The sequence below is a fragment of the Erythrobacter sp. NFXS35 genome, assembly GCF_040148725.1.
Lineage (GTDB): Bacteria > Pseudomonadota > Alphaproteobacteria > Sphingomonadales > Sphingomonadaceae > Erythrobacter.
In genome coordinates, this window is sequence record NZ_JAGDEB010000003.1 from 516,614 (window position 1) to 626,370 (window position 109,757).

At 64.5% G+C, this 109,757-nt stretch carries 121 protein-coding genes, 2 tRNA genes, 1 other RNA gene and 1 pseudogene (2 of these 125 running past the window's edge); 75 read left to right on the top strand and 50 right to left on the bottom strand.

Annotated elements, in window-relative coordinates:
* Together J3454_RS13980 and J3454_RS13985 are read left to right on the top strand one after the other, a co-directional pair.
* Positions 1-1,819, top strand: the 3' portion of a protein-coding gene (locus tag J3454_RS13980; RefSeq protein WP_349514374.1) for a PAS domain-containing protein. Its footprint begins 476 nt before the window's first position; the window shows 1,819 of its 2,295 coding nt (coding positions 477-2,295); the start codon falls outside the window, past its left edge; its stop codon occupies positions 1,817-1,819.
* Positions 1,816-2,190: a response regulator gene (locus J3454_RS13985; RefSeq protein WP_349514375.1), complete on the top strand. Its 375-nt coding sequence runs from the start codon at positions 1,816-1,818 to the stop codon at positions 2,188-2,190. Before J3454_RS13980 ends, J3454_RS13985 begins: the two co-directional genes overlap by 4 nt.
* Here J3454_RS13985 and J3454_RS13990 read toward each other — a convergent pair whose 3' ends face one another.
* The 3 genes from J3454_RS13990 to J3454_RS14000 are packed head-to-tail and all read right to left on the bottom strand — an operon-like array spanning position 2,191 to position 5,863.
* A complete protein-coding gene (locus tag J3454_RS13990; RefSeq protein WP_349514376.1) occupies positions 2,191-4,383 on the bottom strand; it encodes a xanthine dehydrogenase family protein molybdopterin-binding subunit in 2,193 nt (730 codons plus the stop codon).
* Positions 4,380-5,366 carry an FAD binding domain-containing protein gene (locus tag J3454_RS13995; protein ID WP_349514377.1) on the bottom strand — a complete coding sequence of 329 codons (987 nt, stop codon included), beginning with the start codon at positions 5,364-5,366 and terminating at the stop codon, positions 4,380-4,382. Before J3454_RS13995 ends, J3454_RS13990 begins: the two co-directional genes overlap by 4 nt.
* Positions 5,363-5,863, bottom strand: coding sequence for a 2Fe-2S iron-sulfur cluster-binding protein (locus tag J3454_RS14000; protein ID WP_349514378.1), 501 nt, complete (start codon positions 5,861-5,863; stop codon positions 5,363-5,365). Before J3454_RS14000 ends, J3454_RS13995 begins: the two co-directional genes overlap by 4 nt.
* 360 nt (positions 5,864-6,223) lie before the next feature.
* Between J3454_RS14000 and J3454_RS14005 the strand changes: the two genes are divergently transcribed.
* A complete protein-coding gene (locus J3454_RS14005; RefSeq protein WP_349514379.1) occupies positions 6,224-6,958 on the top strand; it encodes a 7-carboxy-7-deazaguanine synthase QueE in 735 nt (244 codons plus the stop codon).
* A gap of 248 nt (positions 6,959-7,206) precedes the next feature.
* On the opposite strand, the gene J3454_RS14010 is transcribed toward J3454_RS14005, so the two are convergent.
* From J3454_RS14010 to J3454_RS14035, 6 genes are all read right to left on the bottom strand, one after another.
* On the bottom strand, positions 7,207-8,901 hold the full coding sequence (locus J3454_RS14010) for an ATP-binding protein (RefSeq protein WP_349514380.1): 1,695 nt from the start codon (positions 8,899-8,901) through the stop codon (positions 7,207-7,209).
* A gap of 84 nt (positions 8,902-8,985) precedes the next feature.
* Entirely contained in the window at positions 8,986-9,753 is a 768-nt protein-coding gene (locus J3454_RS14015) for a TIGR02186 family protein (RefSeq protein ID WP_502878601.1), read from the bottom strand.
* Entirely contained in the window at positions 9,750-10,667 is a 918-nt protein-coding gene (locus tag J3454_RS14020) for a sulfite exporter TauE/SafE family protein (RefSeq protein WP_349514381.1), read from the bottom strand. Before J3454_RS14020 ends, J3454_RS14015 begins: the two co-directional genes overlap by 4 nt.
* A 95-nt stretch (positions 10,668-10,762) precedes the next feature.
* Positions 10,763-11,905, bottom strand: coding sequence for a hypothetical protein (locus tag J3454_RS14025; protein WP_349514382.1), 1,143 nt, complete (start codon positions 11,903-11,905; stop codon positions 10,763-10,765).
* Complete coding sequence (locus tag J3454_RS14030; protein ID WP_502878602.1) at positions 11,902-13,353, bottom strand: glycosyl transferase family protein; 1,452 nt, start codon at positions 13,351-13,353, stop codon at positions 11,902-11,904. The genes J3454_RS14025 and J3454_RS14030 overlap by 4 nt, the downstream gene beginning before the upstream one ends.
* A 105-nt stretch (positions 13,354-13,458) precedes the next feature.
* Positions 13,459-13,896, bottom strand: coding sequence for a VOC family protein (locus J3454_RS14035; RefSeq protein ID WP_349514384.1), 438 nt, complete (start codon positions 13,894-13,896; stop codon positions 13,459-13,461).
* 77 nt (positions 13,897-13,973) lie between these two features.
* Here J3454_RS14035 and J3454_RS14040 point away from each other — a divergent pair, with 77 nt between their 5' ends.
* Entirely contained in the window at positions 13,974-14,726 is a 753-nt protein-coding gene (locus tag J3454_RS14040) for an SIMPL domain-containing protein (protein ID WP_502878603.1), read from the top strand.
* A gap of 47 nt (positions 14,727-14,773) precedes the next feature.
* On the opposite strand, the gene J3454_RS14045 is transcribed toward J3454_RS14040, so the two are convergent.
* Positions 14,774-15,730 (bottom strand): TorF family putative porin, encoded by a 957-nt coding sequence (locus J3454_RS14045; RefSeq protein ID WP_349514385.1) that lies wholly within the window; start codon positions 15,728-15,730, stop codon positions 14,774-14,776.
* A gap of 369 nt (positions 15,731-16,099) precedes the next feature.
* Here J3454_RS14045 and J3454_RS14050 point away from each other — a divergent pair, with 369 nt between their 5' ends.
* Together J3454_RS14050 and J3454_RS14055 are read left to right on the top strand one after the other, a co-directional pair.
* Positions 16,100-16,906 (top strand): metallophosphoesterase family protein, encoded by an 807-nt coding sequence (locus tag J3454_RS14050; protein WP_349514386.1) that lies wholly within the window; start codon positions 16,100-16,102, stop codon positions 16,904-16,906.
* A gap of 56 nt (positions 16,907-16,962) precedes the next feature.
* Complete coding sequence (locus J3454_RS14055; protein WP_349514387.1) at positions 16,963-18,273, top strand: UDP-glucose dehydrogenase family protein; 1,311 nt, start codon at positions 16,963-16,965, stop codon at positions 18,271-18,273.
* 182 nt (positions 18,274-18,455) lie between these two features.
* Here the strand turns inward: J3454_RS14055 and rnpB are convergent.
* The 5 genes from rnpB to J3454_RS14080 all read right to left on the bottom strand — a co-directional run bounded on the left by rnpB (position 18,456) and on the right by J3454_RS14080 (position 21,649).
* Positions 18,456-18,904: RNase P RNA component class A (gene rnpB / locus J3454_RS14060), an RNA gene on the bottom strand.
* Between the two features lie 47 nt (positions 18,905-18,951).
* The gene (locus J3454_RS14065; protein WP_349514388.1) at positions 18,952-19,683 is read right to left on the bottom strand and encodes an N-acetylmuramoyl-L-alanine amidase; all 732 of its coding nucleotides are present in this window, start codon (positions 19,681-19,683) and stop codon (positions 18,952-18,954) included.
* Positions 19,684-19,693: 10 nt separating this feature from the next.
* Positions 19,694-20,347, bottom strand: coding sequence for a histidine phosphotransferase family protein (locus tag J3454_RS14070; RefSeq protein ID WP_349514389.1), 654 nt, complete (start codon positions 20,345-20,347; stop codon positions 19,694-19,696).
* A gap of 146 nt (positions 20,348-20,493) precedes the next feature.
* Positions 20,494-20,892 carry a M67 family metallopeptidase gene (locus J3454_RS14075; RefSeq protein ID WP_349514390.1) on the bottom strand — a complete coding sequence of 133 codons (399 nt, stop codon included), beginning with the start codon at positions 20,890-20,892 and terminating at the stop codon, positions 20,494-20,496.
* Positions 20,893-20,908: 16 nt separating this feature from the next.
* On the bottom strand, positions 20,909-21,649 hold the full coding sequence (locus J3454_RS14080; protein WP_349514391.1) for an imm11 family protein: 741 nt from the start codon (positions 21,647-21,649) through the stop codon (positions 20,909-20,911).
* Here J3454_RS14080 and J3454_RS14085 point away from each other — a divergent pair.
* Both J3454_RS14085 and rpoH read left to right on the top strand, forming a co-directional pair.
* Complete coding sequence (locus J3454_RS14085; protein WP_349514392.1) at positions 21,632-22,588, top strand: RluA family pseudouridine synthase; 957 nt, start codon at positions 21,632-21,634, stop codon at positions 22,586-22,588. The genes J3454_RS14080 and J3454_RS14085 overlap by 18 nt on opposite strands.
* 113 nt (positions 22,589-22,701) lie before the next feature.
* Positions 22,702-23,607 carry an RNA polymerase sigma factor RpoH gene (gene rpoH / locus J3454_RS14090; RefSeq protein ID WP_349514393.1) on the top strand — a complete coding sequence of 302 codons (906 nt, stop codon included), beginning with the start codon at positions 22,702-22,704 and terminating at the stop codon, positions 23,605-23,607.
* Between the two features lie 211 nt (positions 23,608-23,818).
* Here the strand turns inward: rpoH and J3454_RS14095 are convergent, their stop codons facing one another.
* Positions 23,819-25,156, bottom strand: a complete 1,338-nt coding sequence (locus J3454_RS14095) for an amidohydrolase (protein WP_349514394.1) — start codon at positions 25,154-25,156, stop codon at positions 23,819-23,821.
* 105 nt (positions 25,157-25,261) lie between these two features.
* Between J3454_RS14095 and mtgA the strand changes: the two genes are divergently transcribed.
* From mtgA to J3454_RS14125, 6 genes are all read left to right on the top strand, one after another.
* Positions 25,262-25,933: a monofunctional biosynthetic peptidoglycan transglycosylase gene (mtgA, locus tag J3454_RS14100; protein ID WP_349514395.1), complete on the top strand. Its 672-nt coding sequence runs from the start codon at positions 25,262-25,264 to the stop codon at positions 25,931-25,933.
* Between the two features lie 7 nt (positions 25,934-25,940).
* The gene (locus J3454_RS14105; RefSeq protein WP_349514396.1) at positions 25,941-26,903 is read left to right on the top strand and encodes a cation diffusion facilitator family transporter; all 963 of its coding nucleotides are present in this window, start codon (positions 25,941-25,943) and stop codon (positions 26,901-26,903) included.
* Complete coding sequence (locus J3454_RS14110) at positions 26,903-27,490, top strand: sigma-70 family RNA polymerase sigma factor (RefSeq protein WP_349514397.1); 588 nt, start codon at positions 26,903-26,905, stop codon at positions 27,488-27,490. The genes J3454_RS14105 and J3454_RS14110 overlap by 1 nt, the downstream gene beginning before the upstream one ends.
* The gene (locus J3454_RS14115; protein ID WP_349514398.1) at positions 27,487-28,287 is read left to right on the top strand and encodes an anti-sigma factor; all 801 of its coding nucleotides are present in this window, start codon (positions 27,487-27,489) and stop codon (positions 28,285-28,287) included. Before J3454_RS14110 ends, J3454_RS14115 begins: the two co-directional genes overlap by 4 nt.
* A 144-nt stretch (positions 28,288-28,431) precedes the next feature.
* Positions 28,432-28,986, top strand: coding sequence for a fasciclin domain-containing protein (locus J3454_RS14120; protein ID WP_502878604.1), 555 nt, complete (start codon positions 28,432-28,434; stop codon positions 28,984-28,986).
* Between the two features lie 156 nt (positions 28,987-29,142).
* Positions 29,143-29,499, top strand: a complete 357-nt coding sequence (locus J3454_RS14125; protein WP_349514399.1) for an endonuclease domain-containing protein — start codon at positions 29,143-29,145, stop codon at positions 29,497-29,499.
* Positions 29,500-29,578: 79 nt separating this feature from the next.
* Here the strand turns inward: J3454_RS14125 and clpX are convergent, their stop codons facing one another.
* Both clpX and J3454_RS14135 read right to left on the bottom strand, forming a co-directional pair.
* On the bottom strand, positions 29,579-30,844 hold the full coding sequence (gene clpX, locus J3454_RS14130) for an ATP-dependent Clp protease ATP-binding subunit ClpX (RefSeq protein WP_349514400.1): 1,266 nt from the start codon (positions 30,842-30,844) through the stop codon (positions 29,579-29,581).
* A gap of 198 nt (positions 30,845-31,042) precedes the next feature.
* A complete protein-coding gene (locus tag J3454_RS14135) occupies positions 31,043-31,747 on the bottom strand; it encodes an ATP-dependent Clp protease proteolytic subunit (RefSeq protein WP_349514401.1) in 705 nt (234 codons plus the stop codon).
* Between the two features lie 181 nt (positions 31,748-31,928).
* Between J3454_RS14135 and J3454_RS14140 the strand changes: the two genes are divergently transcribed.
* Complete coding sequence (locus tag J3454_RS14140) at positions 31,929-33,455, top strand: amidase (protein ID WP_502878614.1); 1,527 nt, start codon at positions 31,929-31,931, stop codon at positions 33,453-33,455.
* A 20-nt stretch (positions 33,456-33,475) separates the two neighbouring features.
* Here the strand turns inward: J3454_RS14140 and tig are convergent, their stop codons facing one another.
* Both tig and J3454_RS14150 read right to left on the bottom strand, forming a co-directional pair.
* Complete coding sequence (tig, locus tag J3454_RS14145; protein ID WP_349514403.1) at positions 33,476-35,083, bottom strand: trigger factor; 1,608 nt, start codon at positions 35,081-35,083, stop codon at positions 33,476-33,478.
* Between the two features lie 79 nt (positions 35,084-35,162).
* Positions 35,163-35,247 (bottom strand) — tRNA-Leu (locus J3454_RS14150).
* 141 nt (positions 35,248-35,388) lie between these two features.
* On the opposite strand from J3454_RS14150, the gene J3454_RS14155 reads away from it, so the two are divergent.
* The 3 genes from J3454_RS14155 to J3454_RS14165 all read left to right on the top strand — a co-directional run bounded on the left by J3454_RS14155 (position 35,389) and on the right by J3454_RS14165 (position 37,683).
* The gene (locus J3454_RS14155; protein ID WP_349514404.1) at positions 35,389-35,700 is read left to right on the top strand and encodes a DUF3297 family protein; all 312 of its coding nucleotides are present in this window, start codon (positions 35,389-35,391) and stop codon (positions 35,698-35,700) included.
* Between the two features lie 76 nt (positions 35,701-35,776).
* The gene (gene der, locus J3454_RS14160; RefSeq protein ID WP_349514405.1) at positions 35,777-37,189 is read left to right on the top strand and encodes a ribosome biogenesis GTPase Der; all 1,413 of its coding nucleotides are present in this window, start codon (positions 35,777-35,779) and stop codon (positions 37,187-37,189) included.
* A complete protein-coding gene (locus J3454_RS14165) occupies positions 37,189-37,683 on the top strand; it encodes a DUF2721 domain-containing protein (protein WP_349514406.1) in 495 nt (164 codons plus the stop codon). The genes der and J3454_RS14165 overlap by 1 nt, the downstream gene beginning before the upstream one ends.
* Positions 37,684-37,734: 51 nt before the next feature.
* On the opposite strand, the gene J3454_RS14170 is transcribed toward J3454_RS14165, so the two are convergent.
* The 5 genes from J3454_RS14170 to J3454_RS14190 form a co-directional block, all read right to left on the bottom strand.
* On the bottom strand, positions 37,735-38,199 hold the full coding sequence (locus J3454_RS14170; RefSeq protein ID WP_349514407.1) for a hypothetical protein: 465 nt from the start codon (positions 38,197-38,199) through the stop codon (positions 37,735-37,737).
* A 288-nt stretch (positions 38,200-38,487) separates the two neighbouring features.
* Positions 38,488-38,970 carry a bacterioferritin gene (gene bfr, locus J3454_RS14175; RefSeq protein ID WP_349514408.1) on the bottom strand — a complete coding sequence of 161 codons (483 nt, stop codon included), beginning with the start codon at positions 38,968-38,970 and terminating at the stop codon, positions 38,488-38,490.
* Positions 38,971-39,117: 147 nt separating this feature from the next.
* The gene (locus J3454_RS14180) at positions 39,118-39,309 is read right to left on the bottom strand and encodes a (2Fe-2S)-binding protein (RefSeq protein WP_349514409.1); all 192 of its coding nucleotides are present in this window, start codon (positions 39,307-39,309) and stop codon (positions 39,118-39,120) included.
* A gap of 216 nt (positions 39,310-39,525) precedes the next feature.
* Positions 39,526-40,821: a DUF418 domain-containing protein gene (locus tag J3454_RS14185; protein WP_349514410.1), complete on the bottom strand. Its 1,296-nt coding sequence runs from the start codon at positions 40,819-40,821 to the stop codon at positions 39,526-39,528.
* Positions 40,822-40,887: 66 nt separating this feature from the next.
* Complete coding sequence (locus J3454_RS14190) at positions 40,888-41,925, bottom strand: SPOR domain-containing protein (protein WP_349514411.1); 1,038 nt, start codon at positions 41,923-41,925, stop codon at positions 40,888-40,890.
* A gap of 253 nt (positions 41,926-42,178) precedes the next feature.
* Here J3454_RS14190 and J3454_RS14195 point away from each other — a divergent pair, with 253 nt between their 5' ends.
* The 3 genes from J3454_RS14195 to J3454_RS14205 are packed head-to-tail and all read left to right on the top strand — an operon-like array spanning position 42,179 to position 45,065.
* Positions 42,179-42,898 (top strand): AAA family ATPase, encoded by a 720-nt coding sequence (locus tag J3454_RS14195; RefSeq protein ID WP_072673181.1) that lies wholly within the window; start codon positions 42,179-42,181, stop codon positions 42,896-42,898.
* 24 nt (positions 42,899-42,922) lie between these two features.
* Positions 42,923-43,645, top strand: coding sequence for a type II toxin-antitoxin system HicB family antitoxin (locus tag J3454_RS14200; RefSeq protein WP_349514412.1), 723 nt, complete (start codon positions 42,923-42,925; stop codon positions 43,643-43,645).
* Positions 43,646-43,691: 46 nt separating this feature from the next.
* Positions 43,692-45,065 (top strand): tetratricopeptide repeat protein, encoded by a 1,374-nt coding sequence (locus J3454_RS14205; RefSeq protein WP_349514413.1) that lies wholly within the window; start codon positions 43,692-43,694, stop codon positions 45,063-45,065.
* Between the two features lie 83 nt (positions 45,066-45,148).
* On the opposite strand, the gene J3454_RS14210 is transcribed toward J3454_RS14205, so the two are convergent.
* Positions 45,149-46,384, bottom strand: a complete 1,236-nt coding sequence (locus tag J3454_RS14210; RefSeq protein WP_349514414.1) for a dihydroorotase — start codon at positions 46,382-46,384, stop codon at positions 45,149-45,151.
* On the bottom strand, positions 46,381-47,397 hold the full coding sequence (locus J3454_RS14215; RefSeq protein WP_349514415.1) for an aspartate carbamoyltransferase catalytic subunit: 1,017 nt from the start codon (positions 47,395-47,397) through the stop codon (positions 46,381-46,383). Before J3454_RS14215 ends, J3454_RS14210 begins: the two co-directional genes overlap by 4 nt.
* Before the next feature lie 118 nt (positions 47,398-47,515).
* On the opposite strand from J3454_RS14215, the gene sppA reads away from it, so the two are divergent.
* Both sppA and J3454_RS14225 read left to right on the top strand, forming a co-directional pair.
* On the top strand, positions 47,516-49,411 hold the full coding sequence (gene sppA, locus J3454_RS14220; RefSeq protein ID WP_349514416.1) for a signal peptide peptidase SppA: 1,896 nt from the start codon (positions 47,516-47,518) through the stop codon (positions 49,409-49,411).
* Positions 49,412-49,515: 104 nt separating this feature from the next.
* A tRNA-Val gene (locus J3454_RS14225) sits at positions 49,516-49,590 on the top strand.
* A 221-nt stretch (positions 49,591-49,811) separates the two neighbouring features.
* Here J3454_RS14225 and J3454_RS14230 read toward each other — a convergent pair.
* The 15 genes from J3454_RS14230 to J3454_RS14300 all read right to left on the bottom strand — a co-directional run bounded on the left by J3454_RS14230 (position 49,812) and on the right by J3454_RS14300 (position 58,147).
* Positions 49,812-50,105 carry a hypothetical protein gene (locus J3454_RS14230; protein WP_349514417.1) on the bottom strand — a complete coding sequence of 98 codons (294 nt, stop codon included), beginning with the start codon at positions 50,103-50,105 and terminating at the stop codon, positions 49,812-49,814.
* A 1-nt stretch (position 50,106) separates the two neighbouring features.
* The gene (locus J3454_RS14235; protein ID WP_349514418.1) at positions 50,107-50,391 is read right to left on the bottom strand and encodes a hypothetical protein; all 285 of its coding nucleotides are present in this window, start codon (positions 50,389-50,391) and stop codon (positions 50,107-50,109) included.
* A gap of 269 nt (positions 50,392-50,660) precedes the next feature.
* Positions 50,661-51,791 carry a tyrosine-type recombinase/integrase gene (locus tag J3454_RS14240; RefSeq protein ID WP_349514419.1) on the bottom strand — a complete coding sequence of 377 codons (1,131 nt, stop codon included), beginning with the start codon at positions 51,789-51,791 and terminating at the stop codon, positions 50,661-50,663.
* Between the two features lie 217 nt (positions 51,792-52,008).
* The gene (locus J3454_RS14245) at positions 52,009-52,371 is read right to left on the bottom strand and encodes a hypothetical protein (RefSeq protein WP_349514420.1); all 363 of its coding nucleotides are present in this window, start codon (positions 52,369-52,371) and stop codon (positions 52,009-52,011) included.
* Positions 52,371-52,712, bottom strand: a complete 342-nt coding sequence (locus tag J3454_RS14250) for a DUF4326 domain-containing protein (RefSeq protein WP_349514421.1) — start codon at positions 52,710-52,712, stop codon at positions 52,371-52,373. Before J3454_RS14250 ends, J3454_RS14245 begins: the two co-directional genes overlap by 1 nt.
* On the bottom strand, positions 52,709-53,734 hold the full coding sequence (locus J3454_RS14255) for a phage Gp37/Gp68 family protein (protein ID WP_349514422.1): 1,026 nt from the start codon (positions 53,732-53,734) through the stop codon (positions 52,709-52,711). The genes J3454_RS14250 and J3454_RS14255 overlap by 4 nt, the downstream gene beginning before the upstream one ends.
* Entirely contained in the window at positions 53,731-53,970 is a 240-nt protein-coding gene (locus J3454_RS14260; RefSeq protein WP_349514423.1) for a hypothetical protein, read from the bottom strand. Before J3454_RS14260 ends, J3454_RS14255 begins: the two co-directional genes overlap by 4 nt.
* On the bottom strand, positions 53,967-54,317 hold the full coding sequence (locus tag J3454_RS14265; RefSeq protein WP_349514424.1) for a hypothetical protein: 351 nt from the start codon (positions 54,315-54,317) through the stop codon (positions 53,967-53,969). Before J3454_RS14265 ends, J3454_RS14260 begins: the two co-directional genes overlap by 4 nt.
* Complete coding sequence (locus J3454_RS14270) at positions 54,317-54,460, bottom strand: hypothetical protein (protein WP_349514425.1); 144 nt, start codon at positions 54,458-54,460, stop codon at positions 54,317-54,319. Before J3454_RS14270 ends, J3454_RS14265 begins: the two co-directional genes overlap by 1 nt.
* Before the next feature lie 183 nt (positions 54,461-54,643).
* Positions 54,644-55,012: a hypothetical protein gene (locus J3454_RS14275; protein ID WP_349514426.1), complete on the bottom strand. Its 369-nt coding sequence runs from the start codon at positions 55,010-55,012 to the stop codon at positions 54,644-54,646.
* On the bottom strand, positions 55,009-55,302 hold the full coding sequence (locus tag J3454_RS14280) for an XkdD/Y8K6 family phage-associated protein (RefSeq protein WP_349514427.1): 294 nt from the start codon (positions 55,300-55,302) through the stop codon (positions 55,009-55,011). Before J3454_RS14280 ends, J3454_RS14275 begins: the two co-directional genes overlap by 4 nt.
* Entirely contained in the window at positions 55,299-55,715 is a 417-nt protein-coding gene (locus J3454_RS14285; protein WP_349514428.1) for a hypothetical protein, read from the bottom strand. Before J3454_RS14285 ends, J3454_RS14280 begins: the two co-directional genes overlap by 4 nt.
* Positions 55,712-56,788, bottom strand: coding sequence for a hypothetical protein (locus J3454_RS14290; RefSeq protein ID WP_349514429.1), 1,077 nt, complete (start codon positions 56,786-56,788; stop codon positions 55,712-55,714). The genes J3454_RS14285 and J3454_RS14290 overlap by 4 nt, the downstream gene beginning before the upstream one ends.
* Positions 56,781-57,323 (bottom strand): hypothetical protein, encoded by a 543-nt coding sequence (locus J3454_RS14295; RefSeq protein WP_349514430.1) that lies wholly within the window; start codon positions 57,321-57,323, stop codon positions 56,781-56,783. Before J3454_RS14295 ends, J3454_RS14290 begins: the two co-directional genes overlap by 8 nt.
* Positions 57,324-57,415: 92 nt before the next feature.
* Entirely contained in the window at positions 57,416-58,147 is a 732-nt protein-coding gene (locus J3454_RS14300) for a S24 family peptidase (RefSeq protein WP_349514431.1), read from the bottom strand.
* A gap of 89 nt (positions 58,148-58,236) precedes the next feature.
* Between J3454_RS14300 and J3454_RS14305 the strand changes: the two genes are divergently transcribed.
* The 29 genes and pseudogenes from J3454_RS14305 to J3454_RS14445 all read left to right on the top strand — a co-directional run bounded on the left by J3454_RS14305 (position 58,237) and on the right by J3454_RS14445 (position 77,755).
* Positions 58,237-58,533 (top strand): hypothetical protein, encoded by a 297-nt coding sequence (locus J3454_RS14305; protein ID WP_349514432.1) that lies wholly within the window; start codon positions 58,237-58,239, stop codon positions 58,531-58,533.
* The gene (locus J3454_RS14310) at positions 58,523-58,942 is read left to right on the top strand and encodes a hypothetical protein (protein WP_349514433.1); all 420 of its coding nucleotides are present in this window, start codon (positions 58,523-58,525) and stop codon (positions 58,940-58,942) included. Before J3454_RS14305 ends, J3454_RS14310 begins: the two co-directional genes overlap by 11 nt.
* 17 nt (positions 58,943-58,959) lie before the next feature.
* Entirely contained in the window at positions 58,960-59,196 is a 237-nt protein-coding gene (locus tag J3454_RS14315; protein WP_349514434.1) for a hypothetical protein, read from the top strand.
* Between the two features lie 23 nt (positions 59,197-59,219).
* A complete protein-coding gene (locus J3454_RS14320) occupies positions 59,220-59,702 on the top strand; it encodes a hypothetical protein (protein WP_349514435.1) in 483 nt (160 codons plus the stop codon).
* Positions 59,702-60,022 (top strand): hypothetical protein, encoded by a 321-nt coding sequence (locus J3454_RS14325; RefSeq protein ID WP_349514436.1) that lies wholly within the window; start codon positions 59,702-59,704, stop codon positions 60,020-60,022. Before J3454_RS14320 ends, J3454_RS14325 begins: the two co-directional genes overlap by 1 nt.
* A complete protein-coding gene (locus J3454_RS14330) occupies positions 60,012-60,449 on the top strand; it encodes a hypothetical protein (protein WP_349514437.1) in 438 nt (145 codons plus the stop codon). The genes J3454_RS14325 and J3454_RS14330 overlap by 11 nt, the downstream gene beginning before the upstream one ends.
* Positions 60,449-60,658, top strand: coding sequence for a hypothetical protein (locus J3454_RS14335; RefSeq protein ID WP_349514438.1), 210 nt, complete (start codon positions 60,449-60,451; stop codon positions 60,656-60,658). The genes J3454_RS14330 and J3454_RS14335 overlap by 1 nt, the downstream gene beginning before the upstream one ends.
* A 160-nt stretch (positions 60,659-60,818) precedes the next feature.
* The gene (locus tag J3454_RS14340; RefSeq protein ID WP_349514439.1) at positions 60,819-61,460 is read left to right on the top strand and encodes a helix-turn-helix domain-containing protein; all 642 of its coding nucleotides are present in this window, start codon (positions 60,819-60,821) and stop codon (positions 61,458-61,460) included.
* The gene (locus tag J3454_RS14345; RefSeq protein WP_349514440.1) at positions 61,457-62,275 is read left to right on the top strand and encodes a hypothetical protein; all 819 of its coding nucleotides are present in this window, start codon (positions 61,457-61,459) and stop codon (positions 62,273-62,275) included. Before J3454_RS14340 ends, J3454_RS14345 begins: the two co-directional genes overlap by 4 nt.
* Entirely contained in the window at positions 62,275-62,700 is a 426-nt protein-coding gene (locus J3454_RS14350) for a GIY-YIG nuclease family protein (protein WP_349514441.1), read from the top strand. Before J3454_RS14345 ends, J3454_RS14350 begins: the two co-directional genes overlap by 1 nt.
* A pseudogene (locus J3454_RS14355) lies at positions 62,697-62,915 on the top strand (DUF2312 domain-containing protein); the annotation flags it as partial. The gene J3454_RS14350 and the pseudogene J3454_RS14355, both read left to right, overlap by 4 nt.
* 459 nt (positions 62,916-63,374) lie before the next feature.
* A complete protein-coding gene (locus J3454_RS14360; protein WP_349514442.1) occupies positions 63,375-63,758 on the top strand; it encodes a GIY-YIG nuclease family protein in 384 nt (127 codons plus the stop codon).
* A complete protein-coding gene (locus J3454_RS14365; protein WP_349514443.1) occupies positions 63,758-65,344 on the top strand; it encodes a DNA primase family protein in 1,587 nt (528 codons plus the stop codon). The genes J3454_RS14360 and J3454_RS14365 overlap by 1 nt, the downstream gene beginning before the upstream one ends.
* Positions 65,337-65,720, top strand: a complete 384-nt coding sequence (locus J3454_RS14370) for a hypothetical protein (protein ID WP_349514444.1) — start codon at positions 65,337-65,339, stop codon at positions 65,718-65,720. Before J3454_RS14365 ends, J3454_RS14370 begins: the two co-directional genes overlap by 8 nt.
* A gap of 139 nt (positions 65,721-65,859) precedes the next feature.
* Positions 65,860-66,357, top strand: a complete 498-nt coding sequence (locus tag J3454_RS14375) for a hypothetical protein (RefSeq protein WP_349514445.1) — start codon at positions 65,860-65,862, stop codon at positions 66,355-66,357.
* A gap of 258 nt (positions 66,358-66,615) precedes the next feature.
* Positions 66,616-67,206, top strand: coding sequence for a hypothetical protein (locus J3454_RS14380; RefSeq protein WP_349514446.1), 591 nt, complete (start codon positions 66,616-66,618; stop codon positions 67,204-67,206).
* Complete coding sequence (locus tag J3454_RS14385; RefSeq protein WP_349514447.1) at positions 67,169-69,268, top strand: terminase gpA endonuclease subunit; 2,100 nt, start codon at positions 67,169-67,171, stop codon at positions 69,266-69,268. The genes J3454_RS14380 and J3454_RS14385 overlap by 38 nt, the downstream gene beginning before the upstream one ends.
* A gap of 2 nt (positions 69,269-69,270) precedes the next feature.
* Positions 69,271-69,480: a phage head-tail joining protein gene (locus J3454_RS14390; protein WP_349514448.1), complete on the top strand. Its 210-nt coding sequence runs from the start codon at positions 69,271-69,273 to the stop codon at positions 69,478-69,480.
* Positions 69,477-70,964, top strand: a complete 1,488-nt coding sequence (locus tag J3454_RS14395) for a phage portal protein (protein WP_349514449.1) — start codon at positions 69,477-69,479, stop codon at positions 70,962-70,964. The genes J3454_RS14390 and J3454_RS14395 overlap by 4 nt, the downstream gene beginning before the upstream one ends.
* A complete protein-coding gene (locus J3454_RS14400) occupies positions 70,951-72,969 on the top strand; it encodes a prohead protease/major capsid protein fusion protein (RefSeq protein ID WP_349514450.1) in 2,019 nt (672 codons plus the stop codon). The genes J3454_RS14395 and J3454_RS14400 overlap by 14 nt, the downstream gene beginning before the upstream one ends.
* 92 nt (positions 72,970-73,061) lie before the next feature.
* Entirely contained in the window at positions 73,062-73,391 is a 330-nt protein-coding gene (locus J3454_RS14405; RefSeq protein WP_349514451.1) for a DUF7302 family protein, read from the top strand.
* Positions 73,392-73,457: 66 nt separating this feature from the next.
* On the top strand, positions 73,458-73,793 hold the full coding sequence (locus J3454_RS14410; protein WP_349514452.1) for a DUF2190 family protein: 336 nt from the start codon (positions 73,458-73,460) through the stop codon (positions 73,791-73,793).
* Between the two features lie 121 nt (positions 73,794-73,914).
* The gene (locus J3454_RS14415) at positions 73,915-74,130 is read left to right on the top strand and encodes a hypothetical protein (protein ID WP_349514453.1); all 216 of its coding nucleotides are present in this window, start codon (positions 73,915-73,917) and stop codon (positions 74,128-74,130) included.
* 3 nt (positions 74,131-74,133) lie between these two features.
* A complete protein-coding gene (locus tag J3454_RS14420; protein WP_349514454.1) occupies positions 74,134-74,457 on the top strand; it encodes a hypothetical protein in 324 nt (107 codons plus the stop codon).
* A complete protein-coding gene (locus J3454_RS14425; RefSeq protein WP_349514455.1) occupies positions 74,454-74,888 on the top strand; it encodes a hypothetical protein in 435 nt (144 codons plus the stop codon). The genes J3454_RS14420 and J3454_RS14425 overlap by 4 nt, the downstream gene beginning before the upstream one ends.
* Before the next feature lie 37 nt (positions 74,889-74,925).
* The gene (locus tag J3454_RS14430) at positions 74,926-76,155 is read left to right on the top strand and encodes a hypothetical protein (RefSeq protein ID WP_349514456.1); all 1,230 of its coding nucleotides are present in this window, start codon (positions 74,926-74,928) and stop codon (positions 76,153-76,155) included.
* 10 nt (positions 76,156-76,165) lie between these two features.
* Positions 76,166-76,804 carry a hypothetical protein gene (locus tag J3454_RS14435; protein ID WP_349514457.1) on the top strand — a complete coding sequence of 213 codons (639 nt, stop codon included), beginning with the start codon at positions 76,166-76,168 and terminating at the stop codon, positions 76,802-76,804.
* A 41-nt stretch (positions 76,805-76,845) separates the two neighbouring features.
* Positions 76,846-77,112 (top strand): hypothetical protein, encoded by a 267-nt coding sequence (locus J3454_RS14440; RefSeq protein ID WP_349514458.1) that lies wholly within the window; start codon positions 76,846-76,848, stop codon positions 77,110-77,112.
* Positions 77,102-77,755 carry a hypothetical protein gene (locus tag J3454_RS14445; protein WP_349514459.1) on the top strand — a complete coding sequence of 218 codons (654 nt, stop codon included), beginning with the start codon at positions 77,102-77,104 and terminating at the stop codon, positions 77,753-77,755. Before J3454_RS14440 ends, J3454_RS14445 begins: the two co-directional genes overlap by 11 nt.
* On the opposite strand, the gene J3454_RS14450 is transcribed toward J3454_RS14445, so the two are convergent.
* Positions 77,745-77,957, bottom strand: coding sequence for a hypothetical protein (locus J3454_RS14450; RefSeq protein WP_349514460.1), 213 nt, complete (start codon positions 77,955-77,957; stop codon positions 77,745-77,747). The two genes, J3454_RS14445 and J3454_RS14450, sit on opposite strands and share 11 nt — an antisense overlap.
* 123 nt (positions 77,958-78,080) lie before the next feature.
* Here J3454_RS14450 and J3454_RS14455 point away from each other — a divergent pair, with 123 nt between their 5' ends.
* The 16 genes from J3454_RS14455 to J3454_RS14530 all read left to right on the top strand — a co-directional run bounded on the left by J3454_RS14455 (position 78,081) and on the right by J3454_RS14530 (position 94,982).
* Positions 78,081-81,407: a phage tail tape measure protein gene (locus J3454_RS14455; protein WP_349514461.1), complete on the top strand. Its 3,327-nt coding sequence runs from the start codon at positions 78,081-78,083 to the stop codon at positions 81,405-81,407.
* Positions 81,407-81,769 (top strand): hypothetical protein, encoded by a 363-nt coding sequence (locus J3454_RS14460; protein WP_349514462.1) that lies wholly within the window; start codon positions 81,407-81,409, stop codon positions 81,767-81,769. The genes J3454_RS14455 and J3454_RS14460 overlap by 1 nt, the downstream gene beginning before the upstream one ends.
* Positions 81,769-82,587 (top strand): hypothetical protein, encoded by an 819-nt coding sequence (locus J3454_RS14465; protein WP_349514463.1) that lies wholly within the window; start codon positions 81,769-81,771, stop codon positions 82,585-82,587. The genes J3454_RS14460 and J3454_RS14465 overlap by 1 nt, the downstream gene beginning before the upstream one ends.
* 1 nt (position 82,588) lies before the next feature.
* The gene (locus J3454_RS14470; protein ID WP_349514464.1) at positions 82,589-85,975 is read left to right on the top strand and encodes a hypothetical protein; all 3,387 of its coding nucleotides are present in this window, start codon (positions 82,589-82,591) and stop codon (positions 85,973-85,975) included.
* 12 nt (positions 85,976-85,987) lie between these two features.
* On the top strand, positions 85,988-86,110 hold the full coding sequence (locus J3454_RS14475; RefSeq protein ID WP_349514465.1) for a hypothetical protein: 123 nt from the start codon (positions 85,988-85,990) through the stop codon (positions 86,108-86,110).
* A 130-nt stretch (positions 86,111-86,240) separates the two neighbouring features.
* The gene (locus tag J3454_RS14480) at positions 86,241-86,561 is read left to right on the top strand and encodes a hypothetical protein (RefSeq protein WP_349514466.1); all 321 of its coding nucleotides are present in this window, start codon (positions 86,241-86,243) and stop codon (positions 86,559-86,561) included.
* Complete coding sequence (locus tag J3454_RS14485) at positions 86,558-87,202, top strand: TIGR02594 family protein (protein ID WP_349514467.1); 645 nt, start codon at positions 86,558-86,560, stop codon at positions 87,200-87,202. Before J3454_RS14480 ends, J3454_RS14485 begins: the two co-directional genes overlap by 4 nt.
* Positions 87,199-87,423, top strand: a complete 225-nt coding sequence (locus J3454_RS14490) for a hypothetical protein (RefSeq protein ID WP_349514468.1) — start codon at positions 87,199-87,201, stop codon at positions 87,421-87,423. Before J3454_RS14485 ends, J3454_RS14490 begins: the two co-directional genes overlap by 4 nt.
* The gene (locus tag J3454_RS14495; protein WP_349514469.1) at positions 87,420-87,815 is read left to right on the top strand and encodes a hypothetical protein; all 396 of its coding nucleotides are present in this window, start codon (positions 87,420-87,422) and stop codon (positions 87,813-87,815) included. Before J3454_RS14490 ends, J3454_RS14495 begins: the two co-directional genes overlap by 4 nt.
* Positions 87,775-88,017 (top strand): hypothetical protein, encoded by a 243-nt coding sequence (locus tag J3454_RS14500; protein ID WP_349514470.1) that lies wholly within the window; start codon positions 87,775-87,777, stop codon positions 88,015-88,017. Before J3454_RS14495 ends, J3454_RS14500 begins: the two co-directional genes overlap by 41 nt.
* Before the next feature lie 24 nt (positions 88,018-88,041).
* Entirely contained in the window at positions 88,042-88,299 is a 258-nt protein-coding gene (locus tag J3454_RS14505) for a hypothetical protein (protein ID WP_349514471.1), read from the top strand.
* A gap of 21 nt (positions 88,300-88,320) precedes the next feature.
* Positions 88,321-88,758 carry a hypothetical protein gene (locus J3454_RS14510; protein WP_349514472.1) on the top strand — a complete coding sequence of 146 codons (438 nt, stop codon included), beginning with the start codon at positions 88,321-88,323 and terminating at the stop codon, positions 88,756-88,758.
* A gap of 460 nt (positions 88,759-89,218) precedes the next feature.
* Positions 89,219-90,994: a hypothetical protein gene (locus J3454_RS14515; RefSeq protein WP_349514473.1), complete on the top strand. Its 1,776-nt coding sequence runs from the start codon at positions 89,219-89,221 to the stop codon at positions 90,992-90,994.
* On the top strand, positions 90,991-91,278 hold the full coding sequence (locus tag J3454_RS14520) for a phage fiber-tail adaptor protein (RefSeq protein WP_349514474.1): 288 nt from the start codon (positions 90,991-90,993) through the stop codon (positions 91,276-91,278). Before J3454_RS14515 ends, J3454_RS14520 begins: the two co-directional genes overlap by 4 nt.
* A gap of 278 nt (positions 91,279-91,556) precedes the next feature.
* The gene (locus tag J3454_RS14525) at positions 91,557-94,184 is read left to right on the top strand and encodes a M14 family metallopeptidase (RefSeq protein WP_349514475.1); all 2,628 of its coding nucleotides are present in this window, start codon (positions 91,557-91,559) and stop codon (positions 94,182-94,184) included.
* Positions 94,185-94,247: 63 nt separating this feature from the next.
* Positions 94,248-94,982, top strand: a complete 735-nt coding sequence (locus J3454_RS14530) for a SemiSWEET family transporter (protein WP_349514476.1) — start codon at positions 94,248-94,250, stop codon at positions 94,980-94,982.
* Here the strand turns inward: J3454_RS14530 and J3454_RS14535 are convergent.
* From J3454_RS14535 to J3454_RS14550, 4 genes are all read right to left on the bottom strand, one after another.
* Positions 94,956-95,633 carry a Fe2+-dependent dioxygenase gene (locus J3454_RS14535; protein ID WP_349514477.1) on the bottom strand — a complete coding sequence of 226 codons (678 nt, stop codon included), beginning with the start codon at positions 95,631-95,633 and terminating at the stop codon, positions 94,956-94,958. The two genes, J3454_RS14530 and J3454_RS14535, sit on opposite strands and share 27 nt — an antisense overlap.
* Before the next feature lie 97 nt (positions 95,634-95,730).
* Positions 95,731-96,750, bottom strand: a complete 1,020-nt coding sequence (locus J3454_RS14540) for a DUF6607 family protein (RefSeq protein WP_349514478.1) — start codon at positions 96,748-96,750, stop codon at positions 95,731-95,733.
* 20 nt (positions 96,751-96,770) lie between these two features.
* Positions 96,771-99,035: a TonB-dependent hemoglobin/transferrin/lactoferrin family receptor gene (locus J3454_RS14545; protein ID WP_349514479.1), complete on the bottom strand. Its 2,265-nt coding sequence runs from the start codon at positions 99,033-99,035 to the stop codon at positions 96,771-96,773.
* 187 nt (positions 99,036-99,222) lie between these two features.
* On the bottom strand, positions 99,223-99,864 hold the full coding sequence (locus tag J3454_RS14550) for a TetR/AcrR family transcriptional regulator (protein WP_502878605.1): 642 nt from the start codon (positions 99,862-99,864) through the stop codon (positions 99,223-99,225).
* A 121-nt stretch (positions 99,865-99,985) separates the two neighbouring features.
* On the opposite strand from J3454_RS14550, the gene J3454_RS14555 reads away from it, so the two are divergent.
* Positions 99,986-102,331 carry a TonB-dependent receptor gene (locus J3454_RS14555; protein WP_349514480.1) on the top strand — a complete coding sequence of 782 codons (2,346 nt, stop codon included), beginning with the start codon at positions 99,986-99,988 and terminating at the stop codon, positions 102,329-102,331.
* A gap of 62 nt (positions 102,332-102,393) precedes the next feature.
* Here the strand turns inward: J3454_RS14555 and J3454_RS14560 are convergent, their stop codons facing one another.
* Positions 102,394-102,711: a hypothetical protein gene (locus J3454_RS14560; RefSeq protein WP_349514481.1), complete on the bottom strand. Its 318-nt coding sequence runs from the start codon at positions 102,709-102,711 to the stop codon at positions 102,394-102,396.
* On the opposite strand from J3454_RS14560, the gene serS reads away from it, so the two are divergent.
* From serS to J3454_RS14580, 4 genes are all read left to right on the top strand, one after another.
* The gene (gene serS, locus J3454_RS14565; RefSeq protein WP_349514482.1) at positions 102,710-103,993 is read left to right on the top strand and encodes a serine--tRNA ligase; all 1,284 of its coding nucleotides are present in this window, start codon (positions 102,710-102,712) and stop codon (positions 103,991-103,993) included. The genes J3454_RS14560 and serS overlap by 2 nt on opposite strands.
* Positions 103,993-104,757, top strand: a complete 765-nt coding sequence (gene surE, locus J3454_RS14570; protein ID WP_349514483.1) for a 5'/3'-nucleotidase SurE — start codon at positions 103,993-103,995, stop codon at positions 104,755-104,757. Before serS ends, surE begins: the two co-directional genes overlap by 1 nt.
* Positions 104,757-105,827 (top strand): potassium channel family protein, encoded by a 1,071-nt coding sequence (locus tag J3454_RS14575; protein ID WP_349514484.1) that lies wholly within the window; start codon positions 104,757-104,759, stop codon positions 105,825-105,827. Before surE ends, J3454_RS14575 begins: the two co-directional genes overlap by 1 nt.
* A gap of 126 nt (positions 105,828-105,953) precedes the next feature.
* Entirely contained in the window at positions 105,954-106,295 is a 342-nt protein-coding gene (locus J3454_RS14580) for a hypothetical protein (RefSeq protein ID WP_349513027.1), read from the top strand.
* 161 nt (positions 106,296-106,456) lie between these two features.
* On the opposite strand, the gene J3454_RS14585 is transcribed toward J3454_RS14580, so the two are convergent.
* Complete coding sequence (locus J3454_RS14585) at positions 106,457-106,858, bottom strand: DUF1761 domain-containing protein (protein ID WP_349514485.1); 402 nt, start codon at positions 106,856-106,858, stop codon at positions 106,457-106,459.
* Between the two features lie 77 nt (positions 106,859-106,935).
* Here J3454_RS14585 and rimO point away from each other — a divergent pair, with 77 nt between their 5' ends.
* Complete coding sequence (gene rimO / locus J3454_RS14590) at positions 106,936-108,333, top strand: 30S ribosomal protein S12 methylthiotransferase RimO (RefSeq protein WP_349514486.1); 1,398 nt, start codon at positions 106,936-106,938, stop codon at positions 108,331-108,333.
* Between the two features lie 84 nt (positions 108,334-108,417).
* Positions 108,418-109,296 (top strand): L,D-transpeptidase family protein, encoded by an 879-nt coding sequence (locus J3454_RS14595; protein WP_349514487.1) that lies wholly within the window; start codon positions 108,418-108,420, stop codon positions 109,294-109,296.
* A gap of 10 nt (positions 109,297-109,306) precedes the next feature.
* Here J3454_RS14595 and tilS read toward each other — a convergent pair whose 3' ends face one another.
* A protein-coding gene (tilS, locus tag J3454_RS14600; RefSeq protein ID WP_349514488.1) for a tRNA lysidine(34) synthetase TilS crosses the window boundary here: on the bottom strand, positions 109,307-109,757 show its 3' end. 557 nt of this gene lie beyond the right edge of the window; 451 of the gene's 1,008 nt are visible here — the last part of the coding sequence; the start codon falls outside the window, past its right edge; its stop codon occupies positions 109,307-109,309.

Sequence of the window (109,757 nt, forward strand, 5' to 3'; positions counted from 1 at the left end):
GCTGCGGGTGGTGGCCGAACGTGACGATATCCGAAAGGAAGTGCTCCAGCGCGATGAACGGCTGCACCACATCATTGACGCGATGGGCGAGGGATTTGGCGTGCTCGCGCCGGACTTCACCATTCTCGAACATAACCGCGAGGCCGCCCGAATGGACGGTCGGCTGCGGGAGGAGATCGTTGGCCGCTCGCACTGGGAGGCCTATCCCGGCACCGAGGATGCAGAGGTGGGCCGCGTGCTGAAGCAAGCGATGGCCGAACAAACGCCGGCTACACTTGAACATTTTATTACTTTGCCGACCGGCTCTCTCTGGCTGGAGATGCGCGCCTATCCCGTGGACAACGGCTGCCTTGCAGTGTTCTGGCGCGACGTTACCCAACGCCGCGCTGCCATCGATGCACTGCGCGAAAGCGAGGCGCGGCTGATCGCCACCTTCGAAAGCGTGCCTGCCGCAATCGCCGCCATCGACCGCAGCGGCAAGGCGGTGCTCGCCAATCAGCGCTATCTCCGCCTGATCCCCAGCGGCATGCTACCTTCACGCGATCTCGAGGCGTTTGCCCGCTGGCGCGGCTGGGACGACGAAGGCCGCCCGCTCAAGCCGGAAGAATACCCCGGCGCCCGGGCGCTGCGGGGCGAAATCGTGCTGCCCGGGCAGGAATTGCTCCACACGGACGAAAATGGTGTCGAAACCTGGTTCCGTGTGGCCAACGTGCCCACCCGCGACGCACAGGGCGACGTGACCGGACTTGTCACCGTCATCACCGATATCAGCGAAAGTAAAGCGGTCGAGGCGGCGCTGCGAGCGAGCGAGGGGCGCTTGCAAACCCTGATCGAGGGCATCCCGCAACTGGTCTGGCGTGCCGCTCCCGATGGCAGCTGGACTTGGGCGAGCCCGCAATGGGAAAAGTTCACCGGCCTTCCGCGCGAGGCGAGCCGCGGCGACAGCTGGCTGGCAGCGCTGCATCCCGACGATCGCGGCGCAGCACGGCAGGCATGGGCGGAAGCGACCGCGACCCAGCGCCTCGCATTCGACTGCCGCGTGCATGATGTGGCTGCGGGCGAATACCGCTGGTTCCAGACCCGCGCCCTGCCTGTGCACCATGCGGGCGGGACGATCCGCGAATGGCTCGGCACCTGCACGGATGTGCATGACCTGCGCCAGTTGCAGGAACGCCAGCGTGTGTTGGTGGGAGAGCTTCAGCACCGCACCCGCAATCTGATCGGGGTGATCAATGCAATGTGCGATCGCACCGCCCGCAGCAGCCGCGACTTTGACGAGTTTCGCGCAAAGTATCGTGACCGGCTCGATGCGATGGCCCGGGTCCAGGGGCTGCTATCCCGCCTCAGTCCCGACGACAGGATCACCTTCGACGAGCTGATCGAGACCGAACTGGCTGCACTCGACGGGGACGAAACTGCGGGGAAGGTGACGATGACCGGCCCGCGCGGCGTGCGGCTGCGCTCGTCGACAGTGCAGACGCTCGCCATGGCGCTGCACGAACTCACCACCAACGCGCTCAAGCATGGTGCGCTCGGTCAGGACGGAGCGCGGCTGGAGGTGGACTGGGCGCTCGAACAGCAAGCGAAAGGGAAGCCCGGCGAGAAGGAGCCGTGGCTACGTATTGCGTGGCGTGAAACGGGGGTCCGGATGCAGGACGGCGAAAGCAAGGGATCGGGACAGGGGCGGGAACTGATCGAAAAGTCCCTGCCGTTCCAGCTCGGCGCGCGCACTGCCTATGAACTGGGGCCCGACGGGGTCGATTGCACGATCTGGATACCCGTTTCGAAACAACACGAAGCAACAGGAGTCGGGGGATGAGCAACCTGCCGCTGCAAGGCTGCCGCGTACTGGTGGTGGAGGACGAGTTCCTGCTCGCCGACGAATTGCGTGGCGAGCTTGAGCAAGCCGGAGCCGAGGTTGTCGGCCCCATCGGCCACCTGGCGGGCGCAATGGCGCTGGCCAGCGCGCAGAGCGGGATCGACGCCGCCGTGCTCGATCTCAATCTCGGCGGGGACGAGGTCTTTCCGCTCGCCGACCTGCTTACCGCGCGCGGGGTGCCGTTGATCTTTTCCACCGGCTACGACCCGGTGTCGTTGCCCGTGCGCTTTGCCGATGTTCAGGCTTGCGTGAAGCCGGTGTCGCTGTCGCAGGTTATCGCCGCGCTGCAAGGTGTCATGGACGCGCGCTGATCATATCTCCGGCATTGCGGCGATCACCCGGTCGGGGGTCATCGGATAGGCGAACACGCGCGCACCGCAGGCATCGTAGATGGCATTGGCGATGGCCGCTGCGCCGCCGCACAGGCCGAGTTCGCCAACGCCCTTAGCCTGGATCGGACTGGCTGAGGGATCGCGTTCCTCTATCAGAAGGACGTCGAGATCGGGCACGTCGCGGTTCACCGGCACGTGATATTCGGCAAGATCGCAATTGGCGAGGTGCCCGTCGACAGGATCGAACAGCAGGCTTTCAGTCAATGCATTGCCGATGCACCACGTCATTCCGCCGAGACATTGCGAACGGGCGGTGCGGGCGTTGAGCACCCGTCCGAAGCCGAATGCGCCGGTCATGCGCCGCACCCGCGTTTCGCCGGTCCAGCGGTTGACCGCGACTTCCGCGAAGAACGCGCCGAAGCTGGAGACCGCCTTATTCTCGGTCGAGGCGCCGGGTTCGAAATGGCCGGTGCATCCGATCGGTTCGTTGTTCAGCAGTTCGGTCAGCGCCTTCTGGCCGCCGTCCCAGCGCGCAAAGCCATCCTTCAGCGCGAGTTCGTCCGGCGCGATGCCGAGCCGCTTGGCGATCTCCTCGCGTAGCCCCTTGCAGGCAAGGAAAACCGCCGAACCGCAGGACGCCGCACCCACACTGCCACCCGAACCTGATCCCGGAGGCAGATCGGTGTCGCCGAGGCGCACTTCGATGTCATCGGGGACAAGGCCCAGCATCTCGCCCGCCACCTGCCCGAGGATTGCATAGCTGCCGGTGCCGATATCGGTCATGTCGGTTTCGACCAGCGCAGTGCCGCCGGGCCGCAGCGTCACCCGCGCTTTCGCCTCGACGACGGAGTGCACCCGCGCCGCGCTCGCCATACCAGTGCCGATCCACCATTCGCCTTCCCGCGTGTGGCGGGGGCTGCGCGGACGCGGCTCCCAACCGAACGCATCGGCCCCTTGGCGCAAGGCGTCGGCCAGTTTGCGCGAACTGAACGGCTTGCCGCTCGCCGGATGCTTATCGGGAATGTTGCGCAGGCGCAGTTCGACCGGGTCGATCCCGACCTTTTCGGCGAGCATGTCCATTGCCTGCTCCACCGTCTGCACGCCTACCGCCTCACCCGGCGCGCGCACCGATCCGGCGGTCATGCGGTGGATACGCGCGACTTCGAGCCGCAGCAGGCGGTTCTCGCCCGCGTAGAGAAAATGGCTCGATTGCAGCACCGGTTCGGCGAAGGTCTCGCCCGGCAGGTTGGAGACGCGCGCCTCGTGGCCAAAGCCGGTCAGCCTGCCATCGGCATCGGCGGCGAGGCGGATGCGCTGATGCGTTTCGGAGCGGCGCTCGACGATCTGGAACACCTGCTGGCGGCTCATCACCACGCGCACCGGACGGCCCAGATGCATTGCGGCGAGCGAGGCTGCCACCACTTCCTGACTGACCCCGAGTTTCGATCCGAACCCGCCGCCGACATAGGGGGACAGCAGCCGCACCTGCGCCTCATCGAGCCCGAGCGAGTCCGCCAGCTCGGCGCGGTTGAACTTCAGCATCTGCAACGAGGCATGAACTGTCAGCTGCCCATTCTCCCACTGCGCCAGCGCGGCGTGGGGCTCCATCGCGGCGGAGGCATGGCCTTCGGTGGAGAACGCCACGTCGACGCTGTGCGCGGCCGCGGCCATGGCGTGCGCAAGATCGCCTTGCCGGTTGCTTTCGCTTTCCTCCGTCTCTGCCGAAGCGGGATCGAGGGGCGCATCCTCGCCCCGCGATTCGATTGCGAGGTGCTTGGCGGCGTCGCGCGCCTGCTCGAAGGTTTCGGCCACCACCAGCGCGACTGGCTGACCCCAGTAGCATACCTCCTGCGCGGGCTGGAACGGCGCCTCGCCCGCCATCCCTTGCGCAGGCCGCCCGGTCATGCGCTCGTCGGAAAGCACTGCGATGACGCCGGGCATGGCAAGCGCCGAATCCTCATCGATCGAGAGCACTTCTCCGCGCACGACCGGCAACGTGACGAGCACGCCTTCACAGCATCCCTCCACCTCATATTCGGCGGCATAAGTGGCGGTGCCGGTGACCTTGAGCAGGCCTTCGGGACGCGGCAGCGGCTTGCCGATCACGCCCTGCCCGGTCGCATCGAGTACATTGCGCTCGTCCGGCGTGTCCTGCTTGCAATGCACGTTCATGGCTCCACTCCTGTCGCTCCGCACAGCACGGCAGCGAGCGTCCGGCGCGCAAGCGGGATCTTGAAATCGTTTTGGCCGTAACCCTGCGCATCCTCCAGCAGCAGGTCGGCAGCCTTGTCGAATAGCGCGAGCGAAGGTTCGCTGCCGATCAACAGGTCGGCGATGCGCGGATCGTGCCACGGTTTGTGCGCCAATCCTCCGAAGGCAAGATCCGCGCGAGTGAAGCGGTTTTCTGCCAGCTCGATTACCGCAGCGACCGAACACAGCGCGAAGGCATAGGACGATCGCTCGCGCACCTTGCGGTAGAGCTGGGTGCCGCCCACCGGCGCGGGCAAGGTGACGGCGGTAATGATCTCCCCGGGTTCGAGCACATTGTCGCGTTCCGGCGTGTCGCCCGGTAGACGGTGGAAGTCGCGCACCGGCACATTGCGGGTGCCCTTGCCGTCCGCAATCTCCACTGTCGCATCCAGAGCGGCCATCGCCACAGCCATGTCGCCCGGATAGGTGGCGATGCAGTGCGGGCTGGTGCCCAGCACGGCATGGATGCGCGCGATGCCCTTGATCGCCCCGCAGCCGGAACCAGGCGCGCGCTTGTTGCAGGGCTGATCGATATTGGTGAAGTAATAGCAGCGCGTGCGCTGGCACAGGTTGCCGCCGGTGGTCGCCTTGTTGCGCAGTTGCTGCGTCGCTCCGGCAAGGATCGCCCGCGCCAGCACCGGGTAATCGGCCCGTACGCGCGGATCGGCGGCGGTGGCGGTATTGGTCGCCAGCGCGCCGATCCGCAGGCCATCGCCCTCGCCCGCGCCGTCGATGGCGCTCATCGAAAGCCGCCCTATATCAACCAAGGTCTGCGGCGTTTCGACCTGCAGCTTCATCAGATCGACAAGATTGGTGCCGCCTGCCAGCGCCAGCGTATCGGGATCTGCGGTCAGTTGGGCTGCGTGCGTCAGCCGTTCGGCGCGCTGGTAATCGAACGGCCTCATACGCGCTCTTCCGCCACGTCGCGGATGGCGGCTATGATATTCGCATAGGCCCCGCAGCGGCACAGGTTGCCGCTCATCCGTTCGCGGATTTCGTCGTCCGTGAGATCGGGCGTGGTCTCCAGATCGGCCGTGGCATCGCTCGCCCAGCCGGCGGCCACTTCCTGCAGCATCGCGGTCGCGGAGCAGATCTGTCCCGGGGTGCAATAGCCGCACTGGAACCCGTCATGTGCGACGAACGCAGCCTGCATCGCACTGGGCGCGGCCAGCGTGCCGAGCCCTTCGATGGTCGTCACCTCGTCGCCATCATTCGTGACTGCGAGCGACAGGCAGGAATTGATCCGCAACCCGTCCACCAGAACGGTGCAGGCGCCGCACTGGCCATGATCGCAGCCTTTCTTCGTTCCGGGCAGCCCTGCCTCGCGGCGAATGAAGTCGAGCAGGCTGGTGCGCGGGTCCGTGGGCAGCGCGTAATCTTGCCCGTTGATTGAAATGGCCATGGCTTTGATCCTGATCTGACGTCCTGATCCGACAGGGGAAAGGTTTGGCGTCCAAGGTGGCCTGCCCTGCATCACCCGACACTAACCTTCGTCATGTTCAGCCCGGATGACCGGCTTTCGCGTAGGCCCCTGCACTTGGCCGGATCGAACACCGGCGCAGATAGGCCGAAGAATTTCCTGCTGCGACATTTCGTGGCATAGGCCGGTCATGATCGCAGCTTGTGACAACCTGTATGCTTTGGCGCCCTATGTCCGTCCGCCTGCGCGGATTGGCTCCAGGTCATTGTTCGCGGGTCATTTCATTGCAGCGTTCAAACCTGACAGGGTGTCTGGACTGTCCGCTTGCGGGGAGCGTGCGGCATGAACCTCACACTCGCCACCGACGATACCGGCGGGGCGGAGATTTTCGCCAGCCTGCAAGGCGAAGGACCGAGCATGGGGATGCCGGTCGCGTTTGTGCGGCTGTCGCGCTGCAACCTTGCCTGCGTGTGGTGCGACACGGCCTATACGTGGCATTTCGAGGGCGACAACCGGCCCCACCGGAACGGCACCACGTTCGAGCGCAAGGCCAATCAGGTCACGCTCTCGCCCGCCGAAACCGCAACACGTATCGCGGCTTTGGGCCAGAACCGCCTCGTCATCACCGGGGGCGAGCCGTTGTTGCAGGCGGGCGGGCTGGCGGAGATGCTCGAACACCTGCCGGATATCAGCGTTGAGATCGAGACCAACGGCACCGTCGCCCCTCCGCCGAGGCTCGATATCCGCGTCGATCAATACAACGTCAGCCCCAAGCTTTCGCATTCGGGCAACGCGCCGGATCTGGCGCTGATCCCCGAACGGCTGGACGCATGGGCAAGCGACCCGCGCGCGTTCCTGAAATTCGTGATCGCCGCACCGGAGGACGTGGCCGAGGTGCTGGAACTGCAGCGCCGCTACCGCTTCCGGTCCGGTCAGGTGTTCCTGATGGCCGAAGGCACAGACAGCGCCGCCCAGCGCGCACGGCAGGAATGGCTGGCGCCTTTATGCATGGAGCATGGCTTCCGGATGAGTGACCGGCTGCATATTCACCTGTATGGGGATACCCGCGGGACGTAGTTTGTTTTGCGCCCGCCCCTCCGGGCGAGCGTCCTTGGCGCGTTTCAAGCCTTGCAGGCTTGAGCGCCTGCGGGCGGGCGGTCGCCCTTGCGAACCCTTCGGGTTCGAGCCGGCTCTTGGGCACGAGATTGGCGCAACTCCGGTCGCGTCAGCGACCGCAAGCGCGACTGCGCGCTCGCAGCGATGCGGCCTTCAGGCCGCGTGAGCGAGGATTTCGCACCGCGGACGCGGTGCGGAACACAAGGGCATCAACCCTGACTCCTCCAGCGCATCACCACACGTTGGACCAGTTCTTCCTCGCCGCCGTCCTTGCTCCACAATTCGGAGAAGCTGGGATCTTCCGATGCCGGGCGCTTGTGTTCCTCGAGGTTATCGAAGGTCACGCGGATCGGGATCGCCACGCCCTCGCCGCAAATGATGCATTCACGGTTGCGTAGCGCCGGGATCGAATCGAGAAACCCGCGCGCGCCTTCGGGCATGGCGGCTTTCACGAAAGCCTGATCGCGGTCGTTGTTGAGGCGCATCGAGATGATCGTGCCGCACTGCGACAGCACGCCTTCGGCCAGATCGGAGGGACGCTGGGTGATAAGGCCGAGGCTGATGCCGTATTTGCGCCCTTCCTTGGCAATCCGGCTGAGAATCTTGCCGACCGAGGAACCATCGGCGTTTTTCTCGTTGGGCACGTAACGGTGCGCTTCCTCGCACACCAGCAGCACCGGACGGGTCTTTTCCTCGCGGCCCCAGATGGCGAAGTCGAACACCAGACGAGAAAGCACCGCGACCACGGTCGAGGTGATGTCCGATGGCACGCCCGACACGTCGATGATCGAGATCGGTTTGCCATTGCCGGGCATGCGGAACACCTTGCCGATGAAATCCGCCATCGTATCGCCGACCAGCATCCCTGAGAACATGAACTGGTAGCGCGGATCGGCCTTGATCTCGTCAAGCTTGCCCTTGATCCGCATGAACGGTGCGGAGGATGTGGCCTTGTCGAGCTTGCCCATCTCGTCCTGGATGATGTTGCCGAGGTCGGACAGCAGGTAGGGAATCGGCGAATCCACGGTGATCTTGCCCATCGTCTGCGCCAGCCGGTTTTTGGACCGGGCGGCCAGCAGGCACTTGGCAAGAATATCTGTGTCGGTCTGACGGTCATTGCCGCTGCCCGACAGCAGCACTTCGCAGTGTTCTTCGAAGTTCATCAGCCAATAGGGCATCTGCAGATTGGACACGTCGAGGATCTGGCCGGTCTGGCGGAACGCGGCGGCGTATTCGCCGTGCGGGTCGATCATCACGATGTGACCCTTGGGCGCGGCCTCGCAGATGCGGTGCAGGATCAGCGCAGCACTGGTCGATTTGCCGGTGCCGGTCGATCCAAGCAGGGCGAAATGCTTGCCCAGCATCGCATCGATGTACAGTCCGGCGCGGATATCGCGGGTGGGAAACACCTTGCCCACGGTGATGCTGGCGCGCCCGTCGCTGGCGTAGATCTGTTCGAGATCGCGGGTGGTGGCCGGATAGCACATTGCACCCGGCACCGGGTAACGCGTCACCCCGCGCTTGAACCCGTGGATGCGGCCCGTCAGCTTCTCCTCGCCGCCTTCGCCCAGAAAGTCGATATGGGCGATGATCCCGCCATCGGTGCGGCGATCCTTGCGCTGATCGCGGACATTGGCGAGGAGCCATGCATCGCCGACGCGGATCTTGATCTGGCTGCCGACCTGCCCGGCCAATGCCACGGACGGATCGGCATCCTGCATGCATTCGTTGATGCGCTGCAGGTCGAAAGCGATCTGCGAGCCGGAGCCCGAAATCTCCAGCACCACGCCGATCGGCAAGCGGGAATTGTCGACCAGCGCACCGCTCGCGGGTGGGGCGTCATCCTCCGCCGCCAGCGCCGGGCCGGTGGAGCGTTCGAAATTCTGCCCGCCAAGATCGGCCATGCCTACCCTTCCCTGCACCAACTGCAACAACTGACTGCGCAGATACGGGGACCGGGGTTAATATCGGGTCAACGCTGCTACCTGTCAGCCACGGGCGAACAGCCTTCCGGCGAGCCAGCCCATCACCAGCGAAAGGGCGATCGCGCCGAGCCCGTAAAGGAACGACCAGCGCTGAGCGGAAGCCACCACCTGACCTTCCAGCCCGACTTTCTCGACTTCGATCTGTGCGGTCGCACTCGCCAGCACGCGGCCACGGGCAATCGCGAAGGTTTCGGCGGTGTAGCGCCCGGTGACCACATTCGAGGGCAGTGCGATCCGCGCCTGATACAACACACCTTCGCTGATCCGCACGCCCTGCGGGTCTTCCTGATAAAGCCCCTGCTTCTGCCGCAGTTGCACCAGACCGCTGGCGAAGCGCGCCTGTTCTTGCGGATCGATCTGACCGGAGGGCGATAGCTGGATGAAATCCGTGCCCAGCTCGTAAATCGCCGCCGTGCGTTCATCCACGATCTCGTCGATGGGGCGCGAGGAGGCGACCGCGAAGAACGAAGGGGCGGACCGGAAATCGCTCGCGCCGGCGTTCATCCAGATGCCTGCGAGACGTTCCTTCTCGCGGATGCGGACCGGTTCGGCCGGCCCTTTGAGCACGACCACGATGTCGTACTCCTCCGCAGCGCCTGGCGGGGCGATAACCGCGCCATAGAGCAGCAGGTTGGCGCCGGTGAAGCCTTGCCGCACCTCGATCCGCGACTGGCTCACTTCGGGCACCAGAATCGGCTCGCGCTGGGCGGAGAGCGGCGGCGCAGCAAGCAACACAACCAGCAACAGCAGCGCGGTCAACAAACGCGTCACAGGGGGGCTACCGTGTAGATTTCGTCAGGCTGCACCCCCAGCCCGTAAAGCATCCGCAGCGCGATCACCAACACCAGCGTGGCAAGCGCGAGGCGCAGGTATTCGGGCCGGGCCTTCAATGCGATCTGCGTGCCGAATTGGGCGCCCAGCACCGAACCCAGCAGCAGCAACGCGGCCAGCACGATGTCGACCGCCTTGGTGGTCAGCGCATGGGTCATGGTGGTGACCATCGTCACGAACAGGATCTGATACAATGAGGTGCCGACCACGACATTGCCGCTCATGCCGAGGATATAGAGCATCGCCGGGACCAGCAGGAACCCGCCGCCCACCCCCATCAGCATGGTCAGAATGCCGACCAGCATCCCGAGGATCAGCGGCGCCAGCGGCGAAATATACAAACCCGAAGCATAGAACCGCCAGCGATAGGGCAGGCTCGCCACCAGCGGGTGATGGCGCCGCTTGCGCGCCGACGCGGCGCCCTTGCCCGGGCTGGACGGGCGGAGCGTGCCGATCGCCTCACGCAGCATCAGCGTGCCGATCGAGCCGAGCATCAGCACATAAAGAATGTTGATCACCACATCGATCTGGCCGAGCGCCTGGAGCAGCCGGAACAGGACAGCGCCCATCAGCGCGCCCACCACGCCGCCGCCGACCATCACGGTGCCCATCCGGTAATCGACCCCGTTGCGGCGCGAATGGGCGAGCACGCCCGAAACGCTCGCCCCGGTCACCTGCGTCGCAGCCGAAGCTGCGGCGACCGTGGGGGGGATGCCGTAGAAAATCAGCAACGGGGTGGTCAGAAATCCGCCGCCCACGCCGAACAGGCCGGAAAGAATGCCCGTCAGCCCGCCCAAAAGCACGATGAAGAGGCCGTTGACCGATAGATTCGCGATGGGCAGGTAAACGTCCATGCCCGTGCGATTAGCCGAGCCGGGCCGTGGATAAAAGCCGCGCTGGATGCGCATCCCCGTCGATTATCGGCGCCGCGTTGCCGAATTGTCGCCGATCAGAACCGGGTCGATAGCGTCACGGCCACGCCCGAGCCCGGCCCGGCATCGCCCCCCACCCGCTCGCGCCAGTCGACCGAGAGGCGCGCAGGCAATTCGCCCAAGGTCATGTCGAGCCGTATCGTTGGGCCGAGATCGACCCGGTGCGCACCTTCCTGCGCCCCGCCCCATGCGCCCGCGCCCACGCTCAGCCTCACCGCATTGTCGGCGGCATTGGCGATTGCGTCGATCTCGCGCGTCACGCTTGCCTGACCATCGGCGAAGAAGGTGTCGTCCACCCCGCCGACCCATCCTGCCTGGGCATAAGTTTCGAGCCGGGTGCCGAGCGGCAGCGTAAGCGGCGCGAACTCGGTTACGGCGAAGGCGGAAGGGCGCACCTGATTGCGGAACGCGCCATCTGTCACCCGCACCTCGCCGAACACCCGCACCGGCACGTGCGCCAGCGGCCGGGCCGATGTCCCCAGCGCCAGTTCGCTCTCCCCGCGCTGCACCAAAGCGCGATAGGCGCGCGCGTAAAGCGTCGGATCACGCGCGTTCGCCGGGGCAAGGCGGAATTGCAGCACCGCGCCCACTTGGCTCGCGCCGTAGATCGGCACCCGTCCCTGAGAGATCGGCGCCGCGTCCGAACCCTGCCGCCAAAAGCCCCAGGCATCCAGCGACCAGCGCCCGGCGCGCGGGGCGCCGGTCAGGGCCGGACCCGGCGGCAGAAACGGCGGATTGTTGCCACCCGCTTCGCCCGCAAACGCAGACAGGCGCGGTGTCGGCGCAAGGGAAGTACCCATTCCCTTGCGCCACAGCAGTTGGTGGCCTGCGGCAAAGCCCGGATCCATGCCGACCGAAAGGCCGCTGCCGAGCAGCATCAACGCGCTGTCCGAACGCGCGAGTCGAGCAGGAGCAGTCGAGACCGCAAGCTTCGCCGCAAAATCCGTGTCTTCGTCCTGAGCGACCGGCAGGGAGGCTTGCCGGATGGTCGGCGGTTCAGCCCCGGCAAATGGCATCAGCGCGGCAGGCAGCAATGCTGCACTTGCCGGAAACGGGCTTTCCCAAACCACCACCCGCGCGCCGATCCATGCAGCCAGCAGCAGCGCCATCATCGCCAATGGTGCGCCGCGTGCCTGAACAGCTCCGTTCGCAGGCTTCACTGCGCGGCCGCTCCGGTGGCCAGACGCAGCCGCAGCGGATGCACGTCGTGCTCGGTCTTGTCCCATGCCGCCGCCCGCCCGCCGATCGTGCGGGCATAGGCGAACACCGCGCGGCGTCCGGCAATGATCGCCACGACATTGGCCAGCGGCAGACGCAGCACTGCGCGAAAGGCCTCTGCCGGCCCGTATTCGCGTGCGGCAAAGGCGAACCGCATGACTGCACGCCAGCCGAATGCAGCGAGATTGGCAATGAGCAGGAACGCCAGAAAAGGGCTGATCGGCACTGGCTCGCCCACGCCGACAAGGATCGCCACGCCGCCGAGCATGGTCAGCACCACCAGCGCATAGCCGGTCAGCAGCACCAGCGCCGCCAGCGGCCCGCGCCGGTCGCGCGCGCGCATCCAGCCTTCGAGCAGGCCGCCGCTCCAGCCGACCCGGTCCCAGCCTTGCAAGGCGATTCCCAGCACCCATCGGCTTTTCTGTCGCACGACGTGATCAAACCGATCGGGGAACAGCGCCCGCGTCGCCACCAGCCGCCCATCATCCCCGCGCACCCGCATGAAACGGCAACGCCCGCCCTGCGCAGCGATGCCGAGCCCGAGTTCATAATCTTCTGTCAGGGATTCGCTGGCGAAGGGCTGCGCGTCGGGCCGCGCTCGTGCAAGCCGTTCGAGCGCGCCGCGCGCCGCAGCGCAGCCCACACCCGCCCCCGGCAATCCCGCGCCCAGCCAATCGCGCACCACCATCGCCTTGCCATGCGCCTCGGCGAATTCCTCGCAGTAATGGCTGCCCAGATTGTTCGCCAGCCATGTGCCATGGCGCTGCACCAGCGGCTCGACCGGAAGCTGCACGAAGTCGGCGCCGCCCGCCACGCCCTCGTCAAGCAAGGCCAGCGCCGCCGGATCGACCATGTCCTCGGCATCGTGAAACACCACCATGGCGAACCGGCGGCCGGAACGGGCCTCGTCCGTCACCAGCGCGGCATACAGGCGGTTGAGGCAATCGGCCTTGGTGCTCGGCCCGTCGCGATCGTGGATCACCAACCGCAGGCGAGCATCGCCCGCCGCCGCGCTGATGGCAGCGGCAAGCGTGGCGGGATCGTTGCGATAACAGCCGACATAGACGCGTAGCTCGCGTTGCGGCCAGCTTGCCAGAAGGTGCGCGATGGTATCGCCGATCACAGCGGCTTCCTGCCAAGCGGGGATCAGCACGGCTGCCGGTGCATGAAGCGGTCGATGGCGGAGCACTTCGCGCGGGCGCTGCCCGGTCACTGCCCTGCCACTGAACCGAAGCCACAGCCAGAGCCCGTCGACCACCAGATCGTCGGCCGCACCGATCAGGAAAAGATCCCGGCAAAAAGCAATAATTCGTGCTGCAGCAGCGCAAATAGCTGCCACGGCCCAAGATCTCCGATGGACAAGGCGACCCCCTCTCCCCGCGTAAGTCATCAGACTACCGCGCCCGTCCACAGCTGGCAACAAGCGTGCACTTTTGAAATGTATTTTGATAGTTTAGGGCGCGTTTACTTTGATCGAGCGCGTTATGCCGCTTGCTTACCAGCTGCCGACATTCTCCATGCTGGCCCAAGGTTCGGCCGGCTCAAGATGCCCTTCCTGCAGCAACTCCACCGAAACCCCGTCCGGTGATTTCACGAAGGCCATGTGTCCGTCGCGCGGGGGGCGGTGGATGGTGTGTCCGGCATCCTTCAATCGCTGGCAGGTCTCATAGATGTCATCGACCCGGTAGGCGAGGTGACCGAAATTGCGGCCGCCGGTGTATTCCTCTGGCGGGGCGCCGTCCTGCGCGGGCCAGTTGTAGGTCAGTTCGACTTCGGCGAGGCCTTCCTGCCCCGGCGCGGCGAGGAAGATCAGCGTGAACCGCCCCGCCTCGACATCGAAGCGCCGCACCTCCTCCAAACCGATGAGCCTGAAGAATGCAACCGCCGCGTCCGGGTCGGCGACGCGAATCATCGCGTGGAGAAACTTGACCATGAGTATTTCCATTCAAAAACGGTTCATCGACGCTAATGCACAACTCGTCGCATCAACTCCATGAGGGGAATCATGCGATGAGCAGCGATGAAGTGCAACCGGTGAATGGGCCGGGCCGTGCCATGGGCGAGCCCGCCACGCTGCGCTGGCTGGGCACGGCGGCCATCCTTGCGATCGGCATGACTGCGGGCGGATACCTGCTCGGTAACGGTCTATTGCGCGCGAAGGATGCCGAACGAGCGGTGACGGTGCGCGGCCTTGCTGAACGCGATGTTACCGCCGATCTTGCCACTTGGACAATTGCGTATTCCGCCAGTTCGACCAGCCTCGCCCAAGCGCAGGACAAGGTGCGCCGCGACACGCAGGCGATCGAGGGCTTCTTCAAGGATCTGGGCTTTCCCGCCGAAGCGCTGCAACCGACCGGCGCAAATGTCGCCAGCTACACCAATGAAGGCGTGACGACCTACACCGTGCGCCAGCGGCTCGCCTTGCGCAGCGAAGACATCGCCCGCGCGCAAAGGGCGGTGGCCCGCCAGTTCGATCTGGTCGGGCGCGGCGTGTTTCTGGAGGAGGGTTCGGGGATGAGCTACACCTTCACCGGCCTCAACGACATCAAGCCCGAAATGGTGGCCGAGGCGACCAGGGATGCACGCGCTTCGGCGCAGCAATTCGCCGAGGATTCAGGGTCGGGCGTCGGCAAGATCCGTGACGCAACGCAGGGGTATTTCACCATCGAAGCGCGCGACGGCGAGGCTGGGGGATGGGGAATGGCGGACAGCCCCTACAAGAAGGTTCGGGTGGTCACCACCGTCAGCTTCTCGCTCGATTGAGATAGGTGAGGAGGGGCGCAGCGTGCCTGCCGCGCCCCCACATCTGATCAGAACGAAGCGGTGACCGAGAACACGATCGTCGCATCGGCGATCTGACCGCCTGCCAGAGTCGCAAAGTTGGGCAGAAGGTAGGCCCCGTCAGCCGCCGAAATGTCGGTATCGATATAGGAGGCCGACAAGGTCAGCCCCTCGATCGGTGCGACATCGACGCCCAGCGACCAGTCAAAATAGGTGCCGGTGGGCGCGATGCTGGTGCCGTTCGGGCCAAGCCCTGCATTGCCGTCCGAATAGCCGAGGTGCGCCTTGAGGCTGACCGGCGAATCGCCGATGGCATAGACCGCGTCGCCCGACAGGTAGAGGTTGTCTTCCTTGTCACCCAGATCGTCGGGCAGGCCGGCAGCGGCGGCGGCGCCGGTCAGGAACACCTTGCCCAAGGCTTCCTGATTGGGCGCATAGGCAATGCCTGCCGTCAGCGAAATCGGCCCGACGTCGCCCGACAAGCGGGCATACAGCTCTGCGAAATCGGTGGTGTCGGCACCGCTTGGGTACATGAACCACACGACCCCCGTGTCGAGCGTGCCCTCACCCACCGGGAAGGCAAATCCGGCGATGAGATCGAGTTCCATGTTGGTGCCGCCGAAGGTGCCCCAGCCGGCCAGGTTCGAACCCCAGGTTCCGACATAGAACCCGCTTTCGTGGGAAATGGTGATCCCGCCTTGCACGGCCATGCCCTCATCCGTCTGGGACACGCCACGGAACCGGTAATCGGACGTCAGCGTCGCGCTGCCCGAAACGGTGATCGCGGATGAAGCGTCCTCATCTGCGGCGTGGCTGACGGTTGCCGGAATCGGAGCGATTGCCCGCGTCCCGGAAAGCGCCGGCAGCGGCACCAGAACCGCCGAAGCGGACGATCCAGACGATTCCAGAGCAAACGTATCGGACGATACGGCCTCAGTCTTTTCGGACTCCGGCGCGGCATCACCCGACTCTTGGGCGAACGCCATTGGCGCGGAACAAAGACAATATGCGAGAGTGGCGGCGGAGAGGCCGCGGAGTGCGATTTTGGACATGACAGCTTCCTGTTGTGTTGTTTTGCTGTCCCGCCTGCGAATCCGGCCGTCGTTTCTTTGTTACGAACAACCCCCACCGGATTGCAATCTTCATACATATGAAGGTTCAGTGACGCAAGATGGTTCCTGCATATTGCGCCACTGCTGCCTTTGACGCACAATTGCCACTCTCCGGCGCAATGGCCGGTCGTTTGGTTGCGGATCGGCGATTCCGGCGGTAGAGGCCGGCGTCTCGCGGCAGGCGGGCTGGCACGCACCGGATCCCATCCTGCCGCCTCCGCTCACAGGGTCACCAGCGAACCAATGTTCGAACGGCTACGCGAAATGTTCCGTCCCCGTCAGGCACCGCGCCTTCCCGCGGTGCCAGATGGCACGCGCTACTATGTCATCGGCGATATTCATGGGCGGATCGACCTTTACGGGGCGATGATCGATGCGATCGAGGACGACGACTGCAACGCCAGCCCGGCCGATACCCGGATCGTGCTGCTCGGCGATCTCGTTGATCGCGGCCCCGACAGTGCCGGAGTGATTGCCCGCACCCGCAAATGGCAGCAAGCCCGCAAGGTGCGTGTGCTGGCGGGCAATCACGAGGAAATGTTCCTCGCCGCTTTCGAAAAGCCCGAGGCCCTGCGCCATTTCCTCAAGCATGGTGGGCGTGAAACCGTGCTGAGCTATGGCCTGTCGAAGAAGCAATATGCCACGCTTTCGCTGGAGGAGCTGTTCGAGCGGCTGCCCGCGCTAGTCCCGGAATCCGAACGCGAATACATTGCGAATTTCGAAACGATGATCCGAGCGGGCGATTACGTTTTCGTCCATGCCGGGATCGACCCCGACCGACCGCTTAATGAACAGAAGCGCAGCGATCTGCTGTGGATCCGCGAGCGCTTTCTCAACCACGAAGGCCCGCTCGAAAAGGTGGTAGTGCATGGTCATACGATCTTCGACCGGGTGATGGACTGCGGTAATCGCATCGGAATTGATACTGGCGCTTTTCGTTCGGGTGTGCTTACAGCGCTCGTGCTCGAAGGCGACCAGCGGCGGGTTATTCAGACCTGTTCCAGCACTGTTGGACCTGTGGAAATCTTCCACGGTGATCGGGCAATCTAGCCGCGCCGCTCTGGTCGCGGGCGATATGGTGACGTTTCGCACAAGGACAGCTTTTCATGAAGATTGCGATGGTCGGTTCGGGCTATGTCGGGCTCGTTTCGGGAGCCTGCTTTGCCGATTTCGGACATGACGTCGTCTGCATCGACAAGGATCAGGCGAAGATCGATCGTCTGCATGCCGGGGTCATGCCGATCTATGAACCCGGGCTCGATGCGTTGGTCGAAAGCAACGTCAAATCCGGGCGGCTGGCCTTCACCACCAGCTTGGCCGAAGGGATCAAGGGCGCCGATGCGATCTTTATCGCGGTCGGCACACCCAGCCGCCGGGGGGACGGCCATGCCGACCTCACCTTCGTTCATGCGGTCGCGCGCGAAGTGGGAGAGAGCCTCGCGAACGATGCGGTGATCGTCACCAAGTCGACCGTACCCGTCGGCACCGGGGACGAGGTGGAGCGGATTATCGGCGACACCGGCACCGCGTATCGGTTCGCCGTGGTCTCCAACCCCGAATTCTTGCGCGAAGGCGCGGCGATCACCGATTTCAAGCGACCCGACCGGATCGTGATCGGGGCCGAGGACGATTTCGGGCGCGAAGTGATGCGCGAAGTCTATCGCCCGCTGTTCCTCAACGAATCTCCCATACTGTTCACCTCCAGGCGGACCAGCGAACTGATCAAATACGCCGCCAACGCCTTCCTTGCGACCAAGATCACCTTCATCAACGAAATGGCCGATCTGTGCGAGAAGGTCGGCGCGAACGTGCAGGACGTGTCGCGCGGGATTGGGATGGACAACCGCATCGGCTCCAAGTTCCTCCATGCCGGCCCCGGTTACGGCGGATCGTGCTTCCCCAAGGACACCCTCGCCCTGCTCAAGACCGCCGAGGATTACGACAGCCCCACGCGGATCGTCGAGGCGGTGGTCAAGGTCAACGACAGCCGCAAGCGGGCGATGGGCCGCAAGGTGGTCGATGCGCTCGGCGGGGTCGAGGCGGCGCGCGGCAAGAAGGCGGCGCTGCTCGGCCTGACGTTCAAGCCCAACACCGATGACATGCGCGATTCGCCTTCGATCGCGGTGGCGCAGACCCTGATGGACGCAGGCGTGGCGGTAGCTGCCTACGATCCTGAAGGCATGGAGCAGGCCCGTCCGTTGCTGCCTGACGTCATCATGTGCGACAATGCCTACGAGGCGATCGAAGGCGCGGACGTGGTGGTGATCGTGACCGAATGGGATGCCTTCCGCGCGCTCGACCTGAAGCGGGTCAAGGATCTGGCCAATGCTCCGGTGATGGTCGACCTGCGGAACGTCTACAAGCCTGATGACATGAAGGCAGCGGGCTTCACCTACGTGAGCGTAGGTAGGGTGTAATTACGCATACCGCCGGGAAGGCATTCGCAGATCGACCTGCCGGAGGCGGGCTGCAAGGCCGGAGTCGAAGCCGAAGGCGCAGACGTGCAAAGCACACCTGCAAGGCCGCCCGCAGCGGCGCGACCTTCAGGTCGCGTGAGCGAGGATTTCGCAGCCCGGAGGGCTGCGGAACACAAAACCCATATCAGGGGGCCGTCATAAGCCGGGTTCTGTATCCGCGCGCGATTTGCCCGCCAAATCACTTCGGGGGCATCAGCCGCGCGGTGGCAGCCATTCATCTGGGCGCAGGATTGCTCCTGCGCTCTAGCAGCCAACCCGGGCCTGCTCGGGGCGAAACACCCCTGCCCACCTTGCGGCGAGCACGCGGCCCCTATTCGGCCTTGCTCCGGGTGGGGTTTGCCATGCGGTTGCTGTTGCCAGCCCCCCGGTGCGCTTTTACCGCACCCTTTCACCCTTGCCTGTGCGCCTCTTGCGAGGAGCCATCGGCGGTTTGCTCTCTGTGGCACTTTCCCTTGCCTCCCCGAAGGGAGACCGGCGGGCGTTACCCGCCACCCTTGTTTCGTGGAGCCCGGACTTTCCTCGGCGTCCCCCTGCTTTCGCAAAACGGACACGCGGCTGCCTCAGGCCCCCTGACGAACGGGCATATAGGCGCTGTTCACCCCGTAGGAAAGCCCCGCCTTATCGCGTGCGCCCCTGATCGCGGTCGAGCAGCAATTGCCACAGGATCGCGGCAATCTCGCCGTCGACCACGCCGGTGATGCATTCGGGCCGCCAGCGCCGCTCGAACGCTTCCACCGCCTTGCGCTGATCGGTGATGTCGTACCCGAACCGTTCGAGCGCGAGGAAGAACGCGCTTTCGTTGTGGAACGGATCGCCCGCCGCCAGGCTTGTGGGGCGCGGCAGGCACAGCTTGTATTCAGCCAGCCGCTCCCACGGGAACAGTTCGCCCGGATCGATCTTGCGCATCGGCGCGACGCAGGAATGTCCGACGACATTGGCCCGCGGGATGTTGTAGCGCCGCACGATCCGCGACAGCAGCGGGATCAACGCCAGGATCTGCGGTTCGGCAAACGATCGGTAGCCGAGCGCGTGGCCTGGATGATCCAGCTCGATCCCGATGCTGGCCGAGTTCACATCCGGCAGGCCGCGCCAAAAGCTCTGGCCCGCGTGCCAGGCGCGGCGCTCTTCGGGCACCAGCCGGATCACCTCGCCTTCCTCGGTAATGCAGTAATGCGCGCTGACCGAAGCGGCGGGATCGCACATCCGTTCAAGCGCGGTCTCGACCGGCTTCATCTCGGTGTAGTGCAGCACCACCATACTGATGGGCAGGTTTCGTTCATTGTGATTGGGCGAGGGAACCTCACGGTGTACCAGTTCCTCGTCGCCTCCCGGTCCTTTGCCCCCCAGCATCGACCCGGCCTTAGCCTATCAAGCCATCGGGCTCGGGCAGCACGGCGCCAAGCACCAGCACCCCCTCCCCGAGCTTGTATTGCAATCCGCCGTCCAGTTCCTCGGCCACCAGCGCGATCATGTGCGCGGCGGCGGTGCGGCTGGTGATCTCGGCCTGCGCCAGATCGCCCTGCAACGCGCGGCCGATGGTTTCATCGAAGGCGATCCGGTCACCCCGGGCGCGCGCCACGATCTCGACCGCCCCGTCGCGCCGCTCGGCCCCGATATCCAGCGTGCCCCCGCGCACCAGCGCATCCAGTGCAATCTGCGCGAGGTTGAGCAGTACCTTGACCGCAGGCTTGGGCAGGCTGGGATCGGTGATCGCCCAGTTGATCTCGACCCGCTTGCCCCCGGCGGCGAGCGCATCGATCACCGCCTTGGCTTCGTCCATCGGGATCGCCTCGCCAAACCCGCCCGCTGCACCGAAGGCGAGGCGGAAGAACTTCAGCTTGTCGGTGCTGACCCGCGCCGATTGTTCGAGCAGTTCCATGCAGCGCGCGCGCATTTCGGGGTCCTGCTCCTCTGCGAGTAATTCCAGCCCGTTGGCCAGCGCCCCGACAGGCGAGAGCATGTCGTGGCACAGGCGCGAACACAGCAGCGCGGCAAGATCGGTCTGCGAAGTCATAGAAAGAGGATGGCCCAGCCTTGTAGGAGACACATGAGACACTGTCTAAGGCCAAAAAACCCGCCTTGCCAACCGCTCACCTGCACGGGGCCGACAGAATGGGCGGAAAAGACGGGAAAATGCATCGGCATCAGTGCAATCTACGGTCAGATCACCAGGTAGGAAAGCGCTGCAAAGCCTTCGCCTGCGTAACCACCCCCGTCACGCCAGAACCTCACCTCGTCCGCAGCGATGATCGCCCACACCCGCCCATCGCCTGCGGCCATAGCGCGATCCGTGCTGCTGGGAACGGGTTCGCCGGTGGGATGCGAATGGAAATAGCCGATCACCTGCGGCCCGCCTGCGCGCGCGGCCCGGTGCGCGTCGATCAGGGCCTGCGGATCGATTTCGAAATGGGTGTGCGGCGAGGGGTGGATGTTGCGGGTTTCGCGGGCCTCGGTTATGCGCCCGTCCTCGCCCAGCAGAATGCCGCAGGCCTCGCGCGGGTGCGCCGCGGCGGCGGCAGCGCGCACGGTTTCGATTGCTGACCGCAGCACCGCGATCACGGCAACCTCAACGCCATCAGCAAGGTCGCAGCGCCCCCGACGGGGCTTCGCTTGCGGGCTTGCCGAAAGGTACCGGCGAGAATTCGACGCCAAACAGGCCTGCCGCCACGAAGGCATCGCGCAATTCCGGTGAGACCCAGTCGGCCCCAAAACTGAGCCCGTTCACCCCGAACATGTGGTAGGGCACAGCGGCGTCGTCGCGGAAATGGAGGACCGAAGGCTGCGCCGGATCAGCATGCGGCGGCAGGGGTCGGCCGCGCCGCGCCATGTCGCGTGCCGGCAGCATCGAGCGAACATCCTCGAACCATACCATGTTGGAGGCGACCGGGTCGATCAGATCGATGCGCGGAACCGAGCGATTATCGACAAAGAAACGTACTTCGGTGCGCTTGCCCCGGCTGTAGGTATAAGTGACCGGTATCCAGCCAAGCACGCCAGGCTGGAATTGCTCGACAATGTCCCTCAACCTCGCGGAATAGGACGTGTAATACTGGTTTATCACATCAGGGATCTGGCGTCCGTTCGCATCACGCCAGATCATTCCCTGGGGCCACATTGGCGGAATTTTGTGATATTGCTTGACCCCGTTCTCCACCGGAACCTCAGCCTTGAACTCCTTTTTCAGAGCATTTTTCGTGTAGCGCGGATCATCGATATCGCAGCGGATGTCGCGTTCGTAAGCTCTTCGGATATTGATGCCGCAATACTCGTGCCTGTCCAAGCCGTATCTCCGCCAGAAGTGAGAAAAGCAATTCAAAACCTTGTCGGAATCATTACATCTTCCGCCCGCATCGACAAGGCGCTGGCCGAGGCGACGGGCTTTACCCGCTCAAGGGTGCAGGGCTTGATCGATCAGGGGCGGGTCGATGTCGCGGGCAAGACTGCCACGGCGGCTTCGATGAAGGTAGCAGCCGGCACGCCGTTTCGCATCATCGTCTCCGCCGCGATGCCGGCCGAGGCTGCGCCCGAAGACATTCCGCTGACCGTCGCTTATGAAGATCAGCACCTGATCGTGATCGACAAACCGGCGGGCATGGTAGTCCACCCGGCGGTGGGCAACGTCACCGGAACTCTGGTCAACGCCCTGCTGCACCACTGCCGGGGGCGATTGTCGGGGATCAACGGCGTCGCACGGCCCGGCATCGTCCATCGGATCGACAAGGACACGTCCGGCCTGCTGGTGGTCGCCAAATCCGATGCCGCTCACGAAGGCCTTGCCGTGCAGTTTGCCGCACACACAGTGCACCGCCGCTATCTCGCGGTATGCGCCGGACATCCTTCGCCCGCTGCAGGCACGATCGACGCGCGCGTCGGCCGGTCGGACCACGACCGAAAGAAAATGACGGTGCTCCCCAACAATTCCTCACGCGGGAAAACCGCGATCACGCACTACAAATTGATCGAACGGCTGGATGAGGCCGCGCTGATCGAATGCCGGCTGGAAACCGGGCGAACCCATCAGGTCCGCGTTCACTTTGCGTCAATCGGTCACGCGCTATTGGGAGACCCTGTCTATGGACGCACCCCCAAATCGCTCCGCCCGCTGCTCGAAAGCCTCGGCTTTGCACGTCAGGCGCTTCACGCTGCGGAATTGGGATTCGTTCACCCGAAAAGCGGCGAAACGCTCCGATTCGCGGCCGATCTGCCCCCTGACATGGCGGAACTCATCGACCAACTTGGACGTTCTTATCGATGAAATGCGCATACAGCGGCCCGGTTTTCGCGTATATGTAACCACGTGGCCCAGTTCGCCGGATGCCCATCAGGGGTCCGGCGCAAGCGGTCGACACCAGAAAGGTTAGGAAACAAGTGCCCAAAGCAAAAACCCCTTCGGTCCCGGCCCTCAGCGGTGAGCAGAGCCTCAATCGCTATCTGTCGGAGATCAGAAAGTTCCCGGTCCTTACCGCCGAGCAGGAATACATGCTCGCCAAGCGGTATCAGGAACATGAGGATTCCGAAGCTGCTGCTCAACTGGTGACCAGCCACCTGCGGCTCGTCGCGAAGATCGCGATGGGATACCGCGGCTATGGCCTGCCGGTCTCCGATCTCATTTCAGAAGGCAATGTCGGCCTGATGCAGGGCGTCAAGAAGTTCGAGCCCGATCGCGGCTTCCGCCTGGCGACCTACGCGATGTGGTGGATCAAGGCGTCGATCCAGGAGTTCATCCTGCGGTCGTGGAGCCTTGTGAAGATGGGCACCACCGCGGCGCAGAAGAAGCTGTTCTTCAACCTGCGCCGGATGAAAAAGCAGCTCGAAGCTTACGAGGACACCGATCTCAGCCCCGCCGACGTGACCAAGATCGCGACCGATCTCGGCGTGCCGGAGCAGGAAGTCGTCAACATGAACCGGCGGATGATGATGGGCGGCGACGGCTCGCTCAACACGCCGATGCGCGGCGGCGAGGAAGGCTCGGGCGAATGGCAGGACTGGCTGACCGATGATCGCCCGCTGCAGGACGAAACGGTCGCCGACGCCGAGGAATCGCAGATGCGCCACCAGATGCTGACCGAAGCGATGGACAGCCTGAACGAGCGTGAACGCCACATCCTCACCGAACGCCGCCTGACCGACAAGCCGCAGACATTGGAAGAACTGTCGCAGGTCTACGAAGTCAGCCGCGAACGCATCCGCCAGATCGAAGTGCGCGCATTCGAAAAGCTGCAGAAGGCAATGCAGCGGATCGCGGGCGAGCGGCTGCTGCCGGGGATGGCGTAATTTGTTTTGCCTCAGGCGCCGGCGGGGCCATCCGGCCCCTTAGGCTTACGCGCCATTAGGCGCGGCGGCCTTGCGGGTGTGCTTTGCACGTCTGCGCCTTTGGCTTCGACTCCGGCCTTACGGTCCGCCTTCGGCGATCCGGTGATTGGCTACCGATATGGAACTAAAAAGCCCTTCCCGATCCGGTCGGGAAGGGCTTTTTGCTGTCCGCCTACTTCGGCCCCGCCAGATCGAGCACCGCCGCCACCATCGCCCGCGTGCCAAGCGTGACGCTCTCCTTCGGCGAGATCTTGAATAGCGGGGAATGGTGGCTCGGCACCGCAGGGCCGCCGTTCTCCGCCGCGTCGAAGGCTGCCTGCGGGGTGCCGCCGACCGCGAAGTAATATCCCGGCACGCCGAGTTCATCCGCGACGAAATAGGCGAAATCTTCCGCGCCCATGCCCTGCTGTTCGAACGGAATGAAGGCGTATTCGCCCAGATTGCGCATCATCACGCCGTTGAGCCGCCGGGCGAGGCCGGGGTCGTTATAGGTCACGGGGGTGCCTTCCACCACCTTCACCTCGACCGGCAGATCGTCGGGCAGGCCATGCGCCTTGCCGGTATTGACCGCGATCCGCTCGATCGCCTGCAGCAGTTGCGCTCGCACGGCTTCGTCGTTCGATCGCACCGTCACTTGCAGGTCGGCGCGGTCGGAAATGATGTTGTGCTTCGACCCTGCATGAAACGATCCCACGGTAATGACGGCGGGCGACAGCGGCATGACCTCGCGGCTGACGATGCTCTGCAGGGCCGTCACGATCTGCGAGGCGATGTAGACCGGATCGCGGCCCATGTGCGGGCTGGCGCCATGCGCGCCGACGCCCGGTACGGTGATATCGACCGAATCGGAGCTGGAATACTGGATACCCTCGGCCGCGGAGACCTTGCCCGTGGGCAATTGCGAGGAGACATGGAAGGCCAGCGCATAATCGGGCTTGCCGAACCGATCGTACAGCCCGTCCGCTAGCATCGCCTTGGCCCCGCCGACACGTTCTTCGGCAGGCTGGACGACGAACATCAAGGTGCCGCGCCATTGGTCCTTCATCGCCATCAGCCGCCGCGCCGTGCCGATCATCGAGGTTATGTGCACATCGTGTCCGCAGGCGTGCATCACCGGATATTCCTTGCCGTCTTCGCCGATCTGCAATGCCTTGGACGCATATTCGAGCCCCGATTTCTCCTGCACCGGCAGCCCGTCCATGTCGGCGCGCAGCAGAATCAGCGGGCCATCGCCGTTCTTCATTAACCCGACCACGCCGGTGCCGCCGACGCCTGTGGTCACCTCCAACCCGGCGGCGCGCAGTTCGGTGGCCATGCGCGCCGCGGTGGCGTTTTCGAGGAAGGAGAGTTCCGGGTTCTGGTGGAAATGGGTGAACAGCGGCGCAAGATAGCTGTCGTAATCCGCCTCGACCGCACGCACCGTCCCTGCATCTTCGGCCCAGGCCGGGCTTGCGGACATGGCGGCGGCCAGCACGACCGCACTGGCGGCAGCGGCATGGAACAGGCGCATCAGATAGTCTCCCCTCGTTGCTTTGCAGTCAGGTAGCCCTGCCGCTGCCTGCCGTGCAAGCGGCGATGCTTCCCCGCCGCCGACGAGTTCGCTAAGGCTGCGCGCATGGCCCTTCGCATCGCCCGCATTGTCGGCAAGATCATCCTGTGGTTCGTCGGCATCACCGTGGTGCTGGTGGTCGCTTTCAAGTGGCTGCCCGTGCCCGTCACCGCGACCATGGTGATGGACGAAAACGGCATCACCAAGGACTGGGAGAGCCTCGACAATATCGACCGCAATATGGTGTCGGCGGTGATCGCGGCGGAGGATTCGCGGTTTTGCGAGCATTTCGGCTTCGACGCCGAAGCGATCGAGCAGGCACTGGAGGAACGGCTGGCAGGGACGCGCCAGCGCGGCGGATCGACCATCAGCCAGCAGACCGCCAAGAACGTGTTCCTGTGGCAGGGCGGCGGCTGGTTCCGCAAAGGGCTGGAGGCTTGGTTCACCTTCTGGATCGAAGCGCTGTGGAGCAAGCGGCGGATCATGGAGGTTTACCTCAATGTCGCCGAGACCGGCATCGGCACCTATGGCGCAGAAGCCGGAGCGCAGCGCTATTTCGATCATTCCGCAGCACGCATGACCCCGGATGAGGCCAGCCGCATGGCCGCCGCCCTGCCCAGCCCCAAGAAGCGCGCGGTGACAAACCCCGGCGGGTGGCTGGCGCGCCACGGCAACAGCATCGAACGCCGGATCGGCATCGTCAGGCGTGACGGCCTCGATTCCTGCGTCTACAACTAGACCCAGCATGGCCCACGCGCACGATCACGATAATGACCATTCTCGGGCGGGCGGCGGCCCCACGCACAGCCACGCCCACCATCACGCGCACAGCCATGCACATCACCACGTCCCGGCCGATTTCGGACGCGCCTTCGCGATCGGCATCACGCTCAATCTTGCATTTGTCGTGGTCGAAGCGGGCGCGGGCTTTGTCTACGGCTCGATGGCGCTGGTGGCCGATGCGGGGCACAACCTGTCCGACGTGCTGGCCCTGGCGCTCGCCTGGATCGCCGCCATTGCCGCGCGCCGGCCGCCTTCGGGCCGGTTCACTTACGGCTATAAAAGCTCCACCATCCTCGCCGCGCTTGCCAATGCGTTGCTGCTGGCCATCGCGATCGGGGCGATTTTGTTTGAGACTGTCCACCGCCTGATGGAGCCGCGCGAACCGGAGGGCATGGCGATGATCGTGGTCGCCGGGATCGGTATCGCGATCAACGCGTTGACGGCCATGCTGTTCGTGCGTGGTCAACAGGATCTCAATATCCGCGGAGCCTATCTCCACATGGTGGCCGATGCGCTGGTTTCGCTCGGCGTGGTGCTGGCGGGCGTGGCAATCCTGCTGACGGGCCTCGCATGGATCGATGCGGCGGTCAGCCTTGTGATCGTCGCGGTGATCGCATGGAGCACCTGGGGGCTGGCACGCGATAGCGTGGCCATGGGCATGCTCGCTGCCCCGGCAGGCATCGACCTCGGCGATGTACGCCGCCACCTTGCCGGGCTGGACGGCGTGGCCGCCGTGCACGATCTTCACGTCTGGCCGATGTCGACCACCGAAACCGCGCTCACCGCGCATCTGGTGATGCCCGAGCGCCCGGCCTCTGACGGCTTCCTGCAGGACGTCGCCGCGGCTTTGCGGGAACGGTTCGGGGTCGATCACGCCACGCTTCAGATCGAAAGCGGCGAGAGCCTGTGCGAGCAGGGTTGCTGATGGCCGCGCGCCCCCGCCCCGCCAGCGCCGAAGCGCGCGATGCCCTGCGCGATGCCATGGCGCGCCTCGCCGCGGGCGATCAGGCGGCGCTCGAAGAAATCTATCGCATGACGCGGGTGAAGCTGTTCGGCATCACCTTGCGTATATTGGGCGACAGGAAGGAAGCCGAGGACGCCTTGCAAGACGTCTACATCAATCTCTGGCAGCGGGCCGACCGCTATGATCCCGCGCGGGCGAGCCCGATTTCGTGGTTGGCGACCTTTGCCCGCAATCGCGCGATCGACCGGTTGCGCACTGGCAAGGTGCGCGGCGGATCGGTCGGCATCGAGGAAGCCGCCCCCCTGCCCGACGAATCCCCGCTGGCGGACGCACTGCTGGTCGATGCGGAGCAGGCGGCACAGATCCACAAATGCATCGCCGGACTGGACAAGCGTACGCAGACCCACATCCGGGCAGCGTTCTTCGACGGGCAGACCTATGCCCAACTGGCCGAACAGGCCGATGTGCCGCTGGGCACGATGAAAAGCTGGATCCGCCGCGGGCTGCAACGCCTGCGCGCCTGCCTTGAAGCGAGTGAGAAGGCATGAGCGGCGCCGACGAAACCATGCCCGAAAACGCGGGGCCGAACAACGTGAAGCGCGACGATCCGATGATCGCCGCCGAGTGGGCGTTGGGCCTGCTGGAGGGCGAGGAGCTGCTCGCCGCGCACGGCAAATATGCGACCGATCCCGATTTTGCATGGCGCAAGGAATGGTGGGACAACTGGTTCGCCCCCTGGACCGACGACATGGCCGGGGCGGCGGAACCGGGCGCGCATGTGTGGGATGGCATCGCCGCGCGGGTCGGCTCGCAGCAGGGAGCAGGCAGCGGGCCGGTGGCGGACCCATCGGCGCGCGGCGGCGAAGTGATCGAACTCAAGGCGCGGCTGCATCGCTGGCGCTGGATCGCCGGGCTCAGTTCAGCGGCTGCGGCGGTCGCGCTCGCGCTGCTCGCCTTCGCCCCCGGCAATGCTCCGGGTGAAGCACCTCCGCAGGTTGCTGCCGCCGATCCGATGATCGCGACCGTACCGATCGGCGACACCGGGCTGCGGCTCGACGTGACCTATATTCCCGAAAGCGAACGGATGCTGGTGGCCGCGATCGGGCTGACAGCCGACGGCGTGCACGACCACGAATTGTGGCTGGTGCCCGACGATGGCAGCGCGGCAAGGTCGCTCGGCGTGGTCGCGCCGGGCGAAGTGCGCAGCATGACCTTGCCGCAGGATATCGCCGTGCAGATGCATGACGGCGCGCGCGTGTTGCTGACCCGCGAACCGATTGGCGGCAAGCCCGAAGGCATCGATGCCGGGCCAGTGGTGGCCGAAGGCGCCTTTACCCGCGTCTGAGGCGGTCTCGCTTTGCCGCAGCAATGCGGCACTTCATCCGGACTGACGATTTATCGCGCATCCGCCGCGTCCGCAGCGCCGTAGCTGCGGGTGCAAGCGGGAGGGGCTTGCGGACGAGACATTCCCCATAAGGAGATCCCCACTGTGACCCCCAAGACCAAGTTTACCGCCATCTTCGCCGCTGCGCTCGCTGCCACCACCGGCATGATCGCCGCGCCGGCGCTGGCCGATCATCACAAGGAAATGAAGGCCGAAGCCAACATCGTCCAAACCGCTGTCGGCACCGGCATGCACAACACGCTGGTCGCTGCCGTGCAGGCCGCTGGTCTGGTCGACACGCTTTCGAGCCCCGGCCCGTTCACCGTCTTCGCGCCGACCGACGCCGCCTTCGCCAAGCTGCCCGCCGGCACCGTGGAAACGCTGGTGAAGCCGGAAAACAAGGGCACTCTGACCGCGATCCTCACCTATCACGCAGTGGCCGGCAAAGTGACCGCCGGTGACCTCATCAAGCTGATTAACGACAATGGCGGCAAGGCCACGATCCCGACTGTCGCAGGCGGCACGCTGAGCGCGGCGATCGAAGGCGGCAATGTGGTGATCACCGATGCCAAGGGCGGCAAGACGACCGTGGTCAAGGCCGACGTCATGACGTCGAATGGCGTGATCCACGTCACCGACGGCGTGTTCCTGCCCGCCTGATCGGAAAAATTGACCAACGTTTAGCGTCGCTCCGATTCCCCATCCCCTCCCCCCTGAGGGGCGGCGCTATTCCCGACCCCGTCCGGCCTTCCTCCATGGGCCGGGCGGGGTTTTGATTTGCGAGCGATCCGTTAAGTCCCTCCCCGTGCCAATAGCATGGGCCACAACTACGCCGCCGCCCGCGTTCTGCGCAAAGCGCCGACATTGCCTGAAGGGCTGCTGTGGCGCGAATTGCGCGCCAAACGCTCCGGGCTCAAGTTCCGCCGCCAGCACCCGGTAGGTCGCCATGTGATCGATCTCTACTGCGCAGCAGCAAAATGCGGGATCGAGATTGACGGGATCGCCCACGACATGGGCGTAAGGCCCGAGGCGGATCGGGAGCGGGATGCATTTCTGACCGCGCAGGGAAACACGATCACACGGATTCCAGCGCGCGAGGTGCTGGTAAAGCCGGCTGTGGTGGCGGAGCAAATTGTGGCGTTATGCAAGGGTATTATCGAGGGGCTGGTCTGACCCCTCCGTCAGCCCTGTCGGGCTGCCACCTCCCCATCCCTTCGGGACGGGGAGGCACCTTGAAGAAGCGTCTAGCGAATTACGCCGCTTCTTCCTTCTTCTCTTCGCCGCCGATCACGCGGATCGGTTCCTTCTTGCCCTCGACCACTTCCTTGTCGATCACGATCTCGGTCACGCCGTCCATGTCGGGCAGGTCGAACATCGTGTCGAGCAGCAGGCCTTCGACGATCGAGCGCAGGCCGCGCGCGCCGGTCTTGCGCTTGATCGCGCGCTCGGCAATCGCCTGGAGCGCATCGTCGGTGAAGGTCAGTTCGACATCTTCCAGCTCGAACAGCTTGCGGTACTGCTTGACCAGCGCGTTCTTCGGCTCGCTCAGGATCGTCACCAGCGCACTGATATCGAGATCGTGCAGTGTGGCGATCACCGGCAGGCGGCCGACGAATTCGGGAATCAGGCCGAACTTGAGCAGATCCTCAGGCTCGCTCTTTTCCAGCAGTTCGCCCACGCGGCGTTTGTCCGGATCGGCGACATGCGCGCCGAAGCCGATGCTGCGCTTCTGCAGACGGTCGCCGATGATCTTGTCCAGCCCGGCAAACGCGCCGCCGCAGATGAACAGGATGTTGGTTGTGTCGACCTGCAGGAATTCCTGCTGCGGATGCTTGCGCCCGCCTTGCGGCGGCACCGAGGCCGTGGTGCCCTCCATCAGCTTGAGCAGCGCCTGCTGCACGCCCTCGCCCGAAACATCGCGGGTGATCGAGGGGTTTTCGGCCTTCCGGGTGATCTTGTCGATCTCATCGATATAGACGATCCCGTGCTGGGCTTTCTCAACATTATAGTCGGACGCCTGCAGCAGCTTGAGGATGATGTTCTCCACATCCTCGCCCACATAACCCGCTTCGGTCAGCGTGGTCGCGTCGGCCATGGTGAAAGGCACATCGAAGGTGCGCGCCAGCGTCTGCGCCAGCAGCGTCTTGCCCGAGCCGGTCGGGCCGACCAGCAGGATGTTCGATTTGGCCAGCTCGACGTCGGTCGACTTGCTGGAATGCTTCAGCCGCTTGTAATGGTTGTGCACTGCGACCGAGAGCACGCGCTTGGCCCGATCCTGACCGATCACGTAATCGTTCAGGGTGGTGAAGATATCCATCGGCGTCGGGATCTCGCCTTCTTTCTTGCCGGCGATCCCTGCCTTGGTTTCCTCGCGGATGATGTCGTTGCACAGCTCGACGCATTCATCGCAGATGAACACGGTGGGGCCTGCGATAAGCTTGCGCACCTCGTGCTGCGACTTCCCGCAGAAGCTGCAATAGAGGGTGCTCTTGCTGTCGGATCCGCTCAATTTGGTCATTCCTGTGTCCTCAAATCCGCACGCGAGCGCATGGCGATGCCGCCTGCGGATTCGGTAAATGTATCTATGACACCAGATGAATCAACACATGGCGCAAGATTTAATGCCGCTGGCATGGTGCCAGCAGTGGTGAAATGCCGGAACAGCCGCGGCGTTTCGGTCGCTGTCCCGGCTCGGGGCAGGTCAAGGTTGCGCAGCTTACTCAGGCGCGCCGCCCGACCCGCTCTCGTCCCCGGTCTCATCATTTTCCGGGCGGGTTTCGAAGACCTTGTCGACGATTCCGAAGGCCTTGGCCTCCTCGGCTTCAAGGAAGGTGTCGCGGTCCATCGCCTTTTCGATTTCTTCGAGGCTGCGGCCGGTGAACTTCACATAGAGATCGTTCATGCGGCTGCGGATGCGCAGGATTTCGCGCGCCTGAATCTCGATATCCGACGCCATCCCGCGCGCGCCGCCCGAAGGCTGGTGCACCATGATTCGCGCATTGGGCAGCGCAATCCGCATCCCCGGCTCGCCCGCGGCCAGCAGGAAACTGCCCATGCTGGCGGCTTGCCCCATGCACACGGTCGACACGCGCGGCTTGATATACTGCATCGTATCGTAAATCTGGAGACCGGCGGTCACCACGCCGCCGGGCGAGTTGATGTACATGCTGATCGGCTTGGATGGATTTTCGCTCTCGAGGAACAGCAACTGCGCTGTCACGAGGCTGGCCATGCCGTCTTCGATCTGCCCGGTGACGAACACGATGCGTTCGCGCAGCAACCGGCTGAAAATGTCAAAGCTGCGTTCGCCACGGCTGGTCTGTTCGACCACCACCGGCACCAGCGCGCCCGTGTAGGGGTCGCGCGTGAACTGGCCCTGGGTGCCGTAGGTTTCGCCGGAATTGCCGAGCAGGTCGATCATGGGAGGTGGGTGTCCTTCGTCAGTGTCGAAATGGCTATGTCGGAGGCGGGTGTACAATTTCAAGAGCGTTTACCTTGTCGGCTGTGAATTGCCACCCGTCGCGAGCCCCGCGTCACAATCGGCAAAGCATGCATCGCACTTGCGTTACGGCGCAGATCGGGCAAACCTGCACGCCATGACCATGCTCATCTTCGCGCGCCGCGCGCTTCCGTTGCTGCTTGCCGGTTCCTCCGTCGCGGCGTTTGCTCAAAGTGACCAGACCCCGCCCGATCGTGAGGCGTCGGCGGAAATGCGCGCGGTCGACGAATATATTCTGCGCATTCAGGCGCTCGACGATAACGGCCCGCGGCTGAATGCAGTGATCGATTATGATCCCGCCGCTTCGGTCAAGGCGCGCCAGCAGGCTGGCGTCGGGCCACTGCGGGGGCGCACCGTACTGGTGAAGGACAATATTGAAACGGCTGAATTCCCCACCACCGCCGGCAGCCTTGCGCTGAAAGACAACATGACCGGTCGCGATGCGCCGCTGATCGCCAATCTGCGCGCAGGCGGCGGCGTGGTGCTGGGCAAGACCAACCTTTCCGAATGGGCCAATATCCGCTCCGATAATTCGAGCAGCGGGTGGAGCGCCGTCGGCGGGCTAACGAAAAACCCCTTTGCGATCGATCGTAACACCTGCGGATCATCCTCCGGCAGCGGCGCGGCGGTGGCGGCAGGCTTCGCGTGGGGGGCGATCGGTACCGAGACCAACGGCTCGATCACCTGCCCTGCCAGCATCAACGGTATTGTCGGATTCAAACCCAGCGTCGGGATTGTCAGCCGCACGCATGTGGTGCCGATTTCCAGCACGCAGGACACCGCCGGGCCGATGACACGGACGGTCTATGATGCCGCCCTGCTGCTGACTGCGATTGCGGGCGAAGACACGGCTGACGCTGTGACGCTGAAGGCGGAGCGGGTCGCCGATTACACCGCCGGTCTCGACACCGCATCGCTGCAAGGCGTCCGGATCGGGGTGATGCGCGGACAGGTGGGCAACCGCGAAGACCTGAAGGGCGTGTTCGAAACCGCGCTTGCCGACCTCGAACGTGCGGGCGCAGTGCTGGTCGACATCGACTTCAAGCCGAACGCGCAGATGTACGAAGACAGCTTCACCGTGCTGATGTTCGAACTGCGCGAGGAGATGGACAAATATCTCGCCGCCCTGCCCGCCTTCGCCGGAGAGCAGACCCCGCGAAGCCTTGCCGATCTGATCGCTTTCAACACGGCCAACGCCGATGCCGAAATGCGCTGGTTCGGGCAGGAATTGTTCGAACTGGCCGAGACCACCACCGACCGTGAAGCCTACGAAACCGCGCGCGCCAATGCGCTGCGGATTGCCGGGCCGGAAACCCTCGACACGCTGCTGGCAGACAACAACGTGCAGTTTCTGGTGGTCCCGACGCGCGGCCCGACATGGACCACCGATCTGGTCAATGGCGACAACTTCAACGGCTCGGTCGGCTTCGGCAGTCCCTCGGCGATCGCAGGCTATCCGCATCTGACGGTGCCGATGGGCGCGATCGAAGGGCTGCCGGTCGGCCTCAGCGTCATGGGCGCAAAGTGGGACGATCACGGCGTGCTGAAAGCGGGCGCCGCATACGAAAGGGCGCGGACAGCGAAACTGCCCGCGCCCACATTCCGTGCATGGCGACCGGCGGAGCGGTAAACGCTCCGCCTTTCGCGCGATTACTTCTTGGCAGCGGCCTTCTTTGCAGGCGCTTTCTTGGCTGCGGGCTTTTCCGCAGGCTCGGCAGCAGCTGCCTTCTTGGCCGGGGCCTTCTTGGCCGCAGGCTTGGCTTCCGCTGCGTCTTCCGACTTCTTGGCGGAAGCCTTCTTCGCCGGGGCCTTTTTGGCAGCAGGCTTTTCTTCAGCAGGCTTGTCTTCGGCAGCCGCTTGTTCGGCCTTCTTCGCCGGAGCCTTCTTCTTGGCAGCAGCCTTCTTGGGCGCAGGTGCGGGTTCGGCGGTTTCTTCCGCCTCGATCGCGGCCTGAAGCTCCTCGACGGTCACTTCGCGTTCCGTCACTTCCGCCTTGTCGAACAGGAAGTCGACGACCTTGTCTTCGTATAGCGGCGCGCGCAGCTGGGCGGCGGCCATCGGCTCGGACTGGATATATTCGACGAACCGCTGGCGATCTTCCGGGCGATACTGCTGGGCACCCTGCTGGATCAGCATGGACATTTCCTGCTGGCTCACCTCGACGCCATTGGCCTGACCGATTTCGGACAGCAACAGGCCCAGACGCACACGGCGCTCGGCGATTGCCTTGTATTCGTCCTTCTCGTCCTCGATCTGCTTCAGCGCAGCCGCAGGATCCTCGTCATTCGCGGCTTCCTGCTGAAGCTGCTGCCAGATCTGGGCGAATTCCGCCTCGACCATCGTGCCGGGCACTTCGAAGCTGTGGCCGGCTGCCAACTGATCGAGCAGCGCGCGCTTCATCTGCGTGCGGGTGAGGCCGGCGGTCTGCTGTTCCAGCTGCGCCTTCATGATGTCCTTGAGCTTTTCGAGGCTGTCGAGGCCGAGGCTCTTGGCGAAATCTTCGTCGATCTGGGTTTCGGTTTCGACCTTCACCGCCTTCACGGTGATATCGAAGGTGGCATCCTTGCCCGCCAGATGTTCGGCCTGATATTCGGCCGGGAAGGTGACGGTGATAGTCTTTTCCTGACCGGTCTTCACGCCCACCAGCTGCTCTTCGAAACCGGGAATGAAGGTGCCCGAACCCAGCACCAGAGCCGCATCTTCGGCCTTGCCGCCTTCGAACTCGACCCCGTCCAGCTTGCCGACGAAATCGATGATCAGCTGATCGCCGTCCGCCGCCTTCTTGGTCTTGGCCGCGTCCTTGTAGCTCTTGTTCTGTCCGGCGATCCCGGCCAGCGCCTCCTCGATCTGCGCGTCGGTCACCGGCACGGTCAGCTTTTCCAGCGTGATCCCGTCGATGCTCGGCGCTTCGATCACGGGCAGCACTTCCAGGCTGACGGTGATTTCGGCGTCCTTGCCCTGCTGGTAATCGTCGCCCAGCGCGATCTGCGGCTGCATCGCGGGGCGCAAAGCTTCGTCGCGCATCAGCTTGTCGACCGATTCGCTGATGGTGTCGTTCACCACCTGCGCGTGCAGGGCTTCGCCGTGCATCTTCTTGACGAGGTTGGCGGGCACCTTGCCCGGACGAAAGCCGGGCATCCGCACTTGCGGTGCCACCTTCTTGATCTCGGCGTCGATCTTCGCGGTGAGATCGGCGGCGGGAATCGTGATCAGATAGGCGCGCTTGAGCCCTTCATTGACGGTCTGCTTGGTTTGCATAGGGACTGGTCTGAAGCCTTCTTGCCAAAAAATTCGTGGGTACGGCCCCATCCATGACAAATGCATTCCGGGGCGAATTTGGTGCGGGCGAAGGGACTCGAACCCCCACATCTTGCGATACCAGAACCTAAATCTGGCGCGTCTACCAATTTCGCCACGCCCGCATGCCCGAACGAAGCCGCGCGGGAAGCGTTGGCCACCCGCGCGTATCAGTCGCCGCCCTTATCCCCCTCAAGCCAAAAGGGCAAGCGCAACACGCCTGAAGGCGCTTGAAGGCGGGGAGATTGGCGATTAAAGGCGCAGCGATGAGCGATCAACCTTCCCAAACCACACCCGCGGCGAACACCGGCCCGGATGTCCCGCCCGATCACCTCTCGGTCAACCCAAAGAGCCCGTTCTTCGACGCTGAGAAACTCCAGCGCGGTATCGGTATCCGGTTCAAGGACCGGGTGCGCACCGATGTCGAGGAGTATTCGATCTCCGAAGGCTGGGTGCGGGTGCAGGCGGGCAAGGCGGTCGATCGCAAGGGCCAGCCGCTGACGATCAAGCTCACCGGCCCGGTCGAGGCATGGTACGAGGATCTCGGCGACAACCCGCCGGTCGCCCGCAAGAATTAGGTCGCGAAGGTCAGGCGCTGGCCCACACGTCCGCGCCGCTTGCCAAATCGGGGATTTGCGCCCACTTGGCGGCGATATGTCCTCCCTGAAGAAGCCCGAAGTCGTCATCATCGGCCGACCAAATGTCGGCAAGTCCACGCTGTTCAACCGGCTGGTGGGCAAGAAGCTCGCCCTCGTCGACGATCAGCCCGGTGTCACGCGCGACCGGCGGATGGGCGATGCCGATATTGCCGGCCTGCAATTCACCGTGGTCGATACCGCAGGGTGGGAGGACGAGGACGCCCACACTCTGCCCGGCCGGATGCGGATGCAGACCGAGGCCAGCCTCGAAGGCGCCGACGCGGCGCTGTTCGTGATCGATGCGCGTGCCGGGCTGACCCCACTCGACGAGGAAATCGGGCGCTACCTGCGCGAACAATCCGTGCCTGTCGTTGTCGTCGCCAACAAGGCCGAAGGGTCTGCGGGCGAACACGGCGTGATCGAATCCTACGCGCTGGGCCTCGGCGATCCGGTGCCGCTGTCGGCGGAGCATGGCGAAGGCATTGCCGACCTGTTCGGCGGCCTCTTTCCTATCATCGGCAACCAGGCCGACCTGTATGAAGAAGCGCAGGTAATCGAAGCGGCCTATGCCGCGTCGATGGGCGAGGATGACCGCCCGTCCGGCCCGCTGAAGCTCGCCATCGTCGGCCGGCCCAATGCGGGCAAATCGACGCTCATCAACCGCCTGCTGGGCGAAGACCGGCTGCTGACCGGGCCGGAGGCGGGCATTACCCGCGATTCGATTGCGATCGACTGGAAGTGGACCGACCCGAAGACCGGCGAGGTTCGCGATATCCGCCTGATCGACACCGCCGGGATGCGCAAGAAGCGCAATGTCACCGAAAAGCTCGAAAAGCTCTCGGTCGCCGATGCCAAGCGCGCGGTGGATTTCGCCGAGGTCGTGGTGCTGCTGCTCGATGCGACGCAGGGTCTGGAACATCAGGATCTCAAGATCGCCAGCCACGTCCTCGAAGAAGGCCGCGCGCTGATGATCGCGATCAACAAGTGGGACGTGGCCGAAGGCGCGAGCGGCCTGTTCAACGGCATCCGCGGCGCGCTGGATGATGGCTTGGCGCAGGTTCGCGGACTCCCCCTGTTCGCTGTGTCGGCCAAGACCGGCAAGGGGCTGGACCAGATGCTCGGCGGCGCGTTCGAACTGCGGGACAGCTGGTCGAAGCGCGTCTCGACCGCCGCACTCAACCGCTGGTTCGATGATGCGCTCGAAGCCAATCCGCCGCCCGCACCCGGCGGCAAGCGGATCAAGCTGCGTTACATCACGCAGGCGGGCACGCGACCGCCGCGTTTCGTGATCTTCGGCAGCCGTCTTGATCAACTGCCCACCAGTTACGAACGCTATCTCGTCAACGGCATCCGCGCCAAGCTCGGTTTCGATGCAGTGCCGGTGCGGGTGACGCTCAAATCCGCCAAGAACCCTTACGCCAAAGACTGATGCTGCTCGATCTCCTAGCCGCCACCGCGCAATCGCCCTTCGCGTTCGAAATCCTTGAGCGGACCGCCTCCACCCCCCGCGTGCAGCAGGTGGTGCAGCTGAGCCTTGCGCCGGCATTCCTATTGTCCGGCATCGGCGCGATCATGAACGTCATCATGAGCCGCATGATCTGGATCGCCCAGAGGATCGAGAAGATCGAGGATGCCAGCGAAGGCCAGCCGACCGACCGGCTGACACGCGAACTGGGTTGGCTGACGCGCCGCCGCCGTCTGGCGCAGGCAGCCATCATGTTCTCGACCGCCTCTGCCGTGATCATCAGCGCAGTCATCGGCCTGTTGTTCGTCTCGGCCTACATCACCGCGCAGATTGGCACGCTCATCGCCTTTCTGTGGGTGCTGACAATGGCGCTGCTGGTATCCGGTCTTGCGTTTTTCCTGCTGGAAACCCGGCTTGCCGCTCTGGGACACCGCGACAGGGAAAGGGACCGCGCATGAAGCCGGGGCAGAGCACCGCTGCTCCGCCCCGGCCCGGTCAACGTGCGTTCGTCACTTGATCATCTTCACTTCGCGCAGAAGGTAAGTCCCCTGGATCGTACGGATCTGGTTGTAGAGATCGAGCACGGTCTTGTTTGACTGGTCGATCTTTGTCTTGCCGTATTCCTCCATGAACTTCATGTAGCGCGCCTTGCTCGGTCCCATCATTTCGGTGTTCGGGAAGGTGACCCGCAAGACCATGTTGAACTCGTTCTCGCCATAGGGAACGCCGTAGATGCCGTAGCTGCTGACGTAGCCCAGCTTCTTCTGCATCTCGTTGGCGGCGACCCATGTCGACTTCAACCCTTCGAGATAGGTGTCGAACTGCCCTTCATCGACCTTCACGAAGGTCAGTTCGATGACTTCCTCGGCCGGTTCGTAATCCTCGTAGACTTCCATCTGCGCCGCGGCGGGCACCGCCATCGCCAAAGCTGCCGCGACGATGCCGCCGCCGATCATGTTCTTGATAGCTTTCATTGGTATTCCCCTACTTGCGTGTCTGGTGGCAAGAGGAGGTGCCCCGTCAATCGGGAAGCGCCGCACACCTTCTTCGGGGCACGGCGCTGATCCAGGACTCAGGTCTGATCCAATCTCCACCCCCACGGCAATAGTGTGGGAGCGACAAAGCGTGGTCAAATGCAGGACCGGGTCAGAACCGTCAAAAAAGCGTCAATTCGTAACCGCTGCAAAGCCCCTGACAATAAACGGCCCGCAACCAGGTTGCGGGCCGTCTGGATCGAAAGGCCGCAGAGGCGGCAAACCGGTTCAGCTGTCGCCAGCGGGTGCGCTTTGCAGCTGGACGTAATTGTGCAGCCCCATGCGATCGATCATCTCGAACTGGGTCTCTAGGAAGTCGACGTGCTCTTCCTCGTTCTTGAGGATGTCCTCGAACAGCCCGGCCGAGGTGTGATCCTTGACGCTGCGGGCATATTCCGCCGCATCTTTGAGCAGCGGGATCGCTTCGTGTTCGAGTGCGAGGTCGGCGCGCAGCACTTCCTCGACATTCTCGCCCACCTTCAGCTTGTGGATCGCCTGAAAGTTGGGCAGCGCTTCGAGAAACAGGATGCGTTCGGCCAGCTTGTCGGCGTGCTCCATCTCCTCGATCGATTCATGCCGCTCATAGGCCGCCAGCTTCTTGAGGCCCCAATTGTCGAGCACGCGGTAATGCAGCCAGTACTGGTTGATCGCGGTCAGCTCGTTGGTGAGCGCCGCGTTGAGATATTCGATGACTTTGGGATCGCCCTTCATGGCGGTTCCTCCTTGCGACAGATCAAAGCGCCTTGTGGCGTTACGCCCTAGATAGGCGCTGCAGGGCTGTGTCCGCAAGGGGCGGCAAAGACTTTTTCTTTGTGAATCAGCGGGTTGCGAGAGGTTCGCAATCGCGGGTGGCGGAGCCTATAGTGCGAATTCCTTGCAGCAGGCGGCTGCGCGCTCCTCGTCGATAATTTCCTGTGCTTCGTCAAGACATTGGCCGCAATTGGGCCGCTTGCCGAGCGTGGCGTAAGTCGCTTCGGCGTCGCCTTCGCAACTGACGGCCGCCTGACGCAAGTCAGTTTCACGGATGGCATTGCAGATACAGATGTACATGGCCGCCGAATCACTCCTGCGAGGCGTTTGCAGAAGCAATGTATGCGAGTTATTCTCAATAACAACTGTTTTGTGCGCCGCATCGCATCCGCGATGCGAAATCCTCGCTCATGCGACCTGAAGGCCGCGTCGCTGCGGACGCGCGGTCGCGCTTGCAGTCGCCTTCGGCGACTGTTCCAGTACCTTTCGGGGGGGTCTTCCTCGGGCGCTTGACCCTCACTTCTTCAGCGGAAACATCTGCCGGTAGGTCAGGCAGCGCCACAGCCATTCGAGCGGGCCGTAGCGATAGCGGTCGAGCCATGGCTTCGACCAGGCCAGCATCAACACCCAGGTCAGCGCCACGACGATGTAGAGCTGCGGGCGGTTCAATTCGCCGAACAGCCCCAGCGCCCAGCCGTGGAACACGAACATCATCACAATCGACGTGCCGAGGTAATTGGTGAACGCGGCCCGTCCCGCAGCGCGCACCCGGTCGCCCAACCAGCCGGTTGCCGAGGGCGCATAAGCCACCAGCAGCGCCGCCAGCCCAAGCACCATCCAGAGGCGCGGCAGCGGGCTCCAGCCGACGAAAGCGGCCAGCGTGCCGTAGTAACTGAACCCATCTGCCTGCATCGCCAATCCGATCGCCAGATGCGCCAGCCCGCCGAGAAGCACCCCTACCCAGCCCCACAGCAGCAGCTTGCTGCGGGCGAATCCACCGCTGAAGAAGCCCATCCGGTACAGCGCCATTCCCAGCAGCATCAGCGGCAACGTTTCGAACCCGAACAACAGTGCATTGGTCAGCGGCTCACTCCATTGTTCGGTCAGCCGGTGCATCACCAACGTGCCGTAATCGCCCGCAGCGATCGCGGCGTTCGGCACTTCGCCGCGAGCGAGCGTTTCCTGCATGCCGCTCTCCAGCCCGGCGCGCGCATCCGCCATTTCGGAACTGTCCCCCAGCGCGCCCGACATGACCACCCATGGCATCGACATCGCGGCGGCATAGAACAAAACACCCCCCATGTAGCCCGCCAAGCCAAGACCGAGTTGGGCCTTGATGCTCCAGCGGATACAGGCGAGCGCGACGAAGCCGAACAGCGCATAATAGAACAGGATGTCGCCCGGCCAGATGAAGAAGAAATGCACCATCCCGAAAATCATCAGGATCAACAATCGCCACGCCTGCAGCTTGCGAGTGGCCCCGCGCGCCCAAGCTTTTTCCATGAACAGGTACAGGCCTGCACCGAACAGCAGGGTGAACAGCCCGCGCATCTTGCCGTCGATCAGAATGAACTGCGCGATCCACATCCACCCGCCTGGATCCCCCGGATCGGTCTGGAACGCGGAGGGATACATGTAGGCGTCGAACGGCTGGCCATAGCCGACGATGTTGGCGGCAAGGATGCCGAGCACGGCAAAGCCGCGAATGAAGTCGAGCGCGGCTATGCGCTCACCCAGCGGGACCGGGGCGACAGCCAACTGCGCTTTGCCGGGCATTTCCTGCTTTGCCTGCGCGCTTGCCGCATCGCTCATGGCTAATCGCACCGCCTTTCTTGGAACGGGGCAATCTAGCAAATCAGGATCTTAAGGAAAGCCCGCTCAGCCTTGCCCGGCGACCATGCAGCCTTGCCCCTGCCGCTTGAGGCTGGCGCAAGCCTGCTGGGCGGCGGCCTTGCTGGCGAAGCCGGTCGCGAGCAGCCGGGTAACCTTGCCGCTCGGGATCAGAGTTTTGGTCGTTCCGGCAAGTGCGGGCTTTGCGGACAGCCGGTTCCACAAGCGATCGGCATTGCCCGCCACCCCGAACGCGCCGAGTTGCACCCGCCAGTTGCCGGCCGGCCGGTTGGCCGGGGCCGAAGCGGAGGCAGCAACAGGGGCCGTCCGAACCGGAGCGGCGGCGGCCACAGTGACCGATGCCGGGACAGGAGAAGGTGCCGGCGCGGGAACCGCCGCCGCAGCCGGAGCCGAAGTGGTCAGCACCGCCGGGCGCGCCTGGGCTGCAACCGGCGCCGCCTGGCCAGACCCGAGTTCGGCCGCGGTCAAATCGGCACTGCGCCGGGCTTGCGCCGCGGCTTCGAGCTGGCGGGCGAGCGATTGGGCCTGCTGGCGCTGCACCAGCGGAACGAATTGGTCCATCTGGGCCACGGCATCCTGCGCCTGCGGCAAGCCCTGCCCTTGCGCCAAAGTCATCAGCGCATAGGCACGCACCCAGTCGCGCGGGGCGAAATCTGCGTTGAAGTGCGACAGCCCCAGCACATACTGCGCGCGCGGATCGCCGCGATCGGATGCGGCGCGAATCAGCGGCATCGCCTTTTCCTGCTCGCCTTCCTGAAACAGCATCAGCCCGTAATTGTCGGCGGCTTTCAGGTGACCGCGCCTCGCGGCTTCCTCGTAAAGACTGCGTGCGCGGGCATTATCGGCATCGACCCCGCGTCCGAGGCGATAGGCCTGCGCCAGATTGAACAGCGCATCGGCATCGCCCGCAGCTGCAGGCTCCTGCCATTCGACCACCGCACGGGTGAAATCGCCATCGCTCCAGGCATCAACCCCGGCCTTCACATCGGCATGCAACGGGGCGGCAGCCAGCGCCAGCAGCGCTGTTGCCATCATCGCTTTCGTTCCTGACGTCTTCATAGTCATCACGCTCCTCGCAACATCCTGTGCGTCCTTGCTGGCGCTTTATTAAGCACAATAGAGTTAGCAAATGCTTGCCGGGCGGCCAGACGCCCCCTGCGGCGCGTGGAAGTACGGCCTGCTCGCTGTCCCGATCACAGCAAAGCGCGCGGCCTTAACCCAAAATTAGGGGTATCCTGCGATCCCTTGGACATCCAGCCGCTAGTCGAGGTCGCAATAGGGTGATCCGGCGCGGAGTTTATCCAGGGGGACCCAGGCGTTGCGTGTACTCGCTTTGGCATCGCAGAAAGGCGGATCGGGGAAGACCACCCTGTCCGGACATCTCGCCGTCCAGGCACAGCGTGCGGGCGCAGGCCCGGTCGTGCTGATCGATATCGATCCGCAGGGCTCGCTGGCCGACTGGTGGAACGAGCGCGAGGCGGAATATCCCGCCTTCGCCCAGACCACCGTCTCGCGGCTTGCAAACGATCTTCAGGTGCTGCGTCAGCAGGGCTTCAAGCTGGCGGTGATCGATACCCCGCCGGCGATCACCATGGCGATCCAGTCAGTCATTCAGGTGGCCGAACTGATCGTGGTGCCGACCCGGCCTTCTCCACACGATCTGCGCGCCGTGGGTGCCACCGTCGACCTGTGCGAACGCGCGGGCAAGCCGCTGGTGTTCGTCGTCAATGCGGCGACGCCCAAGGCCAAGATCACGTCCGAAGCCGCTGTCGCGCTGTCGCAGCACGGCACGGTTGCGCCGATCACGCTGCATCACCGCACCGATTTCGCCGCCTCGATGATCGATGGTCGCACAGTGATGGAAGTCGATCCCGAAGGCCGCAGCGCCGCCGAGATCGCCGCATTGTGGCGTTATATTGCCGATCGGCTGGAAAAGAATTTCCGCCGCACCGTATTTGCGCCCGCCCCCAATGGCGCGGTGCAGATGGGCGGCGTCCCGCGTCCGGCCGGGGGCTTCGGTCGCCGGGTGGCGCAGTAAGCGCGGGATAGAGGAACAAGGACAATGTCCGAAGCCGGTTTTGCCTCTCTTGGTCCCATGCTGCTGGCCCGCAAGGGCGGCGCCAAGCCCGCGATGCGTCCGCAGGTCGCGCCGCTGGTTGCGGACGAAGCGGAAATCGCAGCGCTCGCCGATGAACAGCTCGAAGATCTCGGCTGGAACGACATGGGCGATGGCGGCGACGACAGCGATAACGAAAACGGCGCCGACGTGGTGCCGATCAATGCTGCGGTGGCCGCTTCCGAATCCGCCACTTCAGAAAGCCCGATCATCCGCCGTCAGCAACGTCGACTCGAAGAGCGCGTTCTGGCCGAAGCCGTGATGACCGGCCCCGAGGACGAATCGGAAGAAACATCCGATCTCTCTGCCACAGACGCCGACTACGATAACGCGGGGGAAGAGGGGTACGACGAGGCGGAAGAAGACGGCGAGGCTTTCGACGACGAATATAGTGAAGCCGCTTATGCGCCCATCGCACCCACTCCCGCTGCAACACCTGTCGTGCGGAAAGTGCCAGCCCAGCGCGTTCTGAATCGCACGGCGCAGAGCACCAACGAGCGCCGCGCCGCATTCACTTTGCGGCTCGACCCGGAACGCCATCTCAAGTTGCGCCTCGCCGCCACCATGCAGGGCGTCAGTGCGCAGGTGCTGCTGACCGAGGCGCTCGACGCGATGCTCGCTCAATATGACGACCTCGACGTGATCGCCGCCCACCTCAAACGCCACTGATACCGACCGCAACCGACCCAGCAGATTGAACAGGGGAAGCAAGACCATGGACCGCAGCATCAAGACCGGCCTCACCACGCCGCGCCTCGCGCTGGCCGTCACGACCGCATTGGCCGGGTTCGCGCTCGCGGGATGCAGCACTTCTACTGCACCGCGCGCCGACGTGTCGTTCTCGAATGCGCAAGTCGCACTTCAGAAGGGCCAGACCGACAAAGCGATAGCGCATGGCGAAGCCGCCGTGCTGGCCGAACCGCGCAACCCCGGTTTCCGGGCGCTGCTGGGTGCTGCCTACATGGAGGCCGGACGCTTCGATTCCGCCGCGACCAGCTTCGGCGATGCGCTCGACCTTGGCGACGAAGACCCGCGTACGGTGCTGAGTTTTGCGCTCGCCAAGGCCGCGCTTGGTGAAAGCCAGGCGTCGGTCCAGGTGCTGGACGAATATGCCCGCCTGATCGATCCGGCCGACCTCGGCCTTGCCTACGCCTTGGCCGGTCAGCCGCAACGCGGCGTGCACGTGCTGCTCAACGCGGTGCGCGGCAGCGAAAAGGCGACTCCCAAGCTGCGCCAGAACCTCGCCTACACCTATGCGCTGGCCGGTGACTGGCGCATGGCGCAGGTTATGGCGGCAGAAGACGTGCCCGCCGACCAGCTCGATGCCCGCTTGGCCGAATGGGCGACCATGGCCGCACCTGAACATTTCCAGCGGCGCGTCGCTGCGATGCTCGACGTCACGCCGCGCGCGGATGATGGCCAGCCTCAGCAACTCGCGCTCGCCAACTTCCCGGCGCAGGACGTGATGTTTGCCGAAGCCGCCGCGCAGGCCGATCTGCCGGTGGTGCCGGAAATCGCCTCTGCGCCAGCGCCAGCGTTGGCTTCGAACACCGGCAAGGCGGCACAGCAGCCAAGCTTTGCCGAAGCTTTCGCCCCCTCCCCTACCGCGGCTCCCGTTGCTGCTAAGGCACCGGTTGCCCGTGCATCGGGCGTTCGCTTTGTCTCCAATCCGGTGGTGCAGCAATTGCCCGCCGGCCGCGAACGCGCCGCACCGCGCGCCGCCGCATCCTCGCAGCGCCGCATGGCCGCGACTGCGGCGCCGGCTGCTCGCGTGGTGAACGACAAGGCTGCCGCAACGCACCTCGTCCAGCTCGGCTCCTACGACAACAAGGTCGAGGCAACCCGCGGCTGGACCGTGCTCAAGCGCAAGTTCCCGGAACTGAAGGACCACGATGTCGTCATCACCGAAGCGGTGGTGAACGGACGCACCTTCTGGCGCGTGGCCGCTGCCGGGTTCGGCGCGATGAGCGCGAAAAGCATGTGCGGTTCGGTCAAATCGGCCGGGCGCGGATGCTTTGCCTACGCGGCCACCAACCCGCCTGCAGGCGCGGTCGACAAGGGCGTGCGGATGGCCTCGCGCACGCGCTGATTTCCCCTGCGATCACGCAGTGAAACGCCCCCGGGGAGCAGCGGCTCACCGGGGGCGTTTTGCCATGCCATCTCTGCCGAAACTCAGGCGGCGACCTTCACCCCGCCCTTCCACAGGCCGAGCACGCGGCCTTGCGCGCCCTGCCGGTCGAACGGGGTGTTGTCGGCGGTGGCCTCCATCTTGCGGCGGTCGATGATCCACGGCGCATCAGCGTCGATCAGCGCCAGATCGGCTTCGTATCCTTCCGCAAGCACGCCGGCCGCAACGCCGAGCAGGCGGGCAGGATTGCGGGCGGTGAGATCGAATGCGCGGGCCGTGTCGATCACTTCGTCGCGCACCAGATTAAGTGTCATCGCCAGCAACGTCTCGGCCCCGGCCATGCCTGGCGCGGCATCGGCGAAAGGCAGGCGCTTGTCTTCTGGCCCGCGCGGATCGTGGCCGCTGGCGATCACGTCTACCGTGCCATCGGCGATTGCCGCCCGCGCCGCTTGCCGATCAGCCTCACTGCGCAAGGGCGGCGCAATGCGGGCGAAGGTGCGGTAATCGGCGGTCGCAAGGTCGGACAGCATGAAATGCGCGGGCGTGATCCCGCAAGTAACAGGCAGCCCCCGCGCCTTGGCAGCGCGCACCAGATGGAACCCTTGCGCAGTGGTCACCTGCCGGAAGTGGAGCCGTGCGCCCGCCAGTTCGGCAAGCCCAATGTCGCGGGCGATGGCCAGCGCCTCGGCCTCGGCAGGCGCGGCGGGCAGGCCGAGCCGGGTCGCGATCTCGCCCGCGGTCGCCACGGCGCTGCCCGCCAGCCCGGAATCCTCGGCATGGGCGACCACCACCAGATCAAGCATCGCGGCATATTGCAGCAGCCGCAGCATCACGCCCGAATCCGCGATCCAGCGCCTCCCGGTGGCGATCCCGCGCGCGCCAGCTTGCTGCATCAGCGCCAATTCGGCCAATTCTGCGCCCTCCAGCCCTCGCGTCGCGGCGGCCAGCGGATGCACCCACAGATCGGGCTTGCCGCTCTTGGCAATGAAGCCGACCCGGCTCGGCAGATCGAGCGGGGGCGATTGATCGGGCATCAGCGCCGCACGGGTAATCCCACCGAAATGGAACGCGGGCTTGTCGACCGCGAACACGCCCAGATCGACCAGCCCCGGCGCGATCAGCCTGCCGCGCGCGTCCAGCGCCGCGTCGCCATCCTGCGCGGTGACGTCCGGTCCAAGCGCCGCGATTACCCCGTCGGCGCAGCGGATCGCGCCGCGCACAATGCCCGCAGGCGTGACTAACTGCGCGTTGGTGATGGTCAGAGGCTGTGCCTGCTTCATGTCCAGCCCTCCACGCCGCGCGCCCCGCGCGTCAGGATATCGAGGCAGGCCATGCGAATCGCCACGCCCATCTCCACCTGCCGCGTGATCAGCGAGCGGGTGTCCATGTCGGCAACCTCGCTATCGATCTCCACACCTCGGTTCATCGGCCCGGGATGCATCACCAGCGCCTCGGCATCGGCGAGCGCCAGCCGCGCTTTCGTGAGGCCGTAAAGGTGGCGGTATTCGCGCGCCGAGGGGATGAACTGCCCGCTCATTCGTTCGGCTTGCAGGCGCAGCATCATCACCACGTCCGCGCCTTTGATTGCGGCATCGAAGTTGTGGAACACGCTGACCCCCATCGCTTCGATCCCGCCGGGCATCAGCGCAGGCGGCGCGCAGACCCGCACATCGGCCCCCAGCGCGGTCAGGCACAGGATATTCGACCGCGCCACCCGGCTGTGCAGGATATCGCCGCAGATCACGACCTTGAGCCCGGTGAAATCCTCGGACGCCTCGCCGCGTTCGTCGAGCGCATGGCGCAAGGTGAGCGCATCCAGCAGCGCCTGCGTCGGGTGTTCGTGGCTGCCGTCGCCTGCGTTCAGAACCGGACAATCGACCTTGTCGGCGATCAGCCCGGTCGCGCCGGACGAACCATGCCGGATCACAATCGCATCGGCGCGCATCGCGTTCAGCGTGATCGCGGTATCGATCAGGGTCTCGCCCTTCTTCACGCTGGAGGTGGCGGCGTGCATGTTGACCACGTCCGCGCCCAACCGCTTGCCCGCGATTTCGAACGATAACAGCGTGCGGGTCGAATTCTCGAAGAAGGCGTTGATGATGGTGAGGCCCGACAGCAGATCAGTGTGCTTGGCGCTCTGCCGGTTCAGTTCGACCCACTGTTCGGCCTGATCCAGCAGGTAGAGGATCTCGTGCCGTTCAAGCTGGCTGATGGCGGTGAGGTCGCGGTGCGGAAAGGCCATGCGCCCCGCCGGAAAGCGGCCCGAAGGCGCTGAAAGATCGTTCGCACTCATTAAAGCGATGCCTTTAGTCGAGCGTGGTGCGTCGCTCAACCCATGCTGCACCGGTTTCTCATGGAAGTTGCGACACAAACTCCCTAGATCGGGGCAGCGTACGCAAAAGGGACAGTGAATGAGTTTTGTCGGCAAGGTGTGGAAGCTGCTCGTCGGGGTGAAGGACGGGCTCGTCCTGCTGTTCATGCTGTTGTTCTTCGTGGCGCTGTTCGGCATCCTTTCGGCCCGCCCCAGCCCCGGACAGGTGCGCGAAGGCGCTTTGCTGATCGAGCTTTCGGGAACCGTGGTCGAGGAAAAATCGGCGATCGATCCGATCACCGCATTGCTGAGCGGATCGGCCCCGATCGCCGAATATCAGGCGCGCGACATTATCCGCGCGCTCGATGCCGCAGCCACCGACGACCGGATCAAGGCAGTCGTAATCGACCTCACCACCTTCGTTGGCGGAGGTCAGGTGCACCTCACCGCAATCGGCGAGGCGATGGGCCGGGTGCGCGCAGCGAAAAAGCCGGTGCTGACTTTCGCGCTGGGCTATGCCGACGATCACATGCTGCTGGCCGCCCACGCCAGCGAAGTCTGGCTCGACCCGCAGGGCGCGGCGCTGATCACCGGGCCGGGCGGCAGTTTCCTCTATTTTGCGGAGCTGCTGGAAAAGGTCGGGGTCAATGCCCGGGTCTATCGCGCAGGCGACTACAAGTCGGCGACCGAGCCATATTCCCGCAATTCGATGTCGCCCGAAGCGCGCGAGAATATCGGCTCAGTCTATGGCGCCTTGTGGGAAGAATGGCAGGCCAATGTGAAGAAGGCCCGGCCCGAAGCCGATCTGGCGCAGGTCACAGGCGACGTCACGGGCTGGATCGCGGCGGGCGGCGGCGACCTTGCCACCGCTGCGCTGAAGGCCGGGCTGATCGACAAGCTTGGCGACAGAGTGGCGTTCGGCGCGAGAGTCGCTGACATTGCGGGCGAGGATCGCTTCGACAAGAAGCCCGGAGCCTTTGCCGCGAGCGAATTCGACGCGTTTCTCGCCGCATCGCCTGAAAAACGTGGCGGCAGAAAAATCGGCGTTGTCACCATCGCGGGCGAGATCGTCGACGGAGAGGCTGGCCCCGGAACTGCCGGAGGCACACGGATTGCCGACCTGCTCGACGACGCGCTCGACGATGATCTCGCCGCGCTGGTGGTACGGGTGGATTCACCCGGTGGATCGGCCATCGCTTCGGAGGAAATCCGCCGCGCGGTTCAGCGCTTCCGCGACCGCAAGATCCCGGTCGCGGTATCCTTCGCCAATATCGCCGCGAGCGGCGGCTATTGGGTCGCGACCTCCAGCGACCGGATTTTCGCCCAGCCGGAAACGATCACCGGTTCGATCGGCGTGTTCGCGGTTATCCCGTCCTTCGAACAGGCGGCAGCGCGGATCGGGGTCAATGCCGACGGCTACCGTACGACGCCGCTTGCAGGGCAGCCTGACATCATCGCCGGCTTTTCGCCGGAAATCGATGCGGTTCTTCAGGCCGGCGTGGCATCGACCTATCGCGATTTCCTCGCGCGGGTCTCCAAGTCGCGCAACATGCCGGTCGAGCGGGTCGATATGCTCGGCGGCGGCCGGCTGTGGGATGGCGGCGCGGCGCGTCAGGTCGGATTGGTCGACCAGTTCGGCGGAATCGAGGACGCGCTGGCATGGGCTGCGGCCAAGGCGGGAGCCGAGGGCGATGATTGGCACCCGGTCTATCTCGGCGAAAGCGCCGACAATTTCGATCCCCTGATCCGTCGCCTGCTCACCAGCGAAGCCGAGAACGCAAACGCGACCCGAAGCGGCGGTCCTTTCGCGCTGGTGGCACGCCGCCAAAACGAGTTGGCAGCACGCCTGACCGGCGATGTCGAGCGGCTGATGAACGCGCAAGGCGTCCAGGCGATCTGCCTCGAATGCCCGGGTCGTACGCCGATGCAGGGGCGCCCGGCCGCTTCGTCCGGCGGTATCGCGACGCTGCTCCGGCTGCTGCTGGCTGCCGACTGAGTGCCGACGAAAAAGTCGTCCCACTCCGCATCGGCAATGCTTGCCAAGCACGCAGGACCACAGTAAAGGCGCCCCCCTGTCCGGGCCAAACGGCCGATCGGGACGGGCGCGTAGCTCAGCGGTAGAGCACACCCTTCACACGGGTGGGGTCACAGGTTCAATCCCTGTCGCGCCCACCATTTTTCCCTAGGTTTCAGAGGCTTTTATCTCTGCCGGGAAAGATGGCCTTTTCCTTCGATGCAGAACATTACGCGAAAATGCAGGCCGATGCGGGCCGAATCCGTACAAATCCCGTACAACTGTTCGCCGGTTGTTCTGCCAGACGCATGGCAAAGCTAGAGCCAAGGGCGTAGTCGGGGCCGACCTCGGCCGACCCCGACGCTTTGAGCTCGCCTTAGCCTTAGCCTGACGAGGTCTCTGCCGCGTGAATGTTGCGCGAGAGCCAAAGTGTCGCTGTCGGCTTCGCGCAGCTTGTCGCCCAATCGGACCCGGGTTTGAGCTCAATCACCGCCACCAGGTCGCCTTTCTGAAGCGCCTGTTTTACGAAGGTGCGAATGGTGGAGGCTGGCCCCTTAAGCTCGGCCAGCCACACCGATTCGGCAAGGCGGACTGCGCGCCAACTTTCCAACAGCTTATAAAGTGCCTGATAGTTTCTCGGCGGGCGATTGTCGTAGGTGATCAGATAATGCGCCATGTTAGCTCACCTTCCTGCTGGGCACCCAGCGAAAGGACATCTTCTCGATACGTCCAGGTGTGAAGACGACGCCTTTTGATCCTCGAAACGCCCTTGCCATGGCATCCGCTGCTGCTTGCTTCATCGCCTCCTGATGGAAGCCAGCGACTGCCTTCACGACCGAATCAAACCGGTCCTGCCGACCGCAGCCGGTGCAGGTCACTATGTCTTTGGACTGCGGATCGATCACCGATGATGCATCGGCTCCACACTTGCCGCACAAAATGCGGCTCTCATCGTATAGCATTGGTATTGCTCCAAAAATGGAGCGTGGGAGATGGTTGACCCGTCCAGTTCGAGCGTGTACTCATCCTCTTGCTAGCACCCGCAACTTGCTCCCACGCTTGTTGCATTCACACAGTAAGCCCTCAGATGCGCTAACATCTGAGGGCTTTACTGTTAGTGGCTGCGACGAATCGAGTCGAGGCCGGTGTTCCACAGATGTTCGACGCAAATGGGGATAAGCTGCGCAGTAAGCCCTGCGCGCTCTACCAAACCCTATTGAAGTCGGTTGGCTCAGCCCGCCTTCTTCTTCGGGGCTGCGGTGCTGAGCTTCCCGCCGGTGCCGTCCTGCAGCTGCAGCCCGGTGGCTTCCTCGGCGGCGCGCAGGCCTGCGTAGAATGCGCCGTGCACCTTGGCGGTGGTGCCTTCGGCGTGAGTGTACGTGCGGCGCATCAGGTTTGTGTCGGCCCAGCCTCCGAACGCGCCTGCTGCCTTTTCGTCGAGCCGCTGGCGGACGTTCATTTCCTGACCGAAGCCGTGACGCCCGGCGCTGTGGAACGGGATGAACTCGATCCCGGCGCGCTTGCAGGCGGTTTCCCAGCCCTTCCTCGGCCCGCTGCGGCTGCTCCATCCAAAGACGCGCAGGTTCTCCTTCTTCCGCTTCCATCCGCGCGGGTAGAGCAGCGGCAGGTTCGCCAGCTCGACCACCAGTTCGGTGGGAATGTCGAGCCAGCGATCGGGCGCACCTTTCGCGCCGGGGATGCAGACCTTGCCGTTCTGCAGATCAAGGTGATCGCCGGGGTGCATCTCGCACGCCTGGCTGATCCGCGCGCCGGTGCAGAACATCAGCAGCGCCAGCGCGCCGTGGCGGGCGCTGGCGTGCTGGCGGAACGCGAGCAGCCATTCCCAGCTGCCGGGCGGGTAACGCTTGCGCCCGGTGCGCCCTCGCGCCTTGTCCTGCGCGGTTGCCTCTGCCTTCGAATAGCCCTTGATCCGGATCGGCGGGCACTTGCCCAGATCGTGCGCGTTGTTGATCACCGCGCGGATCGGGCTGATCACTTGCCTTGTCCAGGTCGCAGTGCCGCTGTCGGGATAGAACGCCTCGCCCAGCTCGCGCACGAATCGCGGAGTGATCTGGGTGATCAGCATACCGCCGATCTTGTCGAGAATGGGGAGCAGGTATTCGGCGGTCTTCGGGTCGGCTTCGTAAAGCATCACTGCCTCGGCGAAGGTCAGCCCCGCTTCGTCCCCGAGAAGGTGACGACGGATCCGGCGGGCTTCCTCTTCGCGGATCCACGCGCGCGCGCCTGCTTCATCAGATGTTCCCGTGCTGCAGCGGTAGTATTCGCTGACGGGCGCGCCCTGGTGTTCGATGCGCCCGCGGACCCAGAAGGTCGCGCCGCGGCGGTAGTATTCGAGCGGCATGCCGTCTCTCCTTCATGGCGTCCTTGCTCTTGGCCGTGCAGAATGGTCTCCATCTGCGCGGGCGTGATCAGCATCGCGCGCCCGATCTTGATCCGCGCGCCGAGCCGGTTCGCACGCTCACGCAAGGTGCGCTCCGACAGCACGACGCCGCGCTGGCCGAGCAGCTCGCACCAATCGGCCGGAGAGCGGGCATCGTCAAGCGTGGGGCAGCCGGTGGTCATCGGGTCGGTACTCGATTGCGCCATGCCTCGTGGCAGCGGCGCTGCTCTTCAGCGATCCGATCGTACCTCTCGCGCGTGATGTTCATCCGCTTGGCGACGATCGGATGAGCCTCGATCAGCCATGGGAAGTCTTCCCAGTCGATTTCACTCAGAGGAATCCATTCCTCCGCACCATGAATTTCGTTCATGTCACACTCGGCAGCGCGGCATCCAATGTGATAGCTGTCCGCCCAGAAATCGCCGTCATAATGGCCGGCGCAATCAAGCGCTGGTTGCCCGACCTCGATGATCGTTCCGCATCCGCAGCACGACCGGGCTTTGCGGACAGCCTTCACCGGCCTTTCGCGATAGAAGCCCATCACCCTTCCCCTTCGCGGTTGGCCAGTTTTAGCAGAACGTCGGCGTGGCATGGCTGGCCCAGCTTGCACCAGCAGGCGAGGTTCTTGCCGCGCAGTTCGCAAGGGTCAGGTGGGGCGGTTTCATTTTGCCCGTGCGCCCAATGCTTCTCGCCCTTCATCCATGCCTCGAAAGCAGAGACGCAAGTTTGAAGAGCGTCCTCGCGCGAAGGTCGGAATCCCGCATCAAGATAGCCCTGCACTGTCCAGCGATTGCCCCACTTGGTTGGGCGCGCGACGCTCACGGTGTTCGGCGGCATCCGCCAGCCCTTGCGGCGCGAGAGTCGGATGCGCTGCGGTTTCATGCTGCCTCCGGGTTGTTTGCGTTTTGTGCAAAGAAGTCCGGCATCGCATCGTGCAGCGCGCCGTCGAGCAGGCGACCGGCGCGTTTTTTGCCGACTTGGCGCATGACGACAAAGCGATCGCCGTGGAAGCCGCGTCCGCCTTCGATATTCAGCCAGCGAGACTTTCCGTGGTCGACATAGTTGTTCGAATAATCGGCACGCCAATCAGGATCGTCGCGCTCGCGATCGAGAGAGACTTCCCACTCACCCCATTGCTTGAAGAAGAATGGGACGGCGGCGGTCGCGCATTGGTCGCGCAGGCTCCGCGCCCAGTCGGGGTGCATCGGGCGGGATCCCTTGCCGCTCTCGCCGCCTGCCGCTACCCAGTCGATCGTTTCGTCGAGGCCAACAATGTGGTCGCGTGCCCACATGGCATCGATGATGCTGACAGGCCCGAGCAGCGGTTCGGCGCTGATCCAGCGGACGGTGGCGGGGGTGGCGAGCAGATCGGGGATGCGTTCGTCGGCGCGCTGCTGGTCCTCGACGCTCACGCCGAGCCAGACGTTCGGGAGGGGCGCATCCCACTCCCAGCTAGTGTTAGGTCTCAGATCCTCGATTGCGTCGGCAATGTTGTCCGACCCAGCTTCACTGCAATAGCGGGAAAGGCAGTATTCCCGCATCCGAGCGGACCGCTTGGTCAGCACCTGAAAGGTGTGCTGCGGGCAGAGCGCCATCACCGCGAACACCCGGTCGATCCAGTCGTCCGGGCAATCTTCATGGAACAGATCGCCCATAGAGTTGACGAACACCAGGCGCGGCTTCTTCCAGCGCAGCGGTTCGAGCAGCGCCTTCTCGTCGAAGTGCAGCTTGCCCGTCCAGACCGGACCGGCCTTCGTTTCCTGCGTCAGCCCGTCATATTTCGGGACGTGTGCAAGCAGGGTGCCGGCGAACTTCATCGCGTAACAATTGGTGCAGCCCGGCGAAGCCAGCGAGCAGCCGACAATCGGGTTCCATGTCGCCTCGGTCCATTCGATCTTGGTCATCCTGCCTCCGAGCAATTTGCGTTTTGTGCAAAGAAGTCCGTCAATGCAGCCGCCAAGTCGGCGCTGCCTTTGCGGACGGCGGCTTCGTGCGTGATGTCGCGGCCTTCGAAGCTGTAGGTCGAGGTCAGGGCCGCGACGCCTGCTTGGCTTTTACCGGTCGCGATGGCGATTTCCTCGACGGTGCAGCCAGCGTCCCAAAGGTCCATGACCTCGGCTTCGCGCGGGGTGAGGCTCATGCATTCCCCCATTCGGCGCCATCGTCGAGCACGGCGTCGACCATGTTTTCGTTCACCACCGTTTGGATGAGTAATCGGACTAGGTAGCTGACAGAACGGCCCCGCTTGGCTGCGTGAGGCCCGAGCGCATCGTGTATCTCGACTGGCAGCAGAATTGCGCGACCCGGGTGTTCTGTTGAAACAGCCCGGCGCTGCGATCTTGCGGCGGATGCTTCAAGTGCTGTGACGGTGTTCGGGCTAATGCCAATCAGGTTGGCGATCTCTGCAGTCGACGCCCCAGCATGTCGGTAAGCGATGACCGCTGCGGTTCGACTGGGATAGCCAAGACATGATTTTCCGCTGCCCATTACCGCCCCACCTTCTTAAGCAGGCGGGTGAACAGGGCTTCGAAGATGTCTTCGCCCTGCATCGGCTGCACCGGGCCGAACTGGCGGCGGCGCTGGCAGGGGTCCATCGGGCGCTTGTTGCGGCTGTGTTCCATCGGCTTCATGCAAACCTCCAGATGATGGCGCCAAGCGCCGGGATGAAAACGAGACCGGCACCGAGGCCGGTGAGCGTCAGGGCGAGCAGCTTCATGGCAGCAGGCTCCGAAGGCCGATGATGGCGAGCGCCCACACCGTGACGCCGCACAGCAGCGCGGCCGACCAGACGAGGCGGCGGAAGGTGTCGTCCGTCATGCCGCACCGCCTTCCGCTTTGGCGATGGCTGCGCTGGCGGGTGGGAACGCAGCCAGATTGATGCGCTGCAATGCCCGCTCAATGTCCTCGGGCAGTGCGCCAAGGTTCTCGATCTCGCGCTTTGCCAAGTCGAGCGCGTGCATCAGGCACGCCACAACCGGCCCGCTCGATGCCTCGGCTGCGGTGCGGTGGGTTGCAAGGATGCGGCGCAAGCAAAGCCGCTGCCATGAGTGATTGGTCGCCTCGTCAGCGCAGCCTTTGCCAAGCGCAAGACCGATAAGGGCGCGGCGCTGCTCATCGGAAAGGTCGCGGAAGAACCAAAGCTCAATCGCGCGGGCAGGCGTCCCGGTCACGGGCGCGGTCATGCTGCACCGCCTTCCGCTCTCGCGATGGCAGCCCGAATTTTAGTCAGGCGATCGTCGACGTCTTCCTGCAGCTCGTCACCCTCGAAGCCAGCCATGAAGTTCTCGGCCAATTTGAGCGCGTCGAGTAGACACGGCGAAGCGGCGATCAGGCGGGCGTCAGCCTCGGATGTAACTTTTGCTACGCGGGCAATCGCGAACTTGTCGCCGCCGACGTAGTGGACGATGTTCCACCCGAAGTTTTCAAGCGTCCGAACCACCCAAGGCCCCGGCGTATGCACAGCCCCGCTCACGATGCCGCCTTCGCTTCACGTGGCGCGTGGTCGAAGCCGGGTGCGCCCAGCGCATCGGCGAGCGCGATCAGGTCGCGGGCGCGTTGGTCTGCGCGCAGATCCTTGGGGCGGGCTTCGGCCCGAGCGATGGCGACATCGCGGGCGCGGGCGAGTTCGCCCAGGTAAGCGTGCGGCTCGGCGATATGGTGGGCGCTGATGCTGCCGGTGCGGCCGATCGGGAAGATCAGCGGCACCTGCAGTTCGGGCAGCTTCGCCCCGGCAGCGGCAGCAATGGCGAGCCAGAGTCGTGCAGTTTCATTGGCCGGATCGCCGGGCCAGTCGCCGTTTTCATAGGCGCGCTTCAATGCAGCGGTGCGCTGCCTGAATTGCTCCTCCGCGATCTTCGCGATGATTTTCGGATCATAGCCGTTCATTGGAACACCTCCCCGGTTTCAGGGTCGAAGGCGGGCAGCAGGGATACACTGGTTTCCTTAGGGATACTGGCCGCCCGCCACGTCTGCCACAGCTCGCGCAGCAGGCGTTTTTCGACATAGCGTTTCGCCCGGTTGTGGGCGTGCATCGGGGTGATCGGCGCGTCTTCGGTGCTGCGCGCCAGTTCGTAAGCCTTGCGTTCGAGGTAAAGCGATCCCCAGCGGTTGATCGCGACCGCGCCGGTCGGCTTGCCCTCGGCATCCTTGGGATTGCGGATACCCTGCCGCACAGCAACCTGATCGCCGATGTTCCACATCAGCGCGCGGCGGCGGGCGACATAGCCGTGTTCGAGCGCAGCATCGCCGGTGACGCGGCGCTGCCGCTGCCCGCCGATCACGGCCATGCCCATGCGCTTCCACAGCGCGGAGACGCTGCGATATTCGCCGGGGCCGATGCCGCATTCGCCGATTATGGCGGCAAGGAAGCGCGGCGAGAGGCCGGGGACAGCGTCTGCCCAGCCCGCCACCGGCAGCGCCTTGCCCAGCTTGGTCAGCAGCTTTTCCTGCTGGCTGATCGCATCGCCGAGCGGTTGCATCGCCAGATCATACGGCACCAGCCAGATCGCCAGATCGGCGGGCGGTGCCTTGTAAAGCTTCATGCCCGCGACCTTGTCCCCGCCCGCATAGTTGCGGCAGGTGGCGATGGCTTGCAGTTCGATGCGCTGGCGCGCGCGGCGAAGGTCTTCGTAACGACGATAGACCGCGACAATTTCCCCGACAGCGGCGACGGCCAAGTGGTTATCGCGATATGACTGGCCACTGTCGGGAAGGGGTTGCCGGGCGCGCACCTTTTGGGTTGCGATGATCTTCCGGCCCGGCAATTGGGTTTGGTCGGCGAGTTGCTGGTGGTGCTCGGTGGGAGCTTGGCCGACCAAAGGGGTTGCGGCAGGCGCGGCGAACTTGGTGTTCGGAGTGCTAATGGCCTGCCGCTGTTTGGTTTCCGCAGGCGGAATATCGATGGCTGTCGAGGAAATGGTGGCCTGCGGAAATTCGTATGTTTCGTTGATGTCAAGCATCGGCCTGCTCCCACAGATTGCGGAGCGTCACCTCGTCGAGGAGGGTGCCGATCGGGGTTTCGGGCGTGGCCTTGCGCTTGGCGCTAACCTTGGCATCGGCAGCGTCGGCCACCAGTTCCTGCCAGCGCGACTTGCGGGCAGCGTCCGATGACAGCAGCGCATAGCGGCGCGCGCTTTCGCGCAGCTCGGCAGGGGTGGCATCGGCAAGCCGCTTGCCGCCCCAGATCGGCATGTCGGCAAATCGGGCGAGGTTATTGGCCGCCGCTTCGCGCAAGGCCGACTGGAAGGCTGTGCCGTTCACGCGTTCGACCGAGGCGGTGACTTCGCGCATCACGGTGGCGCGGCGGTTGGTGATCGCGGTGGAAATCTCGGCCTCGGCCCAGATGCCGACGATGTATTCGAGATGCCGCGCCTGCAGCGCAGCGTCGGCCAGCACGGTGGCAACCAGCGTGGCCCGCGCGGCGGCGCGATCCTGACAAGCCAGCTCGATGGCTTCCTGCGCAAGGGTGGCCAGTTCTGAAAGGGGTTTGGACATTGCTTCCTCCTTGATGTGGGAGGAAGTAGCGCATGGATTATTCCATGGTCAAGTTAAAAACATGGATTATTCCATGATGAGCCGATTTCGCCCTATCCGAAAAGCAGATCGGTCTGCTGTAGAATGCGATGAAACCGCACCACGCGAGCTCGCGGGACAGAAAATGTCGCCGCCGGATTGAACTGCTCGAGCACCAGCTCGCGGGTGTTCGCCCGGACCAGTCGCTTCACCAACACGCTGGTGACGTGATCGTCTTCGCCGCTGTTGATCTGCACCAAAACGTAGTCGCCTGGTCCGGGCGGGCGGGTCGGATCGACGATCCCCACTTCGCCCGGCTCGTACCGGGGCATCATGCTCTCACCGTGGAAATAGATCGCGTAGAGATCGCGCGCGCCTTCGAGCGCTGGCGGTCGGGCAATCATGCGTACGGTGTGATCGGAATCGAAGCTGCAGCGCTCGACCTCCAGCATGTGTCCACTTTCGTCTTTGAATTCAATCGTCGCGCAGTCGCCGGTGCCGACCAGTGGGATCGGCGGCAGATCCGATGGTGGGCCGCGCCAGTTCAGACGGCGATCGGCAAAGGACACTTCGCTGAGCACCGGGCGAGCAATTGAAGTCTCGCCAGTGAGGTAGTCGGTGGTGGTGTCGAGGGCGCGAGCCAGCGCGTTGAGTTTGTCGGCGCGCGGAAAGCCGCCCTTATCCGGATCGAGCAGGTCGCGGACATAGCCCAGTCCCGCCTTGATCTCTCGCGAGACAGCGTGCGCGCTCTTTCCGGTGGCGGAAAGCCGCTCCTGAATGCGCGCGCGAAGAATATCCTTTTCCATGCGTGGGTTGTTCCACACCGCAGGAGGCAAAAGAATTGTGGAAGTTTCCACTTGACCTAGCATGGATTAATCCATGATAAGGGCGCGTGATGGAAACCAAGATCAATTCTTCGCTGACCGAACAGCTTCACCGCTGCGCCGTCATCTGGACCGATACACACGGTGCTGCGCCCACGCGCATTGGCCGCGTGGTGGTGAATGATGGTGGCCTTGTGCAGCGCATCGCCCAGCCCGGCGCCAGCGTAACCACGGCCACGCTGGAGAAGTTCGCCGCGTTTCTGGGCGATCCGGGCAACTGGCCCGAGGGCTCGGTGCCGCAAGAGGCGCTCGATCTGGCTCATCGTGTCGGTGTTACCGCAAAGGAGGCGCAGGATCATGTCGTCTAACCTCCGCGCCCAGCAAAAGCTGGCAGAGCGGCTCGCCACGGTGATCCGCCGGTTCGAGCATGAAGGCGGGGCGATCGAGAGCCTTGCCGATGCCGTCGGCGAAACCCCGCGCGATCTGCGCCGGTGGGCCGAGGGCACCAAGCTGCCCGGCCATGTCTTCTCCGCCCTGCTGGGCGAGCTGCCGCGCCATCTGGCCGACGAACTGATCCGCCCGACCGGGCTGCGCCTGATCGCGCAGGATCATGACGATCGCCCCAACGCACTGATCGCCGCCGCTCGCGCGGCCGAGCTGGCGGGCGACATCGCCGAGCGGCACGCGGACGGCCAGTTCTGCCACCGCGACCGGGAACACGTGAAGAGCGAGGCGCGGCGATTGATCGCCGACCTCGAAGCGCTGGCCGCAGATTAGCAAAAGCAGGGGGCGACATGATCGAAGGATATGACAACCGGATGCTGACCGCCCCGCGCTTCGTGCGCGAAGGGAACCGTCTCATTCCCGAAAGCTCGCTGGTGCGGGTGAAGCGCGAGGATTCGGAGGCACTCGATGATGAGATTGAGCAGGTGGTCTGCGAAATTGGCGACCTGTTGGTCGAGCGATATCGCCTGATAGCTGAGCTTAGCTCGGAAGCGGATTCGCCGGCGACACCTGAGGCAGACCAGTAATGCTCTGCCGGGCGGGGGACATTATGCGCTTTGCCGAAAGCGCGCAGCCAGGTGCGCAGTTTGCGTATGGCCGGGGCGAGCGTCCGCCTGCCGAGTTGGTGCAGGCGATGCGCACGCTGGTCGACGCGGGCGTGCTGTGCCCGAAGAGCAAGCGCGAAGGCGCGGAGTTTCTGTTCCTGGTCGAACGCGGCAGCGCGCCGATGAGCGCGGCCGATCAACGGCGCGCGGCGCGCGGCTACACCCGGCGCCAGAGCGTGCGGCGATCCAGCCTTTCGATGGTTCTGCAATGCCTGACGCTGGCGGCGGTGACCGGCAAACCCTGCCCGAGCAACGAGGAGCTGGCCAAGCGGTGCCACCTGAGCGGCAAAGATGCTGCCCGCTACCGCGTCGGCCTGCTGGTGAAGCGCGGGCGGATCGCCGTGGAAGATCACGGCCCCAACACCCCGCGCGTGGTGACGATCCTGACCGGGCGGCATTCCGGAAAATCAACGAAGAGGATGGTGTGATGGGCAAGGACAGTTCCCACCCCTACGCGGGCAATCCGCGCAAGTTCGCGGCGGCGGCGATGCCGAATGGCGATGCGCGGTTCGGTGTCGAGGGGCCGCTGGTGTTCCTCTCCGAGCAGCGCGGCGGCTGTGTCGATCGTCCGAAGATCCTGACGAAGGCCGAGGCCGAGCAGCTTCGCGACCAGTTGGACAGCGCGCTGCGGGCGTTCGGCATGGCCGAGTCGATGGCCGAGGGATTCGCCGCGCGCCCCGCCAGCGGCCCCTACCCGTTCCGCGATCACCGCACTCTTGCAGACCTGGAGGCCGATAATGCCGTTTGAGACAATCGAGAATGTCAGCCGGATCGCATCGCAGATCGCGGTGTTTTCCGATGGTGTCCGCGTCGAGGGGCGCACCTTGAAGCGCAAGGGGGGCGCTCTCGTCCGGTACATCAAGGTCACGGTGGGTGCGCGCCTCGCTGCCAAGCTGGTGTGGCGCAATGAAGCGCAGCGGATCGATCTGGCCTTCGGTACGGGAAGGGATGGCGGCAAAATCCGCGCATCGACCAATGTTTCCTCCGGACAGTTCGTCGCCAAGCGCGATCAGCAGGGCCGCTACACCTTCACCATCAACGCCAGCACTGCCGACGGGCTGTTCGCGCTGGAATTCCCGACCTTCGATATCGAGGATGTCGAGCCGGTGTGCGAGCGCAATGTGCCGCCTGCGCTGGTGTTCAGTGCCAGCGAACCGATGCTGGCGGTGGACTGATGGCTGCGCGGGCTCAGGGATCGGCAGTGGACCGTGCGGCGGAGCTGTTCACCAGCATCGCCGCGCAGGGTCCGGCTACGCCTTTGCGGCAGATATTCCCGCTGGCTGACGAGCATGGCCTGACCCGCGAAGAGGCTGTCGATGCGCTCGCCTTTCTTGAGGCGGCCGGGATGATCGCGCTGACGACAGTGGTCGAGGTTTCGAGATGAGCCGGTTTCGCATCGATTGGGACGCGAAGGACGAAAAGCTACGCGCGCTTCATCGTCAGGGGATGGGGCCGAAGCTGATCGCGCCCCGACTCGGCGTGTCGCCCGGTGCCGTGGCGCGCCGGATCAGGCAGCTTGGTCTCTCATCGAGGGATGGCCAAAAATGATGGGCGCACCCGATGATATTGCCGAGATCGGCACGGTCGGTCATTCGGCTGCACAGACCATCCTGCTCGCCGTCGCGCGGGTGTTCGATGTCGATCATGCCGTGATGACCGGGCGTTCGCGCTTCCGCCATGTGTCGCGGGCGCGGCAGGCGGCCTATTACGTGTTGAAGCAGCGGCTGCCGCACCTTTCCTATCCGGTGATCGGGCGGCTGCTGGGCGGGGTCGATCATTCGAGCGTGATTTACGGATACCGGCAGATCGAGCATCGGATTGCGCACGATCCCGATCTGGCAGGCAAGGTGTTCGCGCTGCTGCACGATCGGGTCAATGCGGTCGCGCAGGACGCGCATATCCAGCAGTGGCGCGCTTACCGGGAGGCGCAGTCCAAGGTGCTTTCGCTGGCGTCGGCCGCCGGGCCCGATCTGGGCGAGGAACTGGCCGAATTCGTGGAGCCGGACCGGGTCTGGTGCGGCCAGTGCGATGCCAGCGTGTCGCTGGGCGCGGCAGTGTCCTGCAAGAGCCGGTTCTGCGGCGTGAAGGTGCGTCAGGCCTCAAGTAGCGCAGCGGCAGGCCGCGAGACCGCCTCAAGCAGCGCAGCGATAGGCGGAACACAGAATCCCGAAAGGCGGGCAGCATGATGGGTTTGGCGGATCATCTGGCTGCCCTGCGCGAGCAGTGGGCGGAAATCCACCGCGCGGCCCGCGCGCAGGAGTGGCATGATGCGACTGAGCGAGGCGATTGCACCGCGGCTGATGCGGTCGCCGGACAGCGCGCCGGGATTCGCGCGCCGCTGACATATGGCCAGCGCGCGGGTGAGGCCGATGACGAGATTACCTGCGCGATGTTCGCCGGGGGCGATCCCTGCCCTATCGCAGAGCGAATGTCGGCAGGGCGTCAGCTCGGCCTGCCCGATCTGCACCGGATCCGCGATGCTGGCGGCGATCTGGGGTTTGCTTTCGCGCTGCTGGGTGCGGGCGATCTGGTCAAGGGCCGGGTGACCCAGTCCTGGCGGCATCAGCCCGCGACATTTGAGTTTGGCGGCCCTGATGGCCGGATCGTGCTTGCGGTGCGCGATGAGAACTTCGCGCGCGAGGATGCGGTGGCTTTCCGCCTCGATGCGCCGGGCGACTTTGCATTGATGCTGGGCCAGTCGGCTTTCCTCGGCGAATGGTTGTTGCGCGATCGGCATGTCGAAGGAGGCGGGCGGCTGCGCCTGGTGGCTGATCCGCTGGCGTGGATCGCGGCGCGCGGCAAGGCGGTGTGCGTGCTCGATTGGCAGCGCGCGGTGCCGAAGCTGCGCGATCTGGGTGAGAGAGTGACGATCGAGGCGCCGCCTGCTTTGGCCACGGTGTTGCGCGCGCGGTTGGAGCGCGGCGGGTTGCCGCTGGTCGCCAGCGCGGTGGCCGAAGGTACGAAGCTGACGCTGGCCGAGCGGATTGGGAGGGCTGCGTGATGGCGGTTTACTTTGTCGCAGCGTCGGGAACTGAGTTTTGCAAGGTAGGATGGGCGGTTAATCCTGACGCTCGCCTAATATCTTTGCAGACGGCAAATCCGCACATGTTGGCGAAATTGGCCTACCTTCATGTTGCTGACCAGCAAATTGAGTTCGAATTGCATCGCGAGCTTTGCAAGGCAAATGTAAGAGGTGAATGGTTCCAACTTATCGATGTTGCAAAACTTCTATTGTCAAAGGGTTTCAACGAAAGGTTCGCAGAGACCGTCGAATTTTTCTGCAATCAGAGGCATCTTCGATATTTAAGGAATACTTTTAGGCCGAAAAACCCGCGTTTATGCATAACGTCATCTGAAGTTTTCGCTGTTGCCAACGCTGACCCATTTGAGGCGTGGCAGGCGACCAAGAGATTGGGTGCAGCATGAGCGACGATCGCCTGCGTCTTTATGTCGAGCGCATCGAGCGGATTTCCGAGGAAATCGCCGGGCTGCAGCAGGACAGGAAGGACATTTACGCCGAGGCCAAGGCGGTCGGCTATTGCGCGACCACATTGCGCAAGGTGGTCGCGCGGCGCGGGATGGCGCCGTGCGATCGGGCCGAGGCCGACGCTCTGCTGGAAACGTACGAGGCGGCGCTGGGCGGTCTTGCCCCCGATCCGGCGCGCGACCCCGATGAGGCTTCGCGCGACCTTGCCCTGGCGATCCTCGCCGAGCAGATCGAGGGGATCGGCGATCCGGTGCAGGCGGCCTTGCTGGCCGAGCATGTCACCGTGCTGCTGGATATCCGCGCCGAGATCAACGAGCTGCGCGCCATGGAGCGCGCCCGCAAGGCTGTGGCCGCCAGTGAGGGGTTCGACAAGGCCGCGCTGACCCGCGTGGTCCGCTGGATCGAGAAATGCGCCAAGTACGGCGCCGACGCGATGCGCGCGGGCGAGGCGGTGTTCATGCTTTATCGCGGGACGGTCGAGGGACGCGGCGGCGCTGCCTCCGCTCCGGTCAAGTTCGATCCCGCGACCGAGAAAACGAACCGCGCTGCTGCAGCGAAATCAAAGGCCGCTGCGCGCACTGCCGCTTGGCTGCAGTCTGGAATGGGGGATTGAATGCGACGTGAGACAGAGCCCAGCTGTTATGTTTACTTCTTCCAGGCAGCGAACGGTCCAATAAAAATCGGGATAGCGCGAAACGTGCCCAATCGCCTCGCTCAGGTTCAGTCGCATAATGCGTATCTGGTCGATGTCTTGGCCATCACTGAGGGTGGGCGCGCGCAGGAGATGGCATACCATCGTCGGTTTAAGCAATGGCGCTTGAAGGGCGAGTGGTTCGAGCCTGCCGCCGACATACTCGCGGAGATTGATCGTCTGGGCCAACATCGAGGGCTGACAGCTAGAACGATTGCCTTTGAGATGGAAAAACAGCGGCTCGACCATAAGGCCCGCGTCGCCGCTAGTGGCGGCGGTAAGCTTGTTGACGTGGCTCTTCTGTAATGGGCGAACTTCACATCATGACACCGCCGGACCCGCTTGAACTGGCATGGTATCCGACCAGCGACCTCGGCAATGCCAAGCGGCTTGTCGCGCGGGTGCAGGGATTGTTGCGCTGGGTCGATCTGGGCGATGACGAAGGTTACTGGATCGCCTATCAGGACGGGCGCTGGCGGCGCGATATCGGGATGCGCGAGGCGCGGCTTGCGACCGATGACGTGTCCGAGTGCCTGCGTGAGGAAGCCAAGGCGCTCGCCCAGCAGATCGCCGATCGCAAGCTGCCGAGCGGGATGTCCGAGGAATTGGCGCAGGAGCGTCTGACCGAATTGCGCAAATGGGCGCGCGATTCGGGCAATTCGAACAAGGCGCGCGGGATGCTGGACAAGGCGCGCGCGCTGCTTTCGATCGGGATCGAGGCGTTCGACAGCGATCCGCTCTGCGTGAACGTCCGCAACGGCACGCTCCGCTTCATCGAGGGGCCGGATGGCTGGTCCGTCCGGCGTGACGCCCATAACCCCGAGGACATGATCAGCCGAATGGCGGTGGTCGATTACGATCCGACCGCCCGCTGCCCGAAGTGGTTGAAGCGCCTCGAACGCCTCCAGCCTGAGGCCGATCAGCGCGAATTCATGCGCCGGGTGTTCGGTTACGCGCTGCAGGGGCTCAGATCAGAGCAGGTTTTCGTGGTCGCCCAGGGCAAGGGCGGCGATGGGAAATCGCTCACCCATGTCATCCTGTCCGCGATCCTCGGCGATTATTACAAGCACGCCGATGTCGCCAGCTTCCTGCAGGGCGGGCGCAAGTCCGGCTCCGATCACTCGGAGGATCTGGCGCGGCTTGCCGGGGACACCCGGCTCGTCACCTGCGATGAGCCCGAGCGGTTCTCGACCTGGAACAGCAAGGTCATCAAGCAGATGACCGGCGGCGGGAAGATGACCGTGCGCGGCCTGCGCGAGGCGAGCCGCGAGATCAGGCCGGGCTGGCTGCTGGTGGTCGAGTGCAACACCTTTCCCAAGGTGCCGACGTCCGACGATGGTTTCTGGCGGCGCTGCAAGGTGCTGGAATGGCCGGTGCAGCTCGATCGCAGTCAGCAGGGCGATTTCGAGGGTATCAAGGCCGAAATGCTGCAGGAGCGCAGCGGCATCCTCAACTGGATGATCGGCGGCGCGCTGGCGTGGTTGGCCGAGCGTGATCTGTGCGAAAGCACCAGAGCGACGGAGGTGCGCGAGAGTTACCGCAACAGCTCCGACCCTTTTGGCGAATGGTATCGCGCCCGCTGCGTGGTGGGCAACCCTGAGCAGCTGCGCGCCGGGATTTCCGAACTGCACGAGGATTTCATGCGGTATTGCCGCGACGAGATCGGCGTCGACGAGGACAAGATACCCAAGGTGCGCGCTTTCGGCACCCAGCTGGACGAACGCCAGCACCGGTCGCGCAAGTCGAACGGGGTGAAGGTGCGGCTCGGCATCCGGTTGAAGACCGAGGCAGAGCTGGACGCTGGCGATGCGGCCAAGGTGGCGCGCGATGATGCGGCGGATCGGCGCGGGCCTGCTCCGAGACCGCAGGACTGGGTGCCCGGCGATGATTGAGCTTAGCGACCAGCAGAAGCAAATTGCGCGGCAGGCAGCTGTCGATGCGCTGATGCCGCGCCTTCTGGCCTTGTCCGATTGGCAAACTTCTAAGCGGGACGGATTGAAGGGTAGGATTGCGCGCATTCGAGCTTGGCGAGCTGATGATCTGCCGGAAGTTCAGGCGGCAATGAATGCCATTCGAGCTGTCGAACAGGCTAGAAGGTCCGGGGAGGATTGCGGGGACGATTGCGTGATCCGGGGAGGATTGGCTTCCCTTCCTGCTGGCCTTCAATCGGGCGAGGCGATCAATAGGTGCGTGATGATCGATGCAGGCGATGGGGTTGAGGCAACATCCTCCCTTCCTCCCCGCATCCTCCCCGCGCCAAGTGATTGAGTTTGCAGGGGCTAGGGACGTTTGGGGAGGAAGGGAGGATTGTGTTGCGGTTGCCGGTCATATGTGCGTGCGCATGTGTGACTGTAACTACATCAATCCTCCCTTCCTCCCTGAAAGACTTTCAAATGGAGATGATACTTTGGCTCTGATGGATATCGATGCGGTCGATTGGTGGACGTTCGAGCTGGTGCGTGAGGCGCTGGTCGAGACCACGATGCTGTGGCGTCGCTCGCCGGGCTCGGGGCGCTGGCCGTTCGCATCGGATGGGCCTTGGCACCTTATGAGCCGCGATGTGCATTCGGGCGACTATGATGCGCGCGGGGGCTTCCATACGTCCAGCGATGTGGCGGTGCGTCCGCTGCCGCTCTCGCGCGATGATGTGGACCGGCGCGATGCTGTCAGCGAGTGGCTGATGCTGGTGCCTGCCGCTGCCGATCGGCGGCTGCTGGCGGTGTGCCTCGACTTCCATGCGCGGGGCTACACACAGCTGCCTTGGTCGAAGATCATGCCGTTCATGGGGGTGAGCCGGGGCAAGGATGGGCTCGCCAAGCGATACCGCACCGCGCTGCGTGCTATCGCCGAGGGCCTGAACGCCGCAGAAAACCGCAAGAGGAACGTGTCAAGGGGGGGAATGTGAGCGGCTCGCAAAAAGCTTTGTCGCTGGTTGGGGCCGAAAGGGGTATGCCTGACGGCACGCTGGGCGCTGGCGTTCGGGTGGCGGCAGGGCGAAATGCGACGAACCGAGTTCGATCGCCATTGACCTCCGCCCCGCCCTGCCCTGGCCGACCGTTTTGGGTCCTCCCTGGCACTTCGCCCTATACGGGGGCCGAAGGCGCGGCTTGTGCGAGAGTTCTGGTTTTTTTCCAGACTGTTGTTTGTTGTTTCGGTTTCGATCGTGGCTGAGGGGCTGATCGCCTCGCTGGCCGAGTTCGCCGCGATCCCCGGTGTGCCGTCCGAAGTGACGCTGCGCCGGTTGATCAAGGAGAACCCGGACTTCCCGGCCAAGCCCGGGACCAACGGGGTCGCTTACGAAATCGACGTGCAGCTGGGCGTTGCCTGGCTGAAAGACCGAGACGCCAAGCGGATCGCGGTCGAGCGGGAGCATGCCGAGCAAGTCCGCCAGCTGGGGCTGGAGCTGCTGGGCGAAGGCGCGGCGGCGGACGTTTCGCAGGCCGGGCTGTCCTCGGATGAGCGGCGCAAGCTGCTCGAGGAAGAATTATATTCGATCAAGGTCGCCGAAAAGCGCGGCGATCTGATCCGGAAGGCGGACATCGAGGCCGCGATTTCGGATGTCCTGGTGGCCGATGCGCGCCGCCGGGCGACATTCATGGCGCGGCTCGCCAAGCGGGTGACGCTGGGGCGCGAGCAGATCGCCGCTGGACAAGAGTTGATGGATCACGATCGCCGCCAGTTCGCGGCCGCACTGGAGAGGCTGACGGAGAACAAGGATGCTGATGCAGCGAGTGGCGGCGCCGCCGCCGTTTGAAACGGCTGCGCAGCTATTCGCCCGCCTCGCGCATCTCTATCTGCCGAAGGAAAGACTGACCGTTTCGCAATGGGCGGAGCGGTTCATTCCGCACTATGACCCGATGGCTCTGCCTTACCTGGCGGAGATCATGGACGCGCTCAGCGATCCGGAAACGGTCGAGGTCGGCGACATGGGTCCCGCGCAGGCGGGCAAGTCGATGATCGGCGAGGCTTGGATGGGCTGGACGATCGACCGATCGGCGGACCCGTTCCTGATGGTGCAGCCCGACAAGGCTGCGGCGGAAGCATTCGTGAAGCTGCGGATCAACGAGCTGATCCGCTCGGTGCCGGTGCTGCGCAATGCGCTGCTGCCGGACAGCAGCGCCGACAACATGCACCTGAAACTGTTCAAGGGCATGTACGTCGGCGCGGCGTGGCCGGTGAAATCGCAGCTGCGTCAGCGGCCCTACTGCAATGTCTGGGCCGATGATTACGATGCGATGCCCGAGGATATCGAGGGCGAAGGCGGATTGCTGGGCTTGCTCAGCGGTCGGCAGACCACGTTCGAAGGGCGCGAGACCAAGCTGGTTTCCTCCAGCCCGGCAATCGACGGCGGCGGAATTGAGGCCTTCGTCGAAGGCGGAACCGATGAGCGGTTGCACCCGCGCTGCCCCAGCTGCGGCGAGCGGTGGGCAATCGATATTCGGCGCGATCTGAAATTCGACAAGGGCACGCCCGACGAAGCTGCAGTGAGCGCCCATGTGGTGTGCGGCGCGAATGGCTGCATCCTCGAACCGGATGCGCGGTTCGAGCTGCTGCGCAGCTGCGCGGATCTGCCGCGTCACGGCTTCGTGGCGAAGAACCGCGAGAGCAGCAAATACCGCCGAACGTTCCGGCGCGACGGGCTGCTGGCGCTGACCAGCTGGACCAAGCTGGCCCGCGATCTGCGCGAGGCCGAGCTGGCGTGGGAAGACCGGCAGGACGAAAGCCTGCTGCGAAGCTTCTACAACGTGAAGGGCGGCCGGAATTATCGCAGCCGCCTGTCGGGCGAGAAGCCGATCAATGCCAAGGACCTCGCCAAGCGGCGCGAGTCGGGGTGGCGGATCGGCACGGTGCCGCGCGGTCCGAAGTTGCTTTTGGTGCAGGTTGATGTCCAGCACGACCGGTTCGAGGTCGCAATCCTAGGCTTTGCGGCCGGGCGGGAAACATGGATTGTCGATCGCTTCGCGATCACTGTGCTGGATGACGGCATCACCGGCGTGCAGCCGTTCGTGCACAAGGAGCACTGGAAGGCGTTGCTGCCGCTGTTCGACCGCAAGGTCCCGATGGTTGAAGGCGCACGCGTCAATATCGACCAGGGAGAAGTGATCGATCCGGGCACTGTCGTCGGCCATGCTCCCATTATGGGCGTGGCGGTGGATACCGGCGGTTCGGACAAGAGCGGCGACCAGGCGACCGAAGGTGCAAAGTTCTTCTTCGCCGCCGCGATGGCGCTGGGAGTGCATGAACGGCGGATCACTCTGCTGAAAGGTGGTTCCCGGCCGACCGCTCCGCTGATGCCGGCGGGCCAGTTTGCCGACCAGAAGATCAAGGGCGGTGCCAAGCGGCGTTCGGCCCGATTATGGATTCCGAACGTCCACCGGATCAAGAATATCATCGATGCCCGCCTACGGCGTACTTCACCGGGACCAGGCTACATTCACCTGCCCGGCGACCTTAGCCTCGATTACGTCGAGGAAATCGCCGCCGAGGAACTGGTCGCCGGCAAGTGGAAGAAGCGGCGCACCCGGAATGAGACCTTGGATCACCTTGTCTATGGCGAAGCGACCCTGCTGCGACCGGGCTATGCGCAAAGCCGCGTTGATATGCGCTGGGTGTGGCGCGGGTTTTCGGTGATCTGGCCGAGTACGGCGCGAGTGCCGGAGCCTGCACCGCCGCCGCCCGAAATTGAGAAGGCCAGCGCGACGCTGGTAGCACCGGCACCGTCGTCAGCACCGCCGCCATCTGCGCGGGCTGCTCGGAAGCCGCGATCAATCACCGGCAAGGGTTCGCCCTGGCTGAGCAAAAACAGGAATCGTTGACGATGTGGACGCAGGATGACCTTGACCGGGTGCAGGCCGCGCTCGCGAGCGGGCAAAAGAGCGTCACTTTTGAGGATGGGCGCAAGCTCGAATATCAGGATGGCGACGACCTGCTGAAGCTGCGGACCCAGATCAAGGCTGAATTGGCGGCCAATGATCCCGTCCGGCCTGTGCGCCGCGCGACGGTTGCCCGCATGGGACGTCGCCGGTGAGCATCTGGAGCGACATGCGCCGTGCGCTGTTCCCGCGCGCGGCCGTGCGGGCGGCCGCCGCCGAGGTTGCGGTCCGTGAAGTGCGGCGGTTGAACCGGCCGCGGCAGCGGTTCGGTGATTCGAGCCTGCATGATGCTGCTTGGGGGATCAACACCGCGCGGCCCGAAGATGCGATACCGCGTCGGAAGCTCAATCAGGCGCGGATCAAGCGGCTGCTGGCGACCAACCCCTACGCGTCGAAGGTCAAGGCGACGCTGCTGAACAACTTGGTCGGCTACGGGATCACCGGAACACCTGCAAAGGGGACGCCGCGCAAGGTTGCCGACGCTTGGCAGATGTGGATCCGAAAGGCGGACTGGTATCGCCGTCTCGACCTCTATGGCCTGCAGGACCTGATGGTCGGCACGATGCTGGCGGATGGCGACGCATTCATCGTACGGCGATTCGATCGCTCGGTTTCGGGCGTAGTGCCGCTGCGGATCGAGGTGCTCGACGGCGCGATGCTCGATCCGGGCATCGGCACGGGCGGGATCGAATATGACGAGGCTGGCCGTCCGGTACGGTACCACTTTTACACCCGGCGTCCGGGCGATCACTGGACGATCTACGGCAAGCCGGTAAGTTTCGAATCCAAAGACGTGATCCACCTGTTCCGGCAGGATTGGCCCGGCCAGACGCGCGGTGCATCCGTTTTCGAGCCAGTGATCAAGCGGTTCGAAGACATGGACGATTACATCGAGGCGGAGCTCGTCCGTAAGAAGATCGAAGCTTGCTTTGCAGCGTTCATCACTCCCGATGCCGAGGCGATTGGCGAGGACCTCAGTCTCGGCGCGGACAGCGGCGAGCAGACCTTCAACGATCTCGACATTGAATTGTTCGAACCAGGCATGATCCAGCGGCTGCGGCCGGGGGACAAGGTGGAGTTCGGGGAGCCGAAGCCGAGCGCCGCCTTGAATGAGTTTGCGCGGGTGACCCTGTTGGGTGCGACCACCGGTGCGGGCGTGCCTTACGAGCACGGCACCGGCGATCTGTCGAACGTGAATTATTCAAGCTATCGCGCTGGAAACTTAGAATTTCAGCGCTTTTGCGGTCGGTTGCAGTGGCTTTTGATTATTCCTCTAGCGCTCGAACGGATCTGGGAATGGTTCCTGGAAGACGGGTTCGAGACCGGGATGTTCAACCGCCGGACCTACGCGATCGGTTGGACGCCGCCGGCGTTCGAAAGCATCGACCGCGCCAAGGACGTCAAGGCCGATATCCTCGAAATGGCCGCCGGACTGAGCAGCCGCCGCAAGCTGGCGGGTGGCCGAGGCTGGTCGTTCGACGAGCTGATCAAGGAAATCGCCGATGACCTCGCCGAAAGCGAAGGGATGGGTTTGTTCTTCCAAGGCGATCCGCGTCCGGCGCGCAATGCGCTGAACGAGAATGCCGCCAGCGATGAGCAGGGCGACGAAGAAGGGAAAGTGAACAATGCCGATGACTGACCATCCGCCCGAGGGGCAGATCACCGTCGCCGCGCCGCAGCGCACCAGGGCCGCCCAGACGCGGCCCTCTTCTTATCAGGAAGAGGACAACAGCCTCGAAGTCGTCTGGTCCACCGGCGCGGAAGTCACCCGATTCGACTGGTGGGACTGGGAATATTACACCGAAGAGCTGGCAATGGAGCCGGGTGCGGTGCGCCTTGATCGCCTCAATGCCGGTGCTGCCGTGCTCGACACGCACAATTCGGGCCAGCTTTCGGCGGTGATCGGTTCGATCGTAATCGGCAGCGTCCGGATCGAGAACGGTCAGGGCATTGCCCGTGTAGCGCTTTCAGACACCGACGACGTCAAGGACACTGTCGCAAAGATCCGCGCCGGGCACATCCGTAACATCAGCGTCGGCTACATCGTCCACCAGTACACCCGGATCGAGCGCGAGGGCGAGCGCCCGATCATGCGCGCCGACGACTGGGAACCCACCGAAATCAGCTTCGTCCCTGTGCCCGCCGATGCCGGCGCGCAGGTGCGGTCTTCGAATGCCGAGCAGGGCGGCTTTCCCTGCATCATCCGCGGCATCCCCGCCGATTCCACTGAGGAGAATACCATGGCTACCCCCAATCAGGGCGTGCCGGCGGGCGACGCCGGCGTGCGCGATCAGCAGCAGCCCGCTCCGGCGCCTGTCATCACCCCGGGCACCACTCCGGAAACCGAAGAGCGAGCCGCGCCTCCGGCCAGCGTCAATGCCCGCCGCATCCGCGACGTGGTCAGCCGTTCCAACCTCGGTTCGGACTTCGCGCTCGATCTGCTCGCTCGCAACGAGGAAACCCCTCTGACCGAATCTCAGCTGACCGACGCGATTGCCGAGCGACTCGAGCAGAACCGCAACACCACCCCGATCAATCAGAACCGGGTGGGCGATCGCGGTATCGACAGCCCCGCTTATCGTTCGGCAATGGAGCACGCGATCGTGCTGCGCGCCGGGGGGACAATCGAGTTGACTGAGCCCGAGCGTGAAGCCGCGCGCGAGTTCCGGGGCATGCGCCTGACCGAGCTGGCCCGGTTCCATCTGGAACAGGAAGGCATTTCCACCCGCGGAATGAACCCCCTTGTGCTGGCCGGGACGGCTCTGGGGCTTGCCCGTTCGGGCATGCACACCACCAGCGACTTCGCGCAGATCCTGTCGAATGCTGCCAACAAGCAGCTGCGCCGTGGATACGAAGCCGCGCCGCAGACCTTCCGCCCCTTCATCACCACCGGGACGCTTCCGGACTTCAAGCCCGCTCCGCTGGTCGGGGTCGGCGACGCGCCACAGCTGCTGTTGGTGCAGGAGAACGGCGAGTTCAAGTACGGCACGATGTCGGACTTCGGCGATACCTACAAGCTCGCCACTTACGGTCGCATCATCGCGATCACGCGCCAGACCATCATCAATGACGATCTGAACGTGTTTGCGCGGGTTCCGGCGGGCTTCGGCGCGCAGGCTGCCCAGTTGGAAAGCGACCTGGTCTATGCCCAGCTGCTCGCCAACCCGAACATGTACGACGGTACGGCGCTGTTCCACGCGGACCACGGCAACCTCGCCGCGAGCGGCGGCGCGATTAACGAAACCACGTTGGCTGCGGGCGAGCAGGCGATGCTGACCCAGACGAGCCCAGAAGGCACGCAGCTTAACCTGATGCCGATGTACCTGATCGTCGGTCCGGCAAAGAAGGTCGAAGCGCAGAAGATGCTGACGGCAGTGACACCGAACGCGACCAGCGGTGTGAACCCGTTCCAGAATTCGATGACGCTGATCGTCGAAGCGCGGATTACCGGAAACGCCTGGTACCTCGCCGCCGATCCGATGATGATCGACACGATCCGTCTCGACAGCCTCGAAGGGCAAGAAGGCGTCTATTCGGAAACCCGGATCGGCTTCGATGTCGACGGGGTCGAGATGAAGGCGCGGGTCGATCGGGTCGCCAAGGCTGTCGATTGGCGCGGTCTGTACCGCAACCCGGGTAACTGATCGGGCACGTCCGGCACAATGCCGGGCCGGGCGGCAGCGATCTGAGCCCCGTCGCTGTCGCCCCCTGACCCCTCAATTTCAAGGAAAGCATCATGGAAAAAGTTACTGTCAGGCTGACCATGCCGTGGCCGACCGCTGCCGGCCTGCGTCGCCCGTTCGAAGGCCCGCTCGAGGTTTCATCCGAAGAAGCGGAACGGATCGTCGCTGCCGGCGGCGGCGAGATTGTCGAGGACGAAATCGAGAAGCCGAAAAAGCTGACCGCCGCTCAAAAGAAGGCTGCTGCCGAAAAGGAGGCAGCTGAGAAAGCCGCTGCTGAAAAGGAAGCAGCTGAGAAAGCCGCTGCTGAAAAGGAAGCAGCTGAGAAGGCCTCTGCCGAAAAGGAAGCTGCAGAAAAGGCAGTAGCCGATAGCGCCAAAGCCTGATTCGGCAGCGCGCACCCTTCCACCAAGACTGCCCGATCATCCGGGCGCGAACAGGAGTGACCTCAAATGAAGAACTTTGTGCAGATGGGGGCGATGCTCGCCCTTGCCGCGCCCTATGCTGTCACCAGCGGTCAGGGCGCGCTTGTTGGTAGCCTGTTCGGGGTTGCCAGTGTCGATCTCGCCGACGGCGCGACCGGTGAATTCGGCATCGAGGGCGTCTTCGATCTGACGAAGGTCGGGTCGCAGGCCTGGACGGTCGGTGCGAAGATCTATTGGGACAACACCAATCGCCGCTGCACCACGGTTTCGACCGACAACACGTTGATCGGCGTGGCTGTCGCGGTGGTCGCGAGCGGTGCGGGCGATACCATTGGCCGCGTACGGCTCGGCATCGTCGCTTAAGGTCAGCTTGCTGGGTTAGACGCTTCCGTTTCCGGGTTTGCGGCCTGCCATGTCTCTCAACTTTCCCATCCCCCCGGGAGCCAGTGGGCGGGCAGGCCGCAAACGCAAAGGAATTTCGCTTATGAAGACGATCCGCATCTACACGGCCACCACCGACAATGGCGGGAGCTATCTGCCTGCCGGGTCGGCGGTCAATGTCGGCGACGCGCCGGGCGAGATTGCCGAGGCGCGTGCGCAGGCGATGATCGACGAGGATCTGGCCGCAGGCCCGCCGCGCAGGCCGCAGCGCGCCCGAACTCCAGTCCAGCCCGATCATACCTCGGACGAAGCCGAGTAAACCATGACCGATCTTCCGGGCGGGGAGGCTGCTGCGCGGGCGATCCGCGCGGCGATGGGGAAGCGCGTGCGCTACACCGGCGCGGGCGTCACCTCAAAGTCGGTAATCGCCGTCCGGTCGAACGCCGCGGCGGGTCTGTTCATGGAGAACAACCAGAACGTCCGCCAGCTCAGCTTCGAGATCGGCAAGGAAGACCTGACCGGCGAGCCCGACAAGGGTGACATCGTGATCGAGAATGACGGCGCGGGCGCGATCTGGGCGGTGATCGAGCATGTCGACCGTGCCGATGTCGATGCCTGGGTGGTCCGGGTGAAGGCGGCGTCATGACGGCAATCCGCGAACAGATCTTCGCCGCAGTCGAAACCCGGCTTGCAGCCATCATCAGTCCGGCGGTGGCCGAGGTAGTGCGGATGCCGTCAGGCGATCCGTCGCGCTTCCCGGCGCTGTTCATCTTCGACCAGGGCGACCGCCCGGCCGAGGAAGAGGAAGAGACCGACACGATGGCCTTCGTGATGTCGCTCGGCATCGATGGCTTCGTGAACGGCGATGCGCCGCACAGCGCGGCCAATGCACTTTATTCGGCGGTGGTCGAGGCGCTGTTCCCGCAGCCGGTGCTGGGCGGCCTCGCCACCGAGATCCGCGTGTCGCGGCTCGACATGGCGGTGGCCGAGACGGCCCGCGATCACCGGCTCGGCTTCGCGCTGGAGCTGACCATTCTTTATCACACGCGGTTCGGCGAGCCCCAAGAACCCGCATAGCAACCTGCCTGACCCTTCTGCCTGAGGAGCACCTGTCATGACTATCAAGCTGCGCCATCGCAACGTCGCGATGCGGTTCAAGATCGAAACCACCGAGGGCACCGATGCTTCCCCCGATGCGACCAACGCCTTTCCCTTCGAAGTCGACGGCTACGAATATAACAGCCCGTTCCGCGCCGAAGGTTCGCAGGAAGCGAACGGATCGATGGCGGCCTCTGCGCCGCTGGTGATCGGGCAGGCTGCGGATATCAGTATTCGGGTGCGGATGAAGGGCGCGGGCGCAGGCTCGACCTATGCTGCCGAAGTCAAGCCGCCGCACCACGATCTGCTGGCTGCCTGCGGTTGGCGCGGGCTGTTCAACGCCGCCGTTGCCGCCACTGCGCTCGCCGCCGGTACCACCAGCGCGGCAACGCTCGCCACACCGTTTTCGAGCACCGCGCAGACCTATCGCGGATTGCCGCTGGTTCTGTCGGGCGGTTCCTCGGGCGGGCGGATCGCGCATGTCAGCGATTACACCGGCGCGCGCGTCGCATCGCTGACCGATCTGTTCGGCACGGCGCTCGACACCGAAGTCACCGCTGCCCTGCCCGCCAACTGGAGCTATGCGCCGACCAGCCCGGCCGATGCCACCGCGCGCGCTTCCGATCACCCGTCGGGCACGCTCTACATCTACGAAGACGGCGTGCTGCGGAAGTTCTTCGGCCTGCGCGGCATGGTCGATTTCGCGGGCGAGACTGCGCGCCCCGGCTTCATGACCTTCCGCTTCATGGGGATCTACGGCGGCAAGACCGATGTCGCGCGCGTCAGCGACAGCGTTCCCCAGCATGTCGCGCCGATCCTCGCGATGGGCACCGGGGGCGTCACGCCTTCGGTGGTGATCGATCGCAAAAGCCTTGCGGTGCGCAACTGGGCGCTCGGCACCAATCAGCAGATGGAAGTCAGCGACGATCCGAACACCTCCTACGGTTTCGGCGCAAGCGAGCTGGCGGGCCGTGCCCAGGTGCTGACCCTCGACCCGATCGAGACGCTGGTCGCCAACCGCGACGTGATCGCCGATATCGAGAACGGCACCCGCTACACCGGCGTGATCCGGTGCGGCACGGTGGCGGGCAATCGCTGGTCGATCGCCTTGCCGCTGCTGCAGCCCGCGCAAGCCTCGCCCGGCCGGCGCGGCATCTTCCGCACCGAAGAGCTTTCGCTCAACGCGCTGAACCCGGGGGCTGGCCCGTCGACGCGCGATTCCGAAGCCACCCTCTGTTTCTACTGAGGACGGCCCGATGCAGGATCACGTGTGGTACCGCCCCGGCGAAAAGAAGCCAGACCCCAAGAAGAAGGGCAAAGCCGCCTCAAGCAGCGAAGCGGTAGGCGAACAAAAAGGTCCCGGCTTTCGCATCCGGATGGCCAGCCTGATCGAGCGCGGCGAATTCGACGCCGAGCTCGACGGGCGCCATTCGGCGGCTTCGGTCCCTAACTTCGTAATGCTCGAAACGGCCATCGCCGGGGTGGGCGCATTGCTGGAAGGCGACGAAGCAGAGGAAATCACCCAGCTGCTGCGTAGCTTCCACAGCGAGGCAGGAGCCAAGGATGATGGCGGCGAGCGCGCCGGGGCAAGCGCGACCGAGCGGGCGCAGATCGCGCAGGTCGAAGATGTGCTTAAGAAAAGCTGGCCCGCTTACCGACAGCTGATCGAACAGAGCGCGCGCTATCGCAACCTGATGCCGCTGCTGGCATTCCAACGGTTCGTCGACGGTTTCGAGAATGTCACCGGCACCGATGGCAAGCTGGTGGAATTCGAGCGTGATGCGAACGGACAGATCCCGGACACAGTGTTGCGACGGATCCACCCCGCCCTGCTCTACGCGGTCGGCAACCGCGCCTATTCCTTCCAGTATTCGGTGGGTGAGGAAAAAAACTGAGGGCCGCCTTTGCGCTGTTTACCGTACCGGGAGACTTCCGGTTGCCGCGCAGCGTCGAAGGCGGATGGGAAATCGGGGGCTTTGCCTTCGCGGAAAACCCGCGCTTTACGTGCCCGCGCTGGGCGCTGGCGTTGGTCGAGACCTGGGCGCGGCTGCGCAGTGCGCGCGGCGGTGGGATGCACGGGATGGGGCCGCAGGTGCTGCCGCGCGGCGGCGGCTATCTGGACCAGCCCGCGCTGGCGATGGAAGCGTTCGAAATGTTCGACCGCTGGCTTGAAGAGGGGCGGCCCGGTGGGCGTGAAGCTTGACGTCGAGAACGCCGAGGCGGTCAGTTACGAAACGCGCGGGGAAATTTACCGCGCCGCCACGCGGGCGGTGCAGCGGGCGACCCGCAGCCTCGAACAGGATCTCGAAGTGCAGACCCGCGCCGCGGCGAAAGGCAATGCCTGGCGCGCGTGGAAAAGCGAGGTCTATCCCAAGGGCAACGTCCCCGCCAAAGACCCTACCGGTGAGGTCTTCGGGAATGGAGGGCGCCGCACGCAGGGCCTGATCGAATACTGGTCGCTGCCGGGCACCAACCGCGCAGTCGGCAACAAGTACCTGGCGGTGCCGTTGAAGGCGGCGCTCGGCACCAGTCTGGGCCGCAACATCAGCCCGCGGCAGTGGGAGGGCCGGTATCGTGCCAAGCTGCGCCCGCTGTTCCGGCCGGGGAAAACGCCGCTGCTGGTGGCGGACGGGGCGCTGGGGCCGGGAGGTTTCACCTTGCCGGAACGGGCGGCAGCTATGCGCCGCGGTGGCCAGCGGCTGACCAAGACGCAGACCATTGCGGTGTTCGCGCTGATCGAGGAACAGCCGCACGCCAACCGGGTGTCGATCGGGCGCGCGGTGGACCGTGCGACGCGGAAGTTGGCGGGGGAATTTGCGACGGGGCTGTCGCGCCTCAACCTTTAGGGTGGTCGCCGATGCCTACGATCCGGTGCAGCGTGCCGGCGAAGCAGTACGGCACCACCACCAGCGCGCCCGCCAGCGCGAAGTCACCGATTGCAGGCTCTCCGCCGAGCGACCGGACGACGCCGAAGAACAGGACGATGAACGCCAGCAGGCCGCCCATCAGGGTGACCGCGTTGGCGACGTGAAGAAGGAAGCGGTCCACTGGTCAGGTCTCCGGTCGGGGTGATCCCGTCCGCGAATACTCGGGCAATTCCGCAGATTTATCAAGGTTTCTAAGCAGGCTGTCGGGGAAACCGGCCGGCCTTTTCGCAATTTGGAGCATGGCATGGCGCGTCAGGATGTGATCATCAGAATGCGCCTTGCGGGCGAGGATTTCGACCGCGAGTTCAAGGCCAAGTTCTCCGATCTCGAAGATGCTGCCGATCGCCAGTCGTTGGCGGCGGGATCGCGCTCGGGCGGAAGCTTCATGAAGGGCTTCCTCGGATCGGCAGGGATTGCCGCGCTGGGCACCGCCATCGGTGTGGCGATCAACAGCGCCGCCGATCTCGGCTCGGAAATCGCCAGCACCTCGCGCCAGTTCAACATCGGCGCGGAAGAACTGCAGATCTGGCGGCAGGCTGCCAGCAATGCCGGGGTAACGGCCAGCCAGTTCGACGGATCGCTCTCCAGCCTCACCCAGAAAATCGGCGAAGCCAACGCAGGCAATCGCGCCGCGCAGCAGAGCTTTGTCGATCTCGGCATCGGTTTCGCCACCACCGCCGGGCAGGCGCGCGCCACCGATGCGGTGATGCTTGACCTGGTGCAACGCATCGCCGCGATCGAAGATCCTTCGGAGCGCGCCCGGCTCGGCACGCAGCTGCTCGGCGATGAATTCAAGACGCTGCATCCGCTGCTGCTCGAAGGCGCGGACGGCTTCAACGCCGCAGCGGCCGAGATTGACCGGTTCGGCGGCGCGCTGAGCGCCGAGGAAATCCGCAAGCTCGACGAGACCAACCGCAAGATCGAGGAAATGAAGAACCAGCTTTCGCGCAGCGTCGCGAAGGTGGTGGCCGATAACGCGGACTCGATCAACGCGCTGGCAGACAGCCTGTTCAACCTCGCCGATGCCTCGATCAAGGCGACCGGAGACTTCATAACGTTCCTCAACACGCAGGCGCGGTACGATCAGGCGGTCGCCGCCCTGCCGCGCGGGCTGACCGGCGAGGCGCGCGAAGGTGCGATGGCCGATCTGGACCGGCGCTTCGGTCGGCGGGAAACCGTCACCAGCACCGCGCTGGGCGGGTTGATCAAGTTCAAGGACGTTCGCTTCCAACCCGGTGTCGAAAGCGACTGGGCCGGTCCCGGCGGTTACCTTTCGCGGTTGGCGAACGATCAGGCCGATGCTGCTGCGCCGACTGTCACCGGCACCGGCAGCACGCGCCGGGGCGGCGGTTCGCGCCGCAACCCGACCCAATCCGCTGCTGAGAAGGAAGCAGAGCGCGCTGCCAAGGAAGCGATCCGCAACGAGGAACAGCTGCGCGATGCGCTCGCCCGCACGCTGCGCACGCAGGAGGACAGCGCGGCCGTCCAGCGCATCCGTTCGGAACAGGGCGAGGTCGCCGCTGCCGCTGCAGAGGCCGAGCTGGCGTTTCTGCGCCAGCACCCGCTGGCGGTGAACGACACAGTCGAGGCGCTGGCCGCCGCGCTCGGGATCACCAGGGAACTGACGCAGGCCGACAAGGACCGGCTGCAGCTGCTGATCGACCAGGGCGATGCTGCCGAAGCGGCTGCGGGCAGTGCAGCGGCCACCAAGGCGCAGGCCGAGTTCGATCGCGAGCTCGCGAGGCAGGAGCAGGAGGCGCAGCGCCTTGCCGAGCGGCAGGCCGAGTTCTTCCGGCAGGCGCACGAACGCGCGATCTTCGACGTCGCCAACATCTACGAAACCGCGATGCGCGGCGGGGTCGATGATCTGTGGGATCACTTCAAGGATGAAGGCTTCCGGATGATCGCCGAGGTCGCGGCGCAGTGGACGCTGGCGATGATCTCCGGGCAGGGCTTCGATTTCAACGCGGCGGCAGGGCAGGCCTTCGGTCGCTCTCCGCTGTCGAGCATCTTCTTCGGCGCAGGCGGCGGCGCGGCCAATGATAACGGCGCGACCATGTCCGGCTTCGGCGGCGGGATCTTCGGCATCGGCGGCGGGCTCCCCAGTTACATCACCGGCAGCCCGATCATGCAGGGTGGGGGCGGCATATCCGGCGCGGCAGTCCGCGCCACGCTCGGCCCGCAGGCTAAAGCGCAAGGGCTCCAAAATACTGGCTTCGATCTCGCGCTGGGCGGGATAGCAGGCTCGCTGGTGGGCGGCGGCGGAATGGCCGGGCAACTCGGCGGCATGATCGGCTCAGCCGGCGGGCAGGCGCTGGGCTCCAGCATCGGCGCGCTGGGCGCATTCGGCGGGCCGGTCGGCGCAATCGTCGGCGGCATCCTCGGCAGCGTGCTGCCGAGCTTGCTGTCGAGCACCAAGCGCGGCAGCGTCAACATCGGCAACGCTGGTGGCACACTCGGGATTACCGGATCGCGCGGCAATTCCAGCAGCCGCGAAGCCACCGCTGCAGGGGGTGCGAACAGCCTGATCGATTCCATCTTCCAGATCGCCGAGCAGCTGGGCGGCAGCGTCGACGCAAGCCGGGGCAGCGTCTCGCTGGGCGTGCGCGATAACAACTTCCGCGTCGACACCAGTGGCAGCGGGATCACCAAGACGCGCAATGGCGCGATCGATTTCGGGCAGGATCAGGAAGCCGCGATGCGGTTCGCCATTCAGGACCTGATCAAGGACGGGGTGATCACCGGCATCAGCCAGGCGAGCCAGAACCTGCTGCAGGGTGGCGGGGATCTCGAAGCGCAGATCGAAAAGGCGCTGATGATCGAGGCGGTCCCGCGGCTGCTGCGCGAACGGCTCGATCCGCTCGGCGCGCAGCTGGATGTGCTTTACGACAAGTTCAAGGCGCTGGCCGATGCCATGCGCGAAGGCGGGGCGAGCGCGGAGCAGGTGGCCGAGGCCCAGCGTCTTTGGGAGTTGGAAAAAGCCGATGCCATTTCCAGCATCGGCGCGGCCAGCCAGACCCTTGCCGATTTCCTCTCCAGTCTCAACGCCGGATCGAATTCGCCCCTTTCGCTGCGCGAACAGCGCGCCGAGGCGGAACAGCAGCTCGCACCTTTCCTTGCCCAGATCACCGATGCCGAGGCGGCGCGTGCCGAGGTCGAGCGTCTGCGTGCCGGCGGTGCCAGCGCCAGCGAGGTCGAGGCGGCCGAAGCTGCCGCGCGGGCTGCTGCTGCTGCCATCGACCAGAGCGGGTTCACGCAGGCCAGCCAGCTGCTGCTGTCGATCAGCAGGCAGGGCAATGCCAGTTCCGGTGCGTTCTTCTCGGACTTCGACCGGATCCGCGAGCTGACCGGATCCGCGATCGGCTTCGTCGACCAGGCGAGCGCACGCGACGCCGACAATCGCGATCCGTTCAGCCAGGCGATCGCGAAGAACACCGAAGACGCGGCCTACATTCTTTCCGATGTGCGCAGCATCATGCAGGCGGTGAACGATAATATCGCCGTGCTGGTGGGCGGCGGCTACGGCAGCGGCGGCGGCTACACGCGGCAGCCACGAGGGTTCACTGCATAATGCCCGCTCTGCCCGCCGATATTATCCGCGCCACCCGGCGCGCGCGCATCGTCACGCGCGAGGATGCCGCGATCAAGACACGCTTCCCCGCCGCGCGCGATCAGGCCACTGCGCCGGAGCCCGGCTTCTTCGAAAGCGCAGCCAATGCTGCCACCGTGCTGGCGCTGAAAGCGGTGCTGACCGGCAGCTTCCGGCGGCGGTTCACCGTCGCGATCGACGAAGTGCTGTGGATCGATCCGACCGTTGCCATCCCGGTCTATCATCTGACCGATACCGAACTGGGATTTGACGGGCCGGTGCTGGTGACCCGCTGGCGGGTGGACCTGAATGCAGAACGCACCGAACTTGAGGTAGTGGGCTGATGGCGAACGCGCTGCTTTTCCGCCCGCTGGACTGGGCCACGATTACCGCCAGCAACACGGCATCCGGCTTTGCGGCCAGCAATCTGGCGCCGCATCCCGTGCCGCGCATGGGGCGGATCTGGCGTTCGTCGACCGGCAGCGCAACGCGCAGCCTGACGATCGATCTGGGTTCCGATCAGCCGCTCGATACGATCGCGCTGTTCGGGATCGCTTCTGCCGGCGGCGCGCCGGGTGCTGGCTGGACCTGGTCGATCGATCTCGCCACGGCGGCGCAGGGCGCGTTCTCCGGTGCGTTCTGGGCCGGTTCCTCGGCCACGCTGCTGGCAGGCACGGTCCGCCCGGTGTCGGGCAAGGGCAAGGCCTTGTGGCTGGCACCGGACGGCGCACCGGCTGCTGCGCGCTATGTCCGGATCAACTTCGCCAATCTCGCCAGCGCGGCGATCGATGTCGCACTGGCGGCGATCGGGCAGCGGTTTCAGCCGGAGCGCAACTATGCCTACGGCGCGGCCTTCGGCGTGCGCGATCTGGGGACGCTCGATTATAGCCCGCGCGGGGTGGTGCTGCGCCGCCCTGGTGCGAAGCTGCGCGGCATGGGCCTGACCTTCCGCAGCGTCCACCGCGACGAGGTGGAAACCACCCTGCAGCGGCTGCTCGAACGCCTCGGCAATACCGATCCGGTGGTGCTGATCAGCGATCCCGACGCGCATCCGCAGCGCGAGAACCGGATGGGCATCGGCCACCTGACCGGAAACCTCGGCACGGTGCACCGCGTGCCCGGCTTCTTCCAGTCGGAAATCAACTTCGTGGCGGTGGACTGACATGCTGACCGTACTGGTGCAGATTGACGCGCAGGACGCGTCGGGCGGAGCTTTGCCTGTCCGCCTTGCCAGCCATGATCTGCCCGAGCTGTGCCATCTGGGCGGCGATCAGTGGGATCCCGCCATCGCGCAGCTGCCCGACTTCGCGCTTGATTTCTTCGGCGGGGCCTTCGCCGGGCAGGTGACCGCGCCGCGCACCGGCTTTTCGGTGATGACCACCGGGGTGACGGGATTCGCGGCGACCGCTTCTGCCCGCGCGCGCTTTGCTGATGCGCGGGTGCGGATCTGGGTTGGCGATATCACCAGCGCGGCATCTGCCGATCTCGGCCCGCTGACCTTGCGGTTCGACGGGCGGCTGATCGGTGAACCCGAAGTCGATGACGCCGCACGCCTCGCCCGCTTCGAAGCGGCGGTGCAGGACAGCTGGGCCGACGATCCGCTGCTGCCGCTGTTCGCCGGGACCGGCGCGATCGAGGGGCCTGCCGATCTGACCGGCCAGCCCAAGCCGCTGGCGCTGGGCAACGTCCGCTTCGCGCGCGGCGTGCTGATCGACGGGGTCGACAATGTCTGGATGGTGTCGAACGGCGCGGTGCAGGGCATCAGCGCGGCTTACGATCGCCTAGTCAGCCTTGGGCCGAGTTCGGGCAATCATGCCAGCCTGGCCGCGCTGCTGGCCGCCAGCATCCCTAACGGCAGCTGGGCAACCTGCCTTGCGCAAGGGCTGGTCCGCACCGGCGCGCCGCCCGATGGCCGGGTCAGCTTCGATGTCCAGGGCAGCAATGCCGGCACCGGCGGTTATGCCCGGTTGCCCGGCGCGATGATCCGGCGGATTGCCGATCTGGCAGGCGGCACGGTGGATGCGGCCAGCCTCACCGCGCTCGATAGCGCGCGGCCCTACAATCTGCAGCTCCAGCTGTCCGAGCAGACCACCGCGCGCGAAGTCATCGCGCGGATCGCGGACAGCGTGGCGGCGGTGGCCGGGGTGTCACTGACGGGCGAGCTGTTCGCGCAGCCGCTCGGGATCGGGTCCGCTGGCGAGACGCTCAACGCCGACGGGACCAGCGCGCTGCGCGTGCTGGGTGTCGAGGAACTGGCCAAGGCCGCGCCAAGCTGGAAGCTGGCAACCGAAGCGGAGTTGACGTTCGAGGTTCACTCTGCCGATGAAGCCGCGTTCTCATACCGCTGGCAGGGCGAATATTCGGCCACCCGCGTCTACCGGATCGATGACGTGGTCACCGGCCCGGATGGGGCAAGCTGGGCCTTCATCAATGCGACCCCGGCAGCGGGGCAGGCACTGCCGGTCTGGCCGACCACATCGAACGCGCACTGGCGGATCTTCTCGGTGCCGGGCGGTGCGGGCGTCACCGTTGACGAGGACGGCAATATTCAGGGCATCGGCGACGGTGCAGGCACGCCGGTAAGCAACATCGGCGTGGTGCTGACCGGCACGCTGGCAGCGCGCCCTGCATCGGGCGCATTTATCGGCCAGACCTATCTGGTCACGTCCGGTGCCAGCCTTGGCCTGCTGTCGCGGTGGAGCGGTTCGGCGTGGGTCGATGGTCCGACGCGCAACACGGGCGCGGCCAATGCGGACGGGCTGGAGGCGATCGACGCGGGCGGTCCCCTGTTCGTCGGCACGGTGCCTGTCGCCAAGGCTGACTCAGCTTTGCAGAATACGAATGTGGTGCTGACCGGCCTGTTCTCGGCTCGCCCTGCCACCGGCGCATTTATCGGGCAGACCTATCTGGTTACGTCCGGTGCCAACCTTGGCCTGCTGTCGCGGTGGAGCGGTTCGGCGTGGGTCGATGGCCCGACGCGCAATACCGGGGCACTGAACGTTGACGGGCTCAATGCGGTGGACGCTGGCGGGCCGCTGTTCGTCGGCACTGTTCCGGTCGCCAAGGCTGACTCAGCTTTGCAGAACACGAATGTGGTGCTGACCGGCCTGTTCTCGGCTCGCCCTGCCACCGGCGCATTTATCGGGCAGACCTATCTGGTTACGTCCGGTGCCAGCCTTGGCCTGCTGTCGCGGTGGAGCGGATCGGCGTGGGTCGATGGCCCGACGCGCAATACCGGGGCACTGAACGCTGACGGGCTCAATGCGGTGGACGCTGGCGGGCCGCTGTTCGTCGGGCAGCTTCCGGGCGTGCGGATCAATCAGGATACGGCGGGCAACACCATCGCTGATCCGATTGAGGGCGCGGGGTGGAGTTATGGCGGCGGCGCGGCTTACTCGCTTTCGACCGGCACCACCAATCTCTACAACCGCCACCGGATGACCTTTGCGGCCGGGGGCAGCGATGTCTGGTTCGGGTCTGGCGCGCTGCCCGAACTGCGCCGCTTTGCGGTCAAGCCGGGTGAGGTGTTCTTCTTCTCGTTCTGGGTCTTCCGCCAAGTAGGCGAGACGGGCACTGCTTTGGCGCGGCTTGATCTCTACGGCGCGGACGGCGTTTATCAATCCACGGTCGGGGTGCCTGATGCGGTGACGACCGGGGGGCCGACAGGCTCTTGGTATCAGATCACCGCGCCTTGGACTGCGCCCGAAGGCGTCGGATTTGCGCGCCCACGTCTGACAGGCAGCAGTGTTTCGGCGGCCTCCCGGATTTTCGCAGCGCTTCCCTATTTCGGCAGGCACCAACCCGGCGCAGACGTAACCGGCACCGCGCAGCGCAGCATCGAGCCGCAATTCCCGGTGATCGAAATCAAGCAAGGCGAGGCGGGCAATTCGGGCAACCGCACCGTCACGCATGTCGCCAAGCGCGGCACCGAAGTTTTGACCGGCGGAACGTGGTCAAAGCCATCGCAGAACCTCACCGGGGCGACGGTCACGATCAACTCCAGCACCGGCACAGCCACGATTTCGGGCGTGGGTATCTCCGGGTCCTACACGCCCCGCTATGTCCACACCGATGGGATAACGACCGAGCACACCGTCAACGTCACCTATGTCGCGGCAGTGCCTGCGATCACCAGCGCAAGCAGCATCGTGCGCAGCCCCGGCAGTTCCACCACCTTCGTTTCTGCCAGCAACGAAATGCTGATCCAGATACCGACCGGGCAAACCAGTGCATCGCTGCTCGGCAGCAACATCGAATTACTGGTTGCCGGTGGCCCTGCTGGCGCAACGAACGTCGAAGCGCGCTGGACGCAGGAAACCTCACCGGGGGTTTGGAGCATCGTCGGCACTGCGCAAGCGGCCTCCCCGCACCCAAGCGTCACTGACGAGGGGGGAGGGTTCTTCGCACCAAACCTCGGCAGCCTCACCATCAACCGCACCGCGACCGGCCTGACGGCGGGCCTGTCCTACAAGTTCCGGCTCGAAATGCGAGTTTCGGGCGGAAACATCAAGACCGTCAACACCAACGGCACCGTGACCGCCGGAGCATAAGGAACCACTGCCATGAAGACTTTGATCGCCACCATCGCCCTTTTCACCATCGCAGCCTGCACCCCGACTGAAACGGGCGGCGGCGAAGAAACCCATCCCGATTGCGCGCCCGGTGCCGAGTTCTGCGCGGATTGAGCGGGCTCGAAGACGCGGTCGCCAGCGTGCTGGCGGGTCACGAGGCGCGTGTCTGCGTGCCTGGCAAATGGGTGGTCTGGTGCGATGGCGACCAGGTGAAAGTGGAAATCAAGACAAGGGTCGCAAACCAGTGAATGAAAACAGACACCCGCAGCCGGAAGCCGACCCGATGGTTTACCTGATGCGGCACAATGGAAAGCGCATCGCGGTCTGCCTGTCGACCTTCGGCAAGTGGGCCGCGGGCGTTACCGCAACTCTCTTCACCGCCGGTTTCCTCGCCACGTTCGGCCTGATCTGGTCGAGCGCCGAAAACAGCCGCGAGGCGCTGAGCGAGATCCGGCAGGTGAACAGCACCCTGACTAAATACCAAAGCGACACCGACAAACGGCTCGACCGCTACGAAGCCCGGCTTCGGCGCGTCGAAGAACAGGACAAGGACGGTAGACAATGACTGATCCCCGCAAGCCGATCTTCGACGCCGTGCGCGCAGCGGCGCCCGGCAACCCGTTCAACGCCCCGGGCATGATCGACATTCTGCATCGGGCGCTGGATGTGCTGAATATCCCCCGCACCAGCGCGGCTGCAGCTCACCCCTCGCCGCATCCGACCAAGGAACCGCGCTGGCTGATCGAGGCGCGCGCCCGGATTGGCGAGAAGGAAATTCCCGGCCCGCGGCACAATCGCTGGATCGCCGAAGGATGGAAGCGGCTCGGCGCGGGATGGTTCGTTGATGACGAGACGCCCTGGTGCGGCCTGTTCGTCGCGCACTGCATCGAGCACGCGGGCCTGCCCTTCCCCAAGATGTTCCCGCGCGCGAAGGCCTGGGCGGATTGGGGAAAGCCCTGCCCGCCTGCTGTGGGCGCGGTGGTGGTGTTCGGCCGGCAGGGCGGCGGACATGTCGGTTTCCTCGTCGGTGAGGATGCGGGCCGGTATTACGTGCTGGGCGGCAATCAGTCGAACGCGGTCAACATCATGCCCATCGCCAAGAGCCGCATGGTGAAGAACGGTATTCGCTGGCCCTCCAGCCTCGCGCTGCCGACGCCGGGCCTGCCGAAGATGACCGGGGGCGTGGTTTCCACGAACGAAGCATGAAGCTGCCCCCGATGAACATGGCGACCGCTCGGGTGCTGGCCGGTGCCGGAGCTTTCGCGCTGGTGATCCTTGTGTTCACCACGATGCTGGTGCGGCCGGAGCTGGCCGAGAACGACCTTTTCAAGAGCCTTGCCCAGGCGATCGTCATTCAGGGGCTGATCGGCCTCGTCATGGCGTTCCTTTTCACTGGCAAGAACGACAGCAGAGGGGACGACGGATGATCATACCTGCATCGCTTGCCAAGCCGGTGTTCGGCCTGGCGCGCTGGATATGGGGGCTGATCGTCCTCGCCGTGCTGGTGCTGCTGGGCTGGTGGGTGGTGGCAACCCTCATCGGCGGGAGCACCGCCAAAACCGAAGCCAAGCTGGGCAGCAACCAGACCAAAGCCGCGCTGGAAAGCGGGGCCGATGCTGTCGGCACGATCGGCACGCAGGGCGCCGCCGAAGACACGATCGACGCAACCACAAGCGAGAATGCAAATGCCATACGCTCTGCCCCGGGCGCGGACACGCCAGTGCCTGCTGCCGTTGATGCTGTTGGCCGTGAGCGGCTGTGTAAGCGCGCCGCCTATCGTGTCCGCCCAGAGTGCCTGCAGCACGCTCCTGCCGACTGAATGGCGCGCGGGGGTTCCGGGCGCGGATCTGCCTCAGGGCGACAGTGTCGGCGAGTGGGTCGCCTTCGGCGATGCGCAGACCGGGCAGCTCGACAAGTCCAACGATCGCTACCGCGCCGCCGTCGGCATCGTCGAACGCTGCGAGACCCGCGACCGTGAGGCGGTGAAGCGCTCGCGGCCCAAGTTCCTCGGAATTTTCTAAACATCTGATCGGAGGCCTTAGATCATGATCACTATTAGGCAGGCCATTGACCAGATCGCGCACTTTGCGGCGGCTCTGGTCATCCTGCTTGTCTTTGCCGAGGGCGGTATCATCGGCGGGGCAGTGGCGGGCTTGGGTTGCGGCCTGATCCGTGAGGTTGCCGAGAGCGGCAATCCTGTCCGGTGGCCTGCCGTGAAGGCGCAACTGACCCAGACCGATGCGCCGCTCGACATTCTGTTCTGGTCGCTCGGCGGTTTCGTCGCGGCCATCATCACCAACTGATTTCAACCGAAGGAATAAACCATGGGAACTTTCGCTTCTGCCTCTCGCACCACTGGCGCAAACGCCGCACGTGATGCTGCTATCAACGCCGTTGCTGCCACGCTGAACAACGGGACGGTTCGGATTTACTCTGGCACGGCACCGACGAATGCGGACGCGGCGCTTTCGTCCAACACCTTGCTGGCGCAGGCCACGCTCGGCGCAACAGCGTTCGGCGCGGCATCGTCGGGCGTTGTCACAGCGAACAGCATCACCGCTGATAGCAGCGCGGACGCAACAGGCACGCCTACGTTTTTTCGCTTGCTGGCATCGAACGGCACAACGGTTGTCTATCAGGGCACCGCAGGCGCTTCGGGGCAGGAACTGAACCTGTCTGGCCTTTCGGGTGGCCAGATCGTGGCGGGCGGCTCGGTGTCGATCTCGTCGCTCACCATGACGCAGACGGCAAGTTACGCTTAAGCGGGCTTGATCGGTGGCAAACCCCAATCCCGTAGAGGGACTGACTCTAACACAGGCCTTCACTTCTGGCCCTAGCATCGGCATGAACACCAGCGGCGGTGTCGCAGGCCAAGTTGATAGAAACAACCCCTGTATCTTTTCGGTTGATATCACCATGCCGAGCGGGACGCCGCACGGCTTGATTGCGCACTTTGGGGGTGCCGGTGAGGGCGCGTCATTCGGGTGGAATAGCGGCACGTTCACCGTTCGCGGCGGGCAAGGAAACGCACTGCCAAGCAGCGGCGCTTTTGCTTATGCAGGAACCGGGTTCTGGTCTGCGGATGAGAGTTTCGTTCTTACTGTCGAATACGATGTCGCCAATAACTCGATCCGTGTTTGGAAGGACAATGACCTTCTATCACTGACGCAGACGAGCAGCGGCACCCGAACAAATTGGGCAGGCACTGCGGGTGGCGGCTTTATGTCCGCCGAGGTCAACCCTTGTGTTGGCGATCCGTCTGATATTTTCAACGGGTCTGCTGACAGCGACCTCCGCTATTACGAAAACCAGATTTCGACATGGGAGGAAGCCCCCGCTGGTGCCGATCCAGTAACCGGCACTGGCGCTGCATCTGCTCCTGCTCTGTCCCTTGGCGCAACGGTTGCGGCTGCGGGCGCGCTGGCGCTTGCGGCGATCACCGGGACGTGCGCTGCCACCGCGCCAGCCCTGTCGCTGGCCTCGCCAACAGCCACGGCGAGCGGTGAGTTCGCTGTCAATCCTGCCTCTGGCAGCGGCACGGCATCTGCCCCTGCGCTATCTCTCGGCGTTACGGCCACAGCAAGCGGTTCCTATGCAATCGAGAATGTCACGGCGAACGGCACAGCGATTGCACCGGCTATCACGCTGGGCAGTCCCGCTGCGTCGGCATCGGGCGAATGGAGCGTTGATCCGGTAACAGGAACGGGCGCAGCAACCGCCCCGGCAATATCGCTCGGCGCACCGCAGGCATCGGGCGCGGGGCAATTCACCGGCTTGTCGTTCACCGGCACAGCCACGGCCAGCGCACCGGCTCTTAGCCTTGGCGCTCCGGTTGCCAATGTGACGGCGGCCTATGTGATCGAGGTCGTCACCGGCGAGGCGGTTGCCGTTGCACCGGTGATCACTCTTGGCAATCCGGTTGCAAGCGGCTCCGGGTCATACGTTGCGCCGGGTGCGAGCGGTATCGGGCAGGCGATCGCCCCCCCGCTCACACTTGGCAGTCCGGTTGCTGCTGCGGACGCAGTGTTCGTGTCACTGGTTTACGCCGGTGAAGGTGCCGCAGTCGCGCCCGCCTTATCGCTCGGGCAACCCACCGCAGCCGCGTCGAGCGCTTACGTGGTCGAGGGGGCTACAGGCGAGGCACAGGCGGTTGCTCCGACGCTCACGCTGTCGGCAGTCACATCGGCCACCGGTGAGCAGCAATTTGGGGCGGTGTCGGGCTCCGCTTCGGCAACGGCACCCGCTCTGTCGCTTGGCCAGCCTGCGGGTGCGGGCGAAGGTGCCTTTGTCTCGCTGGTCTATGATGGCGAAGGCGTTGCCACCGCGCCCACGATCACGCTCGGCCAGCCTGCTGCAACTGCTGCGGGCGAATACGTCGCGCTGGGGGCAAGTGGAGCATCCGAAGTTGTCGTGCCTGTGCTGGTGCTTGGACAACCGAGCGCATCTGGCGTTGGTGAACTTGCCTTTGGGGTAGTGTTCGCATCCGGCAATGCTGCAGCCCCTGCCCTAAGCCTGTCTGCCGCGTCTGATGCTGCGGGGCTGCACATCAGGCCGGTGGCGGCATCGGCTGCTGCTGTCGCACCTGTCCTGTCGCTGGCCACGCCTGACGCTGCTGCGGTAGGCCAGCACGCGATCGGCACAGTCGCTGGCGCGGCAATCGCCGCTGCTCCCGGCCTGGTCCTGTCGCAGCCGCTTACCGCAAGCGCTGGCGATTTCGTGCCGCAACCGGCGCAGGCTGTCGGTGATTTGGGCGCGCCTGAGCTGGTGCTGTCGGCCACGGCCGGCGCGGCAGGCATCTACACCGATTTCGTGGTGGTTCCGCCGTCGCTCGTATTCGAGGTGACTGCGGAGCAGGCATTATTCCGAGTTGCGCCCGAGCAGACTGTTTTCTTGGTCGAGCCCGAGCAGACTGTTTTCTTGGTCGAGCCCGAGCAGACTGTTTTCTTGGTCGAGCCCGAGCAAACCATTTTCACCGTCACACGAAAGGCAGGCTCATGAATTACGAATTCCGCCCAGTGATCAAGGATCCGCAGGCTGTGCAGTTTCACGGCATGGACTGGAGCACGTGGTTGCAAGAGGGTGAAACGATTGCAGACCGTGAAGTAATTTCCAGCGTTGCCGACGAACTGGTGATTGATCAGGTTACTGATGCCAACGGTAAGGTGAGCTGGCGCGTGAGCGGCGGTACCGACGGCACGGACTATCTCGCCACCTGTCGGATCACAACCAGCATCGGGCGGATCGAAGATCGGAGCCTGCCGTACCATGTGCGCGAGAGATAGGCAGCGATCTCGTACAAATCTCGTACAGGGTGAGTTGCAAAGTCGGCGATTTCCTGCGATCAATCAACGCCGAAGGCCAGAAGGCATCCGACCTTCACACGGGTGGGGTCACAGGTTCAATCCCTGTCGCGCCCACCATTCCCGCCGATCATGGCGAGAATGGTGCTGCCTTTCCTACAGCCCGGATGGGCCAAATTCCCCACCATGCTTGACCGCGCGGGCGTGTTCGCGGCAAGGCTTGCTTTCGTCGAATTGGCACATGCAAGCGGGAACACACAATGGGCAACACAATCTGGGGGCGGGGCCTCATCGTGCTGGCCGCAATGTGGGCGATGATGCAACCGGCCGGGGCGCAATCCTTCATCGAAGGCCGGTTCGATCCTGCTATCCCGGCGCTTGTCGATACGGTCGGCCATGCGCCCGGCACGCGCATCACCTCGCCCGACCAAACCTATGCCTATCTCAATGCGCTGGTCGCCGCCGCGCCGGAGCGGACCCGGATGGTGCAATATGCGACCAGTTGGGAAGGCCGCCCGCTCTATTATCTGATCCTTTCCGCTCCCGAGAACATCGCGCAGCTGGATGCGATCCAGGCCGATCTCGCCAATATCGCCGCCGGGCGCGCCTCGAACGGCACGGCGCTGCCTGTGACCTGGCTGGCCTATGGTGTGCACGGTAACGAAATCTCGTCCACGGATGCCGCGCTGATGACCGCCTATCACCTGCTCGCCGCACAGGGCGACCCGCGCGCCGAACGGATCATGCGCGAGACACTGGTGGTGATCGACCCCATGCAGAACCCGGATGGTCGGGCGCGGTTCGTGAACAACTTCCTTGCCGCCAGCGGGATCGATCCTGCAGCCGACCGGCAGGCCGCCGAACATGACGAACCTTGGCCGAGCGGGCGCGTGAACCACTACATGTTCGATCTTAATCGCGATTGGTTCACTCTCTCCCAGCCAGAAACCCGCGGCAAGGTTGCCGCGATCCGGCAGTGGAACCCGGTGGTGGTGGTAGACCTGCACGAGATGGGCGGGGACGAAACCTATTTCTTCAGCCCGGCCGCCCAGCCGTTCAACCCCAACCTCACCCCGGCACAGGTGCGCGCCTACGAGCTGATCGGGCGGGCCAATGCAGCGGCGTTCGATGCGCGGGGAGAACCCTATTTCACCCGCGAGGTCTATGACCTGTTCTATCCCGGGTACGGCGACACCTGGAACGCGCATCAGGGCGCGATCGGCAGCACCTATGAACAGGGTTCGGCGCGCGGGCTGGTGTTTGAACGTCGCGACGGGACGCAGCTGACCTATGCCGACGGGGTACGCAATCACTTCACCGCCAGCCTGGCGACTGCGGGCGCGGTGGCTGACAATCCGGAGCAGTTCCTTTCGGACTTTGCGCAATATCGCGCTGCCAATGCCAGCGGGGCTGCCGGGCGCGGCACCTATCTGATCGATCTGGCTGAGCGGCGCTGGAATGCCGAAAGCCTTGGGCGGCGGCTCGCCGCACAGGGCATCACGGTGCTGCGCCGCGATGGTCCGGCCAGCGCCTGCGGTCGTAGCTTCCCGCAAGGCTATCTCGCAGTGCCGCAGGCCCAGCCCGCCGCGCGGCTGGTGCGCAGCCTGCTCGACCGCGACACGCCGCTGCCGCCCGACTTCCTCGAAGAACAGGAACGCCGCCGTTCGCAGGACCTGCCCCACGAGCTGTATGACGTCACCGCATGGTCGGTCGGGCTGATGGCGGGGACAGATGTGTTTCTGTGCAACAGCGCGGTTTCGGGCGCCCCGCTCGCGCCGGATGCCCCAATTGCGCCGATGATCGAAGGCTCGGGCGCTTTTGCCATTGCCGTGCCGTGGAACGACAGCGGGCAGGCGCGCTTCGTGACGCTGGCACTGCGTGAAGGGCTGGATGCGCGCGTCACCGACAAGGCGTTCGCCAAGGCGGGCCGCGAATTTCCGCGCGGCACGGTGGTGTTCCCGGCAGGCAGCAACACGCCGGAGCAAATGGCGCGTCTCACCGCCCTCGCCCGCGATGTCGGCGCGCATACGGTTGCGCTCGATTCGGGCTGGGTCGATAGCGGTCCGAACCTCGGCAGCGAAAGCTTCGTCCGGCTGACGCTGCCCAAGGTGGCGGTCGCTTGGGATGACGGGATCTCGCAATTGAGCGCAGGCGCAATGCGCTATGTGCTCGAACGCCGCATCGGCCTCCCGGTCACCCCGATCCGCACCCAGCGCCTCGCCCGCGCGGACCTTTCAGATTACGATGTGCTGCTGGTTCCGGAGGGCGATCCGTCGGCGGCTCTCGGCGATGCAGGCCAGCGCAACATCCGCGATTTCGTGCGCAAGGGCGGCGTACTGGTGGCGATTGGCGACAGCCTTGAAACCTTCAGCGGCGGCGACACCCCGATGCTCGCCGTCAAGCGTGAAGCCGCGCTGGGCCGCGAGCCCGGATCGGACGACGGCGACAAGGGCGCATCGCTCGCCGAAGCGGTCGAAATCGCCAGCGATGCCGATTACCGCGAGGCGATCAAGGATGAGCGCGCCCTACCCGATACCCTGCCCGGCGCGCTGCTGAACACGGTTGCCGAACGCGATCACTTCCTCTCAGCAGGCTATGATAGCGGCGCGGTGGTCCTGGCGAAGGGAACGCAGATCTTCACACCGCTGGACCGGGCCGACGGGGTCAACGTACTGCGCTTCGCCGCGCCGGATGGCCTGATTGCCAGCGGCTATGTATGGGACGAGAACCGGCGCCAGCTAGCCTACAAGCCTTACCTGATGGCCCAGCGGCAGGGGCGCGGTCTGGTGATCGGCTTTGCCCATGATCCGTCGGAGCGGGCCTATCTCGATGGGCTTGATCTGCTGATTGCCAATGCCGTGCTGGTCGCGCCGTCGCGGGTGCGATGATGCGCCAGAGGCATGGTAAAATCTGACCTAGGATAGTCATGCGGATTATGTCATGCCTTGGGCATGGCGCTGTTCGAAGCCCTTGTTGTTGCCCATGTGGTCACCGGAACGGTGGGGCTGGCAGCATTCTGGGGGCCGATCGTCACGCGCAAGGGCGCGGCCAATCATCGCAAGTGGGGCAAGACAGCGTGTTGCGGCTTTCTTGGCGCGGGGTCGCTGGCCATCGCAATGGCGCTGCTTTCGCTTTATGGGCCCGAGCAACGACACCCTGAAGTGACCGACCGCGCATTGTATGAGGGGTTGTTCGGCTGGATGATGCTGTACCTCGGCACGCTCACTATCGGCTTTGTCGATTATGGCCTCGCCGTGGTGCGCCATTCACGCGATCGGCGGGCGCTGCGCAGGCTTCGCTATCAGGCGGTGATCGCGGCAGTGGTGATTACCGGCGCGTGGTGCGGGATCTATGGGTTCACTGTCGGGCACCCGCTGATGATGCTGGTCGCCTTCATCGGCATCGTCGCCATGATAATCCAGCAAGTCTACATCTGGCGGGCCAGCGATCCCCCGCGCGGCACTTATATCGGCGAGCATTTCCGGGCGCTGATCGGCATGGGCATTTCGGCCTATACCGCTTTCATGTCGGTCGGCCTGATCCGCCTGGTGCCCGACCAGGTGTTCAACCCCGCGATCTGGGCCGGGCCGAGCGTAATCGGTGTCAGCCTGATCCTGTATTTCACGATTCGGGCCAAACGGGCCGGCACGCCCAAGGTCTCAGGCGTTCGCCCACATCCGCAATAGGTTGGCGATGGTCTTGTCGAGCGTGAGCAACTCGGCCGATTGCAGCGGCAGCTTCTGGCGTAGCGACGTGCGCAGGTTTTCCAGTTCGAACAGCATCTCGCGGCGGCCCCCATCGGCGATCAGGCTCTCGATCCACCCCACGCAGACGACGCGTTCGCCGCGGATGACGGGGCGCACTTCGTGGATACTGGTGGAAGGATAAAGCACCAGATGCCCGGCATTACCCTTGATCTCCTGGTTCATGCCAGCGGCATGGATCACCAGCTCCCCCCCATCATATTCGCTAGGCGGGGTCAGAAACAGCGTGAATGAAATGTCGGTGCGCAAGCGGGCGGCACCCTTCCCCATCAGGGGATTATCGACGTGCGCGCCATATTGTCCGTCCACCCCGGTCTTGCTGATGATGAGCGGAGAGATGCGACGCGGCTGTGCAGCCGCCTTCACCACTGCGTTTTCGGCGATCAGCGGCAGCAGTTCGTCGTGCATCCGCCGCCCGGAAGATGTGTCCATTGCCGCCTGCAGGTTGCGCTTGACCTCGCGCGCGGTCGCGCCAGCGGTCGAACGTCCGTCACGCCATTCGAGCAGGTCGATCCGCTCCCGCAAGGCGGAAAGGTGATCGGCGTCGTTGAGCGCGTTGATGACAAGGATCATGGACCAGCGCTCTATCGCGGGCCGAGCCGCTTGGGAAGCGTGGGCCGAAGCGGCGGGAGGAGAGGACACATCCCCCCGCCGCAACCCGGCAAACCGATCAGCCGCCGCCCCGCGCAGTGCCTTCGGCGATCATGGCAATCGCCTTTTCGCTCGCGGCTTCGGGCGTTTCCTTGCCTGCCTTGATCAAATCGGCGAGGATCAGCAGATCGTTGGCGATCGCCGTGCCTGCCCCCGCTTCCTGCTCGATGCGCACGCCGCCATTGGCCTCGGCGACTGCGTCCCACTTGCCGCGCACGGCGTCCCAAAAGGTCCTGGTCTTGTCCCAATAGGCCTCGGCCGCAGCGACGTTGTAGCCGTCGAACCGCTCATAGGTGTTGAGCACATATTCCTGCACCACCGGCGTCGGCGCATCCCCCTCTTTCCGGCCCGCGCCGTCCTTGGGCGCGATCATCTTGGTGTTGTCCTGCCAGTGGATCCAGCCGGTGGGGGTGAGCTGGTGGCGGTTGATGCCCATATAGTGATCGTAAACGGGGTTGCGGATCGCATCGCGGCGGGCGAGCGGGCGCGCTGTCCAGTTGGAACGCCAGCGCTTCACGCCGTGGGTGGTCTCCCACTGACCCCAGCCAGCATAGCGTGGGCTGTCGTCGACCTGATAAACCGTCTGCGACCAGCGCCCGGCGCGCATTTTTTCGGGCACTGCGCTCCATTCCCAGCTGTCACCGCCCGCATAGGTCAGGATCTTTTCGGGCTCGTATTCCCAGTCCTGGCGCCAATGCTTGACGATATAGGGGTTTGCGTCGTCGCCGGTCACCAGCAGGTGCTGCAGCACGATCTTGGTACCGGTGTCCTCGATCACGCGAACGGATTCGTAGCCGCCGGATACCTTGCGCTCGAGCGGTTCGTAGCCCTCCATCCACGGTGTCGATTCCTGCATGTCGAAGGTCACCTTGAAATCGCCCGCCATCGCAAGGATGGTTTCACGATCGGCTGCGAAGGCGGCGGCGGCGGCGTCTTCACCGCGCACGATCGGCGCATCGGCCAGCGCGGGGGCGGGCGCGGCGGCCAGTGCTGCGGCGGAAAGTCCGGCAGCGAGGAAAATTCGGGTCAAACGTTTCATGGGGTATCCTCCTTTCAGGTTCAGAAGCGGTAGCTGGCCGAAACGCTGAGGTTACGGCCCGGCCGGGTAAAGGCATCGAAAATCGCGGCATCATTGACCCCGAGGCCGCGCACGTCGGACCACAGGGCGTATTTCTCGTCGGTCAGATTGAAGAGGCCCGCCCGCAGTTTCAGCCGATCGGTCACGGCAAGGAAGGCGGTCAGATCCAGAACTGTCGCGGCATCGGGCCGCACGAACAGGTCGGTGCCATCGGCGGCCCGTTCCAGTTCGTCCCTTTCCTTGCGGGCGTTGTGGGTCAGGATGAGTTCGCCGCCGAACCGCCCGCGCGGATCGCGATACCCGAGCCCGGCCACAAGGTTGAAGGGATCGATCGTGTCGAGCGGCAGGCGCGCCCCGGACGGGTCGAAGGTGTCGCCATCGGCATAGGCCATCGCGAAACGCGCGTTCCAACCGCTATCCAGCTTCATCTCGGCGCGCGCCTCCACCCCTTCGATCCGCGCCCCGGCGAAATTGACGAACTGAAAGATCGCGGGATCCTGCGGCGTGAACCCGCCCGAGACCACCTGCTGGTTAATGAAATTGTCGTAATCGCCGCGGAAGCCGGTGACCTGCAGCGAGAAAATGTCCCCGACATAGCGCGCGCCCACTTCCCAGCTTTCGCTGGTTTCGGGACGCAGATCGGGATTGGGGATCGAGGTATATCCCCCGGCGATGAATTCGAAGAAGTTGTTCACCTGGCCCGGCGTCGGCGCAAGGAAGCCCTGTGCGTAATTCCCGAACAGGATCACGTCCTCGGCCAGCTTCACCGTCGCACCGAACTTGGGACTGAAGCGGCTGTCGCTCTGGCCCTGCGGGGTGAAACCGGTGAGCAACGGATCGTCGGTCGGATTGAGATCGTAGAAGTCGAACCGCAGCGCCGGAAACAGGGTCAGCGCGCCGTCCAGCAGCGATATTTCGTCCGACAGGAAGATCCCGCCGAGCGTGAAGTCGGTGGCGGGGAAAGCGCGGGTCGGGAAGCTTTCGCCGCGGCCCGGGAAAGTTCCGTCGCGCAGGCCTTCCTGCCGGGTCCAGCTGATATCGCCGCCAAACGCGATACGGTGCTGCATTCCGCCGAGGTCGAACGATGAACGCGCCTCGCCCACCGCGCCGTAGACCCGGTTTTCGAAGGTGTTGAGCCGCTCGCGATCGGGAGCCGGTATGAAGCCCAGCTGAGTGCGTTCTTCAAAGGCGAACTGGCGATCCTCATTGTCCTGCCAGAAGGCAGACAGGAAAGCATATTCGATCAGGTCATCGGGGCTGCCGTCATAGGTCCAGTCGAGCGAGGCGCGCACGCGTTCATTGGTGTCGCGCGCGTTGAGCGCGTCGACCGTCCACACCGGCGCGGGGCCGAACAGGAAGGCAGGACCAAGGCCGGTCAGCACTTCGGTCTCGACGGCCGAATCGAGCCACTCTCCGGTCAAACGGACGCGGTGCGGCCCATTGTCCCACACCAGCTTCGCCAGCACCGCATCGCTGCGCCCGTCCTGCGGGTTGGGCGCGGTGCGCAGCGGGCCGGTGCCATCAGCGGTGCCGCGGTTTTCGAGCTCCTCGAAGTCTCTGCGGGTATAGGCGATCATCGCGGAGACATTGCCGGTTTGCCCCGCGAGCGTTGCGGTCTGAGCGAATTCATTATCCTCGCTGGAATATTGCGAGGTGACAAAACCGCCGAAGCTTTCCGCTCCGATCAGATCGACCGGGTCGGACGTTACGAAGCTGACTGCACCTGCCAACCCGTCGCTGCCATAGAGCGCCGAGGCGGGCCCGCGCAGGATCTCGACCTGCTTGACCAGACTAACGTCGGCGAAACCCCCGCGCCCTGCGTCCTGCGGGCCGAAGGCAAATCCTTGGGGTGCGCGAATTCCGTCGACCTGGATCAGCACCCGGTTCCCGCCGATGCCGCGGATGGTGAAGCCTTCGTTGCGGGCGCGGCCGGTAGCTCCGAAAGCGGCACCGAAGCGTGCCGGAGCGCGCGGAACGCTGACCCCGGGTTCGAACCGCACCAGATCCTTGATGTCGGTGGCGAGCTGGTCGGCGATATCCTCGTCGGTAATGATAGTGATGGTAGCGGGCGCTTCTTCCTGCAGCACCGGGGTGCGGGTGGCGGTGACCGTGATGCGGCCGGTCTGCTGCTGGCTTTCGGAACCGGCGTCCGAGGTCGCGATTTCGGCAGCCACTTCGGCAGCGGCAGGGGCGGCGAGAACGGCGAGAGGGGCTGCGGAGAGAGCAAGTTTCTTGATCAAGTACACGCGAGAGGCATCCTGCTGATAACAAGGGAATTGCCACGTCAATGATCTTGTTGCGAATGAGAGTCAACAGATTTGCGAATGCGAATCGTTTGCAAACAAGTCTTTGCAGATGCAGGAATTCAGACGCCCCGGCTCATCCGGACCGCCTGCGGCACAACAACTTCTTTGCAAATCGGCGCAGCAGCGCTCAGCGGCGCAGGACGCCTTCGGCCAGCAGGCGATTGACCCCGGCGGCGGCAGCTTCCGGCGGCATTTGGGCATCGCCCCATACGACATAGCGCAGACCGACGAAGACGTTCATTCCCATCACTGCCCACGCCTCGAGCTCGCCCAGCCCGCCGCGAAACTCGCCGCCTTCCGCCCCTGCGCGCAAGCGATCGGCGATCCGCATGGCGATGGTTTCGTAATGCGTGCGGTAGCTATCGGGATCGACGAATTCGGCTTCGTCGATGATGCGGTAGATTTCCTTGTGCTCTGCCGCAAACCGCAGGAAGGCGGTGAGCGCCGCACGCTCGATTTCCAACGCGCCCATGCCATCGGTCAGCGCCGAGCGAGCGCTGGTCTTCACCTTCTCGCTCATGTCGGCGACAAGCGCGCGGAACAGGGCATCCTTGCTGTCGAAATAGGTGTAAAAGCTGCCCAGCGCCACGCCGGCCCGGCGGGTTATCGAACTCACCGAAGCTTCGTGAAAGCCCTTCTCGCCGAATTCCTCGGCCGCCGCGTCCAGCAGCTTGCGCAATGTCCGCCGCCCGCGCTCGGTGCGCGGCGCCTTGCCCTCGCCGCCGGCCGCCCGCGCGACGCTCATCCCGGTGCCCCGAGTGTTGCTCATCAGCTACTCCCTCCGCGCTTTCGGTAGGCCGCACAAGGGTCAGGCACAAGTCTAAACTTGAAAGGTGGTTCAACTTTCAATATTGGTACCTGCACAAGAGGGCCAGGAGAGGAAACACCCCATGAGAAAAGCTTTTTGCCAACGTGCGCTGCTGCTTGCAGGATGCGCCGGAATTGCCACTTTCGCCGCGCCGGTCGCTGCGCAGGACGCGGTTGCGGACACCGCCAGCGCCAACGAACAGGCCGAAGAAGGCGTCATCATCGTCACCGCCCGCCGCCGCGAGGAACGCCTGATCGACGTGCCGCTGTCGGTCACGTCGCTTTCGGGTGACAGCCTGATCCAGCAAGGCGTGCAGGACCTTACCCAGATCGCCCAGCAGGTGCCCAACGTCACGCTGGAGGTCAGCCGCGGCACCAACACCACGCTGTCCGCCTTCATCCGCGGCGTCGGCCAGCAGGACCCGGTCGCCGGGTTCGAAGCGGGCGTGGGTCTGTATATCGACGACGTCTATCTCAACCGCCCGCAGGCCGCAGTGCTCGATATCTACGATGTCGAACGCATCGAAGTGCTGCGCGGGCCGCAAGGCACACTCTACGGGCGCAACACCATCGGCGGCGCGATCAAGTATGTCACCGCCGAATTGCCCGACGAAACCAGCGTCATGGTGCGCGGGACTTATGGCTCTTACGATCAGGCCGATCTGATCGTCAGCGCATCGACCCCGATCAGCGACAATCTCAAGATCGGCGCCAGCGGTGCACGGCTTTCGCGCGGCGGGTTCGGTGACAACCTCACGCTCGGCACGGAAAACTACAACAAGGACGTGTGGGCCGCGCGCGGCACGATCGAATTCGATAGCGGGCCGGTGTTCATCCGCCTGTCGGGCGATTACATCAAGGACGACAGCGAAGCCCGGCAGGGCCACCGCCTGATCGAGAGCCTGCTCACCGGCGCTCCAGTGCTCGACGATGTGTTCGACACCCGCGCGGGTCTCGACATCGTCGATCAGGAAGTCGAAGCCTATGGCGGCGCGCTTAACGTCGCGATCGAGCTGTCCGATACCCTCACCTTCAAGTCGATCACCGGCTACCGCGAGGACAGTTCTACCAGCCCGATCGATTTCGACAGTCTGCCTGCAGTCGACCTCGACGTGCCCGCAATCTACGAAAACGACCAGTTCAGCCAGGAATTGCAACTGCTTTACGAGGGCGACCGGCTGTCCGGCGTGCTGGGGTTCTATTACCTCGACGCCAATGCCTTCACCGCGTTCGACGTGGCGCTGTTCACCACCGGCGCGCTGCCCAGCGTCGGCCTGCCGGGTCTCAACGCTCAGACGCTGGGCGATGTGGGCACCGAGACGTGGTCGGTGTTCGGTGACTTCACCTATGACCTTACCGATACGGTCAGCGTTTCGGTCGGTGGCCGCTACACCAACGACAAACGGTCGAGCCGGGTACTGCGCACGACCTTCCTTGGCGGCTATTCCGACATTTTCGGTGGGGCCGGAACGCCGCTGGTGGTCACCAGCGATTTCGAAGGCAGCCGCACTTTCAAGGATTTCAACCCGCGCGCTTCGATCAGCTGGCAGCCCAATACTGATCACAACTTCTATTTCACCTATTCGCAAGGGTTCAAGGGCGGCGGCTTCGACCCACGCGGTGTCACGACGGCATGCCGGGACAGTTCCGGAGGCGCCTGCGACGCGCAGGAAGTGTTCGACTTCATGAGCTTCGAGCCGGAAACGGTCGACAGCTTCGAACTGGGGTGGAAGGCATCACTTCTCGATAACCGGTTGAACATCAGCCTGGCCGGGTTCCTCGGCCAGTATGACAACGTCCAGATCCCCGGATCGATCGGGTTCGACAGCAATGACGATGGTACCAATGATACCTTCATCGGCATCACCTCCAACGCCGCGAGCGCGGACGTCAACGGGATCGAGTTCGAAGGCACTGCGCTGGTCGGCAAGGATTTCGCCGGCGATGGCAGCCGCTTCAGCATCAACTGGTCGCTGGGTGTGCTCGATGCCAAGTACAACACCTTCATCGACAATTTCGGCAATGACGTGGCGGATCAACGCGTGTTCCAGAACACGCCCGACATCACCGCGCACATGGGCTTCAACTTCGGCGTGCCGGTGGCGAGCGGGATGATGGATTTCATCGGCCTTGCCTCGCTGCGGTCGGACGCCAGCCAGTTCGAAGCGCCCAATCCGTTCCTCGATCAGGATGGCTTCGTGCTGGTCGATGCCAGTGTGGTCTACACCGTGGACAGCGGGCTGTTCTCGATCGGGCTGCACGGCAAGAACCTGTTCGACAAGGAATATATCGTGTCGGGCTACAACTTCGTGGCCGGCGGCACGCCGCCGGGCACACCGTTTGTCCCGACGCTGGGCCGTGAAGGCACGCTGACCGGCTTTTACGGCGACCCGCGCCGGATCTTCGTGACCGCGCAGGTCAATTTCTAAGAGACTTGTGTTCGACGGGGGAAGCGGGCGGAGCGGCTTTATGTCGCTCCGCCCGTTTGCATTTACTCAGGCGTATTCGGGCCTTGGGGCTGTTCGCGCTTGTCCATGACGCGTTTGGCAACATAGCCGCCCACTCCGAGTGCGACCATCGCAGGCAGGCTAACCCGCTTGACCACGAACGGCACTGCGGTAGCCAGCGCCGCACCTGCCACGCCGCCGAGTGCGGGATGCCGCTTTGCCACCTGAGCGCCGATGGCGCCGCCTATTAATCTGCGTATCATATAGGGTTCCTCCTGCTGATCCAACGGACCGAAACCCGCGCCGGTTCCCGCAATTCCACCTTCCCTTGCCTCGCCTGAGCGGGCATAGGCGCGGGCCATGCACGATATCCGCTCGATCCGCGAAAATCCCGAGGCTTTTGATGCAGCGCTTGCACGGCGCGGGGCTGACCCGCTGGCCGCTGCGCTGATCGCGCTCGACGAAGACCGCCGGGCGCTGACCACGCAGGTGCAACTCGCCCAGAGCCGCCGCAACGAGGCGTCGAAGCTGATCGGCGCGGCTATGGGCAAGGGCGACAAGGACGCAGCCGAGGCGCTGAAGGCCGAAGTCGCCGCATTGAAGGACGAAATGCCAGCACTGGAAGCCCGCGCCGACGAATTGGCGGCGAAGCTGAAGGCGGCGCTGGAAATCATCCCCAACCTTCCCGCCGACGACGTGCCCGATGGCGCGGGCGAGGAGGAGAATGTCGAAGTGTCGCGCTGGGGCACCCCGCGCGAGTTCGACTTCACGCCCAAGGAACACGCCGATCTGGCTCCGGCGCTGGGCATGGATTTCGAAACCGGCGCGCGGTTATCGGGTGCGCGTTTCACCTTCCTGCGCGGCGACATGGCGCGGCTGCACCGGGCGCTGGGGCAGTTCATGCTGGATGTGCAGACCGGCGAGCATGGCTATGCCGAATGCAACCCGCCGGTGCTGGTCAAGGACGAGGCGATGTACGGCACCGACAAGCTGCCGAAGTTTGCTGAGGATAGCTTCCGCACTACCGATGATCGCTGGCTCATCCCCACCAGCGAAGTCAGCCTCACCGCCAGCGTCATGGGCGAACTGCTCGACGAGGCCGCCCTGCCCATGCGGCTCACCGCGCTCACACTATGCTTCCGCTCCGAGGCAGGCGCGGCGGGGCGCGATACGCGGGGGTTCATCCGCCAGCACCAGTTCGAAAAATGCGAACTCGTCAGCATCGTGCGCCCGGAGGATTCCGGGACCGAACATGACCGCATGGTTCGCGCGGCGGAAACGGTGCTCGAACGCCTGAACCTGCCCTATCGCAAGCTGCTGCTGTGCACCGGCGACATGGGGTTCGGCGCACGCAAGACGTTCGACCTTGAAGTGTGGCTGCCCGGCCAAGGCGCTTACCGCGAAATCTCCTCCTGTTCGAACACCGGCGATTTTCAGGCGCGGCGGATGAACACCCGCTACCGCGTTGCGGGCGAGCAGAAGACCACGCAGTTCGTCCACACCCTCAATGGCTCCGGCCTTGCGGTCGGGCGCACGCTGGTGGCGGTGATCGAGAATTACCAGAACGCCGACGGCAGCGTCAGCGTGCCTGACGCATTGCTGCCCTACATGGGCGGTGTCACGAAACTGGAGCCATCCACCTAATGCGCATCCTCCTCACCAATGACGACGGCATCCACGCCCCCGGCCTCAAGGTGCTGGAGGAAATCGCCCGCCAGTTTTCCGACGATATCTGGATCTGCGCCCCGTCCGAGGAACAATCGGGCGCGGGCCACTCGCTCACGCTGACGCGGCCCGTGCGGCTCAACACGCTGGGCGAGCGGCGCTTCGCCGTTACCGGCACGCCGACCGATAGCGTGATGATGGCGCTGCGCACGGTCATGCCCGATGCGCCCGATATCATCCTGTCGGGCGTCAACCGCGGGGCGAACCTTGGCGATGACATCACCTATTCGGGCACGGTCTCCGCCGCGATCGAAGGCGCGCTGGCGGGCATCCGCTCGATCGCCTTCAGCCAGGTCTATGCCCGCGAAGGCATGGCCGACGATGTGCCCTTCAGCGCGGCGCGCGAATGGGGGCCGAAGGTGCTCAGCCGCCTGATCGACGCGCCGATGGCCGAACGCACCTTGATCAACATCAACTTTCCCGCGCTCCCGCCCGAGGACGTGAAGGGCATCCGCGTGGTGCGGCAGGGCTTCCACGATTACTCGCGCGGCAGCATCGTCGAAGGCCGCGATCCGCGCGGCTACCGCTATTTCTGGTTCGGGCTCGACCCGATCGAGCACACCCTCGACCACGGCACCGATCTGGAGGCGATCGACGACGGCTATGTCGCGGTCACTCCCCTGCAGCTCGATCTCACCCACTATTCCACCATCGGCATCCTTGCCGAACGGTTCGGCGACTGATGCCCCCTCAGGCTGGCCGCAACCCGTTCAAGCGCAAGCCGAAGCTGGCCGACCAGTTCACGCCGCTGCGGCGGCAGGTGAAGATTCCGGTGTGGGGCGATATCGGTATCAGGGCGGGGTTCGCGCTGGGCCTGCTTTTCATGGTCATCATGATCCACTGGTGGGACCGCAACGGGCTGGTCGACAATGTCGACGGCGACATCAGCTTTCTCGACGTGGTCTATTTCACCATGATCTCCGTCACCACCACCGGATTTGGCGATATCGCCCCGGTGTCCGACCGCGCGCGGCTGATCGAGGCGGTGATCGTCACCCCGGTGCGGATCGCGGTGTTGTTCATCTTCGTGGGCGCGGCCTATGATTTCGTTATCAAGCGCAGCTGGGAGAAGTTTCGCATGGCTCGTATCCAGGAACAGCTGAGCGATCACGTGGTGGTGCTGGGCTACGGTGTGTCCGGCTCGCAAAGCGTGGGCGAGTTGATCGAACGCGGGGTCGATCCACGCTGCATCGTGGTGATCGATCCATCCGCAGACCGGCTGGCAGAGGCGGAAAAGCTGGGCGTCAATGTCATGGCCGCCGATGCCACGCGCGACGAAACGCTGAAGGCGGTGCGGATAGAACAGGCGCAGAGCGTGCTGATCTCGGCCGGGCGCGACGATACCTCGATCCTGCTGGTGCTGACGGTGCGCCACCTTGCGCCCGACGTGCCGATCAGCGTGGTGGTGCGCGCCGAAGACAACGAATTGCTCGCGCGGCAGGCGGGGGCCAACAACGTCATCAATCCGGTGCGCTTCACCGGGCTGCTGCTGGCCGGCAGCGTCAAGGGCGCGCATATCTCTGATTATCTCGCCGATCTCGCCAGTGTCAGCGGCCGCGTGCAATTGGTGGAGCGGGTCGTGACCGAAGCGGAATGCGGGCGCCCGATCACCGATCTGGCAACCGGCGGCCAGGGCTTGCGCGTCTATCGCAACGGCCGCGCCATCGGGTTCTGGGAAGATGAATGCCGCTCGCTCCAGCCCGGCGATGTCGTGGTCGAGATCGTGCCGACCGCGGGAAGCGAGGACGGGTGAATTCAAGGCGACGGCAGCTTTGCCCGCGTCAGGGAAAAAAGCTGCCGTTCAGCTATCGACCCCATTGCCGCCGTTCTTTTGCTGTGACAGATCATCTGCCAGCGGACATTCCGATCTGGGGGCAGCATGGACGAGCGGCAGAAGGAAAGGGAATATGGGTTCGGTCGGTTCTGGGAGTATCGAAATCACATTGCCTATGTCGTAATGGGCGCTTCGCTCGGGTTTCCAAAAGAAGACTTTGAAGAGCAAATGACGCTCGAAAAAGCCTATGATATCTTACGTAGTGGTCTTCCGGTCTCGTTTGACCGAATCAAGGACAAAGAGGCAATCCCACAAGTCACGACACTGCTGGAAGCATCATATGCTGCTTTCAAAAGTGGCGACATTCAAAGCGGGGCGCATCTGCTTCAAGATTTCGAGGCGAAGCTGCTCGATCTTCGACGTGGGCGACCCAAAAAAGCCGACTAACGTAGCGCCTGCTTATGTCACGAGAGTGCCAAGACCCGCCATTCGCCTTCCCACCCACAATCGGACGTCTGCCTCAGCGGCGGCTTTCACCAAAACCTGCCGTTCCCGGTTACCCGGTCGGCTCCATGGCAGAACACCGCCAAAGCGGGCCTAGTCCTGCCTCACCCTCGGAACCACACGAATACGCTGCCCATCGCCGCCATGCCGAACAGGAAATGCCCGGCATCGATCAGGAACAGCAGGCCCGATTTTCTGAGATAGAGGTAATTGATCCCGATCGCGGGGATCATCACGCCCACGGCGAAACCGATTGCCATCATCATCACCACGAATGCGGGCGGATCGGTGCGGGCCACAAGGTGCCACAGCACCATCGCGATCAGCATCTCAAAGGCGAAGGTGAGCGCGAAGATCAGCCACATATTGCCGGTTTGGAGCTGCGAATTGCTCAGCCCCGCAGCCCGCTGCCATAGCTGGCGGAAGATCACGCCGTACCACAATGCGCCCACGGCAAAGAATGCAGCGGTTCCGGCCAGCACCGGCCATAGGGCAAAATCGTTCATGGACGCATCTCCTCGATCTTCTCGGTTCGCACACCCTGCTAGCGCAAAGCCGCGCTGTCGTGTAGGGGCGCGCCGCAATGAACACCGTCTCCACCACAAAGCCCACCGTCGTGGCCGAACAGAAACGCATTGGGATGGTCAGCCTCGGCTGTCCCAAGGCGCTGGTCGACTCCGAACGCATCCTCACCCGGCTGCGCGCCGATGGCTATGCCTTTGCCGAGGATTATGCGGGCGCGGACGTGGTGCTGGTCAATACCTGCGGGTTCCTCGATTCCGCCAAGGAGGAAAGCCTTGCCGCAATCGGTGAAGCCATTGCCGAGAACGGCCGCGTGATCGTGACCGGCTGCATGGGCGAGGAAGCCGACGCGATCCGCGCCGCCCATCCGCAGGTACTCGCGGTGACGGGCGCGCACCAATACGAACAGGTGGTCGAGGCCGTGCACACCCACGCGCCGCCTTCGCAGGGTCCGTTCATCGACCTGATCCCGCAGCCTGACGTCAAGCTCACCCCGCGCCATTTCAGCTACCTCAAGATTTCCGAGGGCTGCAATCATTCCTGCGCCTTCTGCATCATCCCGCAACTGCGCGGGAAACTTGCCAGCCGCCGGATCGACGCGGTCTTGCGCGAGGCGGAAAAGCTGGTCGCGGCGGGAACACGCGAACTGCTCGTTATTTCGCAGGATACCAGCGCCTACGGGGTCGATATCCGCCACGAACCGCGCGACTGGAAGGGCAGCCCCGTCCGCGCCCACATGACCGATCTGGCGCGCGAACTGGGCGGCCTTCGCACCCCGGACGGCAGCCCGCCCTGGGTGCGGCTGCACTATGTCTACCCTTACCCCCATGTCGATCAGGTGATCCCGCTGATGGCCGAGGGGCTGCTGACGCCCTATCTCGACATTCCCTTCCAGCACGCCAGCCCGAAGGTGTTGAAGCTGATGAAGCGCCCCGCCAACGAGGCCAAGGTGCTCGAACGGCTGAAATCATGGCGCGCCATCTGCCCGGACGTCGCGATCCGATCCTCCTTCGTGGTCGGCTTCCCCGGCGAGACCGAGGACGATTTCCGCTACCTGCTCGATTGGCTGGAGGAAGCGCAGCTCGACCGGGTCGGCGCGTTCCGGTTCGAACAGGTCGAAGGCGCGGCGGCCAATGCCCTGCCCGATCACGTGCCGGAGGACGTGAAGGAAGAACGCTACGCCCGGATCATGGAAGTGACCGAACGCATCAGCGCCGCCAAGCTTGCCGCCAAGGTGGGCCGCACACTTCCGATCATCATCGATGATGTGGGCGAACCCGACGAGGACGGCGATATCGGCGCCACGGGCCGCAGCCAGGCCGACGCCCCCGAGATCGACGGCGCGGTGTATCTGCGCAACGTGCCCGCCAGCCTCGCGCCGGGCGCGGTCGTGCAGGCGACCATCGAGGATGCCGACGCGCATGACCTGTTCGGCGTGATTTCGCACCCGTCCCGTTAACCCCTTGCCAACCATCGTCCCCACCAGAGACGCAACGCGGTAAGTCGCTGGTATAGGCACGGCTAACGCGGCATAATGCCTTCCATGATCCGCTCACTCTCCATTCCCGTCGCCCTGATTGCGCTTGCCGCCTCTTGCGCGCCATTGCTGGCCCGCAACGATCCGGGCGCCAGCGCGCAGGACGCCGCCGAAGCCGCCCAACTGGTCGCCGCGCGCGCGGACAGCGCATTCGAGCGTGTCGATCCCGACACCGAGCTGCCTCCGCAGATCGATCTGGCGCTGCCCGCCGCGACCCCGCCTGCCGCCGCAGCAGCCGCAGAGCCCGCGATGATCTATGCCAGTCTGCCGCCGCTCCTCGCAAACGACGATACCGTGACCGGGCCCGAAACCGAGCCGCTGGCACCGCGCGGCCCGGCGGTGCGGATGATTTCCAGCGAAGTGGTGCAGCCGCTGCCGGTCACCACCAGCGCTGCGGCACCGGTAGTCAGCGCCAGCAATGATCCCTTCGTCATCAAGTCGATCCTGCCGATCGAAGGTAGCATCCGCTACGGCGACTGGTTCTGGGATGAAAGCGCCGCGCCCGGCACCGGCAAGTTGGTCGTCACCGTCGATTTGGAAGCGCGCGTCATCAGCGCCTTTCGCGATGGGCACGAAATCGGCACCGCAGTCGCGCTGCTCGGCACGCGGGCGCATCCCACGCCGCTCGGCACCTTCCCTATCCTGACCAAGGAGAAGGACAATATTTCGGAGAAATACAACAACGCCCCGATGCCGTGGACGCTGCGGCTGACGTGGGATGGGATCGCGGTCCACGGCTCGCCGGTGATGAACGGCTATGCCAGCCACGGCTGCATCGCCGTGCCGGATGAATTCGCTGCCAAGCTGTTCGCCGCCGCCAAGCGCGGGGACAAGGTGATCATCACCCGCGGGCAGATGGTCGGGGTCGGCGACAAGGTGCTGTAAAGGGTCGGCCTCAGTTCATCTTCCCGCGCGGCGGTTCGGGACGGAACCGCCAGACGCGCATCAGCACACCCACCTTCTCGACCCGTTCGACCCCCGGCACCGCCAGGACCCCGCCCAGCGAAGCATTCTCGCCCTGCCACAGCCGGTCCCACGCGCGCGCGGCCTCTGCCCGCGTGGCGTGACCGCCGAGTTCGGCGATGATCCGCATGATCGTCTCGATCGCCACCACCCGCGGCACATTGGCGTGATAGGCATAGCCCACGCCGCCCGGCGCGCTTTCATCGGGCGCCACCATCTCGTCCCAGTCGAGCCCGGCATACCATGCGATCGCCTGCCAGCCTTCGGCGATATGCGCGGCGCTGGCGGCGAGCTGCGCCGGATCGAGCCAGTCGGATGACGCAGCAATCCGTTCACGCATCGCCGCCCGCTCGAAATCGGGGTTGGCGTTCGACGGATCGCGC

Bases quoted from the DNA above. Each gene is read 5' to 3' on its own strand.
- J3454_RS13985 (WP_349514375.1), top strand. From the start codon at position 1,816: ATGAGCAACCTGCCGCTGCAAGGCTGCCGCGTACTGGTGGTGGAGGAC.
- J3454_RS13990 (WP_349514376.1), bottom strand. From the start codon at position 4,383: ATGAACGTGCATTGCAAGCAGGACACGCCGGACGAGCGCAATGTACTC.
- J3454_RS13995 (WP_349514377.1), bottom strand. From the start codon at position 5,366: ATGAGGCCGTTCGATTACCAGCGCGCCGAACGGCTGACGCACGCAGCC.
- J3454_RS14000 (WP_349514378.1), bottom strand. From the start codon at position 5,863: ATGGCCATTTCAATCAACGGGCAAGATTACGCGCTGCCCACGGACCCG.
- J3454_RS14005 (WP_349514379.1), top strand. From the start codon at position 6,224: ATGAACCTCACACTCGCCACCGACGATACCGGCGGGGCGGAGATTTTC.
- J3454_RS14010 (WP_349514380.1), bottom strand. From the start codon at position 8,901: ATGGCCGATCTTGGCGGGCAGAATTTCGAACGCTCCACCGGCCCGGCG.
- J3454_RS14020 (WP_349514381.1), bottom strand. From the start codon at position 10,667: ATGGACGTTTACCTGCCCATCGCGAATCTATCGGTCAACGGCCTCTTC.
- J3454_RS14030 (WP_502878602.1), bottom strand. From the start codon at position 13,353: ATGACTTACGCGGGGAGAGGGGGTCGCCTTGTCCATCGGAGATCTTGG.
- J3454_RS14035 (WP_349514384.1), bottom strand. From the start codon at position 13,896: ATGGTCAAGTTTCTCCACGCGATGATTCGCGTCGCCGACCCGGACGCG.
- J3454_RS14040 (WP_502878603.1), top strand. From the start codon at position 13,974: ATGAGCAGCGATGAAGTGCAACCGGTGAATGGGCCGGGCCGTGCCATG.
- J3454_RS14045 (WP_349514385.1), bottom strand. From the start codon at position 15,730: ATGGCGTTCGCCCAAGAGTCGGGTGATGCCGCGCCGGAGTCCGAAAAG.
- J3454_RS14050 (WP_349514386.1), top strand. From the start codon at position 16,100: ATGTTCGAACGGCTACGCGAAATGTTCCGTCCCCGTCAGGCACCGCGC.
- J3454_RS14055 (WP_349514387.1), top strand. From the start codon at position 16,963: ATGAAGATTGCGATGGTCGGTTCGGGCTATGTCGGGCTCGTTTCGGGA.
- J3454_RS14065 (WP_349514388.1), bottom strand. From the start codon at position 19,683: ATGCTGGGGGGCAAAGGACCGGGAGGCGACGAGGAACTGGTACACCGT.
- J3454_RS14070 (WP_349514389.1), bottom strand. From the start codon at position 20,347: ATGACTTCGCAGACCGATCTTGCCGCGCTGCTGTGTTCGCGCCTGTGC.
- J3454_RS14095 (WP_349514394.1), bottom strand. From the start codon at position 25,156: ATGCGCCTGTTCCATGCCGCTGCCGCCAGTGCGGTCGTGCTGGCCGCC.
- mtgA (WP_349514395.1), top strand. From the start codon at position 25,262: ATGGCCCTTCGCATCGCCCGCATTGTCGGCAAGATCATCCTGTGGTTC.
- J3454_RS14105 (WP_349514396.1), top strand. From the start codon at position 25,941: ATGGCCCACGCGCACGATCACGATAATGACCATTCTCGGGCGGGCGGC.
- J3454_RS14110 (WP_349514397.1), top strand. From the start codon at position 26,903: ATGGCCGCGCGCCCCCGCCCCGCCAGCGCCGAAGCGCGCGATGCCCTG.
- J3454_RS14115 (WP_349514398.1), top strand. From the start codon at position 27,487: ATGAGCGGCGCCGACGAAACCATGCCCGAAAACGCGGGGCCGAACAAC.
- J3454_RS14125 (WP_349514399.1), top strand. From the start codon at position 29,143: ATGGGCCACAACTACGCCGCCGCCCGCGTTCTGCGCAAAGCGCCGACA.
- clpX (WP_349514400.1), bottom strand. From the start codon at position 30,844: ATGACCAAATTGAGCGGATCCGACAGCAAGAGCACCCTCTATTGCAGC.
- J3454_RS14135 (WP_349514401.1), bottom strand. From the start codon at position 31,747: ATGATCGACCTGCTCGGCAATTCCGGCGAAACCTACGGCACCCAGGGC.
- J3454_RS14140 (WP_502878614.1), top strand. From the start codon at position 31,929: ATGCTCATCTTCGCGCGCCGCGCGCTTCCGTTGCTGCTTGCCGGTTCC.
- tig (WP_349514403.1), bottom strand. From the start codon at position 35,083: ATGCAAACCAAGCAGACCGTCAATGAAGGGCTCAAGCGCGCCTATCTG.
- J3454_RS14155 (WP_349514404.1), top strand. From the start codon at position 35,389: ATGAGCGATCAACCTTCCCAAACCACACCCGCGGCGAACACCGGCCCG.
- der (WP_349514405.1), top strand. From the start codon at position 35,777: ATGTCCTCCCTGAAGAAGCCCGAAGTCGTCATCATCGGCCGACCAAAT.
- J3454_RS14165 (WP_349514406.1), top strand. From the start codon at position 37,189: ATGCTGCTCGATCTCCTAGCCGCCACCGCGCAATCGCCCTTCGCGTTC.
- J3454_RS14170 (WP_349514407.1), bottom strand. From the start codon at position 38,199: ATGAAAGCTATCAAGAACATGATCGGCGGCGGCATCGTCGCGGCAGCT.
- bfr (WP_349514408.1), bottom strand. From the start codon at position 38,970: ATGAAGGGCGATCCCAAAGTCATCGAATATCTCAACGCGGCGCTCACC.
- J3454_RS14180 (WP_349514409.1), bottom strand. From the start codon at position 39,309: ATGTACATCTGTATCTGCAATGCCATCCGTGAAACTGACTTGCGTCAG.
- J3454_RS14185 (WP_349514410.1), bottom strand. From the start codon at position 40,821: ATGAGCGATGCGGCAAGCGCGCAGGCAAAGCAGGAAATGCCCGGCAAA.
- J3454_RS14190 (WP_349514411.1), bottom strand. From the start codon at position 41,925: ATGACTATGAAGACGTCAGGAACGAAAGCGATGATGGCAACAGCGCTG.
- J3454_RS14200 (WP_349514412.1), top strand. From the start codon at position 42,923: ATGTCCGAAGCCGGTTTTGCCTCTCTTGGTCCCATGCTGCTGGCCCGC.
- J3454_RS14205 (WP_349514413.1), top strand. From the start codon at position 43,692: ATGGACCGCAGCATCAAGACCGGCCTCACCACGCCGCGCCTCGCGCTG.
- J3454_RS14210 (WP_349514414.1), bottom strand. From the start codon at position 46,384: ATGAAGCAGGCACAGCCTCTGACCATCACCAACGCGCAGTTAGTCACG.
- J3454_RS14215 (WP_349514415.1), bottom strand. From the start codon at position 47,397: ATGAGTGCGAACGATCTTTCAGCGCCTTCGGGCCGCTTTCCGGCGGGG.
- sppA (WP_349514416.1), top strand. From the start codon at position 47,516: ATGAGTTTTGTCGGCAAGGTGTGGAAGCTGCTCGTCGGGGTGAAGGAC.
- J3454_RS14230 (WP_349514417.1), bottom strand. From the start codon at position 50,105: ATGGCGCATTATCTGATCACCTACGACAATCGCCCGCCGAGAAACTAT.
- J3454_RS14235 (WP_349514418.1), bottom strand. From the start codon at position 50,391: ATGCTATACGATGAGAGCCGCATTTTGTGCGGCAAGTGTGGAGCCGAT.
- J3454_RS14240 (WP_349514419.1), bottom strand. From the start codon at position 51,791: ATGCCGCTCGAATACTACCGCCGCGGCGCGACCTTCTGGGTCCGCGGG.
- J3454_RS14245 (WP_349514420.1), bottom strand. From the start codon at position 52,371: ATGGGCTTCTATCGCGAAAGGCCGGTGAAGGCTGTCCGCAAAGCCCGG.
- J3454_RS14250 (WP_349514421.1), bottom strand. From the start codon at position 52,712: ATGAAACCGCAGCGCATCCGACTCTCGCGCCGCAAGGGCTGGCGGATG.
- J3454_RS14255 (WP_349514422.1), bottom strand. From the start codon at position 53,734: ATGACCAAGATCGAATGGACCGAGGCGACATGGAACCCGATTGTCGGC.
- J3454_RS14260 (WP_349514423.1), bottom strand. From the start codon at position 53,970: ATGAGCCTCACCCCGCGCGAAGCCGAGGTCATGGACCTTTGGGACGCT.
- J3454_RS14265 (WP_349514424.1), bottom strand. From the start codon at position 54,317: ATGGGCAGCGGAAAATCATGTCTTGGCTATCCCAGTCGAACCGCAGCG.
- J3454_RS14270 (WP_349514425.1), bottom strand. From the start codon at position 54,460: ATGAAGCCGATGGAACACAGCCGCAACAAGCGCCCGATGGACCCCTGC.
- J3454_RS14275 (WP_349514426.1), bottom strand. From the start codon at position 55,012: ATGACCGCGCCCGTGACCGGGACGCCTGCCCGCGCGATTGAGCTTTGG.
- J3454_RS14285 (WP_349514428.1), bottom strand. From the start codon at position 55,715: ATGAACGGCTATGATCCGAAAATCATCGCGAAGATCGCGGAGGAGCAA.
- J3454_RS14290 (WP_349514429.1), bottom strand. From the start codon at position 56,788: ATGCTTGACATCAACGAAACATACGAATTTCCGCAGGCCACCATTTCC.
- J3454_RS14295 (WP_349514430.1), bottom strand. From the start codon at position 57,323: ATGTCCAAACCCCTTTCAGAACTGGCCACCCTTGCGCAGGAAGCCATC.
- J3454_RS14300 (WP_349514431.1), bottom strand. From the start codon at position 58,147: ATGGAAAAGGATATTCTTCGCGCGCGCATTCAGGAGCGGCTTTCCGCC.
- J3454_RS14305 (WP_349514432.1), top strand. From the start codon at position 58,237: ATGGAAACCAAGATCAATTCTTCGCTGACCGAACAGCTTCACCGCTGC.
- J3454_RS14310 (WP_349514433.1), top strand. From the start codon at position 58,523: ATGTCGTCTAACCTCCGCGCCCAGCAAAAGCTGGCAGAGCGGCTCGCC.
- J3454_RS14315 (WP_349514434.1), top strand. From the start codon at position 58,960: ATGATCGAAGGATATGACAACCGGATGCTGACCGCCCCGCGCTTCGTG.
- J3454_RS14320 (WP_349514435.1), top strand. From the start codon at position 59,220: ATGCGCTTTGCCGAAAGCGCGCAGCCAGGTGCGCAGTTTGCGTATGGC.
- J3454_RS14325 (WP_349514436.1), top strand. From the start codon at position 59,702: ATGGGCAAGGACAGTTCCCACCCCTACGCGGGCAATCCGCGCAAGTTC.
- J3454_RS14330 (WP_349514437.1), top strand. From the start codon at position 60,012: ATGCCGTTTGAGACAATCGAGAATGTCAGCCGGATCGCATCGCAGATC.
- J3454_RS14335 (WP_349514438.1), top strand. From the start codon at position 60,449: ATGGCTGCGCGGGCTCAGGGATCGGCAGTGGACCGTGCGGCGGAGCTG.
- J3454_RS14340 (WP_349514439.1), top strand. From the start codon at position 60,819: ATGATGGGCGCACCCGATGATATTGCCGAGATCGGCACGGTCGGTCAT.
- J3454_RS14345 (WP_349514440.1), top strand. From the start codon at position 61,457: ATGATGGGTTTGGCGGATCATCTGGCTGCCCTGCGCGAGCAGTGGGCG.
- J3454_RS14350 (WP_349514441.1), top strand. From the start codon at position 62,275: ATGGCGGTTTACTTTGTCGCAGCGTCGGGAACTGAGTTTTGCAAGGTA.
- J3454_RS14360 (WP_349514442.1), top strand. From the start codon at position 63,375: ATGCGACGTGAGACAGAGCCCAGCTGTTATGTTTACTTCTTCCAGGCA.
- J3454_RS14365 (WP_349514443.1), top strand. From the start codon at position 63,758: ATGGGCGAACTTCACATCATGACACCGCCGGACCCGCTTGAACTGGCA.
- J3454_RS14370 (WP_349514444.1), top strand. From the start codon at position 65,337: ATGATTGAGCTTAGCGACCAGCAGAAGCAAATTGCGCGGCAGGCAGCT.
- J3454_RS14385 (WP_349514447.1), top strand. From the start codon at position 67,169: ATGCTGATGCAGCGAGTGGCGGCGCCGCCGCCGTTTGAAACGGCTGCG.
- J3454_RS14390 (WP_349514448.1), top strand. From the start codon at position 69,271: ATGTGGACGCAGGATGACCTTGACCGGGTGCAGGCCGCGCTCGCGAGC.
- J3454_RS14400 (WP_349514450.1), top strand. From the start codon at position 70,951: ATGCCGATGACTGACCATCCGCCCGAGGGGCAGATCACCGTCGCCGCG.
- J3454_RS14405 (WP_349514451.1), top strand. From the start codon at position 73,062: ATGGAAAAAGTTACTGTCAGGCTGACCATGCCGTGGCCGACCGCTGCC.
- J3454_RS14410 (WP_349514452.1), top strand. From the start codon at position 73,458: ATGAAGAACTTTGTGCAGATGGGGGCGATGCTCGCCCTTGCCGCGCCC.
- J3454_RS14415 (WP_349514453.1), top strand. From the start codon at position 73,915: ATGAAGACGATCCGCATCTACACGGCCACCACCGACAATGGCGGGAGC.
- J3454_RS14420 (WP_349514454.1), top strand. From the start codon at position 74,134: ATGACCGATCTTCCGGGCGGGGAGGCTGCTGCGCGGGCGATCCGCGCG.
- J3454_RS14425 (WP_349514455.1), top strand. From the start codon at position 74,454: ATGACGGCAATCCGCGAACAGATCTTCGCCGCAGTCGAAACCCGGCTT.
- J3454_RS14430 (WP_349514456.1), top strand. From the start codon at position 74,926: ATGACTATCAAGCTGCGCCATCGCAACGTCGCGATGCGGTTCAAGATC.
- J3454_RS14435 (WP_349514457.1), top strand. From the start codon at position 76,166: ATGCAGGATCACGTGTGGTACCGCCCCGGCGAAAAGAAGCCAGACCCC.
- J3454_RS14455 (WP_349514461.1), top strand. From the start codon at position 78,081: ATGGCGCGTCAGGATGTGATCATCAGAATGCGCCTTGCGGGCGAGGAT.
- J3454_RS14460 (WP_349514462.1), top strand. From the start codon at position 81,407: ATGCCCGCTCTGCCCGCCGATATTATCCGCGCCACCCGGCGCGCGCGC.
- J3454_RS14465 (WP_349514463.1), top strand. From the start codon at position 81,769: ATGGCGAACGCGCTGCTTTTCCGCCCGCTGGACTGGGCCACGATTACC.
- J3454_RS14470 (WP_349514464.1), top strand. From the start codon at position 82,589: ATGCTGACCGTACTGGTGCAGATTGACGCGCAGGACGCGTCGGGCGGA.
- J3454_RS14475 (WP_349514465.1), top strand. From the start codon at position 85,988: ATGAAGACTTTGATCGCCACCATCGCCCTTTTCACCATCGCAGCCTGC.
- J3454_RS14485 (WP_349514467.1), top strand. From the start codon at position 86,558: ATGACTGATCCCCGCAAGCCGATCTTCGACGCCGTGCGCGCAGCGGCG.
- J3454_RS14490 (WP_349514468.1), top strand. From the start codon at position 87,199: ATGAAGCTGCCCCCGATGAACATGGCGACCGCTCGGGTGCTGGCCGGT.
- J3454_RS14495 (WP_349514469.1), top strand. From the start codon at position 87,420: ATGATCATACCTGCATCGCTTGCCAAGCCGGTGTTCGGCCTGGCGCGC.
- J3454_RS14505 (WP_349514471.1), top strand. From the start codon at position 88,042: ATGATCACTATTAGGCAGGCCATTGACCAGATCGCGCACTTTGCGGCG.
- J3454_RS14510 (WP_349514472.1), top strand. From the start codon at position 88,321: ATGGGAACTTTCGCTTCTGCCTCTCGCACCACTGGCGCAAACGCCGCA.
- J3454_RS14515 (WP_349514473.1), top strand. From the start codon at position 89,219: ATGTCCGCCGAGGTCAACCCTTGTGTTGGCGATCCGTCTGATATTTTC.
- J3454_RS14520 (WP_349514474.1), top strand. From the start codon at position 90,991: ATGAATTACGAATTCCGCCCAGTGATCAAGGATCCGCAGGCTGTGCAG.
- J3454_RS14525 (WP_349514475.1), top strand. From the start codon at position 91,557: ATGGGCAACACAATCTGGGGGCGGGGCCTCATCGTGCTGGCCGCAATG.
- J3454_RS14530 (WP_349514476.1), top strand. From the start codon at position 94,248: ATGGCGCTGTTCGAAGCCCTTGTTGTTGCCCATGTGGTCACCGGAACG.
- J3454_RS14535 (WP_349514477.1), bottom strand. From the start codon at position 95,633: ATGATCCTTGTCATCAACGCGCTCAACGACGCCGATCACCTTTCCGCC.
- J3454_RS14540 (WP_349514478.1), bottom strand. From the start codon at position 96,750: ATGAAACGTTTGACCCGAATTTTCCTCGCTGCCGGACTTTCCGCCGCA.
- J3454_RS14550 (WP_502878605.1), bottom strand. From the start codon at position 99,864: ATGAGCAACACTCGGGGCACCGGGATGAGCGTCGCGCGGGCGGCCGGC.
- J3454_RS14555 (WP_349514480.1), top strand. From the start codon at position 99,986: ATGAGAAAAGCTTTTTGCCAACGTGCGCTGCTGCTTGCAGGATGCGCC.
- serS (WP_349514482.1), top strand. From the start codon at position 102,710: ATGCACGATATCCGCTCGATCCGCGAAAATCCCGAGGCTTTTGATGCA.
- J3454_RS14560 (WP_349514481.1), bottom strand. From the start codon at position 102,711: ATGGCCCGCGCCTATGCCCGCTCAGGCGAGGCAAGGGAAGGTGGAATT.
- surE (WP_349514483.1), top strand. From the start codon at position 103,993: ATGCGCATCCTCCTCACCAATGACGACGGCATCCACGCCCCCGGCCTC.
- J3454_RS14575 (WP_349514484.1), top strand. From the start codon at position 104,757: ATGCCCCCTCAGGCTGGCCGCAACCCGTTCAAGCGCAAGCCGAAGCTG.
- J3454_RS14580 (WP_349513027.1), top strand. From the start codon at position 105,954: ATGGACGAGCGGCAGAAGGAAAGGGAATATGGGTTCGGTCGGTTCTGG.
- J3454_RS14585 (WP_349514485.1), bottom strand. From the start codon at position 106,858: ATGAACGATTTTGCCCTATGGCCGGTGCTGGCCGGAACCGCTGCATTC.
- rimO (WP_349514486.1), top strand. From the start codon at position 106,936: ATGAACACCGTCTCCACCACAAAGCCCACCGTCGTGGCCGAACAGAAA.
- J3454_RS14595 (WP_349514487.1), top strand. From the start codon at position 108,418: ATGATCCGCTCACTCTCCATTCCCGTCGCCCTGATTGCGCTTGCCGCC.